Genomic DNA, 112,435 nt, shown 5'->3' with positions numbered 1-112,435 from the left:
AGGCGCCCTCGGACGCCTGGCATCCGCCGGACTCCGGCCGCCCCCTCTTCGCTCCCCCCGCACCGCAGGCGTCGTGGCCCGCCGAGCACACCTATCCGGTGCAGCCGCAGTCTCCGCCTCCGGCTCCGGAGGGCCCCCCGGCGACCCAGAGCGCGCCCGGCTACCTGCTTCCGGGGCAGGTGGCCCCGGGTGCGGGCCCGGCCGGGCCGTTCCAGAGCTACGACGCACCGGGGTACGCGCCCGCACCGGGGCACGCGCCGCAGCAGGCCCCCGGCCAGGGGACGCAGGGGCATCCGGTACCCGGCCAGCAGGCGTATCCCGGTTACCAGGTGCCCGGGCCGCCGCAGGGCTTCCCGCCGCAGGGGTATCCGCCTCCCGGATACCCGCCCGGTTACGCCGTTCCCGGGTACCCGCCTTACGGCCACCCGGCGCAGCGGAAGCCGTCGGTGGTCGCGGCGCCCGCGGGCACTCCCTTCCACCAGCAGGACCGCACCGAACGGCACCGCTGGTGGCGTCCGGTGCTGGGGACGTTCTCCTTGACGGCGGCGGCCTTCATCACGATCATCGCGGTGTTCGTCGCCTGGATGGTGGGGCACTTCGCGGTCACCGGGGAGCTGCCCGAGCCCACCGACGACGGCACCCAGCTCGTCGGCGGCCCGCTGGAGGACCTCTCCCTCCAGCTCGTCATGCTCGGCGTGCTGATCCCCCTGGTGCCGGTGACCGTCTGGATCTTCTCCCGCCGCCCGATGGGCACGGTCGTCTCGGTGCTGGGCCGGATGCGCTGGCGCTGGCTGGGCGTCTGCGTCCTGGCCGCGCTGGCCTACGTGGCGGTCTCCCTGGTGACCGGCATGATCGTGACGGCGGTCTTCACCGACGAACCCGTGCTGGGCGGGGAGTGGGTGGGCTGGCGGGCCTTCCTGGGCCCGGCCCTGGTGATCCTGCTGCTGGTGCCGTTCCAGTCGACCGCCGAGGAGTTCGTCTTCCGGGGCTGGGTGCTCCAGGCGATCGGCGGCTGCACCCTGCGCCGCCCCGACGGCACCTACCGCAACGCCTTCACCGCGGTCCTGGGCCGCGTCTTCGGCACCCCCTGGCCCGCCATCGCGATCAGCAGCGCCCTCTTCGTCGCGGGGCACGGCTACCGCACCTGGGCCATGGTCGACATCTTCATCTGGGCCATGGTGTGCGGCTGGCTGGCGGTCAAGACGGGCGGCCTCGAGGCGCCCATCGCGCTGCACGTCCTCAACAACCTGCTGGCCTTCGGCCTCACCGCCGCCGCGGGCGAACTGGAGGACTCCCTCCAGCAGGGCGCGGCCCCCTGGTACTACCTGCTGTCCGACCTGCCGCCCCTGTTCGTCTTCGCCGCCCTCGTCCTGTGGCTCCGCCGCCGGATGGACATCGCGACCGTGACCCCGGGCGCCGCGGCGCCTCTAGAGGGGGGATCGGCGGAATCCCAGGCGGACGGACCGGGGGAGTCTCAGGCGGGCGGGTTGCCGTTCCCCGCGCCGAAGACCTGAGTCCACTCGCCGGGGGTCTGCTGCGGGGGCTGCTGCCCGCCTTGGGGGCCGCCGTACTGCGGCTGGGCGGGGGCGGGCGGCTGGCCGTAGCCCGGCTGCGGCTGCTGCTGGTAGGGCGGCTGCTGGCCGTAGGGCTGCGGCTGGTGGCCGTACTGGGGAGCGGGCGGCTGCTGGGGGCCGCCGAACGCCTGCTGGGGCGCGGGGGCGCCGAACGCCTGCTGCGGGCCGCCGAAAGGCTGCTGGGGGGCGCCGAAGGGCTGCTGCGGGGGCTGGACGGGCGGCATGCCGGAGTACTGGGCGTGCCACTGCTGGAGGCCCTGGAGCTTGAGGGCGAACTCGGGGTCGGGCATCGAGAAGTAGTGCAGGGGGGCCCAGGCGCGGCGGCTGGTGCCGTCGGCGAAGCGGATCAGGACCCTGTCCTGGAACCACCACTTCTGCTTCTCCACCGACCGGATCTGCGACCAGGGGTGGGTGTGGGTCTGCCAGCCGTTCATGGTCAGGCCCTGCGGGGTGAGGGTCAGGCCGAACCCCGCGAACCGGAAGTAGTAGAGGACCATCACGCCGGCGACGACGAAGGCCACGACGGCGCTGCCGACGCTGGTGAACAGGCGCAGCAGCCCGAGCAGGCCCCACACCCCCGCCAGGATCAGGTAGAGGCGCCGCTGGCGCTCCTCCAGCCGGAACTCGATCTGCTGCATCGGGCGTGTCCCCTCGAAACGACGCGGCCCCAGGCCCCGCGGGTTCGTCCGGACCCCTTTTGGGAACGGAACTCGATTTTACTCCGGTATGACCCGCCAGGAGCGGAGCGTCGCGACGAGGCCGTCCGTGACCGGAAGGCCCGCCACCTCCGCGAGCGGCACCCACCGGGCGTCCGCCGCGTCGTCGCCGGGCTCCAGCCGCCCGCCCGTCACCGTGCAGAGGTAGTCGTGGACGTCGAAACCGGAGACCTCCACCGACCCCAGGAGGTCCCCGACGGCGACCGCCAGGCCGGTCTCCTCCCGCAGTTCCCGGACGAGAGCCTCGACGTCGCTCTCACCGGGCTCCACCCGCCCGCCGGGGACCGACCACAGGCCGGCGCCCGGCGGACGTCCCCGCAGGACCATCAGCAGCTCTTCCCGTCGCACGACCACCGCACCCACGCAGCGCGAACCTCCAGGCATACCTCCAGTAAAGACTCCTGGGGGAGTTGATGGGTTCCGCTGTCTTGACTTGACGGCCCCTGACAACGACTGTGGGTAAGCGTGAGACCGGAACCCACCTGCCCCCGCTGCGGTAGGACGGCCGTGCCGCCGAACGCCAGGTCGGCCGACTGGACCTGCGCGCTGCACGGCTCGATCCTGCCGCTCCAGCCGCCCGCCAGCCCGTCCGAGGAGGGACTGGCGGTGGTGAGGGCGCATGCCAGGGTGCCGATCTGGCTGACCTGGCCGCTGCCGGCGGGCTGGCTGGTCACCGGCTTCCTGCACGCGGGGGACGAGCACACCGGAGCCCGCGCCGCCGCGGTCGCGCTGTCCGGTCCCGGCCTGACCGCGGGACCCGCCGACCTGCTGCTGATCTCGGAGGAGGTCGGGGTGGGGCTCGGCGCCCGGTTCGCCGGGCTGCGCGGCTCGGACCCCGGCCCCGGGTTCGACACGGGGCCCGCCCACGCCAAGATCCAGGCGGAGGGGAGGCCGGTGCCGCTGTGGTCGATCGACGCCGGGCCGGACCGCGCCGTCTACGCGGGCGAGGCCAGGGGGCGCTGGCTGTGGGCGATCCTGTGGCCCGCCGCGGCGGGCGCGCTGATGGCCGACCAGCTCCAGCTCCTCGACCTGAGGGAACCGGGAATGGACCTCGACCTCCCCTTCGGCGCGCCGTGCCCCCGGCTCGGCGGCCTCTTCGAGACATGACGGGACGGAAGGCGGCAGACGTCCTGTCCGTCGCGCGCGCTCCGCACATGGACCGTGCGTTCATTCGGCAAGGAAGGATAGGCTTCGCGGGTGACTGCGCGCATTGAACAGATTGTGACCAGTGGCCCCGTGACTGTGGACGACGAGGTCTTCACCGCGGAGGTGAACACCTGGGTCGTCGGCGACGACGAGGCCGTGATCGTCATCGACCCGGCCAACGATGCCGAGGCCGTCCTCAAGGCCGTCGACGGGCGCGAGGTCATGGCCGTGGTCTGCACCAACGGCAGGGACAACATCGTCAGCACCGTCCTGGAGGTCTCCGCGGACGAGGAGCTCGGCGACGCCCCGATCCTCATGCACCGCGGCGACCGCAGCCTTTGGCGGGACTACTTCCGCAGGCTGGCCAAGGAGATCGACGACGAGGAACTCCGCTCCCTGGAGCCCGACCAGTACCTGGAGGAGGGCGGGACCTTCGAGATCGCCGGGATGCAGCTGGAGGTGCTGCACACGCCGGGCTTCACCCCGGGCAGCGTCTCGCTGTACGGCGAGAGCGACGGCGTGCTGTTCACCGGCGGCACCCTGTGGCGGGGCCGGCCCGGCGCCCACGGCGACGTCTACCCGGACCTCCACACCCAGCTGAACTCCATCACGGCCCAGTTCGGCCAGCTTCCGGCCGACACCCGGGTCCTGCCCGGCGGCGGCGAGGAGACCACGGTCGGCGAGGAGGCCGACCGCTGGGAGTCCTGGTACTCGCTGCAGCAGGCCTCCTCCGACGAGGAGTGACGTCGGGCCCGTGGAGCAACTCGGGTTCGAGGGGATGCCGCGCAGGCTGTATCCGTGCACCCCGTCGCGGCTGAACACCTGGCTGGACTGCCCGCGCCGTTACCGGATGACGTACCTGGACCGGCCTCAGCCGTCCAGGAGCTCGCGGTGGGCCCACAACAGCCTGGGCGCGTCGGTCCACAACGCCCTGGCCGGCTACTGGCGGCTGCCCGTCGCCGAGCGCACGCCGCAGGCGGCGGGCGCGCTGCTGGTCCGGGGCTGGCTGACCGACGGGTTCCGGGACGCCGGGCAGTCGCGGGAGTGGCGCGAGCGGGCCCGGGTCATGGTCGAGGAGTACGCGGCCGGGCTGGATCCCGAGCGGGAGCCCGCGGGCGTGGAGCGAACGGTGTCCACCAAGACCGGGTCGATTCGGTTCTCCGGCCGGATCGACCGGCTGGACCACCGGGGCGACGCCCTGGCCGTCGTCGACTACAAGACCGGGCGCCGCTCGCCGACGGCGGACGACGCCCGGGACTCGCTGGCGCTGGCCCTGTACGCCGTCGCCGCCTCGCGGATGCTGCGCCGCCCCTGCCGGACCGTCGAACTGCACCACCTGCCGTCCAGGACGGTCGCGGTGTGGGAGCACACCGAGGAGTCGCAGGCCGGGTGGCTGAGCCGTGCCGAGCGGATCGCCGCCGAGTGCGCCGACGCGGACGAGTCCTACAAGGACGGGCCCGCGCCGCGCCGGGTGGACGGGCTCGTCGCGCACGACCCGTACGACGAGGTGTTCCCGCCCCGCACCGGGCCGCTGTGCGGCTGGTGCGACTTCTCCCGGCACTGCCCCGAGGGCAGGGCCGCCGCGGAGCCCAAGGAGCCCTGGGCGGCCCTGGAGGGCGAGAGGGCGGAGGCTCCGGTCAGGCCGGAGTGAGCGTCCTGCCGGACGGCCAGCGCCGGGGGTCGCGCAGGCCGATCAGCCCGCCGGAGAGGTCGTAGCCCTCGGCGGCGAGCTCCTGGCGGCTGCGCTCCAGCATCTCGCGGGTCGGCTTCATGAACGCGAGGTCGTGCACGCTCTCGGGGATGGAGTTCATCGCCATCCGGAACGAGCGCAGCGCCGCCGTCACCGCCGGCTGGGGCACCTCCGGCAGCAGCCCGTACATGTCGCGGGCCCACTTGGGCAGCGTGTAGTAGCAGAGCGCGCCGAAGGGGAACCAGGCGGGCTTGCCGGGGGCGAGGAACCTGAGGTTCTCGGGCATCCTCGGCCACAGCAGGAACTTGACGGTCTCCAGGGCCTCGTCGGTGACGCGCAGCCGGGGCCGCATCTCCTGGAAGTAGGCCTCGGTCTCGGCGACGGTGCCCGGGACGTCCTCGGCGTGCAGCCCGACGTGGGTGGCCGCCTCGCGCTGCTCGTCCAGGTACTGGTCGGCCATCTTGTCCGTCAGCGGAAGCCCTCCCCGCCGCGCCGTCTCCAGGTAGGAGTAGACCTCGGCGCAGTGCACCCACAGCAGGAACTCGGGCTGGTCGAGCGGTTCCTTCCTGCCGGTGTCGTGGTTGAGGATCCGCAGGCTCCGGTGGATCTGCCGCACCCGCGCCGCGAGCTTCTCGATCTCCTCCCGCGACCCGAACGTCGCCACCCCCACGAAGTCGGCCGTGCGCTGCAGCCGCCCGAACGGGTCCTCCTGGAAGTTGCTGTTCTGCCAGACACCCCACATCGCCATCGGGTGCAGGGCCTGCAGCATGAGGCTGCGCACTCCGCCCACCCACATGGTCCGGTCGATGTGAACCCGCCAGGTAACGCTCTCCGGTGCCATCACCGTAGCCGCCATCACTCACCTCCCGTGAGACAAACATCAGTAAATGTATCATTACTGATTTCTCCGGAAGCGGGCTCCCCTCCCGTCACGGTACGAGGGGTCGCCGAAGGGCGACCCGTCCGGGCCGGAGGGTACGGCGAAGACGTGGATCCCGCGGACGTTCCGGCGGATCCGGGGAGGAGGCGACGCGGGTCGCCTGCCGGCTCCTACCCGCCGGGTCAGCGGCGTTCGGCCGCGTTCCAGAAGTCGGTGAGGGCGTGGGCGGTGGTCTCCGGGGCCTCCCAGGCGGGGGAGTGGGCCGCGCCGGGGATGACGACGCGGGACGCGTCGAGGCGGGCGGACATGGCGGCCTGGATCTCCGGGAGCCAGGCGTCGTCGTCCTCGCCGTACAGGACCATGAGGGGCAGGTCGGTGTCGTCGGCGACCTTGGCCAGGTCGGCGGTCTTGTCGGGGGCCGTCAGCAGCTCGTCGGCCATGGCCGCCAGGCCGGTCGGGCAGTTGCCGAGGTTGCGGCGGTAGAGGAAGTCGATGATCTCCTCGGCCCAGCCCGCGGCGCGGGCGTCGGGACCGAGCTTGATGTTCCAGATCTGTTCCATGGTCAGCTCGCCGGTGAGGGCGTCGCGCAGGGCCGCGGCCTTCTCGGCGCTCGGGCCGGTGATCGCGGCGGGGCCCGACGACATCAGGGTGTAGGAGGCGATCAGGGTGGGTTCGGCCAGTACCGCCTCCCGGGTCACCAGACCGCCAAAGGAGTGCCCGACCAGGTGCACGGACTCCGGGCCCATCGACTCGATGATCTCGATCAGGTCGGCGCCGAGCTCGGGCAGCAGGTAGCGGGACGGCTCGTCGCAGCGGGGGGAGTCGTGCTGGCCGCGCATGTCCAGCGCCAGCACCCGGCGGCCGGCCCCGGTGAGGGTCTGCAGCACCCCGAGGAAGTCCTCTTTGCTCCCGGTGAAGCCGGGGACGAGCAGGGCCGGTTGCCGCTCCGGCTCGCCCACGGGAAGCGCCTCGAGGACGGCGAAGGGGCCGCGGGGCGTCCGCACTGTCGTGCGACGCACTGCGGGGGGCAGGTCCAGAAACCGGGGCGTGCTCACGATGACTCAACCTACCAACGGTGAGGTACCCGAAAGGCACCTTGAAACTTCTATGAAGCCGGTCGAAGCCGGGGTCCCGGCCCGCCGCGGACCGCGCGGGGAACGCGCGGTCGCAACGGAAGATCCGCCTGATCTGATGGGACCAAGCGGATCCGTCGTCTCGCGGGTGTCAGGCCGTCTCGGCGGTCTGCCCCTCCTGGCCGGCGCCGCCGGAGCCCTCGGCGGGGCGGCGGCGGGTACGGGTCCGGGTGCGCCTGCGGGGAGCGCCCTTGGCGGGCTCCTCGGCGTCCCGGGCCTGGGGGGCCTCGGGCGCGGAGGTCTGCGCGCCGTCGGCGGGGGCGGTCTCGGCGCCCTCGACGGGGAGGCCCCTGCGGGTGCGGGTCCGGGTGCGCTGGCGGCGCTTGCGGGCCGGGCGCTCCTCCTCCTCGGCGGAGGGGCGGGTGGCCTTGGGCGTCCGCTGGCGGCCGGTCTCGCCGATGTCCTCCAGTGCCTCGGCCGCCAGCCCCTCGCGGCCGCGCTGGTCCTTGGGCAGCGTGCCCTTGACCGTCTTGGGGATGTTCAGCGCCTCGAACAGGTGGTCGGAGGTGGAGTAGGTCTCCTCCGGGTCGGCGAAGCCGAGGTCCAGCGCCTTGTTGATCAGCTTCCAGCGCTGCAGGTCCGACCAGTCGACCAGGGTGACCGCGATGCCCTCGTGGCCGGCCCGGCCGGTGCGGCCGATCCGGTGCACGTGGGCCTTGTCGTCCTCGGGGCACTCGTAGTTGATCACGTGCGTGACGTCGTCGATGTCCAGCCCGCGGGCCGCGACGTCGGTGGCGATCAGCACGTCGATCTTGCCGTGGCGGAAGGCGCGCAGCGCCCGCTCGCGCTGGCCCTGGCCGAGGTCGCCGTGCACGGCGGCGACGGCGAAGCCGCGTTCCGCCAGGTCGGTGGCCAGCCGGTCGCAGGTGCGCTTGGTCTGGCAGAAGACCATGGTCAGACCACGGCCCTCGGCCTGCAGGATGCGCGCGACGAGCTCGGGCTTGTCCATCTGGTGGGCCTGCCAGACGTGCTGGACCACCTTGGGCTGGGCCTCGGACTCGGCGTGCGACTCGGCCCGGACGTTGGTCGGCCGGGTCAGGTAGCGCCGGGAGAGGCCCACGATCTCGCCCGGCATGGTGGCCGAGAAGAGCATGGTCTGCCGCTGCTCGGGCACCTTCGAGATGATCCGCTCGATGTCGGGCAGGAAGCCCAGGTCGAGCATGCGGTCGCCCTCGTCCAGCACCAGGACCGAGACCTGCGAGAGGTCGAGGTGGCGCTGCTTGACCAGGTCGAGCATGCGGCCGGGGGTGCCGACGACGACGTCGACGCCCTCGCGCAGGGCCTCGATCTGGGGCTCGTAGGCGCGCCCGCCGTAGACCGACAGGACGCGGGTGCCGAGCTTGCCGCCGGCCAGCACCAGGTCGTCGTGGACCTGGATCGCCAGCTCGCGGGTCGGGACGACGACCAGGCCCTGGGGGACCTTGCCGCCGTGGGTGATCCGCTGCAGCAGCGGGATGCCGAAGGCGAGGGTCTTGCCGGTGCCCGTGCGGGCCTGGCCGATGATGTCCTGTCCGCCGAGCGCGATGGGCAGCGCCAGGGACTGGATCGGGAAGGGCGAGGTGATGCCCTCGGTGGCGAGGGCGTCGGCTATTTCGGGGATGACCCCGAGTGCGGTGAAGGTAGTCAGGACGTTCAGCCTCCGTAGTTCTGGCGGCGGCGAGGTCTTTCCGAGAGGCGCCGTGATAAGCGCGGCGCAGCAAGGCCCGTGTTCGTTACGGCCGCGCGCTCGCGCGGGAGGGACCAGCCGTCGTTCTTGTTCTGGGGCGGACCGCGACGGCGCGGGGTGGGCGCCTGAGCGGGCGGTACTACGCGCCACACAAAGTGCGCGGTCACACTCTGCAACACACTCTACCGCTTGTTGACCGGTCCTCGCTATAGCAGAAAAGCCCGAGCCCTTACAGCGAATCCGTCTTCGTGAAAGAAGCTCGGATCCATGGGATTCCTCCGTGGATCACGCCCTAACATCCGAATCCCCGCTCGCAGAGGCGGTCGGAGAGCCGCCGCGCGTCCTTCTCGAGGTCCTCGAGGATCTCGCCCGTCCGTCCCGACTCCCGGGACTCCTCCAGCGTGTAGATCCCGACGACCGGTCCCCGGCGGAAGAACACCGCGTTGGTGATGTGGAACGGCTTGCCCGGCCCGGGTGACTTCTCGGCCTCGACCCGGTAGCCCTCGTCCCCGACGTCCACCGGGGAGGGCGCCCGGCGGCAGGCCCCGATGTCCGAGCGGAGCGCGTTCAGCCAGGACTCGGCCCGGAGGGCGTCGGAGAAGACCACGACGACCTCGTTCCTGCCAGGGGAGGCGACACGCTCTCCCCGCTCATCGGAGAACTCCAGGCCCAGCTGCCTGGTCCAGCCCAGGGGCTCGATGTCCCTGTCCGAGCAGCCGGGCAGGACGAAACCGAGATGCGGCAGGTCCTCGGTGATCGTCCAGCGCTGCGCGTCGTCGCGCTCGGCTTCGGGCCAGTACGTCAGGTCCTCGGACGTCAGCCTCGGCAGGGCGCTGACGGTGGGCGCCGGCCGGACGGCCGGCCCGTCGCGGCCGTCGTGCGGGGGCTGGAGGAAGAGCGCCCCCGCCAGCACGGCGGCGACGGCTCCCGCGCCGAGGGCGCGGCGGCGGGCGCGGCGGGTCCTCCCGATGCGGGCGACCTTCCCGGCGGCCGGTCCGGAGACTCCGGAGACGACGTCGGCGCGCATGTCCTGGAAGAGGTGGTCGAGGTCAGGCACGGGTGTCCTCCGGATCGGTCAGCAGGGTGGACAGGCGCCGGCGGCCCCGTGACAGCCGGGCCTTCACGGTCCCGTCGGCCACGCCTTCGGCGGCGGCGATCTCGGCGATGGAGTAGCCCGAGAGGTGGTGCATGATCACGGCGCGGCGCTGGGAGTCGGGCAGGGCCCGCAGCGCCGCGGCCAGGGCGACCGAGGCGGCGGAGGGTTCGGCGACGTTCGGGGGAGGGCCGTGCCGCAGCAGCGAGAACAGCGCGGTGCGGGCCTTGCGCCAGCGGCTCACCGCCAGGCGGTAGCCGACCCGCGCCACCCAGGCGCGCGGTTGGTCGTACCGGGAGATCTTCCGCCAGTGGGTCCAGGCCCGGATGAAGGCCTCCTGAACGATCTCCTGCGCCTCGCCCAGATCCCCGGTGTAGGCGTAGAACTCCGCCACGAGCCCCGGATGGACGGCTTGATAGAAGTCCGCGAAGTCCGGCGATTCCGATGGCACGCCGTCCCCTTTCTTCGGGTCACCGGATACACGCGCCATCTGGGTCACAGGTTGCCTGGATTTTCAGGACAATGGGTCCTCATCCGATCTTCCCGACATCTTGTGAGCTGAGGGCGCGCATGGACTGGCAGGTTCCCGGTTACGACGAGCTCCGCGAGCTGGGCGGCGACGCCCGAGGACGGGTGGTGCTGGCGTCGGAGCGGGGCGGCGGCGCACTGCGGATCATCAGGTACGTGAACCGGGCGGCGGACTCCCTCCCGGGCGAGGCCGCCGCCCTCCAGAGGGTGAGGGATCCCCACGTGGCCCGGATCCACGGCTACGTCGCGGAGCCCGGAGGCGAGGGCGGCGCGCTGATCTCGGACGCCGTGCAGGGGTACGGCCTCGCGGAACTGCTCACGGCCCGGGTGGCGCTGGAGCCCAGGGCGGCGCTGGCGGCGCTCAAGGGCTCGCTGCTGGGGCTGGCCGCCGCGCACGCCGCGGGAGTCGTGCACCGCGACTGCGGCCCCCGGAACGTGATGGTCCGGCCGGACGGGACCATCGGGCTGATCGGTTTCGGCGGAGCCGTCCACGAGGACGGCGGCAGGGAGGGAACCCCCGCCTACCTGGCCCCGGAGCGGTGGACGGGCGCGCCCGCCACCCCTGCCACGGACCTCTACACCGTGACCTGCCTGTTCTTCGAGTGCCTGACCGGCGCCCCGCCCTACCAGGCCGACGGCGACGCGGGACTCCAGCAGCTGCACCAGAGCGCGTCCCCGCCGATCGACCGGGTGCCCGAGGCGCTGCGCCCGCTCGTCCTCCGGGGCCTGGCCAAGTTCCCCGCGCAGCGGCCCCTGGACGCCCTGACGTTCGTGGCCGACCTGGAGAAGGCGGCCCGCCGCGCCTACGGCCGGAGGTGGGAGAAGCGCGGCAGGGCGTCCCTGACGGCTCTGGTCGCGGCCATGGCGGGGACGGGCGCGCACCCGATCGTCGCCCACGTCCCGCGTCCCGGTCTGTTCGGCCGGGGCCTCCGGAGCAGGGGCGCCCTGCTGTGCGGGGCGGTCGGCCTGGCCGCGATCGTCGCGGGCGGCACCGCCGTCTACTCGGCGGCCGAGGAGCGGGGCCGGGATCGTCCCGCCACCACTCCCGAGGCGGCGCGTTCCACCCCGGTCCTGGTCGAAGTGCTGTTCGCGCAGGAGGACACCCCCACCGAGCAGGTCAAGGTCGCCACCGTGACGGGGCTGCCCGGGCCGCTGGGCCGGAAGGCCAACGCCTCGCTGCGCGCCCGGGTGGACACGATGCTGCGGGAGAGCCGGCCGGGCCTCGCCCCGAACGGGGGCAGGATCCGGGTCAGGTCCTCGCTCGGAATCCAGTCCGCGGGCCTGGTGTCGGTGCGCTACGTCTTCTCGGTCAAGCAGGCCGGTTCCACGGACGGCGCGGGGGCGCTTGACTTCACCAGGCGCTTCGCCGTCACCGTCGACCTCACGACCGGGGAGGAGATCACGCCGTCACGGGTCTTCCCCGAGGCCGCGCTGCCCGAGCTGAACCGGCGGATCATGAAGGTGAGCCGGGAGCACGAGGGCTGCTACGAGGAGGAGCCGCTGCGGCTGACCGGCGCCAATCTGGAGAACGTCCTGGAGCCCGCGTTCGCGCGCAAGGGCATGCGGGCCACCCTCCACCTGGCGGAGAGCGGCCCGGCCTGCCGGGAGATCGAGGAACTCGTCCCCTACCGGATGCTCCTGGACCTGATGGCCCCGGAGTTTCGCGCGAAGCTCGGCCGCTAGCGGCCCGGGGTCAGGCGCCGGTGCGGGGGAAGCCGGAGATGCCGCGCCAGGCGAGCCTGGCGATGACGTTCTCCGCGGTCCCCTTGGGGATGGACTTCTGCTGGGAGAGCCAGTAGCGGGCGCTGACCTCGGCCATGCCGACCAGGCCCATGCCCAGCAGGTAGGCCTCGTCGACGGTCGCCCTGGTGTCCTCCTGGATCACCTTGGCGATCATCTCGGCGCACTTGTGGTTGGCGCGCTCGACCCGGGCCCGCACCTGGGCGACGTTGCGCAGGTCGGACTCGAAGACCAGCCGGTAGGCCTCGCCGTCGCCGGAGACGAAGTCGTAGAAGGCCTGCATGCTGGCCTGCACCCGGAGCTTGTTGTCCGTGGTGGAGGCCAGCGCCTCCCGCACGGTGTTGACCAGGCCCTCGGTGTGCTCGTCCAGCAGCGCCAGGTAGAGCTCGAGCTTTCCCGGGAAGTGCTGGTAGAGCACGGGCTTGCTGACCCCGGCGCGCTCGGCGATCTCGTCCATCGCCGCGGCGTGGTAGCCCTGTGCGACGAAGACCTCCTGCGCGGCGCCGAGCAGCTGGCGCCGGCGGGCCATCCGCGGCAGCCGGGTGCCCCGGGGCCGGGCGTCCGGAGTAGCGGTCACGACCATGCTCCTCTTGGCTACTGGAACAGACTTGAGCGGCCCTTGCTGTGCCGCTGCCCAATCCCATCATCCTACGCGCCAGTAACCTCGCCGGTCACCTAACGAGCCTCAGCGGTACTCGTCCTCGTCGAGTCCGACCTCGAGCCGCTGCTCGGCCGCGTCGGCCTCATTGGCCTCCAACGGCACGGGAGCGTCCTCCTCGTCGGGGACCTGATCGTCCTCGGCTGCGGGCGCCTGGTCCTCCTGCTGCTGTTCCAGGACATCCTCTCGCGGCGCCTCCTCGAACGGGGCCGCTTCGAACTTTTTCAGGTCGCCCATGACTGCCTCCCGTGGAATCCGATGTCGCGGGTCCGCTCTCCTCCTACCCGCCTCCGCCTCATCTGTCCCGTCCGGCCCGCTCATCAGGTGACCGGAAGGCCGCGGCGGTTCCGCTCAGCGGAGAAGGGGGGCCAGGAGATCGCCGTGCTCGCGCACCCGTTCCAGCACCTCGCCGGGGCCGAACCGCACGGTCCTCCCCTCCTCGACCTCCTCCCAGGTCAGCGGGGTGGAGACGGACGGAGCGTCGAGGGCCCGCAGGGAGTAGGGGGCGACGGTCGTCTTGGAGGGGGAGTTCTGGGACCAGTCGACGAAGACCTTGCCGGTGCGCAGCCTGCGCTCCATGCGGCTGGTGACCAGCCGCCCGTAGTCGGCCTCCAGGCGTTCGGCGGCCCGCTTGGCGTACGCGGAGGTGTCGAGGTCGCTCACGGGCGCGTACAGGTGCAGGCCCTTCTTCCCGCTGCTCTTGGGGTGGACGGTGAGCCCGTCGGCGGCCAGCAGCTCCCGCAGCAGCAGCCCGACCACGCACGCCTCGGTGAACGTGGCGGGCGCGCCCGGGTCGAGGTCGAAGACCATCAGGTCGATCTCCCCCGTGCTGACCCGCCACTGCGGGACGTGCAGTTCCAGCGCGGCGAGGTTGGCGCACCAGACGAGGGTCGGCAGGTCGTCGACGACCACGAAGTCCAGCGACTCCTGCTGCCCCCCGGGCGTCTCGATCCGAGCGGTGCGCACCCACTCGGGGGTGCCCTTGGGCGCGTTCTTCTCGTAGAAGCGCAGTGCGCCGACCCCCTCGGGGAACCGCACGCGGGTCATGGCGCGGTCCCGGAGGTGGGGGAGGAGGACGGGGGCGATCCGCGTGTAGTAGTCGATCACCTCGCCCTTGGTGAACTCGGGGTACATCGGCTTGTCGAGGTTCGACAGCGTCAGGGTCCGGCCCTCGACCTCGACCTGGATCCGGCTCATGCGGCTCCTTCCGTCAGGTCCACGTCGCGGGGGTCCTTGTCCGAGCGCAGGCCCCGCCAGGACGGGTGGCGGACCCTGCCGTCGGCCGTCCACTCGGTGAAGGCGACCTCGCCGACCAGGACGGGCTCGACCCAGTGGGAGTCCCTGGCGACCTCCGGAGGAGGCTCCCCCTCGCCCGGCCAGCCGGGGCGCTCCAGCGGCCTGAGGCGGGCCGCCAGATCGTCGAGCTCGGCGTCGTCGAAGCCGGTGCCGACGTGCCCGGCGTACCGCAGCCGCCCCCGGTCGTGGACGCCGAGCAGCAGCGAGCCGAGCGTGTCCTCCCTGCGGCCCTTGCCGGCACGCCAGCCGACGACCAGGACCTCCTGGGTGCGGAAGTTCTTGATCTTCTGCCAGGTGGAGGCCCGCCTCCCCGGCAGGTAGCGCGAGTCCAGCCGTTTGGCGATCAGGCCCTCCAGCCGCTCCTGCTCGGTGTAGGCCAGCAGCTCCTCGACCTGCTCCTTGTCGGCGGCCGGGAGGTAGGGCGGCACCTCGATCGGGCCCGCGGCCAGTTCCAGGTCCTGCAGGAGGGCGCGGCGCTGGACGTAGGGCAGGTCCAGCAGCGACATGCCGTCCAGCTCCAGCAGGTCGAACACCATGTAGCGGACCGGTACGGAGCGGATCAGGCGCGACGAGGGGCGGGGCGCGTGCATACGGCGCTGCAACCGGTGGAAGGACGGCCTGCCGTCCTCGAACGCGACGACCTCCCCGTCCAGGACGGCCCGGTGCCCGGCGAGCAGGTCGGCCAGGGCGCTCAGTTCGGGGTAGGTGGAGGTGATGAGGACGCCGCGCCGCGCGTACACGCGGACCTCCTCGGGGGTCACCTCGGCCAGCGCGCGGACCCCGTCCCACTTGAGTTCCAGGGCCCAGTTCTCCGGATCGCCGGGAAGACCCCCGGACACGGCGAGCATGGGTTCGATCATGTTCACGGTGATGTTCGTACCCCGTTGCCCGAATCGAACCCCTGCGTCCGGGGTACGGGCCCGTTATGCGCAGTATCTGGAAGGGCGCCGTCTCCTTCGGACTCGTGACCATCCCGGTGAAGCTCTACTCGGCCACCGAGCAGCGCGACGTGTCGTTCCACCAGGTCCACCGGGAGGACGGCGGGCGGATCAGGTACAAGCGCGTCTGCCAGGCGTGCGGCCAGGACGTGCCCTTCGCCGACGTCGCCAAGGGCTACGAGCTGCCGACCGGCGAGATGGTCGTGCTGACCGACGACGACCTCGCGGACCTGCCGCTCACCACCTCCCACCGGATCGAGGTGCTGCAGTTCACCCCGCTGGAGCAGGTCGACCCCGTCTACTTCAGCAAGACCTACTACCTGGAGCCCGATTCGATGGGCGCCAAGCCATACGTCCTGCTGCGCGACGCGCTGGCGAAGTCCGGGCAGGTCGCGGTGGTGAAGGTCGCGCTGCGCTCCCGGGAGGCGCTGGGCACCCTGCGGGTCAGGGAGGGCGTGTTCGTCCTGGAGACCATGCTGTGGCCGGACGAGATCCGCGCCGCCGACTTCCCCTTCCTCTCCGAGAAGATCGACGTCCGGCCGCAGGAACTGGCCATGGCCACCTCGCTGATCGAGAGCATGCAGGCCGACTTCCATCCTGACGACTACAAGGACGTCTACCGCGAGGCGCTGCTGGACGTCATCGAGGCCAAGGCCGAGGGCCGCGAGGTGGTGCAGCCCGCGGTGGCCGAGCAGCCCGCGGCCGCCGACCTCCTGTCCGCGCTGCGCGCCAGCGTCGAGGCGGCCAAGAAGAGCCGCGGCGAGGCGTCCGGAGGGTCCGGGAAGGAGAAGAAGACCTCCGGGAAGCCCACACGGCGCAAGTCCGCCTAGAAGCCCAGCCGCAGGGCGATGTCGTCGAGGGTCAGGGCGAAGAGCGGCTCGGCGTCGGTGAGGGCGAACCGCAGGTGGCCGAAGACCTCCAGGCTGACCGCGCCCTGGAGCAGCACCCAGCACTGCAGGTAGACCAGCAGGCAGCCCAGCGGCAGGGGGATGCGCATGTGGTCCCGGTACTCGGCGAGCTGGGCGCGCAGGCCCGGATCGATGCACTCGTCGGGGACGATCGGGAACGGCTTCTGCTCCCAGAGCTCGTGGAACAGGTCCATGAACGTCATGCCGAACCGGGCGCCGCACTCGTCCGCGTAGTCGTGCGTCTCGGCCCCCTCGGCCTGGGGGAAGGGGGCGCCGAACATCAGGCCGTACTCGCGGGGGTGGTCCAGGGACCAGCTCCGGAACCAGCGGCCGGCGGCCCTGAACCTGGCCTCGATGCCCTCGGAGGCGAGGGACCGCAGCCGGGCGGCGAGGCTGTCGGTGAGGTCGTTGTACAGGTCGCCGATCAGGTGGCGGATCAGGTCCTCGTGGCTGGGGAAGTAGCGGTAGAGGGCGGGCGCCGTCATGCCCATCTCCCGGGCGATCGCCCGCAGGGTGACCGCCTCGGCCCCCTGTTCGACCAGGAGCCGCCGGGCGGTCTGGGTGATCTCCGCGATCGTCGCGGCCCGCAGCCGCTCCCGCCGTCCCGTGCCCACTGACTCCTCCTGGTGTGACCTAACTCGCATTGACCGTACCTTCCCGGCAAGAGACGGTTAACACCGTACGTTAAGTAAACGGCTTTAACTAAAGTTACCTACAGTCATGAAGGGGTCGAGGATGTTCGAGACCTGGGGGCGGCTCGTCCACCGGCGGCGCAAGCTCATCCTCTGGCTCTCCCTGGCGGCCGTCCTGTTCTTCGGCGTCTGGGGGACGGGGGTGTTCGGCGCCGTCACCACCGCGGGCGGCTTCGACACCCCCGGCAGCGAGAGCCACAAGGCGGCCCAGCTGATCGAGGACGGCTTCGGCCGCTCCGAACCCGACGTCGTCGTCCTGTACTCGGGACGCGACGTCGACGACCCGGCCGTCAAGGACGCGGTGACCGCGTCCCTGGCCGCGCTGCCCGAGGACGCGGTCGTGAGCTCCGCGACCTACTGGTCCACCGGCTCGCCGCAGTTCGTGAGCGAGGACGGGAAGTCCACCTACGCGGTCCTCAACCTGGCGGGGGAGACCCCGCAGGACCGTGCCGACACCTTCGCCGGACTCGAACCCGGACTGCGCGACGTCCAGGGGCTCGAAGTGCGGCTCGGCGGGCAGGTCGTGATCGAGGACGCCATCAACTCGCGCGTCTCCTCCGACATCGCCTTCGCCGAGACCATCTCCATGCCGGTCCTGCTCGTCCTGCTGCTGATCATCTTCGGCGGGCTGGTCGCGGCGTCCCTGCCGCTGGTCATCGGCGGCGTGGCGATCCTCGGCTCCTTCACCGCCCTGCACGCCATGACGTACTTCACCGACGTCTCGACGTTCTCGATCAGCATCACCACCTTCCTCGGCATGGGCCTGGCCATCGACTACGGGCTGTTCATGGTGTGGCGGTTCCGCGAGGAGCTCGCCCGGTCCGACGGGGACGTCGAGACGGCCGTCGCCCGCACGATGGCCACCGCCGGGCGCACCGTCGCGGTCTCGGGCGTGACCGTCGCGGTCTCCCTGGCCGGACTGCTGCTGTTCGACCAGCTGTTCCTGCGGTCCATGGGCATGGGCGGCGTCGCGACCGTGCTGGTGGCGATGATCGCGGCCGTGGTGGTGCTGCCCGCGCTGCTGGCCGTCCTCGGGCCGAAGGTCCGCTCCCGCAAGGCGAAGAAGACCGGACAGGCCGGCCAGGCCGGCGGCGAACGCTGGAAGCGCATCGCCCAGGCCGTCATGCGCAGGCCCGTCGTGGTCAGCCTCTCCGTCGTGGCGCTGCTGCTGGTGCTGGGCGCGCCGTTCCTGCGCATCAACTGGGGCGGGGTCGACACCCGGGTGCTGCCCGAGGGCACCGAGTCCCGCGTCGTCGCCGAGGCCCTCGCGGCGGACTTCCAGAGCAGCGCCGTCAGCCCCGTCGAGATCGCCGTCAAGGGCGCCCCGGCCGAGCAGTACCTGGCCGAGCTGCGCAAGGTCGAAGGCGTGACCGGCGGGACGGTCGCCGGGACGGCCGGGGACCTCACCCGCATCCGGCTCACCTACGACGGGGACCCCTACTCGCCCGAGGCGCGGGAACTGGTGCGCGAGGTCCGGGACGTGCCCGCCCCCGGCGAGACCTACGTCGGCGGGGCCACGGCCGTCCTGGAAGACCAGCTCGGCAGCCTCGGTGACAACCTGGTGCCGCTCGTCCTGTTCGTCGGCGTCGCCACGTTCATCCTGCTCTTCCTGGCGTTCGGCTCGGTGGTCCTGCCGCTGAAGGCCATCCTGATGAACGTGCTGTCACTGGCCGCGACGTTCGGGGCGATCGTCTGGATCTTCCAGGACGGCCACTTCTCCGGCCTGCTGGACTTCACCGTCACCGGCGACATCGCCCCCGCCATGCCGATCCTCATGCTCGCCATGCTGTTCGGCATCTCCATGGACTACGAGGTGTTCCTGCTCTCCCGCGTCCGCGAGCAGTACGACCTGACCGGGGACAACACCGAGGCGGTCGCGGCCGGCCTGCAGCGCACCGGCTCCATCATCACGAGCGCCGCGCTGCTGTTCGTCGTCGTGGTCGGCGCGTTCGCCACCTCCGGCATCACGTTCATGAAGCTCACCGGCGTCGGCATGTTCATCGCCGTGGCGGTGGACGCGACGATCATCCGGGTGCTGCTCGTCCCCGCCACGATGCGGCTGCTGGGCGGCGCCAACTGGTGGGCGCCCGGCCCGCTCAAGCGCCTGTACGCCCGCTACGGAATCCGGGAGGAGGACGAGCCCGCCTCCGCGCGCGAACCGGCCGCCGTCTAGGGGCCGCTCGTCTTCCGGAAGGCGTCGGCCACCTCGGCGACGAGCCGCTCGGCGGTGGTGATCCCGTAACCCATGGACGGGTTGTGGCTGGTCATCACCGCCACGAGCAGGTCGTGGCCGTGGCCCTCGATCCGGCCGACGCTGTTGACGGCCCAGCGGTCGCCGTCGCGCTGGTGCGTCATCCAGCCGTTCTTGTTGTAGACGGCGTCGCCCTCGAGCGCGGCGGCGCCCACACCCCACTTCTGCTCCTTGACGACCTCGCGCATCAGGTCGAGGACGAACTCGCGGTTCGCCTCGCTGAGAGGGCCGGTGAACAGCCGCTGCAGCAGTCGCACCTGGTCGGCCGGAGTCGTGGAGGTCAGGCTCCAGCACAGCAGGTCCAGGCACCGGGCGTCGATCGCGGTGGTGCGCTTCAGGCCGAACGAACGGCGGTTGACGGCGTTGACGCCCGTCGCTCCCCCGGCCCGCAGGAAGAGGCGGTCGGCCGACTTGTTGTCCGACTCCCGGATCATGATCCCGGCGTCGTACCTCTCGTCCGCGCTGAGCCTCCCGCCCTCCTTCTGGCGCCGCTGCAGCAGCACCATGAGGATGTCGAGCTTGACCGCGCTGGCGGTGACGAACTCCTCGTTCCGGCGGAACCCGTAGGACAGGCCGGTCGTCCGGTCCAGCACCATGATCCCGGCGCCGCTGACCCGGCCCGCCAGGTATCTCCCGATCCTCCGGTCGAGGCCCTTCACGTCGAGGGCCTTCGGCCGGACGGCGACCGCCGGGGTCTGGGGGACCCCGCCCGCGGCGGCCTCGGGCTTGACCGCCTCCACGAGCCGCGCCCCGCCGTCCGGACCGCCGAACGCCAGCGCGGCGGCGAGCACGGCCCCCAGGGCCACCCTCTTGAGGATCATGCCGTCGCCCCTCCCCGCGGGCCCCTCACAGCTCCTCCGCCGGAAGGGGGCCCTCCCACCTGGCCCGCCGCAGGTCGACGCGGTCCTCCCCGCGCAGCGGCGTCCCCTCCCCGGCGTAGGCGGCACGCGCCCGCGCCTCGTGGCCGGGCAGCATCCGCCCGTCCGCCCGGATCACCCGCCACCACGGCACCCCGCCGCCCCGCGTCGCCATCACCCGTCCCACCTGCCGGGGCCCTCCGGCCTCCAGGTACTCGGCCACGTCCCCATAGGTCATGACCCGGCCCGCGGGAATGCGCTCCACCAGGTTCAATACCAGCTCAGCGTAGTCGTCACCCTTCATCTGCGACATTCTCGCGCCGCGGGGCGCGGCAGGGCCAGAGGCCGCCGCGAGGAACGGCTTTTCCTCCCGTTCCCGGGAGCGTTCACGACTTTGGGTGGCCGATTCGTCACTTGCGGTTCCTTCCGGGTTGGTGTTCCCTTCCAGGGGAGGACCGACAGGATGATCTTTGTCGAGGATCCGCGAGCGGGAGGCGATATGGAAGAGGCGATCGCAAAAGGGCGGGTCCCGGTCGGAGAGCTCAAGCGGGTCATCGGGCGCAGGGTGCTGATGCTCTTCGTCATCGGGGACATCCTCGGGGCGGGGATCTACGCGCTGGTGGGGCAGGTCGCGGGGAAGGTCGGCGGGGCGATCTGGGTGCCGTTCCTCGCGGCGTTCGTGCTGGCCTCGCTGACCGCCACGGCCTACGCGGAACTCGTCGGCAAGTACCCCAAGGCCGCGGGCGCGGCGCTGTACACCAACCGGGCGTTCGGGATCCCGTTCCTGACGTTCATGGTGGCGTTCGCGGTGATGATGAGCGGGATCACCTCGGCCAGCGCGGCGGCTCGGGCGTTCGGCGGACGCTACCTGGCGGAGTTCGTCACCCTGCCGGTGCTGGTCGGCGCGCTCGGCTTCCTGGCCGTCGTGACGCTGGTGAACCTGGCCGGGATCTCCGAGTCGGTCAAGGTGAACGTGGTGCTCACCCTGATCGAGGCCTTCGGGCTGCTGGTCATCATGGCGATCGGCGCGTGGGCGCTGCTGCAGGGCGACGGGAACCCCGGACGGGCACTGGAGTTCCATTCCGAGGACGGGGCCTTCCTCGGGATCCTGGGCGGGACGGCGCTCGCCTTCTACGCGCTCCTGGGCTTCGAGGACTCGGTGAACCTGGCCGAAGAGGCCAAGGACCCGCAGCGCGACTTCCCCCGCGCCCTGTTCGGCGGTCTGGTCGTCACCGTGGTGATCTACCTGGCCGTCGCCTTCACCGCCACGATGCTGGTGGACACCCGCACCCTCGAGGAGTCCACCGGCCCGCTGCTGGAGGTCGTGAACGTCGCGGGCCTGTCCTTCCCGCCCAAGCTGTTCGCGCTGATCGCGCTGCTGGCCGTAGGGAACACCGCGCTCATCAACATGATCATGGCCTCCCGGCTGGTGTACGGCATGGCGCGCGAGGGCATCGTCCCGGCCGCCTTCGGCCTGGTGCACGCCCGCCGCGGCACCCCCTGGCCCGCCATCCTGTTCACCGTCGCCATCGCGGTGGTCCTGGTGAGCACCGGCGACATCGGCGGCCTCGCCGACACCACCGTCCTGCTGCTCCTGCTGGTGTTCGCGCTGGTGAACGTCTGCGTCATCGTGCTCAGGCGCGAGAGGGTCGAGCACTCCCACTTCCGCGCCCCCACCTGGATGCCCGCCCTGGGCGCGGTCGTGTGCCTGATCCTGGCCTCCCCCCTGACCGGCCGGGACCTCGACGTCTACGTCCGCGCCGCGATCCTCCTGGCCGTCGGCGTCCTCCTCTGGCTCCTCAACCACCTGTTCTCCCGGCGCCGCGCCGGAGCGTGAAACTCCCCGGACAGGGAAGCGGACAGATGATCGAGTTCGCTTTCCCGGAAGGGGCGCCGTGGAGTTCGAGGAACTGGTCGAGTCCGTGGGAAAGGCGGTCGACCTCACCGGGGTGGCCGCCATCGTGCTCGGCGGTGTGCTGGCCACCGTCCTGTTCGTCCGCAGGCTCCTCCGCCGCGAGGAGTTCCCCGCCGCCTACCGCGCCTACCGGCAGAGCCTAGGCCGCGCCATCCTCCTCGGCCTCGAACTCCTGGTCGCCGGCGACATCATCCGCACCGTCGCCGTCTCGCCCACCTTCACCAGCGTCGGCGTCCTCGCCGCCATCGTCGTCGTCCGGACGTTCCTCAGCTTCTCCCTGGAAGTGGAACTGGAAGGCCGCTGGCCCTGGCAGCGCCGCGAGCAGACCCCCGAACCCGTGAAAGCCGCCCCCGCCCCGGCGGGGGAGTGAGATCACCCCGCCGGTTCGGGAAAGAGGCGGTCCAGGTGGTAATGGAAGACGTTCATGGCCTCCCCTGAGGTGCGCTGGCCCAGGAGGACGCTGGTGCCCAGGCCCGCGGAGACGGCGAGCAGGAGGACGGCTTCGGCGGCGGGATCGGAGGCGGCGGGGAGCCGCCCCGCGTGCCGGGCGGTCTCCAGCAGACCGGTGAGGAAGCGCTCCATTTCGTCGGGCGCTCGGAGGAAGGGCTGGGCCGCCAGCACCGGATCGGTGGCGGACAGGACGGCGTAGGACGTGTAGACGAGGTGGAAGACGCGGCTCTCCTCGTCGGTGGGCAGGGCCTCGGCGAGGACGGCCTCGACGACGGCGCGGGGGTCCTCGCGGTCGCCGGCGGCGGCCAGGCGCGCGGCCAGCCGTCCGGGCATCCGGGCGGCCAGGTGCTCCAGGCCGGCGACGAGCAGCTTCTCCTTCGTCTCGAAGTAGTACTGGACGAGCCGCAGCGACACCCCCGCTTCGGCGGCGACGGTGCGCATGCTCGCGGTGTGCAGGCCCCGGCGGCCCGCCAGGCGGAGCAGGCCGTCCAGGATCTGGGTGCGTCTGGCGTCGGGACCGCCGGGCATCGGTTCTCCTCTGTCGGTTCTCCGGAAGGGGTTGATACGATCGTATCAATTGTTGGTACGATCGTATCAATATTGGCGGTCCTCGAGGAGGAACGTGTGACCCGAACGGAGATAGGCCGTTTCACCGGTGAAACGGCGAGGGAGAGGTTCCTGGAGGCCTACGACGAGGCCATGCGGCTGTGGCCGGATCCCCGGAGCGGAGCAGAGGTCGAAACGTCCTACGGCACGGTGTACGTGCACCGTTACGGCCCGGAATCCGGCGAGCCCGTCGTCCTGCTGCACGGCCACGGGGCCAACGCCTCGACCTGGTATCCCCAGATCGAGGCGCTGGGCGAACGGCACCCGGTCTTCGCCGTCGACACACTCGACGACCCGGGGCGCAGCGTGCAGAGCGTCTTGGCCGCGGGGTCGGAGGACAACGCGCGCTGGCTCGACGAGGCCCTAGCCGCCCTGGACCTCGAAGACGTCCACCTGGTGGGGCACTCCTATGGCGGCTGGCTGGCCCTCAACCAGGCGATCCACGCTCCAGGGCGTCTGGCGTCCGTTTCCCTCCTGGACCCGGGCGGCCTGCAGAAGGTGCCCCGCCGTTTCTACGTGAACCTCGTGGCGGGGGCTCTGGCGATGGGCGCGCCGCGCAGGTTCCGTCCTCGGCTGGCGCGCCTCCTGGCAAATTCGGCTCTGGTCTCGCCGCCCGAACTCCTGAGGCCCGCGATGCTCGCGGCCCGCGCCTTCCGGCCGAGCGCGCGTCCTCCCGCCCGGCCCTTCACCGACGAGGAGCTCCGCTCGGTCGGAGTCCCGGTCCTGGCCCTGCTGGCCCAGCGCAGCGTCCTGCTCGACCCGGTCTCCGCCGGGGCCCGCCTGCGCTCCCTCCTCCCCTCCGCCCGCGTCGAGATCGTGCCCGCGGCGGGCCACGGCCTTCCCTTGGAGGAGCCGCGCCTGGTGAACGAGCGCGTCCTGCGTTTCGTCGAGAGCGGGAAGTGAGTCGGAACGGCCGGCCTCTCGCCTGAGAGTCGGCTTCTCGTGATCGGCCGCATCGGGACCGACGTTCCAGAGCTCTGCGCCAGGTCCTCGGCGGGCGTCCTGCTCAGCCTTCCGAAGGAACGGCGTCCGCGACGACGCAGGTGGTGTCGTCGGGGGCCAGGTCGAGGAGGCGGCGGACGGCGTCGGCGGGAGTGGGGGAGGCGAGCAGCGCCTCGTAGACGGACCGGGTGGGGACCGCGCCGGTGAGGCCGCCGGTGCCCAGGAGATAGCGGTCGCCGGGCATGACGTCCCACCTGGACGTGTAGGGGCGGAGGCCGGGGCCGCCTTCGAGGATCGAGGAGTACTGCTGGTGGAGCCCGGCCTCCTGCGGGGAGATCCGGTTCTCGTCCAGCAGGGACTGGATCAGGGTGGGGTCGTGGTGGCCGTCTTGGAAGATCTCGTTGCCGCGCAGCCGGTAGAAGGGGGAGTCTCCGACGGACGTGAGGACGAGCCGGCCTTCCCAGTGGAGCAGGGCGGTGAGGGTGGTGCCCATGCCCTGGAGCGCCGGGTCGGTCTCGATCCGGTCGCGCAGGTGCGCGTCGGCGGTCTGGAAGGCGTCGCCCAACAGGGCTGCCAGGCGTTCGGCCAAAGGGTCGGTGGCGAACGGGGAGCGTGGTGGAACGGGGCTCCGCGTGTCATGGGGTTCGCCGAGGAGGCCCGGCAGGCCGGCGTCCAGAGCGCGGAGGGGGGCGATGGCCGTGTCGGCGGCGATCGAAGCGCCGGCACGGTCTTCTCCGCCGTCCGCGACGGCCAGCAGGTGGGCGCCCGCGTAGGCGGAGTCGCCGTTGGTCGCCGGACGGGGGCCTCGGTTCGAACCGACGGCGTGGCGTAGGCGGATTCCAGGCGGCAAGGCTCGACCTTCCGGAAGGGGACGGGCGGGGCGAGCATCGCACAGGACCGGAAAAGGGCGAAGCCCCGGACCCTGTGAGGGTCCGGGGCTTCGGGAAGCTCGCTACCCGGTCAGTAGCTGGGCTGGCTGGGGTCGATCTGGCGGACCCAGGCGAGGATGCCGCCGCCGACGTGGACCGCGTCGGCGAAGCCGGCGCCCTTCACCACGGCGAGGGCCTCGGCGGAGCGGACGCCCGACTTGCAGTGCAGGACGATCTTCTTGTCCTGGGGGAGCTGCGCGAGGGCGTTGCCGTTGAGGAACTCGCCCTTGGGGATCAGGGTGGCGCCCGGGATGGAGACGATCTCGTACTCGTTGGGCTCGCGGACGTCGATGAGGAAGATGTCCTCGCCGTTGTCCTGCATGGCCTTGAGCTCGGTCACCGTGATGGTGGAGTCCTGGGCGGCCTCGGAGGCCTCCTCGGAGACCGCGCCGCAGAAGGCCTCGTAGTCCTCGAGCAGCTCGGTGATCGTCGGGTTCTTGCCGCACAGGGGGCACTCGGGGTCCTTGCGGACCTTGACCTGGCGGTAGGTCATCTCCAGGGCGTCGTAGATCATCAGGCGGCCGACCAGCGGGTCGCCGATGCCCGCGAGGAGCTTGATGGCCTCGGTCGTCTGGATGGAGCCGATGGACGCGCACAGCACGCCCAGGACGCCGCCCTCGGCGCAGGACGGGACCATGCCGGGGGGCGGGGGCTCGGGGTAGAGGCAGCGGTAGCAGGGGCCGTGCTCGGCCCAGAACACGCTGGCCTGGCCGTCGAAGCGGTAGATCGAGCCCCACACGTACGGCTTGCCCAGCAGGACGGCCGCATCGTTGACCATGTAGCGGGTGGCGAAGTTGTCGGTGCCGTCCACGATCAGGTCGTACTGGGAGAAGATCTCCATCACGTTGTCGCGGTCGAGCGCGACGTTGTGCACCCGGATGTCGATCAACGGGTTGATCTCGCGCACGGTCGACGCCGCGGACTCGGCCTTGGGCAGGCCCAGGGTCGACTGGCGGTGGATGATCTGGCGCTGCAGGTTGGACTCGTCGACCACGTCGAAGTCGATGATGCCCAGGGTGCCGACACCGGCCGCGGCCAGATACATCAGGGCGGGGGAGCCGAGGCCGCCCGCGCCGACGCAGAGCACCTTGGCGTTCTTCAGTCGCTTCTGCCCGGTCATCCCGACGTCGGGGATGATGAGGTGCCGCGAGTAGCGGTTGACCTCGTCACGGGTCAGCTCGGCCGCGGGCTCTACCAGCGGTGGCAGTGACACGGTTCACTCCTGGTGAATGGGGCGCTTATCGTCCAGGCACAACCAACGCACCGGCCTGAACATTCCCTAATCTACCGGCAGGTCAGGCGGTCCGGCCGAGCAGGGCGGCGCCGAGCAGGCCGGCGCGGTCGCCGAGGGCGGCGCGGACGATCCGCGCGGGGCGGTGGTAGGTGGTGCGCTTCTCGACGGCGGCGCGCAGCGGGGCCAGCAGGGTCTCGCCGCTCTGGGCGAGTCCGCCGCCGAGGACGATCCGGGTGGGCGCGCAGATGGTCATGTAGGCCAGGAGCGCGGTGGCCAGCGCTTCGACCGCGTCCCGCCAGACCTCCCCGGCCAGGGGGTCTCCGGCCTCGACGCGCAGGGAGACCTCGCGGGCGCTGGCCTGTTCGCCGGCCCGTTCGGAGTAGCGGCGCGCGACGGCGGAGGCGGAGGCGATGGTCTCCAGGCAGCCGCGGGAGCCGCAGCCGCACGGGTGGCCGCCGGGGTCGAGCAGCATGTGCCCGATCTCGCCGCCGTACCCGCCGCCGCTGAAGGGCCGCCCCTCGAGGATCATGGCTCCGGCGATCCCGGTGCCCAGGGCGAGGAAGAGCAGGTCGCTCTCGCCGCGCCCGGCGCCCAGCACCGACTCGGCGAGCCCGCCGGCCCGCACGTCGTGGCCGATCGCGACGGGAAGGTCGGTGTGCTGGGCCAGGTGGCGGCGCAGCGGGAAGTCCTGCCAGCCGATGTTGGCGGAGGAGCGCACCACGCCGGTGTCCTCGTCGATGATCCCGGGGATCACCACTCCGGCTCCGGACGGCCGCAGCCCGCGCTCGCGGGCTCCCGCCGTGAGCTTCTGGACGACGCCGACGAGCCGTTCGGTGACCGCGGCGGGCCCCTCTTCGCGCCCGGTGTCGTAGAGGGACTCGGTGATCACCTGAGCGTCCTCGCCGACCAGCCCGGCTTTCATCCGGGTGCCGCCCACGTCGAGTGCTACCACACAGGACCCGGCCATGGGGGGCTCCTCCTCGGGGTGGTGAAAGGCGCCTGTCCTGCGAATGATGCCTTGTCCGGTCAGACGGACGGTAATCGAGCCCCCGAAAGACTCTGAAAGTGGGATCATGCGGTCATCACGGGAGGAGAACGGGAGTGAGCGAAGCTGTCGTGCTCGGCGGGCGCTACCAGCTCGAGGGGCAGATCGGCAAGGGGGGGATGGGCCAGGTGTACCTGGCCGTCGACACCCGGCTGGAGCGCAAGGTCGCGGTGAAGGTGCTGCCCCAGGCACCCGACCAGGACCCCGAGGGGGTGACCCGGTTCATGCGCGAGGCCAGGCTGGCCGCGACGCTCCAGCACCCGGGCATCACCGTCGTCCACGACATCGACGTGGACAACAACGTCCTGTACCTGGTGATGGAGCTGCTCAACGGACGGGACCTGCAGAAGCTCCTGGAGGAGCGGCCCGGGGGGCTGCGGCTCGACCAGGCGGTGGACCTGGCGGTCCAGATCACCGACGCGCTCGGCGCCGCGCACGCCCAGGGGATCGTGCACCGCGACCTCAAGCCCGCCAACGTCATGGTCGTCGAGGGCGGCAGGGCCAAGCTGTGCGACTTCGGCATCGCCAAGCACCTGTCGTCGGCGACGGGCCTGACCGGCAGCGGGGTGCTGGGGACCCCCGTCTACATGGCGCCCGAGCAGTTCCTCGGCAAGGGCATCGACGCGCGCACCGACGTCTACCTGCTCGGCGGCATGTTCCACGAGATGTTCTGCGGGCAGCCGCCCTTCCCGATCGACGAGGGCCTGGAGGCGCTCGTCCAGGGCCACCTCAAGTACCAGCCGAAGGGTCCCAAGGCGCACAACGGCGCCCTCCCGCAGGAGATCGACCGGCTGGTCCTCGACATGCTCGCCAAGGACCCGGCGCAGCGCCCCGCGGACGCCGCCGAGGTGATCCGGCGGCTGAAGGCCGTCAACGTCGCCGCCGCGCCCGCCGTGCCCGAGCGGCACGTCCCGAACATCTCGGCGGGGAACGCGCAGGCGGCTCTGGCCGTCCTGGGCGGTTCGCTCCCGCCGGCCCCCGCTCCTTCCGCCGCATCGCCCGCGGAGGAGTACGAGCAGCTCAACAAGCGCGCCGCCCGCTACTGCCACGAGGGCCGCTACGCCGACGCGGTGACCGCCGCCGAGCAGGCCGCGCAGGGACGCGCCGCGCTGCTGGGCCCCGAGCACCCCGACACGCTCAGCAGCCGCAACATCCTGGCCTCGGCGCTGTACCTGGCCGGACGCGCGCAGGAGGCCGAGGGCGTCGCCCGCACCGTCGCGCAGGGCAGGGCCCGCGTGTTCGGCCAGGAGAACCCCAAGACGCTGCGGAGCTGGCTGCTGCTCGCCAAGATCCTCTACACGCTCGGCCGCGCCTCCGAGGCGCTGCCGGTCGCGCAGGGCGTCGCGCGCGACCGCAGCCGCATCTTCGGCCCGGAGAACGCCGAGACGCAGGAGGCCCGCAACACCGAGGGCTGGTCGCTGCACGCGCTCGGACGCCACCCCGAGGCGCTCAACGTCGCCTACGAGTCGGCGACCGCGCGCGGCCGCCTCCTCGGCAACGAGCATCCCGACACGCTGGAGACGCGGCTCCTCCTCGGTCTCACCAACCAGGCCGTCGGCCAGTTCCCCCGGGCGCACGCCATCGCCACGGCACTGAAGCTCGACTGCACGAAGGTGCTCGGCGCGGGCCACCCTTTGACGACCCGCGCGGAAGCACTGTGCCAGGCGCTCAACACGCCCAGCCCCGCGCCGCACGTGCCGCACCCGATGGCCTCCCCGCACCCGATGGCCGCTCCGCACCCGATGGCGGCGCCGGGGTGGCCCGCGCAGCCCGCGCACCCGCCGGTCCCGTACTACGGGTGACCTGACGAAAATCCGCTGTCACCGCACCCGCCTCAGAGTGGGGGTTCGCGGCGCCGCCGGGTGAACGCACGAGTGCTTTCTCGTCTCAATGGCCGGAGGAGCGCTGATCTTCCGCTTGAATCTCAAGGGTGGTCAGTGCTCCCTATCGGCTCGTGCGTCGCGGTGGCGCCGCGGGTGTCGTGGAGCCTCCGTCGTTGGACGAGAGCCAGCGGAGGGTGGTCGAGCACGGGGGCGGCCCGCTGCTCGTACTCGCCGGTCCGGGGACGGGCAAGACGACGACGGTCGTCGAAGCGGTCGTCGAGCGGATCGCGGGCAGGGGCGTCGACCCCGAGAGGATCCTCGTCCTGACGTTCAGCCGCAAGGCGTCGGAGGAGCTGCGGCACCGCATCACCGGCCGGCTGGGCGCGACGACCAAGACGCCGATGGCGATGACGTTCCACTCGTACGCGTGGGCGCTGCTGCGGCGGCAGGCCGTGCTGGACGGGCTGGAGCCGCCGCGTCTGCTGACGGGCCCCGAGCAGCTGCTGGAAGTGCGGCGGATGCTCGCGGGCGAGATCGCCGACGGGATGGCGCACTGGCCCGAGCGGCTGCACCCGGCGCTGGGCACGAGGGGGTTCGCCGAAGAGCTCCGCGACTTCACGCAGCGTGCGGCCGAGCGCGGCATCGACCCGCAGCGGCTCTTCGAGCTGGGCCGCTTCAACGGACGTGACGACTGGGTGGCCGTCGCGCACTTCATGTACCGCTACGGCCAGCGGTTCGACCTCGATCCGGTGCCCTCCTACGACTACGCGGAGATCATCCGCGAGGCGGCGGGGCTCCTCGCCCACGACGAGGACGCGCGCCGGCAGGAGCGCGACGCCTACGACGTGGTGTTCGTGGACGAGTACCAGGACACCGACCCCGCGCAGGAGGTCCTCCTGCAGCAGCTCGCGGGGGGCGGGCGCGACCTCGTCGCGGTGGGCGACCCCGACCAGTCCATCTACGGGTTCCGGGGCGCGGACGTCCGGGGGATCCTGGAGTTCCCGACGCGCTTTCCCCGGCTGGACGGGACGCCCGCACCGACCCTGTCGCTCGGGGTGTGCCGCCGGATGAGCGCGGGCCTTCTGGAGGCGTCGCGGCGTATCGCGCGGCGTCTTCCGGGCCCGGCCGAGCACCGTGTGCTCGTCACCCCTGACGAGAGCCCAGCGGAGGCCGTCGAAGAGGAGACCGAGAAGTCCTCGCCCGAGGTGCGCGTCGTCGTCGCGGACACCGCGAGCCAGGAGGCCGCGCTCGTCGCGGACGAGCTCCGCCGCGCGCACCTGCTGGAGGGCGTGCCGTGGTCGCGGTGCGCGGTGCTGATCCGGGCGGTCAACCAGGTTCCGACGGTGCGCCGCGCCCTCGCGCAGGCGGGCGTCCCGGTGACCGTCCTCGGCGAGGACGTGCCGCTGTACGCGGAGCCCGCCGTGCGTCCGCTGATGATGGTCGTGCTGGCGGCCCTCAAACCCCGCTACCTCGACGAGGTCGTCGCGGAGGAGCTGCTGACGGGTCCGCTCGGCGGCGCGGACGCGCTCGGCATGCGCCGTCTGCGCCGCGCGCTGCGCGACCTGGAGGAGATGGCGCAGGGCGGGCGCACGGGTAACGAACTGCTCGTGGCGGCCCTGAACGACTCCCGTGAGCTGCTGTTCGTCCACGAGAAGGTGAAGGCCCCGGCGGAACGGATCGCCGCGCTCATCCAGACGGCCAGGGAGACCGGCGGGACGGCCGAGGACGTCCTGTGGGCGGTGTGGGAGCAGTCGGGGATGGCAGACCGCCTGCTGGCCGACAGCCGGCGCGGCGGTGCGCGCGGTGCCGCCGCCGACCGCGACCTGGACGCCGTCGTGTCGCTGTTCGACCGCGCCGCCCGGTTCGTGGACAGGCTCCCGAAGGCCGGCCCCGTCCTGTTCGCCGAGGACCTCGCCGCCCAGGAGATCGCCGGGGACTCCCTGGCCGAGCACGCCCCCGAGGGCGAGACCGTCCGGCTCCTGACGGCCCACCGCGCCAAGGGCCTGGAGTGGGACGTCGTGGTCGTGACGGGCGTCCAGGAAGGACTGTGGCCCGACCTGCGGCTGCGCGGCACCCTCCTGGGCGTCGACGAACTCCTGGAGGGCCCCGACCTCCTCGACCCCGTCTCGGGCGCGAGCATCGCGGCCGGGATGATGGCCGAGGAGCGTCGGCTCTTCTACGTCGCCGTGACGCGCGCGCGCAAACGGCTGGTCGTCACGGCCGTCGGGGGAGAGGACACCGAGGACCGCCCGTCCCGCTTCCTCAACGAACTCCTTCCGGGCGCGCTGGAGGAGTCGCAGCTGGACGAGAAGACCCGCTGGCTGTCGATGCCCGCGCTGGTCGCGGACCTGCGGGCCTCCGTCGTGGACCCGTCCCGTCCCGAGGCGCTGCGCCGTGCCGCCGCCGCGCACCTGGCCCGTCTGGCGCGCGCCGGGGTGCGCGGGGCCCGGCCGGAGAACTGGTACGCCATCACCGAGCTGTCCACCGACCGCGCGCCCTTCGCCGAGGACGAGCAGATCGTGATCTCCCCGTCGCAGGTGGAGACGTTCACCACCTGCGGGCTGCGCTGGCTGCTCACCTCCGCCGTCGGCGCGCGGGAGGGCGGCCCCGGCGAGTACAGCGTGATGGGCAAGGTGATCCACGCCGTCGCCGAGCTGGCCGGCTCCGTGCCGGAGGTCACCGAGACGCACCTGGCGGGCCGGCTGGACGAGATCTGGTCGGAGCTGGACTTCCGCAGCGCCTGGTACAGCGACAAGCAGCGCTCCCAGGCGGCCGAGATGGTCGACAAGTTCCTCGGCTGGCACCGGGACAACCCCAACGAGGTCGTCGCGCTGGAGGAGTCGTTCAAGGTCGACCTGGGGCGGGTCGTCATCCGCGGGAGGATCGACCGGGCGGAGCGCGACGAGCACGGCCGCGGCGTCATCATCGACATCAAGACCGGCGGCGCGCCCGTCCCCGCCGACCAGCTGGCGCGCAATCCGCAGCTCGGCGTCTACCAGTACGCGGTGATGCTCGGCGCGTTCGCCCGGCACGGCCTGCTGGAGCCGGGCGGAGCCAAGCTGGTGCAGGTCGGCAAGGCCGCCTTCGCGCGCCGCGCGCGCGAGCAGGCGCAGGGCCCGCCGTCGGATGACTCCGATCCGATGTGGCCCAAGAAGCTCGTGGAGATCGTGGCGGAGGGCATGGCCTCCCCGGTGTTCGAGGCGAAGGCGGGCGAGGACTGTCGCACGTGCCCGGTACAGTCCAGCTGCCCGGTGCACGAGAACGGCGGTGAGGTGGGGCGGTGATCTCTCCGGCGGAACTGGCCCGGCGACTTGGTCTGCCCGAGCCGACCCCGGAGCAGGCCGCGGTCGTGCAGGCGCCGCTCGGTCCGATGGCGGTGGTGGCGGGCGCGGGCTCGGGCAAGTCAGAGACGATGGCGGCGCGCGTGGTGTGGCTGGTCGCCAACCGCCTGGTGCGCCCCGAACGGGTGCTCGGCCTGACGTTCACCCGCAAGGCGGCCGCGGAGCTGGCCTCGCGGGTCCGCAGACGCCTGGACGGCCTGCGCGAGCACCCCGACCTCGTCGAGCCGGAGCTGCTCGACGGCGAGCCGACCGTCTCCACCTACCACTCCTACGCCGCCCGCCTGTTCGGTGACCACGCCCTGCGCGAGGGCCTGGAGCCGACCATGCGGCTCATCTCGCCCGCGGTCGCCTGGCAGATCGCCACCCGTGCCGTGGACTCCTACGACGGCCCGATGGACGAGATCGACTGGTCTCCGGACACCGTCACGCGGGCCGTCATGGACCTGTCCGGCGACCTGGCGGAGCACCTGCGCGGCCCCGAGGACGTCCGGCGCGTCGGAAGGTGGCTGGACGAGCGGTTCGCGATGCTGGACAAGCCGATCGCCAAGCAGCGCGAGGTCCTGGCCAAGCAGGCGGTCCGGGAGCGGCTGCTGCCCATCGTCGAGGCGTACTCGCGGGCGAAGGCGCGGCGCGAGGTCGTCGACCACGGCGACCAGATGTCGCTGGCGGCGCGCATCGCCTCCCGCCATCCGGAGGTCGCCGCGATCGAGCGGTCGCGTTACGCGGTGGTGCTGCTGGACGAGTACCAGGACACCAGCCACGCCCAGCTCGTCCTGCTGAAGTCGCTGTTCGGCGAGGGCCATCCGGTGACGGCGGTGGGCGACCCGTGCCAGTCCATCTACGGGTGGCGCGGGGCGTCGTCGGGCAACCTCCTGGGCTTCCCGCACGACTTCCCGCTCGCGGACGGTCCCTCGCCGATGCGGGAGCTGACCCGCAGCTTCCGCAACGGCGAACGGATCCTGGACGCGGCCGCCCGCGTGCAGACCGAGCTCCGCGCCGAGATGAGCAGGGTCTCCCCGCTGCGTCCCGCCACCTCGAGACTCGGCCGGGGCCGGGTGGAGTGCGCGATGCTGCCGACCATGGAGGCCGAGGCCGGGCGGATCGCCGAACGCGTCGGGGAACTGCTGAAGAACGGCTCCTCCCCGGACGGCGGCGAGGACGAGGAGCCGCTCAAGTACTCCGACGTCGCGATCCTCGCCCGCAAACGCTCGCAGTTCACGCTGATCCGCCAGAAGCTCGAGGAACGCGACATCCCCGTGGAGGTCGTCGGGCTGGGCGGGCTGCTGACCGTCCCGGAGGTCCAGGACGTCGTGGCGACCCTGCGCGTCATGCACGACCCGACGGCGGGCGCGTCCCTGGCCCGGCTGCTCACCGGGCCGCGCTGGCGGATCGGCCCCCGCGACATGGTCGCCCTCGGCCGGCGCGCCAGGGAGCTGGCGCGCGAGGCCAGGCGCGACATCACCCGCGAGGAGCCGTCCGCGCCCGGACCCGAAGAGGGCGCCGGGTCCGCCGCGTCCGACGGGGGTGCGGCGGTCGCCGGAGCGGGCGCGGACGACCCGCTGGGAAGGCTCGTCCGGGAGCTGAACGAGGAGCAGGGCAGCCTCGTCGACGCCCTGGACGACCTCGGCCCGCCCGACGGGTACTCCGAGGAGGGGTGGCGCCGTCTGGCCCGCCTGCGGGACGAGCTGCGCCAGCTGCGCCGCCAGGCCCAGCTCCCGCTGCCCGACCTGGTCTCCGAGGTCGAGCGGGCGCTCGGCCTGGACATCGAGGTCGCCGCCCGCACCGGCCTGGACCCGGTGACCGCCCGCGCCGACCTCGACGCGTTCATCGACGCCGCCATGTCCTTCGCCGGAGACCACGAGGATCCCACGCTCGGCGCCTTCCTGGCCTACCTGAGCGCAGCCGAGGCCGAGGAGTTCGGCCTGGCGGCGGGCCGCGTCGGCGAGAGCGACAGCGTGAAGCTGCTGACCGTCCACGCCTCCAAGGGCCTGGAATGGCCGGTGGTCGTGGTGCCGGGGCTGGTGTTCACTCCGCAGAAGAACGGCAGGCCGGGCACGGGGTCGGTCTTCCCGTCCCGCCCGGCGGGCGCGGGAACCCGCTGGACGGGCAACCCGCGCATGATCCCGTTCCCGCTGCGCGGCGACCGCCGCGACCTCCCGGAGCTCACCGGCCTGACCAAGGAGGAGCTCGCCGCGTTCGACGAGGCGTGCGCCGACCGCGACGTGCGCGAGGAGCGGCGGCTGGCGTACGTGGCGGTCACCCGCGCCAGCCACCTGCTCGTCGCGACCGGGTACCGGTGGGGGTCGGCGTCCAAGCCGCTCGATCCGTCCCCGTTCCTCGAGGAGATCCGCGAGAGCGCCGACGCCGTCTGGTGCTGGGCGGATCCGCCGGAGGAGCACGAGCAGAACCCGCTGCTCGCCGAGCCCTCCACGGGCACGTGGCCGCTGCCCCCGCTGGGCGAGGGGCCGGTCGTCGAGGGCGCGCGGTTCGTCCGGGACGCCGTCGTCGGCCGCCCCACGCCCTGGGCGCCCACCGACGGCCTCACGCCGGACGAGCGCGGACGGCTCGTCGCCTGGGCGCGCGACGTCGAGCTGCTGCTGGCCGAACGCGACAAGGGCAGGGGCGGGGACGGCCTGACCGTGGAGCTGCCCTCCAAACTGACCGTCACGTCCCTCGTGACGCTGGCCCGCGACCCCGCCGCGCTGGCCGCGCAGATCCGCCGCCCCATGCCGCGCCCGCCCGCGCCGTTCGCCAGGCGGGGCACGTCCTTCCACCGCTGGCTGGAGTCCCGCTGGGGCCAGCAGCGCCTGCTCGATCCCGAGGACCTGCTGGGCGCGGCCGACGACGAGCTGGACGACGACGGCCATCTCGCCCGGCTCCAGGAGCGCTTCGAGGCGTCCGAGTGGGCGTCCCGCGAGCCCGTCGAGGTGGAGGTGCCTTTCGAGATGCTCCTCGGCGACCGCCTGGTGCGCGGGCGCATGGACGCCGTCTTCCGCGACGGCGACGGCTACGAGGTCGTCGACTGGAAGACGGGCAGCCCGCCGTCGGCGGAGGAGCAGCGCCAGGTGGGCGTCCAGCTCGCCGCGTACAGGGTCGCGTGGGCGTCGCTCGCGGGCGTCCCGCTGGAGCGGGTGAGCGCGGCCTTCCACTACGTGAGGGCGGGCCGTACCATCCGCCCGGTGGACCTGCTGGACGCCGACGGGCTCGCCGCGCTCTTCGCGGAGGTCCCGCTGGCCGGTGGCTGAGCGCCGAGTGGGTATGGGTTCAAGTGATACTGCTCACCGAAGGGTGGTCACGGGGCGTCATAGACGGCATGCTCCAGTGGACGACCATTGAACGGGAGGCGGCATGACAGTGACGGACGAGGAGACGGCCCAGGGCCCGGTTCGACATTTCTTCCGTTTTGCCGAGCCTGAGCTGGACTTGAACGACATCTGTCTGGAAGTTCACGCCGGCACGGGAGAGGTGTCACGGGCGCTGGCGCACCGGGTCCGCCAGGTCACCGTAGTGGACTCCTCCTTCGACGCGCTCACCGAGGGTAAGCGGCTGGCCGACCGGGAGGCCCAGACCAACCTGATCTTCCAGTGCGGGGACGCCTCCTCTCTGCCGCAGCTGAACCGCACCTTCACCCTGGTGCTGTGCCACGACGCGCTGGGGACGGACGCCGACCCCGGAGCGGTGGTCCGGGAGCTGGTACGGGTCAGCCGCCCCGGAGCGGCGATCCTGCTGTCGGACTCCCGGCTGACCGCCGCGGAGCTCCGCGACCTGCTCACCGGGGCCGGGGCCGAGGTGAAGCGCACCGACGACGCCGAGGGCCACTCCTACGTCGAGGCGTTCGCCCCCTGATCCCGTGACGGGAGGGGCGTGCGGGGTTCGAACGTACTGTTGAAGCGCGGGGCGGTCAGCGGTTAGGCTCTCGAACGTGGGTTCTACCGCTGACTCCCCCGCCGCGCTGGCGATGCGCATCGGCGTCGTCGCAGCCGAGGCGGCGCTGAGCACCCTGCTGCACAACGTGGACTTCGAGGCCGCCGCCGAGGAGGACTTCGACCTGCGCGGCTTCATCGCCCCCGCCGACTGGCCGGTCTTCTCCCTGGTCCTGGACACCCTGGCCGCCCCGCGGCCGGGCGACGAGCGCCCCCTGGCCGAGCGCCGCTCCCAGGCCCTGCTCGACCTGGCCAGGCTCTGCCGGGCCGCCCGCGAGTCCTCCCTGGACGCCGTCGCCTGACGCCGCCTCCCGCCCCCCGGCGAGCGGAGGGCGGGAGGCGGAGCGGTTCAGACCTCGGCGAGCTGCCTGGGCGGGGTGCCGCGCCGGATCCGGTCGCGGGGCACGCCCTGGCGCACCGCGCGCTCGAACCGCTCGAGGTTGCGCACCGGGGCGCGCAGCTCGAACGACCGGCCGCCCTCCAGCTGGAGGATGAGCCGCTTGCCGGGGGTCAGGTAGGCCAGCTCGACCTCCCGCCAGGAGACCGCCTCCAGCCCCTCGTCGAGGGCGTGCACGAACCCGTCGGCGAACAGGGCGACCGAGGGCTCGGAGAGCTTGCGCAGCTGGGCGAACCGACTCCCGGCGAAGGCCAGCAGCGCCAGCACCAGCAGCGCCCAGACGCCGGCCAGGAGCGGGTGCAGGGTCGGCGCGAAGGCCGCGGCGCCTCCCGCGGCGGCCACTCCCAGCAGCGAGATCCCGATCAGCAGCTTCAGCGTGCGCTGCCGGGGGTCGGGCTCGTCGGGGACCGGCTCGCCCAGGGCTGCCCCCGCCTCCAGCACGTCCTCGCTGAAGGCGCCCTCCTCGGAGGCGGTGTCCCGAGGCTCGGCGCCGTCGGGCTCGGCGCTGTCGGGGACGGCGTCGGCGGTCGCGGTGTCCTCGGTGGTCATCGGAACTCCTTGTGCGGTGAACGGATGTTCGACTCCTGTTCCGGGGCCGGCGGCGCGTCCTGCGGGGGCGCGGACGGCGAACACGCCGGACCACGGCTGTGTCCGTCTTGTCTACAACAAAAGCCGGGAAGGAGTGGACCAAGAGCCTACGCTCACCGGGGGCGCAGTGTCTCCCGAGAGGAGATCTCCGCCTCAGGCGCCCTTGAGATCCCTCCGCTTGACCTTGCCGGTGGTGGTGCGGGGGAGCTCCTCGACGAAGGTGATGTCGCGGGGGACCTTGTAGCGGGCCAGCTGCTCGCGGACGTGCGCCTTGAGGGCGGCCTCGGTGACCTCCGAACCGGGGGTCCGGACGACCCAGGCGGCCAGCCGCTGGCCGAACTCCTCGTCCTCGACGCCCGTCACCGCGACCTCGGAGATCTCCGGGTGCTGCTCCAGAAGGTCCTCGACCTCGCCGGGGAAGACGTTCTCACCGCCGGAGACGATCATGTCGTCGGCGCGGCCGTCGATGAAGAGGCGGCCCTCCTCGTCGGCGTGGCCGAGGTCGCCGGTGCTGATCAGGCCGTCCACGAAATCCTTGGTGCCGCCGCCGGTGTAGCCGCGGAACTCCAGGCCGCTGTCCAGGTGGAGGGTGCCGATCTCGCCCCGCTCCACGGGCCTGCCGTCCGGGTCGAGGATGCGGGCCTTCACCCCGAGGGTGGGCCTGCCGATGGTGCCGGGGGCCGCGCGCAGGTCGTCGGGGGTGGCGATGGCGGCCCAGCCCGTCTCGCTGGCTCCGTAGGCGTTGTAGAGCACCTCGCCGAAGCGGCGGCGGAACCGGCGGACGAGGTTGGGGTGCAGGGCGGCGCCTCCGGAGAGCACCACCCGCAGCGACGGCAGCCGGGGCGCGTCCCGGACGTCGAGCATCCGCTGCAGCATGACGGGGACGGCGATGACCGCGCCCGCCCGGTGCCGCGCGACGGCCTCCAGCACCGCCCCGGCGTCGAAGCGGCGCAGCAGCACCAGCGGGGCGCCCAGGGCCAGGCCGGTCAGCAGGTAGGTCAGGCCGAGGCCGTGGAAGAGCGGCGGGCCGACGACCAGGGGTTCGCCCGCGCGCAGCGGGAGCCGCAGCAGGTGCCCGAAGCCCTGGCTGACCAGGGCGGCCGGGCCGAACTCGTGGGCGGTGCCCTTGGGCGGGCCGGTGGTCCCGGAGGTGAGGATGACGATCCGGCTGGTGCGTCCGGCGACCAGCGGCTCGGCCTTCGTCCGCGCCAGGTCGTCGAGGGTCGGCAGCGGGGGCTCCTCGGCGTCGTACCAGGCCAGGAAACGCGTCCCGGTGAACTCGCAGGCGTCCACGACGGGGGAGAACTCCTCGTCGTGGACGAGCACGGCGATGTCCTCGTCCTTCAGTACGCGGCTCAGCTGCGGGGCGGAGAAGTCGGTGTTGAGGAACACCACGTCGTTGCCCAGCCGCGAGCCCGCCGACACGGCCTCGACGAAGCCCCGGTGGTTGCGGCACAGGATGCCGATCTTCTCGCCGGGGCCGAGGATCTCGCGCAGCGCGGTGGCCTGGGACGCGGCGCGCGCCTCCAGCTCGCCGTAGGTGATCTCGCCCCGCTCGTCGATCACCGCGACGCGGTCGGGTCCGCGCAGCGCGGACATGGCCCCGGCCACCGCCGGAGTGAACCCGAACCGGACGACCTGCAGCGGTATCCGGGCCAGCCGGACGGGCGTGATGGGAGTGAGGATCTTGATGTCGCGGAGCACGCGGACGGTGCCGGTGGCGAGTTTCACGGCTTCACGGAGATCGGTCACCCGGGATCACGCTCCTGTCTGTCGCGGGTCTAGGTCACGTAGTGGAAGGCGGGCTTGGGGTGCATCAGGAAGTCATGGTGGGAGATGTTCCACGCGTAGGCGCCCGCCATGTCGAAGGCCACGACGGAACCGGGTGCGAGATTCCTCACCGGGACGCGGGAGGCGAAGACGTCCTTCGGGGTGCACAACTGCCCGACGAGCGTGGCGGTTCCCGAGCGGCCGCCGTCCCCGAGGACGGTGAAGGGCTGGTCGTGGCCCTTCGTGACGGGTGTGCGCAGGTGGTGGGTGCCGCCGCGCAGGATCGCGTACGTCTCGCCACGGGTCTGCTTGACGTCCAGGACGTCCGTGACGTACCAGCCGTGGTGGGCGGTCATCGCCCGTCCGGGCTCGATGCGCAGCCGGAAGGGCACGTCCGGGATGCCCTCCGCGTAGGCCTTCCAGTCGAAACGCCACAAGGGGTCACCGTAGTCCACGGCCATTCCGCCGCCGAGGTTCACCTCCTCCGGGGCGAATTCCGCCGCCCATTCCAGGACCTGGCAGTGGATTTTCAGCAGGTCCTCGACGTCCAGTCCGGAGGCCAGATGGGCGTGGAGGCCGCGGAACCGGACATCTGGCGGCAATAGCGAGAGGCACCTGCGCAGTTCGGGTTCGTCCATTCCGAAAGGCCCGCTCATCGCCAGTGCCGCACCCTCCACCCCGAACGGAAGGTTCGCGCGCAGCAGTACGTCGGCCCCGGACAGGCGGGGGAGCTCCCGGACGCTCTCCACATGCACCCGCTCCACTCCCAGCCGGACGGCCAGGGCGAGTTCCTCGTCGGTCTTCCCGGGGCCGCCGAACGCCAGGCGCGCCCCCGGAACCGTCCGGTGGACGTGGTCGAGTTCGCCCCCGGACGCGACCTCGAAGCCGTCCACGTGGGGACGCAGGGCCAGCAGGATCTCCGGGTCGGGATTGGCCTTGGCGGCGTAGAAGATCTCGTGCGGGAAGTCCGCGCGGATCCGCGCCGCGTGCTCGGACAGCCCTGGGAGGTCGTACACGTACGCCGGGAAGGTGTTGAGGCGGGAGATCTCCCGCAGGACGCGCTCTTCCATCGATTCATCCCGCCAGAGGGTTGGGGACCGTCACGTAGCCCGCCGCGCGGTCGGCCGAGCGGTTCCACCGGGCCAGGAGGTTGGCCTTGGCCGGCAGCGGCGCGCCGTCCAGGACCTCGCGGATCCGGCGGTGCCCCGAGAACCGGCCCAGGATCCGTGCCGCCGTCTTCCACAGGACGGGTTCGCAGGCGGGGTCCCGGTCGGCCAGCACCGCGGCGATCTCGGCGAGGTGGTTGACGAACAGGCAGTACGCGACGCGGTTCCAGCCCCGCTCCTCACCGTAGGTCACCGATTCGCGGATGCGCGCGGGCAATCCGTCCAGCCTCCACGTGGGCAGCAGCTTGGTGCCCTCCAGATCCCGGAAGATCGCGCGTACCGGGACGCCGTCGGGGCCGGGCACGATGAGGACGTTCTGCAGATGCGGTTCCAGGACCACGCCGTGCTCGAAGAACAGGCGCAGGACGGGCAGCGCCACCGCCTCCACGTACGCCTCCCAGTAGCCGACGGGATCGAGCTCCTCCGGGAGGAACTCCCCGTACGGGTCGGCCAGGGCGGCCGCCAGCACGGAGTTCTCCGGCGCGCCCTCCCGGAGGATCACTCCCAGGCCCTCGTACAGCGCCCGATCGGCCAGCGTGACGGTGCGGTAAGCGGGTTCGCCGAGCAGCGCGTCGCCCAGCAGGGGCTTCAGCAGCCCCGTCAGTACGGGCGCCGCGGCCAGCTCGTACCAGGAGTTCTTCCGCACGCAGTTGGTGATCCGCACGTCCAGGCTGAACTTGGCGAACACGCCGGAGGAGGGGACGAAGACCGTCCGCACCGACGAGGTGGGAACCGCCTCCGCGCCCTCGCCCAGGTCCCGCAGCACGCCTCGGGACAGCGCCTCCCGCAGCAGGGGGTGCTCCTTCAGCAGCCGCCACTGCCAGGGGTGGACGGGCAGGATCCCCGGACCCGCCAGCGCGGAGAAGTCGCCAGTCCCGCCCGTCAGCTCGGGTTCCACTTCCAGCATGCGCAGCGGGAAGCGTGCTCCGGTCTCCGGCGCGTACGGCAGCCAGGCCCCGAGGGTCCCCTGCCGCGACTTGGGCGACGGGTGGAACCGGTGGCCGGTGCGCAGCGACTGCTCCGAGGCCAGCAGCGGCCGGATCCGGGGATCCGGACGGTCCGAGCGGTGGAACACGCTCATCGCCTCGTGGCTGGAGACGACCTGCTGGAGGAACTCCGGGTTGTCCGCGCCGGTGCGCCGGGCCAGCTCGGCGGCGACCAGCTCGGCCACCTCCCGCCAGCCGAGGTCGGCCCCGTCCGCGGTGAACGGACCCGCCAGCCGCGGCGACGGGCCGTGGGACGGGCGGGCGAGCCGGGCGGTCACCGTGGTGTGCGCCAGGTCTATCGCCAGCCGGTCGCCGTCGTCGCGCACCCGTCCCGCGGGTCCGCTGACCTCGCGTACCAGGCAGTTGAGCAGGACGACGGCCGTCGCCTCGTCCGCGGATTCCACGCTGTGCGACTCAGCCAGTCCGGTTCCCCCCGATGGGCTGGTCGAGGTCAGCGGCACGGAAGCTCCTTCAGATAGTTGGGGCCCGGTGGGCCGTAGTGTTTGTTGATGTCGGCGGCTCCGGTGCGCTCTTTCGGTACGAGCGTCCCGGCGGTGAGCATCGCCTTGGCGGGCAGCCGGTCGGCGTCCAGCGTCCGGGCCCGCAGGAACGGGTCCGTCACGGCCTCGTCCAGCCGGTCGCGGACGAGTTCCAGCGCCCGCCGCAGCGGCAGCAGCCCGCGTTCGGCCAGCCCGAAGGCGAGCGCGCCCGCGCACAGGTGCAGGGTGATGGTGACGAAGACGCGTGCCCGCGCCTCCCGGTCCCCGACCATCCGGGGGTCCTCGAAGTCGCCTTCGGACAGCAGCGCCCCGTCGTTGTCCTTCAGCAGGAGCTCCAGGCGGGGCGTGACGGCCACGTTCTGCTGGTGGGCCTCCAGCGCGATGCCGTACTTCTCGAAGAGCGTGACGTTCCAGGCGAACAGCACGCGCAGGTAGCCGCTGAAGAACTCCGCCACGTCGTCGGCGAGCTCCTCGACGACGTACGGGCCCTCTGGTGTCCGGGCCAGCAGCGCCGCGACCGGAACGGCGTCGGTGACGGGCATCCTGCGGACGAGGAACCCGAGGTACGGGTCGTGCGCGTGCCCGTAGGTCCGCTCGTCCGCGAGGAGGACGGGCAGCCTCTCCTCCTCCGCGATGCGCGTCAGCAGCTCCTGCACGCGGGCGCCGTCCACCAGCGTTCCGGGTTTGATCGAGCGGACGTTGCGGCTGCCGAGGGTGCTGGTGGGGAGAGGGACCTTGAGGTGCTCGCCCGGGGTCACGAACAGCGTCCGCATCGACAGCGTCGGCCGGACCCGAAGGTGGGAGGCCGGAGCGTGGACGATCCCCCGTCCGGCCGTCAGCGGGTGGACGGGGAACGGCGTCACGTCGTCCGGGAGGCCGAGTTCGCCGGGCTCGGGCCACCAGGACGGCAGCTCCCCGGCCAGTACGGGCTCCCGTACGCCCGTCCAGCGCAGCGTGAACGAGGGCTGGTATTCGGGCGCGTAACGCCGGAGCTCCTCGTCGGACAGCCCGAGCCTGCACCGGCCCAGAGGGTGGACGGGATGCCCCAGCCGGGCGGCCAACGCGTCGTGGCGTCCCACCTCGGCCCGCACGGGCGGCAGTACGGCGCGTTCGGCTTCAAGCGCCTCGCAGCACTCCCGCTCGAACGTCTCCACGTCGTCTCCCGGTTCGGCCGCCTGGCGTACGAGCTCCCAGAGCCGGGCGAGGCCGACCCCCGCGCTGATCCGATCATCGGCGAGAAAACCGTCCCGCTCCACCCGTGCGCCCTCTACCGGCCACCGGACGTACCCCTCGCGGACGAGCGCCGACAGCACGCGCGAGGCGAACTCCTCGTCAGTCAACGGACCAGGCCCGGGACTGCCGGAAGCCGGAGAGGGCGCGTTCCACGGAGGCGCGGTCGGGCCCGACCGCCTGGATCGTCCCGAGGTAGTCCCGGTTGGTGCGGGTGAGCGTGATGACGTCGCCGGGGGAGCGCTGCGGCCGGTAGGTGACGGTCGCTTCGCCGTACCGGGTGACACCCGGCTCGGGTGCCCTGCTCAGCACTCCGGAGCGGTCCGCGACGAGGTAGTCGACGGTCGCCTCGGCGTGCGAGACGGGTTCGAACACGGGCGGTTCGCCGAGGTGCGTCAGCAGGATGTCGGCGAAGAGGTCGCGTCGCAGCAGTTCGGCGAGCAGGAAGTCGCAGTGGTCGCCGATGGCCCTGTAGTTGACCTCGACGATCCGGGCGCGGCCGTCCCGGACGACGAACTCGGTGTGGCAGGCCCCGAAACCGACGCCCAGCGACTCCAGCCGCTCCAGCACCTGCGGCGTCTCGGGCGGGGGAGGCGCCCAGTCCAGCCGCTCCTCGATGAAGTGCGGCTCGGGGGAGAGCGTCGTGTGGAAGGACCCGATGACCTGCCCGTTCAGCGTCTCCAGGGTGTGCAGCTCGCCCCTCAGGTACTCCTCGGCGACCATGGGACGCCGGGGGTCGGGGATCAGGGCCAGCTCGCCGGGGGAGCGGACGAGCACCACGTCCTCGCTGGCCACTCCCTCGCGGGGCTTGACGACCAGCGGGTACGGAGCGTCCTCCGGCACGGGGAACGGGGAGGACCACACGTCCCCCAGATGCGCGCGCATCAGGTGCTTGTTCTTGCAGCGGAGGGCGGCCTTCCAGTCCTTGCCGGGAAGCCCGTAGAACTCGGCGGCCAGCGCGGTGGCGGCCTGGAGGTGGTCGCTGTTGGAGAAGTAGGCGCCGGGACGCCCCGCGTGGACGATCTCCCGGTAGTCCATGACATCACAGGGCACGACCCGGTGCCCCGGATGCTCCTCCGGCCGGTCGGTGAGGATCGTGACGTCCAGTCCCAGCCGTTCGGCGGCGGGCAGGAACCCGTGCGTCACCGAGTCCGTCGCCTTGCCTGCGATGAAGAAAACCTGCACCCGTCCCCCTTGGTTAGGCAAGCCTTGCCTAAGGCTAGCGAGGGAGGATCGCGGAACGTGGGATATTGGGCCGATGGATCTCGTGGCACGTTGGACGGACCTGGCAGGTGAGAGCACCCGGCGGCTCGGTGAGGAACTCGTCGGATGCTACGCCGAGCCGCACCGGCGCTATCACACGCTCCAGCACCTGAAGTCGGTGCTCGACCTGGTGGACGAGTTCGCGGAGGAGGCCGAGGACCCCGACGTCGTCCGCCTCGCCGCCTGGTTCCACGACGCGGTCTACGACCCGCAGCGCGACGACAACGAGGAGCGCAGCGCCGTCCTCGCCGAGCGCATGCTCGCCGACACCTCGCTGGAACCGGAACGGGTACGGGAGGTGGCGGCCCTGGTGCGCATGACCAAGACGCACGACCCCGGCGACCGCGACGGCCGGGTCCTCTGCGACGCCGACCTGGCGGTCCTCGGCGCGGACCCCGAGACGTACGCCGCCTACACGCGCGCCGTACGCGAGGAGTACGCCTTCGTCCCCGACGAGTACTTCGCCGCCGGACGGGCCGCGGTCCTGGAGCAGCTCCTCGCGCTGCCGTCCCTCTTCCACACCCCGGCGGGAAGGGCCCGCTTCGAGGAGAACGCGCGCGCCAACCTCCGCGCCGAACTCAGATCACTGAAGGAGGGCGGCTGAACTTCGGCCTGCGCAGACCCGACCTGCGCAGGTGCCCCAGCACCTCCTGGCAGCTCACGGCCCGCGCGCCCAGCAGCACCGCGCGGTCGTAAGCCTCGTCGGGGATGTCGTAGTGGTCGCGCTCGAAGGCGCGCGGAGGCGCTCCCAGCCGTCCCGCGAACTCGTGCAGTTCGTCGAACGTCACGTCGCTGATGAGATGGGACCACAACCGTCCCCGTGCCCGCCAGATCGGCGGATCGATGTAGATGGCCACACGCACAGGGTAGACAGGGGAGATACGACGTCGGGAGAGTCCCGCACGCTGGGTAGTTTGTAATCTTCCGTCGTAGGAGAGTGACATGTCTCTGGGTTGGCTGGCGTTGGCGCGCGGAACACTCGACCGCGTGGCCGAGCGCCGCCGGGACGAGGACTGGGTCACCGCCGCCTGGGCCGGCTCCCACGTCCTGGTCGTGGACGAGCGCGGCAGGGTTCCGGTCCGGATGGCCGAGCGGCCCGCGCTCGCCTTCACCTCGGCCCGCCGGGCCCCGGCGGGGGAGCGGGTCTTCCTGGGCGTCGACGAGGACAAGAACGCCTACTTCGCGGTGGTGGGGCCGCTGCCGGAGCGCGACGGCGTGGACGTCTCCGACCTGCGCCGTGTCGGCGCGCTGCTGAACGACCTGGAGTCCAGCCTGGTGACCCACGCCGTGGCGATGGCGGCCTGGCACTCCACCCACCGGTACTGCCCCCGCTGCGGCGCCGCCACCAAGGTCGTCGCGGCGGGCCACGTCAGGGTCTGCCCCGAGGACGGCATGGAGCAGTACCCGAGGCTGGACCCGGCGGTGATCATGCTGGTGGTGGACGACGAGGACCGGGCGCTCCTGGCCCGGGGCGCCTCCTGGCCCGAGCGCCGCGCCTCGGTGCTCGCCGGCTTCATGGAGCCGGGCGAGTCGCTGGAGCAGGGCGTGATGCGCGAGGTCAGGGAGGAGGTCGGCCTGGTGGTGGAGGACGTGCACTACCTGGGCAGCCAGCCCTGGCCGCTGCCGCAGAGCCTCATGCTCGGCTTCACCTGCCACGCGCCCGGCCCCCAGGAGCTGCTCCTGGAGGAGAGCGAGATCGCCCAGGCCCGCTGGTACGCCCGGAAGGAGCTGCTCGCGGCCGTCCGCGCCGGCGAGCTGGTCCTTCCGGGCAAGGTCTCCATCGCCCGCCAGCTCCTGGAGCACTGGTACGGCGGCGAACTCCCCGGCAGCTGGGGCCTGTGAGGCACGGGCGGGCGGCGCCCGCCCAGGCCGGGGTCAGGACGGGCTGATGAGCCCGAGGCGCTCCATCTTGGCCTTGACGACCTTGGCGCTGGGGTTGGTGGCGGCGCTGCCGTCGGGGTAGACGACGGTCGGAACGGTCATGTTCCCCCCGTTGACGCTCATGACGTACTCGGCGGCGGCCGTGTCCTGCTCGATGTCGATCTCGAACATCTCGATGCCCTCCCGGGAGAGCTGGGCCTTCAGCCGCTTGCAGAAACCGCACCACGGGGTGGTGTACATGGTCAGCCGGCCGGTCGTGCTCATGAAGGGTCCTGTTCCTCGAGGGGATTTCATCCTGCCAGAACCGGAACGCGGCCGAGCTGCGGGTCATTCCCGTCCACAGGCGGGTCACGGGCGCCGGTGGCGGCTGGGAGTATGGAGGCATGGACGCACAGGCCGTGCTGAAGGGGCTGGACCCGGAGCAGCGGGCGGTCGCCGAGGCCGTCACCGGGCCCGTCTGCGTGCTGGCCGGGGCCGGGACGGGAAAGACGCGGGCGATCACCCACCGGATCGCGTACGCGGTGCTGACCGGGCGGGTCAATCCGCAGAACGTGCTGGCCGTGACGTTCACCACGCGGGCCGCCGGGGAGCTGCGCGGACGGCTGCGGGCGCTGGGCGCGCCGGGCGTCCAGGCCAGGACGTTCCACGCCGCCGCCTACAAGCAGCTGCTCTACTTCTGGCCGCGCACGATCGGCGGGGAGCCGCCCCGGCTGATCGAGTCGAAGCTCGCCCTGGTGGCCGACGCCGCCCGCGCCTGCCGGCTGTCTCTGGGCCGCACCGAGCTGCGGGACGTGGCGGGCGAGATCGAGTGGGCGAAGGTCACCCAGACCCGCCCGGAGGACTACGCGGGGACCATCGCCAAGCAGGGCCGCAAACCCCCCATGGACGTGGTGGACGTCGCCCGGCTGTACGTCATGTACGAGGAGCTGCGCCGGGAGCGCAACCTCCTGGACTTCGAGGGCATGCTGGAGATCACCGCCGCGATGCTGGCGGACTACCCGGACATGGCCCGGGCGGTGCACGACCAGTACCGCTACTTCGTGGTCGACGAGTACCAGGACGTCAACCCGCTGCAGAAGATGCTGCTGGAGGGCTGGCTGGGCAAGCGCAGGGAGCTGTGCGTCGTCGGCGATCCGAGCCAGACGATCTACTCCTTCACCGGGGCCACCCCGGGGTTCCTGCTGAACTTCACCGCCGAGTACCCCGAGGCAGCCGTGGTGCGGCTGGTGCGCGACTACCGCTCCACGCCCCAGGTGGTGCGGCTGGCCAACGAGCTGCTGAAGCGGTCGCCGCAGCGTCTGGAACTGATCGCCCAGCAGCCGGACGGCCCCGAGCCCGCCTTCGCCTCCTACGAGGACGAGGTCGCCGAGGCCCAGGAGGTCGCGCGCAGGGCGGCCGCGCTCATCGACGGCGGCGTCCCGGCCCGCGAGATCGCGGTGCTCTTCCGGATCAACGCCCAGTCGCAGGCGTTCGAGCAGGCCTTCGCCGACGCGGGGGTGCCGTACGTGCTGCGCGGCGCCGAGCGGTTCTTCGAGCGCCCCGCCGTCCGCGAGGCCGTGGTGCGGCTGCGCGGCGCGGCACGGTCGGGCGGCGACGCCGAGCTGGACGGACTGGGCCTGATCCACCAGGTCAGGGCGGTGCTGGCGGGGTGCGGCTTCACCGAGCGGGCGCCGGAGGGCGGCGGCGCGGTGCGCGAGAAGTGGGAGTCGCTGGCCGCGCTCTCCCAGCTCGCCGAGGACATGGCGATGGCCGAGCCGGACGCGAGGCTGCCCCGGTTCGTGGCCGAGCTGGAGGAGCGGGCCGCGGCCCAGCACGCCCCTCCGCTGGAGGGCGTCACCCTGGCCTCCCTGCACGCGGCCAAGGGCCTGGAGTGGGACGCGGTGTTCCTGGCGGGGCTCGCGGACGGCACGCTGCCGATCATCTACGCCGAGACCCCGGAGGAGATCGAGGAGGAGCGGCGGCTGCTCTACGTGGGGATCACCAGGGCCAGGCGGCACCTGACGCTCTCCTGGGCGCAGGCCCGTTCGCCTGGTCAGCGGCGGAACCGCCGAATCTGCCGGTTCCTCGAGGGCATCGCGGGCTCCGCGTCGCGCGCGGCCGCCCCTGGTCCGGCCAGGGCCGAGCCCGCGGCGCGTCCCGCGCTCTCGCGCGGCCCGGTCCCGTGCCGGGTCTGCGGCAGGTCGCTGCTCAAGCCGGTCGAGCGCAAGCTGGGGCGGTGCGAGGCCTGCCCGGTGGCGATCGACGAGGAGCTGCTCGAGGCGCTCAAGGACTGGCGGGCCCGGACGGCGGGGGCGGAGAAGGTCCCGGCCTTCGTGGTCTTCACCGACGCGACGCTCCAGGCGATCGCCGAGCAGTGCCCCGTGACGCCGGCCGAGCTGGCCCGGGTCGGCGGGATGGGCGCGGTCAAGCTGGAGAAGTACGCCTCGGCCGTGCTGGCGCTGTGCCGGGGCGAGGAGCCGGGTGAGATCTTCGTCGCGGATCCCTGAGGGCGGCTGATCCGGCTGAGACCTTTCTCGCAGGCCCCTGAAGAGGACTGACGCCCCTCTCTTTGCCAGACTGGCTCTGTGAACAAGCCGTTGCAGAACTTGCTGGACATCCTCGATCTCGAGCAGATCGAGGACGACATCTTCCGCGGCAACAGCCCCGAGGACCCCCAGCAGCGGGTCTTCGGCGGCCAGGTCGCGGGCCAGTCGCTGGTGGCGGCGGGCCGGACGGTGCCGGTGGGCCGGCAGGTGCACTCCCTGCACGCCTACTTCATCCGGCCGGGCGACCCGCTGGTGCCGATCGTCTACACCGTCGAGCGGGTGAGGGACGGCCGCTCCTTCAGCACCCGCCGGGTCAGCGCGATCCAGCACGGGAAGGCGATCTTCACCCTGTCGGCGAGCTTCCAGATCGCCGAGCCGGGTCCCGAGCACATGGTCGAGATGCCGGCCGCGCCGGACCCCGAGACCCTGCCCACCACCCGGGACAGGTTCGAGGCCCTCTTCGGAAAGAAAGTCGCCGACGAGTACGAGCGGCGCCGCCCGTTCGACCTGCGGCACGCCACGCCGCTGACCTACGAGGCCGCCGGCAAGCCGGAGCTGGCCACCCGGGAGTCCCTGGTGTGGCTGAAGACCAACGACGAGCTCCCGGACGACCCGCTGCTGCACGTCTGCCTGATGACGTACGCCTCGGACATGACGCTGCTCGACACCGTCCTGCTCAACCACGGGCTGGCGTGGGGCGACGCCCGCACGATCGGGGCCAGCCTGGACCACGCCATGTGGTTCCACCGCCCGTTCCGCGCCGACGATTGGCTGCTGTACGCCCAGGAGACCCCGTCGGCGGGCGGCGCGCGCGGCCTGGCCCGGGGCCAGGTGTTCACCCGGACCGGCGAGCTGGTGGTCTCGGTGATGCAGGAGGGGCTGATCCGGGTACGGGGAGAGCAGGGCGATCTCAAGCATCCCTTCGATGCGTGAAATGTCGTAAAAGTTCGACAGATCGCGAGTGCGATCAGCCACAAAACCGCAGCTCAAAAATAACTTGATTGGTTTCCCCGGCTTCTCGTAGGCTCAACGCAGCACTGAAGACAGGTCCGCGCCCGGCGCGTGAGACCGCGAACCCGAAGGAGGTGGCGACATGGGAACCCTGAACAAAGCGACCCGCATCGCCGCTTTCGCCATGGGTGCGCAGCAGTCATGCCTGTCTGTAAGTGATCTTGCTTATGGCGGTTCCGTCCTGCTGGGCGGCGATGTCGTGACGGCGCAAAAGTGGCGGGGACTGAACGAACACGTCAGGAATGGCATGTCCGTCGACGCCTTCGCACACCACGCTCCGACGCCTATCGAGCGTCGCACTGTGCTGGCTCCGTATCCGGAGAGACCACCGGTCTAACCCACCGGCGAGACCTTCAGGGCCGCGGATCCAGACACCGGATCCGCGGCCCTTTTGTTTTCCCCGAAAACAGCAAGGCCCGGAAAACCTCGAACGACAAGACGTTGAGATCCAACGAGAGGACCGAGGGTGAACCTCATCCAGGGGCTCGAGCAGACCTTCCCGGCTGTTGACGACCTGCCCTGCCGTACCGACCCCGAGCTGTTCTTCGCCGAGTCCCCCGCCGACGTGGAGCTCGCCAAGGCCCAGTGCGCGGACTGCCCGGTCCGCAAGAGCTGCCTGGCCGGCGCGCTCGAGCGCCGCGAGCCGTGGGGCGTCTGGGGCGGCGAGCTGTTCGTCCGGGGCGAGATCGTGGCCCGCAAGCGGCCGCGTGGGCGTCCGCGCAAGAACCAGGCACCCGACGAAGTCGCCGCGTGATGACCATGCCGAGTGTCGCCGGAACGACCCTGCGGGTGACGGCCGCCAGGCCGTCACCCCTCCCGCCGAAAGAAGAGAAGAAGATGAGTTTGCTCAGTGTGGAGATCAGCCGCGAGCGAATACGCGCGCTGGAGGAGGAGCTGGCCTCCCTCCAGTGGGCCGCGGAGGTCCGGCGCACCCGCAGGGAGACCCTGCGCAAGGTGGTCGCCGACACCGGCCGGGCCACCCGCCAGGAGGCGGGGATCACCCTGCGCCGGATCACGGGCCTCATGGCCCGGGGCTGACGCTCTGGCAGGGCCCTCCCAGGAAGAGAGAACGGCCCCGGCGACTCCCTTGGACCAAGGTGCTCGCCGGGGCCGTTCCCGTCGGCTCACTCGCCGGCGAAGCCCTTCACCCAGGCCAGGGCCTCGCCCCGGAACGGGCCCTCGGCCTCCAGCTGGCACAGCACCCCGGTGCCCAGCCCCACCGTCCGGTGCACCAGGACGTAGTCCTTGGGCAGGTTGAGGTAGCGCACGACGTTGTCGGGCCGCAGATCGGTGACGCGGGCGGCCTGGTCGCGCAGCCACTCCCGGCTGAACTGGAAGGTCTCGGACTTCAGGGGGAGGGCCATCGGCTCGATGAAGGCGGCGAGCTGCTCTCCGTCGACGTCCACGCCCTCGCGGATGATGCCCTCGGCCCGGCAGGCCTTCACGATCATGTCGGGGTCGCCCAGCGTGCCGATCCGCATGAGGGCGCCGATCCCCTCCTGGAAGCCGCCCTCCAGCCGGTCGACGGCGCCGAAGTCGATGACGCCCAGGCGCCCGTCCTCCATGAGCCGGAAGTTGCCGGGGTGGGGGTCGGCGTGCAGGTGGCCGCAGCGGGTGGGGGCGGAGAACAGGAAGCGGGCGAACAGGAGCCCGGCCCGGTCCCGCTCCTTCTTGGTCCCGTCGGTGATGATCTTCGACAGCGGGGTGCCGTAGATCCACTCGGTCACCAGGACGGTGCCGGACTGGGCGACGACCTCGGGGACGAGGAAGTCGGGATCATCGCGGTAGGCCTCGGCGAAGGCCTGCTGCGAGGCGGCCTCGACGGTGTAGTCGAGCTCCTCCCTGACCCGGTCCTTCAGCTCCTCCAGAATGGTCTTCATATCGGCGCCGGGGAAGAGCACCCCGACCAGCTTGCCCATTCTCGAGAGCTGGTTGAAGTCGCTGATCAGCGCCTTTCCCGCACCCGGGTACTGGACCTTGACCGCGACCTCTCGCCCGTCCTTCCAGACGGCCTTGTGCACCTGTCCGATGGACGCGGCGGCGGCGGGCCTGTCGTCGAAGGACTGGAACTCCTCCTGCCAGTCCGGGCCCAGGCTCTCGGCCAGCACCTTGTGGACGGTCGTCACCGGCATCGGCGGCGCCGCCTCCTGGAGCCGGGTCAGGGTGGCCCGGTAGGGGCCGGCGATCTCGGGCGGCAGCGCCGCCTCGAAGATCGACATCACCTGTCCGAACTTCATGGCCCCGCCCTTGAGCTCGCCGAGGACCTTGAACAGCTGCTCGGCGGTACGGGCCTGGATCTGCGTGGCGACGGCCTCCGCCGACCTGCCGAAGGTCTTCTTTCCGATGCCCAGAGCGGTGCGGCCGGCGAAGCCGAGGGGGAGGGAGGCGAGTTTGGCGGTGCGCGTCACCGCGCGAAGGGGAAGATCGCTCACAGGGTTCATTGTCCGCGATAAAGGGCTGTTCACGCCACAATCACGGGAAGTAAATGTAAGTGATCATTTACTGCTGGAGATCGTGTCCTGTGGACAACCTCTGGGGATATGGGGCTGTCATCAAGTATGACCTGCAAAAACGTGTTTTGACCCCTGTGGAAAACGCAAAGTTTCAGCTACGGTTGCGCATGTGCCCCCCAACGTCGAGGTTCGCCGTAGCCCCCGACGCCGGAGAACCGTGTCGGCCTATCGTGACGGCGAGAAGACCATCGTGATGCTGCCCTCCAGCCTGAGCAAGGCCGAGGAGGAGTACGAGATCGCCCGCATCCTGGAGCGCCTGGACGGCAGGGAGCGGCGCAGCCGCCCGCCGACCGGCGACGCCGGGCTGATGGAACGGGCCATGGAGCTCTCCCACCGCTACCTGGACGGCGAAGCCGTGCCCAGCAGCGTGCGGTGGGTGGGCAACCAGCGCAGCCGGTGGGGCTCGTGCACCCCGGAGGACCGCACCATCCGCATCTCCAGCATGCTGCGGGGCATGCCGGTGTGGGTCGTCGACTACATCCTCGTGCACGAGCTCGCCCACCTCCTGGAGCCCAGCCACAACGCCGCCTTCTGGAAGCTGGTCGACCGCTACCCCAAGACCGAGCGGGCCCGCGGCTACCTCGAAGGGGTCACGGCGGCGCGGAACCTCGAGGCCACCGGTTGAGGCATGTGGCGGTCCTGGCCGGATCCGGCCGGGCCCAGGCTCCGCCGGGCGTCGACCCCGGCGCCTACCGGCGGGCCCTGCTGGAGGACGTCTACGAGCTGGCCGAGAGCCTGGACCACGTCCGGGCCGTCATGGCCGCGCCCGAGCCGCTGCGCGCCGAGGCCGAGGAGCTGACCTGGCCCGGTACGCCGGTGCTCACCGCGCATACCCCGCTGGAGGCCCTGGACGCCCTGGCCGCGTCGGGGGCGACCGAGGCCGTCGTGCTCGCCCCCGACGCGCCGGACCTGCCAGGACTGATGATCGGCAAGCTCTTCCGCGCCCTGGGCCGGGCTCCCGCCGCGGTCTGCCCCGCGGACGAGGGACTGGTCGCCCTGGCCGTCCGGCTGCCGCTGCCGTCCTGGCTGGCGGAGGCGCTCGAGGAGACCACCCTCGACACCCCCGACGCGCTGGCCCGGCTGCGGGCGGCCGCCGAGTTCCCCGGCCAGGTCCAGCGGGGACCCGGCTGGCACCGGCTGCGCGCCCCCGCCGACGTGCGGCTGCTGGACCCCGGGCTGGAGGGCTGGGAGAACACCAGGCTGCTGCTCAGTACTCCAGCGCGCGGGTGACCAGCGACCGCACCACGTGATCGGCGGACTCCGGCAGGGCGTCCACCGGGAACCAGCGCAGGTCCTCGGACTCCTCGCTGATCCGGTGCAGCGCGCCCTCCGGGGCGAAGGCCAGGTACTCCACGTCCAGATGCCAGGAGCCCTCCGGATGGCAGCGCACCCGGTGCCTGTCCAGCTGGACCGGCCCGTCGGAGAGCACGAGCCCCTCGATCCCGGACTCCTCGGCGGCCTCCCGCAGCGCGGCGGCGGCCAGCGAGGCGTCCTGCGGCTCGCAGTGGCCGCCCAGCTGCAGCCAGCCGCCGATCTTGCGGTGCAGGGTCAGCAGCACCTCGGTCCGCGCCGAATTGACCACCAGGGTGCTGGCCGTGATGTGGCCGGGCCGGCACTCGCGCCACACACCGTCGGGATGGCGGGCCATGTGGGCCAGGAACTCCCGCCTGACCTCATCTTGGGCGTTCCGGGCGTCCGGGTCCCCGAAGGGAGGCTTCCAGCCCTCCAGGACCCGGACGACGTCGGCGTGCAGGTCGGTCACTTGCCCTCGGGGGAGTCGGGGCCGTCAGCGCCGGGCTCCTCGGGAGCGGGGGTCTGGTGCAGCTTCGACAGATCGAGCTCCAGTTCCTCCGGGTTCAGGAAGGAATCGGGGTTCTCCAGGTCGTCCGCGGTGGGCAGAAGGTCAGGGTGCGACCACAGCCGGTCCCTGTCCTCGGCGCCCTTGAGCTCGGTCAGCGACCGCCACAGCGCCTCGGCCTCGCGCAGCCGCCGGGGCCGCAGCTCCAGCCCGACCAGCGTGGCGAAGGTGCGCTCGGCCGGACCCCCGGTGGCCCGGCGCCGCCGGACCGCCTCGGCCAGCCGGCCCGCGCTGGGCAGCCGGTCCTTCGACGAGTCCGCCACGACCGTGCCCACCCAGCCCTCGACCAGGGCCAGCAGGGTCTCCAGCCGGGACAGGGCCAGCTTCTGCTCGGGCGTCTCCTCCGGGGTGAGCTGGATCTCGCCGCCCAGAGCCTCCTGGATCGCCTCGGGGTCGGCGAGGTCCAGGCCCGCGATCTTCTCCTCCAGGCCGGACAGGTCCACGCGGATGCCGCGGGCGTAGTCCTCGACGGCGCTCAGCAGCGCCGGGCGCAGCCACGGGACGTGGGCGAACAGCCGCTGGTGGGCCGCCTCTCGCAGGGCAAGGTAGAGCCTGACCTCGTCGGAGGGGATCTCCAGCCCCTCGGCGAACGAGGCGACCCCGGCGGGCAGCAGCGCGCCGACCCCGCCGGGGGCGAGCGGCAGGCCGATGTCGGCCGAGCCGATCACCTCCCGGGCGAGCGCGCCCAGCGCCTGCCCGGCCTGGCCGCCGACCATCGCCCCGGACATCTGCTTGACCATGCCGATCAGCGGGCCGGCCATGGCGGCCATCTCCGGCGGCAGCTCGCCGCCGGGACCGCTCATCGCCCCGCCCATCGTGTCGACCATGCGCTCGGCGATCGGGTCGACGAGCTTCTCCCAGACCGGGATCGTCGCCTCCAGCCATTCCGACCTGCTCCAGGCCTGGGGGGTGGTGATGCCCGCGGGGAGCACCGTGCCCTCGTCCAGCCACAGGTCGGCCAGCCGTAGAGCCTCGACCACCTGGCTGCGCTCGGCCGCCACGATCGAGGGGTCGCCGCCCTCGACGACCACGTGCCGGGCGATGTTCTTCACCATCTCCCAGTTGACCGGGCCGCCGCCGGAGGGCGTGCCCATGCCGCTCAGCATGTCGGCGAACTGCCGGAGCATCGCCGCGAACTGGTTCATGTCACCGCTTCCGGGGACGCCGCCCCCGAAACCCATCCCGAAAGGATCACGGCCGGGTGTGCCGTCGCCCTCGTCGTCGGAGGGCCGGTTGAAGCCGAAAGGAGTGTCACCCATCAGAATCGCCTTAGGCTGCGAGGAAAGGCCATAACCTCAAGGTAGTCGTTCTTGAGAGCGTGCCGTGTCCGGGGGAAGGAACGTTCGCCATGAGCACAGGAGCCGGGAGGGTCGTCGCGGTCACCGGCGCCGCCTCCGGAGTCGGCCGGGCGCTCACCGTCCGGCTCGCCGAGTCGGGGCGCTTCGCCAAGGTCGTCGCGCTGGACGACGAGCGCGGCGAACTGCCCGGGATCACCGGGGTCACCTGGCGGATGGTGGACGTCCGGGACCCGCTGCTGGCCCGGCGGCTGGAGGGCGTGGACGTCCTGGTGCACACCGACGTGGACCGCTCGCCCGACACCGAGCCCAGGGAGCGCCGCACCTACAACGTGCGCGGAGCGCAGACGGTCCTGGCCGCGTCCACCGCCGCGGGGGTCGGCAGGCTCGTCCTGGTCACCTCGGCCGCCGTCTACGGCGCGGCCGCCGCCAACCCGGTCCCGCTGCCCGAGGACTCCCCGCTGCGGGCCGAACCCGACAGCAGCGTCGTCGGCGACCTCCTGGAGATCGAGGAGCTGACGGCCTCCACCCCCCACCCCGGCGTGGAGGTCGTCGTCCTGCGCCCCGCGGTCCTGGCCGGCCCCGGCGTCGACACCGTGGCCACCCGCCACTTCGAGGCGCCCCGCCTGCTCGCCGCCAAGGGAGTGCCGCCGCACTGGCAGTTCTGCCACGTGGACGATCTGGTGAACGCGCTGGAACTGGCCGCGCTCGGCGAGGTCTCCGGGGCGGTCGCGGTCGGCTGCGACGGCTGGCTGGACGCCGCCGCCATCGAGGCGATCACCGGCAAGCGCAGCTTCGAACTGCCCGCCTCCCTCACCTTCGGCACCGCCCAGCGGCTGCACCGCCTCGGCCTCACCCCGGCCCCCGCCACCGACCTCTACTACGTCGTCTACCCGTGGGTCGTCGACTGCGCCAAGCTGCGCGAGGCCGGCTGGCGGCCCCGCTACGACAACGAGACCGCCCTGAAGGCCCTGCTCCAGGAGTCCGGAGGGCGGCTCGCCGTGGTCGGCCGCAGGGTCGGCGGCAAGGAGGCGACCATGGCCACCGCCGCGGGCGCCACCGTCGCGGTGATCGGCGCCGCGGCCGCTGTCCGCCGCGCCCGCAGGAAACGCCGCCTGTGACGGTATTTTCGACGTCGTGACTGTCATCAGACTGCTGGACGTCCGCGACGAGCCGCTCTCCGTCGACGAGGTGGTCGGCTCCGTGCGGGACCACGCCGCCGGAGGGACCGCCTTCTTCATCGGGTCCGTCCGCGACCACGACCGCGCCCAGGAGGAGCAGGCCGACAAGGAGGTCGTCCGGCTCACCTACAGCGCCCACCCCACCGCCCTCGACCGGTTGCGCGAGGTCATGGAGAAGGTCGCCGCGGACTTCCCGGTGACCGCACTGGCCGCCGTCCACCGGGTCGGCGAGCTGGAGATCGGCGACCTCGCCGTCGTCGTGGCCGCCGCGGCGCCGCACCGGGGCGAGGCGTTCGCCGCCTGCCGCCGCCTCATCGACGACCTCAAGCACCAAGTCCCGATCTGGAAGTACCAGGAGTTCGCCGATGGCGGCTCGGAATGGGTCGGTGCCTGCTGAAACGGGCAATAAGCTTGCCCGCATGGTCACCCATGCCGTGGAGAAGGACAACGGTCGGCGTTCGCACCGCAGGGCGCTGACTCTCGGACTGGTCGCCGTACTGGTGCTGGTCCTGGCGGTCGCCGGAGCGCTCATGCCGGTGCCGTACGTCTCGCTGCGGCCGGGGCCGACCATGAACACCATCGGGGCCAATCCCGAGACCAAGAAGCCGCTGATCGAGGTCGAAGGCGCCCAGACCTATCCGGCGAGCGGGCACCTCAACTTCACCACCGTCGCCTACACCGGCGGCCCCAAGCGGCCGCTGAGCCTGTTCACGGCGCTGCGCGACTGGCTCAACGACGAGCGCGCCGTGGTCCCGCAGGAGACGATCTTCCCCAAGAACGAGACGGTGGAGGAGGTCGAGCAGCAGAACACCCTCCAGATGGAGGACTCCCAGCAGACCTCCGTGGCCGCCGCGCTGGTGCAGACGGGCCGCAAGCCCTCCACCGTCCCGGCCGTCCAGTCGGCCGAGAAGGGCCTGCCCGCGGACGGGGTGCTCAAGCCGGGCGACGAGATCCTCGCCGTCGAGGGGACGAAGACCGACCGGACGACGGCGGTCACCGGCGAGCTGAAGAAGTACAAGCCGGGCCAGACCGTCGAGCTGACCATCCGCAGGGACGGCAAGGAGCAGAAGGTCTCCCTGACCACGGCCCCGGCGCCCGACGACGCGAACAGGGCGGTCATCGGAGTGGTCCTGGGCGACCGCTACGTCTTTCCGATCGACGTCAACATCAGCGTCGGCGACATCGGCGGGCCCAGCGCCGGCCTGATGTTCTCGCTGGGCATCTACGACCTGCTCACCCCGGGCGACCTGACCGGCGGGAAGTTCATCGCCGGCACCGGCACGATCACCGTGGACGGCAAGGTCGGCGCGATCGGCGGGATCCAGCAGAAGATGATCGGCGCCAAGGAGGCGGGGGCCACGGTCTTCCTCGTCCCCGCGGGGAACTGCGACGAGGCGGCCGCCGCGGCCCCCGACGGCCTGCGCCTGGTCAAGGCCGAGACCATGGACGGGGCCGTGAAGGCTCTGCAGAACCTGCAGAGCGGTCAGGGCGCCGTCCCGAGCTGCTCCTCCTGACCCCTCCCTACTCGTCCGGCAGGAGCGTCTGCGACAGGGCCTCGGCCAGGTCCGGCACCAGGTCCTCGGCCGACAGCAGCTCGTCCTCGTGGCGGCGGATGCGCAGCACCGCGTGCCTCGTGCCGTCCCGCAGCACCCCCACCACGATCTTCAGCTCCTCGTGCAGCGGATGCGCCACGGCCCAGGCGACGGCGTCCTCGCCGTCCGGGATCTGCTCCTCGACCTCCGGCGGCAGGGTGATCCGCACCATCGCCAGCGCGCATCCGGTCACGCTCTCCGGCCACACGATGCCGGGCAGCAGCGCCCCGATATCCTCGTCGGGAAGCTCTCCCTGATCGACCGCCGTGAACCCGTCGCCGTCCTCGAACCCGAGCTGATCCGCCAGCTCCGGCTGGACTTTCAGCAACTCGGCGGTCTCCACGAGCGCGAACAACTGGGGCGGCCCGTCCCACCCGGTCTGCTGCTCGATGCTTTTCACGGTCTCTTCCAGTGCGGTCATGCTGTTATTCTTCCGCCGCCTGAGCGGTGGTTCGATCGGGAACCGTACGAGCTGTCGATAAGTTGCCTAGTAGAGCCGACAGGAACTTGAGAATCGGAGGGAAGCGTTGAGCTTCCGAAATCCCGGCCCGGGAAGACGTCTCCCCGGTCGCGGCCCCAGACTGCTGGCCCCCGTGCTGATCACTTTGGCGGTGCTCATAGCGCTGTTCTTCGTGTTCGCCGGCGTATGGACGGACCTGTTGTGGTACCGATCGCTCGGTGACGGGTTCTCCAAGGTCTTCACGACCCAGATGAAGACCAAGGTGCTGCTGTTCTTCAGCGGAGGCCTGCTGATGGCCCTGGCGGTCGGCGCCAACATGGTGATCGCCTACCGGCTGCGGCCCGCCTACCGGCCGGTCTCGGTGGAGCAGCAGGGCCTGGAGCGCTACCGCACGAGCGTCGACCCGCACCGCAAGGCCGTCCTGTACACCCTGCTCGGCGCGATCGGCCTGTTCAGCGGGCTGTCCGCGGCGGGCCAGGTGGGCACCTGGCTGGCGTTCATGAACCGGACCCCGTTCGGCGAGAAGGACGCGCAGTTCGGGATGGACATCTCGTTCTTCGTGTTCGTCTACCCGTTCCTGCGGCTCATCCTCGGCTTCGTGTTCGTCATGGTCGTCCTGTCGATCCTGACGGCGGTCGCCGTCCACTACCTGTACGGGGGCCTGCGGCTGCAGGGTCCCGGCGACAAGGCCAGCTCCTCGGCCCGCGCCCACCTGTCGGTGCTCGTCGGCCTGTTCGTGCTGCTGAAGGCCGTCGCCTACTGGTTCGACCGGTGGGGCCTGGCCTACTCCGAGCGCGGCCGGGTCACCGGCCCCGGCTACACCGACGTGAACGCGGTGCTGCCGGCCAAGACCATCCTGGCCGCGATCGCGCTGATCTGCGCGATCCTGTTCTTCGTCAACATCTGGCGGCGCGGCATGATGCTGCCCGGCGTCGGGTTCGGCCTGCTCGTCCTGTCGGCGATCCTGCTGGGCGGGGTCTACCCGCTGCTGATCCAGCAGTTCCAGGTCAAGCCGAACGAGCTGGCCAAGGAGAGCCCCTACATCGACCGCAACATCAAGGCGACACGGAACGCCTTCGGCGTCAGCGGACTGGAGGGGCAGAACTACGCGCCCACCAAGCAGCCGGGGACCAAGGAGCTCGAGGAGTACTCCAAGACGCTCCCGAACGTCCGGCTGCTGGACCCGGCGCTGCTGTCGCCCACCTTCCGCCAGCAGCAGCAGCTCCAGGGCTTCTACGACTTCGCCAACCCGCTGGACATCGACCGCTACCCCGACAAGGACGGCAACAAGCAGGACACCCTCGTGGCGGTCCGCGAGCTGACCGGCCCGCCGAGCAGCCAGTCCGGCTGGGTCAACGAGCACCTCACCTACACCCACGGCTACGGCTTCGTCTCGGCCAAGGGCAACGAGGTCGACCCCGAGAGCAAGGGCCCGGTCTACCAGACCTACGGCATGCCCCAGGACTGCTCGGACAAGCTCGAGGACGGCTCCTGCCGGCTGAAGGTCGACAAGCCGCAGGTCTACTTCGGCGAGCAGTCGCCGCAGTACTCCATCGTCGGCAACCAGAAGGAACTGGACTACCCGCCGGACCAGGAGACGATCTACTCCGGCACCGGCGGCGTGAAGATGGACTCCTTCGCCAACCGGGTGGCCTACGCCCTGAAGTTCCAGGACCGCAACATCCTGCTGTCCGGCCAGATCAACGAGAAGTCCCGCATCCTCTACGACCGCTCCCCCCGCGAGCGGGTCCAGAAGGCCGCGCCGTGGCTGACCGTCGACAGCAACGCCTACCCGGTCGCCGCCGGAGGCCGGGTCGTCTGGGTCGTCGACGCCTACACGACCTCCGCGGGCTACCCCTACTCCGAGCGGGTCAACCTGCAGGACCTCACCCGCGACAGCAACACCGAGCGGCCCTCCGTCGGCACGCAGCGCCGTGACGACATCAACTACATCCGCAACTCGGTGAAGGCCACGGTCGACGCCTACGACGGCACCGTCACGCTCTACGCCTGGGACGAGAAGGACCCCGTCCTCAAGACCTGGAGCAAGGCGTTCCCCGGCACCGTCAAGCCCAAGGCCGACCTGAAGACGGCGATGGAGGGGGCGATCTACTCCCACATCCGCTACCCCGAGGACATCTTCAAGGTCCAGCGGGGCGTGCTGTCGAAGTACCACGTGACGGACGCGGCGGGCTTCTACAGCGGGCAGGACTACTGGGAGGTCCCGGTCGACCCGACCGAGAAGGACATCACCGAGCCGCCGTACTACCTGACCATCCAGATGCCGTCCAAGGACGGCAAGAGCCAGCCCGAAGCCCCGAACTTCGCGCTGACCTCGACGTACGTGGCCCGCAACGGCAACAACCTCACCGGCTACCTGTCGGCCAACAGCAACCCCGAATCCCCGGACTTCGGCCAGCTGAGACTCCTCCAGGTGCCGCGCGAGGTGCCCATCTGGGGACCCACCCAGATGCAGAACGCCTTCAAGGGCAACGAGCAGGCGGCGCCCATCCTCAACCGGCCCCAGGGAAGCACCACCCAGGTCGTCTACGGAAACCTGCTGACGCTGCCCTTCGCCGACGGCTTCATGTACGTCCAGCCCGTCTACCAGCAGGCCGCCTCCGGAGCGCAGTACCCCGTCCTCGGCTGGGTGCTCGTCTCCTTCGGCGACCAGATCGGGTTCGCCACCACCTTCGAGGACGCGCTGAAGCAGATCCTCAAGCCCGGCACGGACGTCCCCGAACAGGACGCCGACTCCGGTTCGCCGGACACCGGGCAGCAGCCGCCGACGACCGCGTCGCCGAGCATCCAGCAGGCGATCAACGACGTCAAGCAGGCCTTCTCCGAAGCGCAGACCGCCCTGAAGTCCGGCGACCTCAACAAGTACGCCGCCGCACAGGACAAGCTGGAAGCCGCCATCAACAAGCTGGTGGAACTCCAGGAGAAGGCAGGCCAGCAGCCCGCGCCCACCCCGAGCCCGGGAGGCTGAGCAACCGAATTGCCTAAGCCCGCTCCATCCCATAGTCTTGAGACACAACGACGCGGGGTGGAGCAGCTCGGTAGCTCGCTGGGCTCATAACCCAGAGGTCGCAGGTTCAAATCCTGTCCCCGCTACGAGTACGAGGCCCCCGTGGTCCCTCCCGAGAGGGAGCTTCCACGGGGGCCTCTTCGCTATGCCTTGCGGGTGAACCGGGTGTCGGTCAGGGGCCTGCACCGGGGCCTTGGCGACGAGGACACAACGAACATGCAGGCCACAGGCGACACTTCGCCCCCTTGTGCATGCGGGAATCCGGGAAATACTCTCGGTGCCGGAGGGTGGACGCTACGTTGCGGGTGTGAAGCTCGTGGTGCAGGTGAAGCTATTCCCGGACGAGGCCACCGGGGTGGCTCTGCGGGAGACGCTGCACGCCTGCAACCGGGCCGCGAACCAAGCCTCCCGGCGCGCGTTCGAGAGTGGCGTCAAAAGCGGGCGGGCGCTTCAGCGGCTGGTGTACGGGGAGATGAAGGCGATGGGCCTGTCCGCCCAGCCCGCCCTGCACGCCATACGCAAGACCGCCGACGCCTACGCCACCTTGAAGGCGAACCTGAAGGCCGGGAATTACGGCAGGGAGGGCTCCAAGCGGCGCCGGGCCGTGGAGGGCAAGCCGGTCCGCTTCCGTAAGGACGCCGCCCAGCCGTTCGACGACCGGTGCCTGTCCTGGCAGCTGGAGGCGCGCACCGTCTCGATCTGGACCGTCCGAGGCCGCGTGAGGAGCATCGGGTTCCAGTGCTCGCCCGCCCAGCTGAAGGTGCTCACCGCCCATCGGCGGGGGGAGTCCGATCTGGTGCTGCGGGGCGGGAGCTGGTACCTGTACGCGACCTGCGAGGTCCCCGAGCCCGAACTGGGCGAGGTGGAGGGCTTCCTGGGCGTGGATCTGGGCATCGTGAACATCGCCACCACCAGCGACGGCGACCGGTATGCCGGCAGGCGCCTCAACCAGGTCCGCCATCGGCATCGTCGGCTGCGCCGCAGGCTGCAGAAGAAGGGCACCAAGGCGGCCAAGCGGCTGCTGCGCAAACTGTCGGGTCGGGAGGCGCGTTTCGCAGCCGACGTCAACCATTGCATCGCCAAGAAGCTCGTGACCGAGGCTCAACGCACCTGCCGCGGTATCGCCCTGGAAGACCTGGGCGGCATCCGCGACAGGGTACGGCTCCGCAAGCCCCAGCGGGTCACCCTGCACTCCTGGTCCTTCGCCCAACTCGGCGGATTCGTCTCCTACAAGGCCGCCCTCGCGGGAGTGCCGGTGGTGTTCGTGGACCCCCGCCACACCTCGCAAGGCTGCTCCGCGTGCGGTCACGTCAGCCGGAGCAACCGGCCCGATCAGTCCACCTTCCTTTGCACGTCGTGCGGCTTCGCTGAGCACGCCGACGTGAACGCAGGCTGCAACATCGCCCAACGCGGTGCGGTGGCCTGGGCAGTGAGTCACGCTGCCGACGACGCGGCCTGAACCACACCCGCCAGGTGTGAGGAAGAGCTGCAAGCTCGGCCCTTCAGGGACGAGAAGCTGACGGGAGTCCTTTCTCACATCGGGATGATCACCCGATAGGCCCGTCAGACTGACAGGGCATGACATACGTCACACCGGCTGTCTCGTTGATCGGGACGTCCCAAAAGCCGAATCCGGTCCGCCTGTTTCCAGGAGCTCCGGCCGGGAGCCCCTGGAACCCTTTCGGTCCCCGATCAGGGGAGTTCGGCGGCCACCTCGCGGGCGACGGCGGCCAGATCGGCGGTGAGGCCGTCCAGGCGGGAGTCCAGGTCGTCGCGGAAGTGGAGGCGCTCCACGTCCGGGGGCGCGAGACAGGACGGCATCCAGGCAGAGTGGATCATGAAGGGGATGGTGCTGCCGGGGGACGGGGCCAGGACGGCGACAGGGCCCTGAGCGACATCGGCGGCGTCGAAGAGCTCCAGGCGGAAGCGGTCGTCGTTGTGGACGAGGACCAGCAGGTAGCCGTGGTGCCCGCCGGGGGAGGAGCCGGCGTAGCGGGAGCGGCCCTCGGCGTTCAGGGGGCCGCGGGGGACGAAACAGGGGGAGGTGGGGTAGTCGTCCAGAGCGAAGGTCCACTCGCTCAGTGGCCTGAGGGACTCGCGATCCAGGGACGAGAGGATCGACGGGGTCTCCTCCGCGGGGAACAGGCTCCGGTCCACGCGGTCGCCGTAATTGCGCAGGGCGCGCTGGTTGATCGCCTCCGGGTGGAAACCCAGGTGGATCAGGTGGTGGCGGGTGGGGGCCAGCTGGCCCTCGAAGGACCAGTCGATGGCGGAGAGCTCGGCCTGCCAGTAGCGCTCCGAGTCGTGGAGGCGGGCCTTCTCGGTGATCCGGCCGGTGGCGGGGTCGAAACGCAGCAGGGTCGTCAGGGCGGGGGACATGCCGTGGCAGTACATGCCGCGCAGCGCCGGGTCCACCGGGCGGCCGTGCACGTCCAGGTCGTCCTCGCGCAGGTACATGCCGATGTCGACGCCCTCGGAGTGCTCCATGACGATCTCGATGCCGTCGGAGTCGTCGTACCTGGCGTAGAAGTGGTTGACCTCGGGGGCCAGGCGGAACTCGGTGCAGGTGACGGTTCTGGTGTCCGGGAGCAGGGCGTCCTTGCGGATCAGCAGCACCGGGCCGTCGGGGTTGTTGGCGACGGTGCGGTCGCCGCCGAAGACCTCCTGGACGTCGACCTTGTAGGCGGTGTCGGCGAGGACCAGCCAGTCCCGGGTCTGGGTGATGGTGTGGGTGGCCTGCGGCAGGACGGCGTTCTCGATCTCCCAGCGGTGGACGTGCTTGCCCGTGCCGTCGTAGCGGACCACCGAGACGGCGCCGCCGAGGACGTCGCGGCTGACCGTCCACAGGCAGTCGCGCTCGGGGTCGATCACCGGGTGGGCGGTCGTGGAGACCAGGGGCAGGACGGGATGGTCCAGGGCGGGCTTCCAGTCGTCGCGGTGGCCGACCTCGGCGACGAAGCCCAGGGTCACCGGATCCACCTCCACCGGACGGCCCGCGTCCCAGGTGGCGAAGAGCCGGTCGCCCCAGGGGAGCGGGGCGGTGTTGGCGGCGTTGACCATGCCCCAGGGGGAGTTGGTGCCGACGGGGCCCGGGACGAACAGATCGGGGCGTTTACGGCGGAGCCGGACGGACGGGGTGTCGATCACGCGGGGCCGCCAGGCGAAGCGCCCCTCCGCGTCGGGCCGCAGGCCGAGCCGGACCAGGATGCCGTCGCCGAAGAAGGCGTGCAGCGGGCGGGTGCGCTGGTCGGAGGTGCTGACCAGGAGGTGGCCTTCGATGTCGTCGGGCCAGCGGCCCGCGACGATGGTCAGCTCCAGGTCCTGCGGGTCGTCGTCGGCAAGGATCGAGCGTGGGATCGGCATGCCGCCAATCAAGCGCCGCGGGGGCGGCGCGTCAAGACTTCTGACGACAAATGTCCTCAGAATCGCGACCTCCGGAATCCCTTTGAGGAACGGGCGTCCCGCCGGTACGGCCGCGTCCAGGTGGGTACTTTCCCGACCAGCGTGCTCGACGGGCCCGACAAGAGGATCTGAGGTCGACTTGACGCTCGAGGAACTGGACGTGGCGGCCGAGTCCGGCCGGATCGACACCGTGGTCATCGGATTCACCGACATGCAGGGCCGCCTCCAGGGCAAACGCCTGACGTCCCGCTACTTCCTGGAGGAGGTGGCCGGGCACGGCGCCGAGGCCTGCGACTACCTCCTGGCCGTGGACGTGGAGATGAACACCCCCTCCGGCTACGCGATGTCCTCCTGGAAGCGGGGCTACGGCGACCTGGTGCTCCGGCCCGACCTGTCCACCCTCCGGACGCTCCCGTGGCAGCCCGGCGCCGCCCTCGTCCTGGCCGACCTGAAGTGGCAGGACGGCACCGAGGTGGAGGCCTCGCCCCGGCGGATCCTCCAGCGCCAGCTCGCCCGGCTGGCCGAGCGGGGCTGGACGGCCCAGGCCGGCACCGAACTCGAGTTCGTCGTCTACCGCGACACCTACGAGGAGGCCTGGGGGCGCGGCTACCGCGGGCTGACCCCGGCCAACCTCTACAACGTCGACTACTCGCTGCTGGGAGGTTCCCGGGTCGAGCCGCTGCTGCGGCGCGTCCGCAACGAGATGACCGGCGCCGGGATGTACGTCGAGTCCGCCAAGGGGGAGTGCAACCGGGGCCAGCACGAGATCACCTTCCGGTACGCCGAGGCGCTGCGGACCTGCGACAACCACACGGTCTACAAGACCGGGGCGAAGGAGATCGCCGCGCAGGAGGGCATGTCCCTGACCTTCATGGCCAAGCCCGACGAGCGGGAGGGCAACTCCTGCCACGTCCACCTGTCGCTGCGCGACGAGTACGGCGCCCCGGTCATGGCGGGCGACGGACCGTACGGACTGTCGCCGGAGGGGGCGGCCTTCATCGCCGGCCAGCAGGCCCACATGCGCGAGCTGACCCTGATGTACGCGCCGAACGTCAACTCCTACAAGCGCTACCAGGCGGGGAGCTTCGCGCCGACCGCGATCCGCTGGGGACTGGACAACCGGACGTGCGCGCTGCGGCTCGTCGGGCGCGGATCGTCCCTGCGGGTGGAGAACCGGGTGCCCGGCGGCGACGTGAACCCCTACCTGGCGGTCGCGGCGATGGTCGCGGCGGGGCTGCACGGCGTCGAGAACGGGCTGGAGCTGGAGGAGCCCTACGACGGCAACGCCTACGAGACCGCGGGGCCCGCGGTCGCCGGGACGCTGCGCGAGGCGCTGGAGGACTGGGAGTCCGGCCCCCTGGTCGCCGAGGCGTTCGGCGACGGGGTGGCCGCGCACTACGCCAACTACGCCCGGGTGGAGCTGGCCGCCTACGACCGGGCCGTCACCGACTGGGAACTGGCCCGGGGATTCGAGAGGCTGTAGATGCGGGTGATCGATCCGGCGACCGGGCAGGTCGTCCAGACCGTCGCGGAGACCTCCGTCGAGGAGACCGACGAGGCGGTCGCCCGCGCGGTCGCCGCCTCCGCCCCCTGGCGGGCGGTCTCGCCCGGCGACAGGGCGAGGCTGCTGCGCGGCTTCGCCGCCCAGATCGACGCGCACCTGGAGGAATTGGCCCGGCTGGAGGTGCGCAACTCCGGGCACCCGATCGGGCAGGCCCGCTGGGAGGCGGGCAACCTGCGGGACGTCCTGCTGTACTACTCCGCCGCCCCCGAACGGCTGACCGGCCTGCAGATCCCCGTCCCGGGCGGAGTGGACGTCACGTTCAAGGAGCCCCTCGGGACGGTCGCCGTGATCGTCCCGTGGAACTTCCCGATGCCGATCATGGGCTGGGGCCTGGCGCCCGCGCTGGCAGCCGGCAACACCGTGCTGGTCAAACCCGCCGAGTGGACCCCGCTGACCGCGCTGCGCGTCGCCGAGCTGGCGCTGGAGGCCGGGCTGCCGGAAGGGGTGTTCCAGGTGCTGCCGGGCAGGGGCCCCGTGACGGGCCGCCGACTGGCCGACCACCCGGACGTACGGAAGATCGTCTTCACCGGCTCGACCCGGGTCGGCCGGGAGCTGATGGCCGCCTGCGCCCCCGGGATCAAACGGCTGACCCTCGAACTGGGCGGCAAGAGCGCCAACATCGTCTTCGCCGACGCCGACCTGGAACGCGCCGCGGCGACCGCCCCCTACGCGGTGTTCGAGAACGCCGGGCAGGACTGCTGCGCCCGCTCCCGGATCCTCGTCCAGGCCCCGGTCTACGACCGCTTCCTCGAACTGCTGGAACCGGCCGTCAAGGGAGTCGTCGTGGGCGACCCCTCCGCGGAGGAGACCGAGGTCGGGCCGCTGATCAGCGCCGAGCACCGGGCGAGGGTCGCCTCCTACGTGCCCGACGACGCGCCCGTCGCCTTCCGCGGCACCGCGCCGGACGGCCCCGGCTTCTGGTACCCGCCGACCGTCCTGGCCACCCCCGACTACCGCGGCGTCCGGGCCTGGCACGAAGAGGTCTTCGGACCGGTCGTCACCGTCGTCCCCTTCACCGACGAGGCCGAAGCCGTCGAGATCGCCAACGACACCGCCTACGGGCTCTCCGGCTCCATCTGGACCCGCGACCTCGGCCGCGCGCTCCGCACCGCCCGCGCCGTCGAAGCGGGCAACCTGTCGGTCAACTCCCACTCCTCCGTGCGGTACTGGACGCCGTTCGGCGGATTCAAGCAGTCCGGACTCGGCCGCGAACTCGGCCCCGACGCCCTCGACGCCTTCACCGAGACCAAGAACGTCTTCCTCTCCACTGAAGAACATGCGCCTGACGGCGCACTACCCAGTGGCTGAACGTGCGCTGACGCGCACTGAACGATCGACCGAATGATCCCGAACCCTGAACGGCCCCGAGCGGCCGCAGGAACGCGCACCTAGGAGCCCACCAGCATGCAGCGTCTCGCGGGCCGCACCGCCGTCATCACCGGCGCACTCGGCGGCATAGGGCTGGCCACCGCCCGCCGCCTCACCGCCGAAGGAGCCACCGTCGTCCTCGCCGACCTCGCCGACCCCGACGAAGGCGGCAGATACGCCGACGAACTCGACGGCCTCTACCTCAGGACGGACGTCACCCGCGAAGAAGAAGTCCAAGCCCTCTTCCAGACCACCCGCGACACCTACGGCACCGTCGACATCGCCTTCAACAACGCCGGGATCTCCCCGCCCGAAGACGACTCCATCCTCGAAACAGGCCTCGAAGCCTGGAGACGCGTCCAGGAGGTCAACCTCACCGGCGTCTACCTGTGCTGCAAATACGCCATCCCCCACATGCGCGCCCAAGGCAAAGGCGCCATCGTCAACACCGCCTCCTTCGTCGCCAGAATGGGCGCCGCCACCTCCCAGATCTCCTACACCGCCTCCAAAGGCGGCGTCCTCGCCATGACCCGCGAACTCGGCGTCCAGTTCGCCCGCGAAGGCGTCCGCGTCAACGCCCTCTCCCCGGGACCCGTCAACACCCCCCTCCTCCGCGAACTCTTCGCCAAGGACCCCGAACGCGCCGCCCGACGCCTCGTCCACATCCCCATCGGCCGCTTCGCCGAAGCCGACGAGATCGCCGCCGCCGTCGCCTTCCTCGCCTCCGACGACGCCGCCTACATCACCGCCACCGAGTTCCTGGTCGACGGCGGCATCACCGGCGCCTACGTAACCCCCCTCTGACCAGGCGCGGAGCCTCAGTTTGTGTAAGCCCGCGACCAGGCATAGTCTTAGAACACAACGACGCGGGGTGGAGCAGCTCGGTAGCTCGCTGGGCTCATAACCCAGAGGTCGCAGGTTCAAATCCTGTCCCCGCTACGAGTCAGAGGCCTCGTGGTCGCTCCCTGGAGGGAGCTTCCACGGGGCCTCTTCGCCATGCCTTTCCGGGGGGCGACCCCCGGGCCCCCGGTGTGGGGGCTCCGCCCCCACGCCCCCGTGCGGTGGTACCGCTCGCCGTGTGGTCGGGGTGGAAGTGTGTTTTCTCTGGCCTTTTCGTCTGGCCGGGTGTGGCGTCTCGGCCGGGTGCGGAGCCTCAGTTTGTGTAAGCCCGCCACCAGGCATAGTCTTAGAACACAACGACGCGGGGTGGAGCAGCTCGGTAGCTCGCTGGGCTCATAACCCAGAGGTCGCAGGTTCAAATCCTGTCCCCGCTACCAGTTGAGAGGCCTCCGTGGTCGCCCTTGAAAAGGGCTTCTGCGGGGGCCTTTCGTCATGTCTTCCCGGGGGGCGGCCCTTGGCCCCCATATCCCTGCGGGGTGCGGTTCGTTTGTGGTCGGGGCGGAAGTGCTCCTTTCTGGTTTCTGGGACGGTCTGCGCTTTTGCGTTGCGTCCTGATCTTCCTGTGTGCCTGTTGGGGTGTTGGTGGGTTGGGGGTTGAGGGGTGTTTTGTGTTGGTGTGGGAAAATCGCTGGTGATGAGGGTGCTGATCTCTTGGCGGGAGTGTGGGGGTTATGGCGCAGGGGTGTGTGCATCTGGATCAGGTCGAGGCGGGGGCGCGGCCTTCTGCCGGGGGGTGTGAGGACTGTCTGCGGTCCGGCGGCCGGTGGGTTCATTTGCGGATGTGCCGGACTTGTGGGCATGTGGGGTGTTGTGATTCTTCACCGAATCGGCATGCCACGGCCCATCACCGGGAGACGGAGCATCCGCTGATCTCGTCCTTCGAGCCGGGGGAGGACTGGTGGTGGTGCTATGAGGACGAGGTCGCGTTCGGGGTCGAAGGGGTTCCGGATTACTCGCATTCGTGAGTTCGTAGTGTCTGTGAGGGCTTGTGGGGTTTGCAGGTATGGGTGAGGGCGGAGAGCCGCAGAAGGCGGTTCTGCTGACCGTGGACGACGATCCGTCGGTGTCCCGGGCGGTGGCGCGGGACCTGAGGCGGCGGTACGGGCGGGAGTTCAGGGTCGTCCGGGCCGGGTCGGGTGGCGAGGGGCTCGAGGTGCTGCGGGAGCTCAAGCTCCGGGGGCAGCGGGTGGCGGCGGTGCTCGCCGACTACCGGATGCCGGAGATGAGCGGCATCGAGTTCCTCGAGGCGGCCATGGACCTCTTCCCGCGGGCGCGCAGGGCGCTGCTCACCGCCTACGCCGACACCGACGCGGCGATCGCGGCGATCAACGTGGTGGACGTCGACCACTACCTGCTCAAGCCGTGGGACCCGCCGGAGGAGAAGCTCTACCCGGTCGTCGACGCCATGCTGGAGGCCTACCGGGAGACTCCCGACACCCCGGCCGCGGAGACCAAGGTGATCGGGAACCGGTGGTCGGTGCCGTCCTTCGAGGTCCGCGACTTCCTGGCGCGCAACGCGGTGCCCTACCGCTGGTTCACCGACGACGAGCCGGAGGCGGCGCGGCTGCTCAAGGCGGCCGGGGTCGACACCGACGAGCTCCCGATCGTGATCACCTCGGCGGGCGCCACCCTGGTGGCCCCCTCGGCCGCCGAACTCGCCGACGCGGTGGGCCTGTCCACCACTCCCGCCACCGACTTCTACGACCTCGTCGTCGTGGGCGGCGGCCCGGCGGGACTGGGAGCCGCCGTCTACGGGGCGTCCGAGGGGCTGCGGACGCTGCTGGTGGAGCGCCGGGCCACCGGAGGGCAGGCCGGGCAGTCGTCGCGGATCGAGAACTACCTCGGCTTCCCCGACGGGGTGTCCGGAGCGCAGCTCACCGACCGGGCGCGGCGGCAGGCCGTCAAGTTCGGCACCGAGATCATCACCTCCTGCGACGTGGTGGGGCTGCGCGCCGAGGGACCGGCCAGGGTGATCACCTTCGGCGACGGACGGGAGGTCGCCGCGCACACCGTGATCATCGCGACCGGGGTGTCCTACCGGGAGCTGGAGGCGCCCGGCGTCGCGGAGCTCACCGGCCGCGGCGTCTTCTACGGCTCTGCGATGACCGAGGCGGCCGACTGCGCGGACGAGGACGTCTACCTGGTGGGCGGTGCCAACTCCGCGGGCCAGGCCGCGGTGTACTTCGCCAGGCACGCCCCCTCGGTCACCCTGGTGGTGCGGGGCGAGTCGCTGGAGGCGAGCATGTCCCACTACCTGATCGAGCAGCTGCGCGGCCTGGACAACGTGCGCGTGAGGCTCCGGACCCGGGTCGCCGGCGCGTTCGGCGACCAGGGCCTGGAGAGGCTGTGCCTGGCCGACGCTGAGGGGCGCAGTGAGGAGGTGTCCGCAGGCCACCTCTTCGTCTTCATCGGTGCCCGCCCGCACACCGACTGGCTGGAAGGCGTGCTGCAGCGCGACGAGCACGGCTTCGTCCGGACCGGCCCCGACCTGCTGACGGAGGGGCGGCGGCCCTCGGGCTGGCGCCCCGACCGTGATCCCTGGCTGCTGGAGTCCAGCCTGCCGGGGGTGTTCGTGGCCGGAGACGTACGGTCCGAGTCGGTCAAACGCGTGGCCTCCGCCGTCGGCGAGGGCGCGATGGCGGTGACGCTCGTCCACCGCTACCTGGGGGCGTCATGACCGAGCGGCTGGGTCCCGACGGGCTGCGCGAGCTGTTCCTGTTCGAACGGCTCGACGACGAGCAGCTCGACTGGCTGGCCGGGCACGGCTGGGTGGAGGCGGCGCCCGCGGGCACGGCGGTGCTGGTCGAGGGGGATCCCGCCGAGCGGCTGGCGGTGCTGCTGTCCGGCACGCTTCGGATGTGCCAGAAGGTCGGCCGGGACGAGGTCGAGATCACCCGCACCGACCAGGTGGGCGTCTACGCCGGAGCCACCCGCGCCTACCTGCCCGACAGCAGCGGCGAGCAGTACGCCGCCACGGTCTCGGCGGTCACCGACTGCCGGTTCTGGTTTCTGGGCGCCGCCGACTTCTCCGCCTTCATCGACCGCTGGTTCCCCATGGCGATCCACCTGATGGAGGGCCTCTTCCTCGGGATGCGCAACATCCAGGCGACGGTGGGGCGGCGTCAGCAGCTGCTCGCGCTGGGCGCGTTGTCGGCGGGGCTGACCCACGAGCTGAACAACCCGGCGGCCGCCGCCGTCCGCGCCGCCGACGCGCTGCGCGAACGGGTCGCGGGGACGCGGCGCAAACTGGCGATGCTGGCGCACGACCAGATCGACCCCCGGCTGCTGACCCTGCTCGTCGACGTCCAGGAGGAGGCGGTCCGGCGGATCGCCGAGGCTCCGAAGCTGGGCGCGGTGGAGGAGTCCGAACGGGAGGACGAGCTGACCGACTGGCTGGAGGACCACGGGATCGGCGAGGCGTGGGAGCTGGCGCCGATCTTCACCGGGGCGGGCACCACCACGGACTTCCTGGAGCGCCTGGCCGGATCGGCGTCCCCGGAGCTGCTGGAGGGCGCCGTCCGCTGGCTGGCCTACACCCTGGAGGCCGAGCTGCTGCTGGGCGAGATCACCGACTCGGCCGCCCGGATCTCGGGCCTGGTCGCCGCCGCCAAGCAGTACTCCCACCTGGACCGGGCCCCGTACGAGCGGGTGGACGTCCACGAAGGGCTGGAGAGCACCCTGGTCATGCTGGGCGCCAAGCTGGCGGGCGTGCGGGTGGTCAAGGAGTTCGACCGGACGCTGCCCCCCGTGCCGGTGTTCGCGGGGGAGCTCCACCAGGTGTGGACGAACCTCATCGACAACGCGTTGCAGGCGATGGACGGCTCCGGCACCCTGACCCTGAGCACCGCTTCGGATGGCGACCGCGTGCGGGTCGAGATCCGCGACACCGGCCCCGGCGTCCCCGAGGAGCTCAGGGAACGCATCTTCGAGCCGTTCTTCACCACCAAGCCGGTGGGCCGGGGCACCGGCCTCGGCCTGGACATCTCCTACCGGATCGTGGTCGGCCGCCACGGCGGCGATCTGGACGTCGAGTCCGAGCCGGGGGACACCCGGTTCACGGTGCGGCTTCCCCTTCGAGATCAGCCTTTGTCGGCGGTCTCTCCGGAGGATCGGGCAGAAGGGGCTGGATCCGGACCCTGAAGGAGTCGCGGTTGTCCTCCTCCGCCAGTTCCGGCGTCGCGGAGGCGACCTGGAGGAGGACCTTGGGCCGGGCCAGGCCGGCGTCGGACCGCCGCAGCCGTGCCGCTTGCAGCTTCAACGGCACCAGGCGGTGGCCGGCGGGGCGGATCCGCTTCCACCGGCAGGTGATCGTGGTGACCCCCTCCGGGCTGAGGCTGGAGGCGGCCTGGCGGCAGCCGGACGTGTCGGCCGCGGTCAGCTCCTTGGGCAGCGTCACCGTGAGGACGGGTCGCCGCGCCTCGGCGGGGCCGCCGTTGGCCACGCTGATGTAAGCGGTCTCGGCTCCTCCGGGCCGCAACGACCACAGGCCTCCGACGACGGTCAGGTCGGCGGAAGCGGGGTCGGGCGGTTCGAAGCTCGCGAACTCGTGCCGTGCCGGGGCGGGCGGCACCGTTACGGGCGGCGTCCGCCCCGGCAGTGCCAGGGCCGTTCCGGGCAGGGCCAAGGCCGCGGCGGCCGCGAAGGCCGGCCAGGTAGTCCATCCGCTCACGACATCGAGTCGTAGCAGAGAGTGAGGGCGTTGTCCCCTCACCGCTCCGGCGGCGGCCTACTTGTACCTGGAAGCGGAGCGGAAGGCGCGACCCGCAGGAGTGGGCGAGCCGTTCGGGTTGTACAGGCCGGTCTGGCTCTGGTTGGTGGGCAGCGCGAACCACGCGTAGCGCTTGACGTAGGGCTCGCTCCGGAGCATCTTCGTCGCTTCGCGGAGGAACGCCGCCTGCTGCTGCTGCGACGGGTAGCGCGGCGTGCCCTGGGTGAAGTCGGTCAGCGCGAACTCCGTCAGCCAGATCGGCTTCTTGTAGCGCTTGTGGACCTTGCGCAGGTAGCCGCGCAGCTGCCTGGCGGAGGGCTTGGCCCGGAAGTCGGCGCCGTACCAGTGCAGGGTGATGAAGTCGACGCGCAGCTTGCGCTTCTTGGCGCCCTTCATGAACCGGTCGAGCCAGCTGCCGGGGACCTCGCCGCGGTTGGCCACGGACGGGCTGCCGAGGATCAGGCCGGTGCTCATCAGCCGGGGCCACAGGTCCAGCGCCTGCTCGACCGACATGTTCGCCTGCGCGCCGAGGTCGGGCTCGTTGAATCCGAGGAGGTAGCGGTGGCCCCGGTTCTTGACCTTGGCGACGTCCCCGATCCTGCTCGCGTTGTGGATCATCGGGACGAACTCCACGCCCTTGGGCGCGGCGATGCCGGCCCGGTCGGGACCCCAGCTGTAGAACCAGCACGCCCCGGAGTTCTTGATGGAGGCCTTGGACTTCGGATAGGCCCAGGTGGCCACGCCCTTGAGGCAGGACTTCTTGCGGGCGGCGGGCCGGGCGGCGCTCTGGGCGACGCTCCGCTTGTCGAGCATCGGCGGGACCTGGGCGTCCGGCGAGCCGGGCGCGTCCGCCGCCGGCTCCGTCCCGCTCTGGCCGGCCGGCTCCTGCGGCGCCGAGGTCGCGGCGGGCTGCTGCGGGCCGCTCTGCTTGTGCCGGACGTCGGGGAGTTCCTCGCGCGGCTCTCCGGGCGCGGCCGCCTCGGGGCCCACCAGCCCGACGGGGTCGGCGCCCTGCCGCTCGGTGAGGGCGTATCCGGCGAGGCCTGTGACGGAGGCGGCGAACAGGCCGATGGCCGCGGCCTCCAGAGAGCGGCGTTTCGTGCGGGCGGAGGGCACTCGCATGATGGCTTTCGACTCCGGGGGATCGGGTATCCGGGGGACTGCAACTGTCTCATAGATCATTAAGTTCCGTCCGCTTCCATCCGAAACGGCGCCGTGTAAGTTGACTGTCCGATACAGAAGGGGGAGAAGCCGGATGCGGGTCTGGGTTCCGGGTGCCATCGGCGTCGCGGCGTTGCTGACCCTTTCCGTGGACCTCGCCGTGATAGCCGCGCACCACGACCAGAACGCCGGCCTCGACGGACTCCAGGTCTCCCACGAGGTGGCGCACACGCCGGGCCAGGCGACCGAGACCATCAGCGTCGCGCCGCTGCGCCGACGCCACACCCCCCACCTGCTGGCGGCCGCGCCGAGCACGCTGCCCGCCGAGGTGGTGGAGAAGGTCCGCAAGCTCAAGGGCGTCAAGGTCGTCGAGGTCGTGGACGGGGCCCGGACCCGGGTCGCCGGCAAGCAGGTGGGCCTGCTGGGCGTCGACCCGTCGACGTTCCGCAACCTCGCCCCCAAGCAGACGGCCAAGCTGGACGAGCTGTGGCGCAACGTCGCGGGCGGGGACGCGGTCATCTCCTTCCAGGGCGCGAAGCTGGGCACCGTCGTCAACGCGGGGGCGACCGGCCGCAAGGCGAGCGTCCGGATCGGCGCGATCGCCCCGATCGGGGTGCCGGGCGTGGAGGCGGTCGTCTCCCGGGAGCAGTCGCAGCGGCTCGGCCTGGCCAGCGGCAACACGCTCGTGATGAGCGCGCCGAAGACGGACCTGCAGAAGCTGCGCGGCAGGTTGAAGAAGCTGCTGCCCAAGCAGGCCAGGGTCACGGTGCTGCCGCAGGGGACCTCCGGTTCGGTGCAGGTGGCCGGTACCGCGAAGTCCCCGCTCAGCGGGACGGCGGGCTGCTCGGTGCACATGCAGGCGGTCCGCAACGAGGTGGACGCTCTGATCGGCCCGTTCCTGGCGATCGGCTGCGCCCGCCCGGGAGACCCCCAGGACCACGGCACCGGCAACGCCTCGGACTTCATGCTGAGCTCGGGCGGCCGGATGCCGTCGGGGGACTGGATGGCCGTGGGCGACCGCACCTCGGCCTATCTGATCGCCAACTACGGCCGGCTGGGGATCAAGTACATCATCTGGCGCCAGCACATCTGGAACGAGAGCGTCTGCAGGTGCTGGCGGCTGATGGAGAACCGGGGCAGCATCACCCAGAACCACTTCGACCACGTGCACGTCTCGGTGGGCCGTTAGCTCCGGCGGAGACGGGGAAGGGGCGGAACATGACAGTGCCGCCGATTCCCGAGAGGCCGACCCCTCCGCCTCCGCCCAGTCCCATGCCCGATCCGGTGCCCGAACCCGATCCGGTTCCGCCCGCGCCGCAGCCGTCGCCGCCGCCGCTGCCCGAACCCCAGCCGGTGCCGCCCGAACCGGGCCCGGGTCCGTCCCCGGAGCCCGAGCCACGGCCGGTATGAGCCCCGGATTCCGTCGGAGGCGGCCTCTAGGCTTCCGGCATGAGTCCGAGCTCCGAGACCAGCGGTCGTGCCGTCCCCCAGCCGAGAGTCCCGCGGGCGGCGGCGCCGCCGCCCGAGCTGAGCCTGTCGGCCGACGAGGCCCGGCGGATCGCGCTGCGCGCCCAGGGGTTCCTCGGCGCCCCCGACCGCCGGGCGGGGGTGCGCGGGGTGCTGCGCGCGCTGGGCGCGGTGCAGCTGGACACGATCTCGGTGCTGGCCCGCTCGCACGAGCTGATCCCCTACGCCCGGCTGGGCGCGGTGGGCAGGGCGGCGGTGGAGGAGGCCTACTGGGGCCGCGGGACCTCCTTCGAGTACTGGTCGCACGCCGCGTGCGTCCTGCCGATCGAGGAGTGGCCGCTGTTCGCCTTCCGGCGCCGGGAGTACGCGCGGCGCGGACACCGCTGGCACCGGATGGAGGACAAGGAGCGCTCCTGCGCGCTGGTGGCGCGGCGGCTGCTCGAGGAGGGGCCGCTGACGGCGTCGGACCTGGGCGGCAACAGCGTGCCCGGCGGCACCTGGTGGGACTGGTCCGAATCGAAGATCGCGATCGAGTGGCTGCTGGACGTCGGCGACGTCGTCTGCGTCGAGCGGCGGGGCTGGAAGCGGGTCTACGACCTGGCGGAGCGGGCGATCCCCGAGGAGCTGCGGCGGGACGAGCCGGACGACGAGACGTGCCTGACCGCGCTGGTCGCGCAGGCCGGGCGGGCGCTGGGCGTGGCGACCCGGTCCGACCTCGCCGACTACCACCGGCTGCGCGGCGCGCAGGTCGACCGGGTCATGGAGGGCACCGGCCTGGTGCCGGTGCGGGTCGAGGGCTGGGGCCGTCCGGCCTGGGCCGATCCCGCGGCGCTGCAGAGCCCGCCGCGCGGCAGGCACCGCACCACCCTGCTGTCCCCGTTCGACTCGCTGGTGTGGGACAGGCCGCGCACCGAGCGGATCTTCGGTTTCACCCACCGGCTGGAGGCGTACGTGCCCAAGGACAAGAGGGTGCACGGCTACTTCGCGATGCCGCTGCTCGTCGGCGGGCGGCTGGTCGGCCGGGTGGATCCGGCCCGCGAGGGCTCCACGCTGGTGGCGCGCCAGATCTCGCTGGACGGCCCCGGGCACGTCGAGCCCGCGCTGAGGGCGCTGGAGGAGGCGGCCGGGTGGGTGGGATGCGATGCGGTCCGGGTGGAGCGGGTCGTACCCGAGTCGCTCGCGCCGGCGCTGCGTTCCTTGTCATGACCGGACGAAAAGCGATCTGGGCAACTACCTCCCCCGTGAGTAACATCGGCTCGGTCCGGATGGTTACCCTACGGTTCGGTAACCCCGTTGTTGACCATGCGGCCGCGATCGCGCACGCACCCCTTTGGCGTTGGAAGGACCTTCGATGACCTCGTGGCTCCGAGACTGGTTGGACAAGCCGAACCCGGAACGGGGGGTTCATCTGGCCAATGAGGACGGCGGTTGGGACTACCGGAGCTACGACCAGATCGCGTCGTCCGCCAAGAAGGTCTCCGCCGCGCTGGCCGAGGAGGGCGTGGGCACCGGCGACGTCGTCTGCGCCATCATCCCCACCGACCACGCGCTCATCTCCACCTACTTCGGCGTGTGGGCGTCCGGCGGCGTGATCTGCCTGATCACCCCGCCGCTGTTCCAGACCGGCGATGAGTACGTCGACCACGTCGCGGCGATCCTGCGCCAGGCGAAGCCGAAGCTGACGATCGCCAGCACCGACCTGAAGGACCTCACCGCCCAGTGCATGGAACGTGCCGGGCTGGAGGGCGAGCCGTGGGTGCCGCGGGAGGCCGAGACCGAGGCCCCGCTGCAGCCCGCCTCCGACCTCGCGCTGCTGCAGTTCACCTCCGGTTCCAGCGGCGAGCCGCGCGGCGTGCGGGTCACCTGGGAGAACCTCCAGGCCAACAGCGACCTCATCATCCGCTTCACCGGATACACCGACGGCGACGAGGTCAACTCCTGGCTGCCGCTCTACCACGACATGGGCCTGATCGGCGCGTTCCTCACCCCGCTCGTCCGGCAGGCGACCCTGCACCTGATGCGGCCCGACCAGTGGATCCGCGACCCCAAGCGCTGGCTGGAGCGCTTCTCGGTGGCCCAGCACGCGGCCTGCCCGCCGTTCGCCTTCTCCTACATGGCGCGGCGGCTCAAGCGCGAGCAGGTCGAGGGCCTGGACCTCTCCCGCTGGCGCAGCGTGATCGTGGGCGCGGAGCCGATCGATCCGGCCGGCCTGGAGGCGTTCGCCCAGCTGCTGGAGGGCACCGGCTTCGAGCGCACGGTCTTCCGCCCCGCCTACGGCATGGCCGAGACGACGCTGTGCGCGACGATGTTCGACGGGAGCACCTCTCCGCTGGCCATCCGGGTCGAGACGGACTCGCTGAACTTCGGGGAGAAGGTGCGCATCGCCGAGGAGCGGCTGGTCGGCCCCGAGTCGCTGAACGACACGTCCGGCTGGATGGTCGGCTGCGGCGCGCCCGACCCCGAGCTTCCCGTCCGCATCTGCGACGAGGACGGCAAGGAGGTGCCGGAGGGCCACCTCGGCGAGGTCGTGGCCGGGGGCGCGTCCGCCTGCGACGGCTACTACGCCGGGGCCGAGGGCAAGTCCACCCGCTTCATCGACGGCGAGGTCTGGACGGGCGACGCCGGCTTCCTCTACAAGGGCCAGCTGTTCGTGCTGGGCCGGATGGGCGACAGCCTCAAGGTCCGCGGCCGCTCGGTCTACGTCGAGGACCTGGAGACCAAGCTCTCGGAGGTGACCGGGCTGCACAAGGGCCGGCTCACCGTGGTGGCGGTGCCGGGGGTCGGCAGCCGGGGCGTCGCCCTGTTCGTCGAGGCGGACGAGGGCGAGTGGACGGCCGAGGCCCGGCGCTTCCTGGCCCGCCGCCTGGACGACGCCGAGCTGACGATCGTGACCGGCCCGCGCGGCCTGATCGAGCGCACGTCCTCGGGCAAGCCGCGCCGCCGCTACATGTACGAGCGCCTGCAGGCCGGGACCCTGGAGAACGTGCAGGTGCTCGCCTGAGCGGGATCCTCACGGCGACCGGGTGGGAGACCACCCGGTCATTTTTTCGGAGCGGCTTCCCGGCCGCCTTGACCGGGGGCTGCTGTAAGTATTGACTTACGCTCGGTCCGTCCCGTGACACTGGAGCGTGTGAAGTGAAAGTCGCCATCACAGGAGCAGCCCGCGGTATCGGTCTCGCCACCGCCAGGGCGCTGAAGGCCAAGGGGGCCACCGTCGTCATCGGCGACATCGACGAGGAGGCCGTCAAGAAGGCCGCCGCCGAACTCGGTGTGCGGGGCGTGAAGCTGGACGTGACGGACCGGGAGTCGTTCACGAACTTCCTGGCCGAGGCGGGCGACTACGACGTCCTCATCAACAACGCCGGCATCATGCCCATCGGGCCGGTTCTGGGGGAGACGGACGACGACGCCCGCCGCTGCTTCGACATCAACGTGCACGGAGTGATGCTCGGGACCAAGCTCGCGCTGGAGAAGTTCGTTCCGGCGGGCAGGGGCCACGTCGTCAACATCGCCTCGCTGGCCGGCGTGCTGCCGACCCCGGGCCTGGCGCTCTACAACGGGAGCAAGGCCGCCGTCGTCATCTTCTCCGAGGCGACCCGGCAGGAGGTGAAGAAGCACGGCGTCCACGTCAGCGTCGTCATGCCGTCCTTCACCAACACCGAGCTGATCGCGGGCACCCGCAGCCCGAAGGGGCAGAAGAACTGCGAGCCCGAGGACATCGCCGCCGCGGTCGTCTCGGTCATCGCGAGACCCCGTCCGCAGACCACGGTCCCGGCCAAGTTCGCGGCGCAGATCGCACTGATGGGACTGATCCCGCAGAAGGTGAAAGACCTGGTCAGCCACCGTCTGGGGCTCGACACGATCTTCCTCGAGTTCGACCATGGCGCACGTAAGTCCTACGATGAGCGCATCCGTTCGTGAAGTATCACGTTTCGGCGGCTCACGTCGCATTTGCGACGTGACCAGCCTAAACTCTCCCGCGTGACTGATGAGCAGCCGGTTTTTGTAGACGGCACCGGCAAACGCCGCAAGCTCTTCCAGGTCGCGGGGGTTATCGCGGGGGTCTTCATCGCCGGATATGCAATCGCGCTCGGGGTGAGTCTGGGGACGGGGGCTTCGGTGCCGCTCACCACCTGGGTGGTGCCGGAGAAGAACACGCACATGGCGGAGGAGAAAGCGAAACTCCGCCGTAAAAGCGTGGCGCCCACCGCCGTTCCGCAACCCTCTGTTCCCGTTTACGTCCCCCCGACGGCCACTCCTTCCGTTACTGTCACCCCAACGGAGACCCCGAGAGGGACGCCGACGAAGACGCCACCGGTCACGGCGCGACCGACCGTCATCACCAAGAGCCCCAAGCCCACCAAGACCGCCACCCCGACCCCCACGCCGACGTCGCCCAGCGCCACCCCCACGGCGACGGCCAAGCCGTCCGACGCAACCGACCCGGGCAACCAGCCCACTGAGCCGCCCGGCCAGGAGAAGAAGACCGTCGAGGAATGAAAAAACGCGACCCCCGCGCGCACTGGTTCCTGCTCGCTTTCGGGTGTTTCCTGCTCGCCTGCATCCTGCTGATGAACGGCTATGTCAACGGGGCGGTGGGCGAGGTGCCCCGCAAGCCGGTGGACGAGTCCGGTCAGGCGCCGCCCGAGGTGACCCAGGGCGGGCCGGTGGTCAGCGCCAAGGACGGCGAACTCCGCTCCGTCCGGATGCCGCGCAAGACCGTCGCCCTGACCTTCGACGACGGTCCGGACCCGCGGTGGACCCCGCAGATACTGGACGTGCTGAAGAAGCACGACGCCAGGGGCAGCTTCTTCATGGTCGGGGGAAACGTCGCCAAGCACCCGGAACTGGTGCAGCGGGTCCTGGCCGAGGGGCATGAGGTCGGCAACCACAGCTACACCCACGCGGACCTGGCCGACGCGCCCGACTGGCGGATCCGGCTGGAACTGAGCCTCACCCAGCGGGCGCTGTCCGGCGCCGCCGGCGTCAAGACCCGGCTGATGCGCCTGCCCTACTCCGGCAGCCCCCTGGGCACGACGGGAGCGCAGTGGAAGGCCGCGCAGGTCGTGGGCGAGGCCGGCTACCTGGTGGTCTTCACCGACGGCGACACCAAGGACTGGCAGCACCCCGGCGTCGAGGCGATGGTCCAGTCGGCCGTCGACTCCACCAAGGGCGGCCGGGGCGCGATCATCATGCTGCACGACGCGGGAGGCGACCGCGCCGAGGTCGTCAAGGCGGTCGACCAGATCATCGCCACGCTCAAGCCGAGGGGCTACGAGTTCACCACGCTCGCCGAGGCGCTGAAGCTGCCCAAGTCCGAGGTGGCCGCCACCGACGGCGAGCAGATGATCGGCCAGACGCTGGTGTTCACCCAGAGCCTCGCGCAGTGGCTCGTCACGGCGATGTGGGTGCTGTTCGGGATCGCCGGCGCGGCGGCCGTCCTGCGGCTGCTGGTCCTGCTGGTCTTCGCGCACCTGCACGTGCGCAAGGTCAAGGAGCGCAATCTCGACCGAAGACCGATCAGCCCCTTCCTGACGGTGATCGTCCCCGCCTACAACGAGGAGGTGGGGATCGAGGCCACCCTCCGCTCGCTCCAGGACAACGACTATCCGGGCGAGCTGGAGATCATCGTGGTGGACGACGGCTCCACCGACCGCACGGCGGAGATCGTCCGGGCCATGGAGGGGAACGGGCTCCGGCTGCTCGGCAAGAAGAACGGCGGGAAGCCGTCCGCGCTCAACGCCGGCATCGACGCCGCCCGCGGCGAGATCATCATCATGATGGACGGCGACACCGTCTTCCAGCGGGACACCCTGCGCAAGCTCGTCCAGCCCTTCGCCGACCCGAAGGTCGGCGCGATCAGCGGCAACGCCAAGGTCGCCAACCGCAAGGGGCTGTGGGGGCGCTGGCAGCACATCGAGTACGTGATCGGGTTCAACCTCGACCGGCGCATGTTCGACCTGCTGCAGTGCATGCCCACCATCCCCGGCGCGATCGGCGCGTTCCGCAAGGAGGTCCTGGACGCCGTCGGCGGGCTCAGCGAGGACACCCTCGCCGAGGACACCGACCTCACGATGGCGATCAGCCGGTCCGGCTGGCAGGTCGTCTACGAGGAGACGGCGATCGCCTGGACCGAGGCCCCGTCCGGGCTCCACCAGCTGTGGAAGCAGCGCTACCGCTGGTGCTACGGCACCATCCAGGCGATGTGGAAGCACCGCTCGTCCCTGCGGGAGCCGTTCGGCCGCCGCTGCCTGAGCTATCTGACGGTCTTCCAGGTGCTCCTGCCGCTGATCGCGCCCGCGGTCGACGTCTACACCCTCTACGGCGTGCTCTTCGGTGACCCGGTCAAGTCGCTGGTCATCTGGCTGGTGGTCGTCCTGCTCCAGGCTGGGGCCGCGGCCTACGCCCTGCGCCTGGACCGTGAGAAGGTGCAGCCCCTGTGGGCGCTGCCGCTGCAGCAGTTCGTCTACCGGCAGCTGATGTACCTGGTCGTCATCCAGTCGCTGGTCACCGTGGTCACGGGCAACCGCCTGGACTGGCAGACCATCCGCCGCACCGGCACCTTCTCCGACCCGAACTCGGCGGTCGGCAGGCACATGGCCTCCGAGAACAGGAAAGAGCAGAAGGCGGAAGAGGACAAGACGGCCACGCACGCGTAGCCGTCCGGTGCCTCCGGGGTCCGGGACGCGGGCTCAGTGGTGCTCCTGCACCCCGGAGATCATCGCGAACTGGGCGTGCCAGGGGTCGTGGAACATCGCGAGGCGGCCGGCCGGGCTGTCGATGAACGGGCTCGTCTGGCCGCCGCCCAGCTCCTTGGCCTTGGCGGCGGACTCCTCGACGTCCTCGACCGCGAAGTAGACGACCCAGCCGGGCGGGACCTCGGCGGGAACGTCGACGGGCATGGGGAGCATGCCCGCGACGGCCTTGTCCTCGAGCTGCCAGCGGGTGTAGTAGGCGTCGCCTCCGGCGTTCCAGCCGAACACCGCGGGGTAGAACTCCTGCGCGGCGGCGGGGTCGCGGGTGTTGAGCTCGCTCCAGGCGAAGGCGCCCGGCTCGTTGACCACCTCGCAGCCCTGGTGCTGTTCGGGCTGCCACAGCAGGAGGAAGGCGTTCTCCCTGTCCCGCAGCCCGGCCATGGTGCCGGCGTGCGTGACCCTGGTCGGCGGGAAGGCGGTCCGCCCGCCGGCCGCGCCGGCCTTCTGCAGGGTCTCGGCGAGGTCGGAGACGGCGACGTAGCTGTGCCACCCCGCGGGCAGGTCCTCGTGGAACAGCGGACCGATGCCGGCGACCTTCTTGCCGCGCAGATGGAACATCCCGTACCCGTGGGCTTCGGGCTCGGCGTCGAAACCGGCCCGCCAGCCGAACAGCGCGCCGTAGAACCCGGTGGCGCCCTGGGTGTCCGGGGTGGACAGGTCGACCCAGCAGGGCACGCCCGGCGCGTAACTTCCTCGTTCGGACATGCCTCCATCATCACCGGGGGCCGCCCCGGCGAATCGGGGCTTGTGTCAAGCTTTACCGGTTTTGAGCAAGCTCAGGGCCCCAGCCGCTTCCGGCCCTGGGCCCGGACCCGGCGCCGCTGGGACGGGTCGAGCATGAGGTAGGCGGCGACCGGCACCGCGATCAGCCCGAGGATGATCAGGGTGGCGAGGAAGTTCGGCAGGATCCACCAGAGGAACAGGGCGGCCGCCCCGCCGACGAGAACGACCTTGGTGCGCGGGGACATGAGTCCACCTTTCCTTGACGCTGTCCTGAAAACGGACACGCCCCCGCCGGGGTTCCCCCTCCCGGAGCGTGGATCAGGGCGCCAGCATGCGCAGGACCTCGTCGTGGAGGAGCCCGTTGGTGCACACGACGCTGCCGCCGTCGGGGGTGGCCTCTCCGGACAGCGAGGTGAACCGCCCCCCGGCCTCCTCGACGATCACCTGCAGGGCCGCCAGGTCCCACAGGCTGACCTCGGGTTCGGCGGAGATGTCCACCAGTCCCTCGGCGACCATCATGTGCGACCAGAAGTCGCCGAACGCCCGGGTGCGCCAGCAGGCCCGGGTGAGGTCGAGGAAGCGGTCGAGGGAGTCCCGCTCCTCCCAGCCGCTGAGGCTGGAGTAGGAGAAGGAGGCGTCGGCCATGCCGGAGACCTGCGAGACCTGGAGGCGCTGGGCGCTGGCCAGGCTGCGCCCGGTCCAGGCGCCTCCGCCGCGCGCGGCCCACCAGCGCTTGCCCAGGGCGGGCGCGGAGACCAGGCCCACCACGACCCGGTCCTCCTCCATCAGCGCGATCAGGGTGGCCCAGGCGGGCACGCCGCGGACGAAGTTCTTGGTGGCGTCGATCGGGTCGATCACCCAGCAGCGCTGACTGAAACCGCTCTTGCCGTACTCCTCGCCGATCACCGCGTCCCGGGGTCTCGCCCGCTTCAGGGTGCCCCGGATCTGGTCCTCCACGGCCCGGTCGGCGTCGCTCACCGGGGTGAGGTCTGGTTTGGTCTCGACCCTCAGGTCCAGAGCGCGGAAGCGCCGGGTGGTCAGGTCGTCGGCCGCGTCCGCCAGGACGTGGGCGAGACGGAGATCATCAGAGTATCCATCGGCCACGACGTGGAAATCTACTGTATCCGGCCGGTCCCGTCGCGGGGCGGCCTGCTGTTTCCCGCCGGGACGGGAGATACCCCAGGGGCCGTGACGGAACCGCAACCTGCCGGTCGGCGAATCGGCGGGGAGGCCCCGCGGGGGAGGCCGAGGTGGGAGCATGACGGGATGCCTTATGTGTTGCCGGACTGGGTGGCGGAGCTGACCGACCCACGCAGGGCCGAGACGATGGAGGAGCTGGCGGACAGGCTCGTCCCGCTGGCGGAGCAGGCCATCGACGTGTCCAAGCGGCTTCAGGAGCAGCTCGCCCTGATGAACGCGCCCTTCGAGACCGAGGCGCTGCACGGCCTGATCGAGGTCCTGCACACCCGGACGGCCCAGGCTTTCACCGAGGTCGACGCGGAGATCGAGGGCAACGTCAGGGAGCGGCTGGAGCGCATCCTCGAGCACGCGGGAGGCAGGCCCCGGCTGCGCGAGCTGCTGGCCGCGGAGCTGCTCCCGGTGCTGGAGAAGCAGCAGCGCCTGACCCTCGAGCACATCGGCGCGCGGACGGCGGGGGCGGTGCAGAGCGCGGCCCGGACCCTGCTGGACCGCACCGGCGAGCTGTCCGAGGCCGCCACCGAGATGGTGCACCAGGTGCTGCCCGCCGCGCAGGAGGGGCTGACCCTGGCCGGGCGCGTCTCCCAGCTGGCCGGGAGGGTGCGCAAGGCGGGGCGCGGGCCGATCCCCGAGGCGCTGGCGCTGGAGGCGGCGGAGCTGGCCGGCGACTGCGAGGAGGCGCTGGCCCGGCTGGAGCTGGAGTGGTCGGTGATCGGCGCGCGCTCCTCGACGGTGCGGGCCGCGCTGCGCGGGGTGGAGGAGAGCGCGTTCAGCGAGGTGACGCAGGCGATCGCGGAGTGCGTGGCGGAGCTCGCTCCCGAGCACATCAGGGTGCTGAACGAGACCGAGGACCGGGCCCTCGAGTTGATCGCAGAGAGATAACGCCCTCTTCCCGAAAAAGCGGGCAATGCGGAAGTATGTGAGCGCTTCCGACAAAAGGATCCTCATGCCCGCCGAGTTCGAGGTCCATCACTTCACCTACGGCCCGCTCACCCCGCTGCTCGCCTACGGGATCTCGGTGGCGGGCTCCCTGCTGGGACTCCAGTGCACCGCCCGGGCACGGGCGGTGTCCGGCCTGCGGGAGCGGTGCTGGTGGCTGGCCGGAGGGTCGGTCGCCCTCGGCGGCACCGCGATCTGGGTCATGCACTTCGTCGGGATGCTCGGCTTCAGCGTCTCCGGCGCCGACCTCGCCTACGAGGTGCCGCTCACCCTCTTCAGCGCCCTGGTCGCGGTGGTGTTCGTCGGGGCCGGTCTGTTCCTCGTCGGGTTCGGGCTGCCCGCGACGGCCGGCGGGCTGCTGGCCGGAGGCGGGGTGGCGACCATGCACTACACCGGGATGGCCGCGATGAACCTGAACGCGGAGACCTCCTACGACCCCGGGCTGTTCCTGCTGTCCATCCTCATCGCCGTCGTCGCCGCGACCGCCGCCCTGTTCTTCGCCACCCGGACCGGGGGCTGGATCTCGGCCGCCGGCGCCTCCCTGGTGATGGGCGCGGCGGTCAGCGGCATGCACTACACCGGGATGTTCGCGCTCGACGTGCACTCGGTCTCCGACGGACCGGTGGAGGGCGCCGACCCGACGCAACTGCTGGTGCCCCTGACCGCGACGGTCAGTCTGGTGACGGCGATCCTGTGCGTTATCGTCGGCGGCTCGGCCAGCACCCGCGAACGCCGGAAGGAAGCCGAGTTCATGGAGGGTTTGGAGCGCGACATGGGGATGTCCGACCACTGAGAGGTGGCGGCACCTGCACTATCTTCCGAAAAATCGGTCGATACGGGATTATAGCAGTGTTTCCGACTAAAAGGATCATCATGCCCCCCGAGTTCGAGGTCCACCACTTCACCTACGGTCCCCTCACCCCTCTGCTCGCCTACGGCCTGTCCGTGGTGGGCTCACTGCTGGGGCTGCACTTCACCGCCCAGGCGCGGGCGACCGCGGACCGGGGGGAACGGATCTGGTGGCTGGTCGGCGGATCGGTCGCCCTCGGCGGCACCGCGATCTGGGTCATGCACTTCGTCGGGATGCTCGGCTTCAGCGTCTCCGGCGCCGACCTCGCCTACGAGGTGCCGCTCACCCTCTTCAGCGTGCTGCTGTCGATCGGGTTCGTCGGGGCGGGGCTGTTCCTCGTCGGGTTCGGGCTGCCCGTGACGGTCGGCGGGCCCGTGGCCGGGATCGGCGTGGTCGCCATGCACTACACCGGCATGGCCGCGATGAACCTGGGGGCCGAGACCTCCTACGACCTGACGATCGTCGCGCTGTCCGTGGTGATCGCCGTCGTCGCCGCGACCGCCGCCCTGTTCTTCGCCGTCAAGGTCAAGGGCCGGCTCTCCACGCTGGGAGCCGCCCTGGTGATGGGCGTGGCGGTCAGCGGCATGCACTACACCGGGATGTTCGCGCTCGACGTGCACTCGCTCTCCGACGGACAGGTGGAGGGCTCCGACCCGGTCCAACTGCTGGTACCGCTGACCGGAGCCGTCAGTGTGGTGACGGCGATCCTGTGCGGGTTCGTCGGCGGTTCGGGCGGCTCGGCCGACAGGGCCGGATCCGCGAAGGACGCCGGACGCGAGCCGATCCCGCCTACTGATCAGCCGTTTCATCGCGATTGGTGAGGAGCTTGCGGAAGGACTCCAGCCGCTGGGGCGAGGAGTGCCCGTCCGCGACCCAGGCGTCCAGCGCGCACCGCTCGTCCAGGTGGGAGCACTGGGGCGGGCAGGCGGTGGAGCCCTCCGCCAGGTCGGGGAAGCCGAAGATCAGCTCCTCCGGCGGGATGTGGGCCAGCCCGAAGCTGCGCACCCCCGGGGTGTCGATGATCCAGCCGCCGTCGGGAAGCTCCAGGGCCAGGGCGGAGGAGGAGGTGTGCCTGCCCCGGCCGGTGACCGCGTTGACGTGGCCGACGGCCCGGTCGGCCCGCGGGACCAGCTCGTTGACCAGGGTGGACTTGCCGACCCCGGAGTGGCCGACCAGGACGCTCATCCTGTCCTCCAGCAGCCCGCGCAGCGCGGCGGGATCCTCGCCGCGCCGGGTGACCACGTGGGGGACGCCGAGCGGGCCGTAGATCTCCAGCAGCCCGGCGGGGTCGGCCAGGTCGGCCTTGGTGAGGCAGAGCAGCGCGTCCATGCCCGCGTCCCGGGCGGCGACCAGGCAGCGGTCGATCATCCCGGTCCGGGGCTCGGGGTCGGCCAGCGCGGTGACGATCACCAGCTGCTCGGCGTTGGCGACGATGACCCGCTCGACGTCGTCGGTGTCGTCGGCCGTGCGGCGCAGGACGGACGTGCGGGGCTCCACCCTGACCACCCGGGCCAGCGCGTCGGGCTCCCCGGACACGTCTCCGACCAGGCCGACGGTGTCTCCCACGACCACGCCCTTGCGGCCCAGCTCGCGGGCCCGCATGGCGGTGACCGCCACCTGCCTGCGCCGGCTCTGCCGCACCAGGCAGCGGTAGCGGCCGCGGTCCACGGCGACCACCAGTCCGGTGATCGCGTCGTCGTGGGCGGGCCGCTGGCGGGTGCGCGGGCGGGAACCACGCCCGGGCCGCACCCGGACGTCGTCCTCATCGAGGTGTTTCCAGTGGCGTGCTATCTCACTGCTCCAGCATGTTCGTCCAGAGGTCGAGGAACTCCGGGAGGGTCTTGCCCACCGTGGCCGGATTCTCCACCTCGATGCCCGGGACGGCCAGCCCGAGGGTGGCCGCGGCCATCACCATCCGGTGGTCGTCATAGGTGTGGAAGACGCCGCCGTGCAGCGGCCTCGGGCGGATCTCCAGCCCGTCGGGCAGCTCCTCGGCGTCGCCGCCCAGGCGGGTGATCTCGGTGACGAGCGCGGCGAGCCGGTCGGTCTCGTGGCCGCGGATGTGGGCGATGCCGGTGAACCGGGACGGGCCGTCGGCCAGGGCCGCCACCATGGCCAGCACCTGGGCCAGCTCGGGGGCGTCGGACAGGTCGGCGTCGATGCCGTGGACGCGCCCGGTGCCGCGCACGGTCAGGTCGCGGCCGTCGTAGGAGACCTCGCCGCCCATCCGGGGGAGCAGCTCCCGCAGCCTGTCGCCGGGCTGGGCGGTGGCCGCCGGCCAGTTCCGCACCGTCACCGACCCGCCGGCGACCACGGCGGCGGCCAGGAACTGGGCGGCGTTCGACAGGTCCGGCTCGATCACGTACTCGCCGCCGCGCAGGGGGCCCGGGGCGACCCGCCAGACGTCCGGCTCGGTCTCGACCGTCGCGCCCGCCTCGCGCAGCATCCGCACCGTCATCTCCAGGTGCGGCGCGGACGGCACCGGGGGGCCCTCGTGCCTGAGCTCGATGCCCTTGGCGTAGCGGGGCGCGCTCAGCAGGAGACCGGAGACCAGCTGGGAGGAGCCGGACGCGTCGATCGTCACGCGGCCGCCCTCGACCGCGCCGGTGCCGCTCAGCGTGAAGGGCAGCAGCCCGCGCCCGGAGTCCTCGACGGACACGCCGAGGGCGCGCAGCGCCTCCAGCAGCGGCCCCATCGGCCGGACGCGGGCCTGCGGGTCGCCGTCGAAGGACACGGGGCCGCGGGCCAGGGCGGCCAGCGGCGGTACGAAGCGCATGACGTTGCCCGACAGGCCGCAGTCGACCGAGGCGGGCGCGGTGGGCGGAGCGGGAGTGACCCGCCAGTCGACGCCGTCGTCCCGGACCCCGATGCCCAGCGCGCGCAGCGCGGCGGCCATGAGGAGGGTGTCGCGGCTGCGCAGCGCGCCCCGCAGCACGCTCGGCTCCTCGGCCTGCGCGGCGAGGATCAGCGCGCGGTTGGTCATCGACTTGGAGCCGGGCAGGTCCACGACGGCCTTGAGCGGCCTCGGCGCCCGAGGGGCGTTCCACGTCGTCATGGGACCAGCCTATCGGGCGGGCCGCGGGGCCTCTCCCGGAGATGTGAGAGCCGTTACAGGGGGCGGTGCGGGGGTCTCAGAACCCGGGGTTACCTTCAAGCCGAAGCTGATCGGGCGAGTCTGTCCCCCTGAGGAGGTGGCGTGGACGAGCTGCTGCTCGCACGCCTGCAGTTCGGCGTGACGACGGTTTACCATTTCTTGTTCGTGCCGGTCACGATCGGCCTTTCCCTGCTGGTGGCGGTGCTGCAGACGGCCTGGCACCGCACGGGGAAGGAGCGCTACAAGAAGGCCGCGAAGTTCTGGGGAAAGCTCTTCACCATCAACTTCGCCCTCGGCCTCGTCACGGGAATCGTGCAGGAGTTCCAGTTCGGCATGAACTGGAGCGACTACTCCCGCTTCGTGGGCGACATCTTCGGCGCCCCGCTGGCGATCGAGGCGCTCCTCGCCTTCTTCCTGGAGTCCACCTTCCTGGGACTGTGGATCTTCGGCTGGGACCGCATCCCCAAGCGGCTGCACCTCATGAGCATCTGGCTGGTGGCGATCGGCACCACGCTGTCGGCCTACTTCATCCTGGCGGCCAACTCCTGGATGCAGAACCCGGTCGGCTACACCTACAACCCCGAGACCGGCCGCGCCGAGCTGGAGAGCTTCACCGCGGTCCTCACCAACCCCGTCCTGCAGTGGACCGTCCCGCACACGATCTTCGGCTGCTGGGTCACCGGCGGGCTCCTCATGGTCGCGGTCTCCGCCTGGCACCTGTCCCGCCGCCGCAACAAGGACGTCATGGCCACCTCGCTGCGGCTCGGCCTGGTCACCACCCTCATCGGCGCGGTCGGCTTCTTCGTCTCCGGCGACCTGCTGGGCAAGGTCATGACCGAGACCCAGCCGATGAAGATGGCGGCGGCCGAGGCCCTGTACGAGACCTCCGCGCCGGCCTCGTTCTCCCTGTTCACCATCGGCACCCTGGACGGCCGGGAGCCGGTCTTCTCCCTCGAGGTGCCCTACGCGCTGTCCTTCCTGGGCACCGGCACCCTCGACGGCGAGGTCAAGGGCGTCAACGACCTCCAGGCCGAGTACACCGAGAAGTACGGTCCCGGCGACTACCGGCCCTACATCCCGATCACCTACTGGGGCTTCCGGATCATGGTCGGCGCCGGCATGGCGATGGGCCTGATCGCGGTGCTCGGGCTCTGGCTGACCCGCAGGGGCAGGCTGCCCGACAAGCCGTGGATCTGGAAGATCGCCATCTGGTCGGCGGTGCTGCCCTTCGTCGCGAACTCGGCCGGCTGGATCTTCACCGAGATGGGCCGCCAGCCCTGGCTGGTCTTCGGCCTGCTGAAGACCGAGGCCGGGGTGTCGCCCGAGGTCCCCGGCGGCACCGTGCTGACGTCGCTGCTGGTCTTCACCGTCCTCTACGGGATCCTCGCGGTCGTCGAACTCGGACTGATGCTCAAGTTCGCCAAGAAGGACCCGCCCGAGGAGCCGAAGCCCTCCGATGACGAGTCCGCCGACGAGCCCCAGCTCACCTTCGCCTACTGAGGACGGCTCCGATGCATCTCCACGATCTCTGGTTCGTCGCCATCGCGGTCCTCTGGATCGGCTACTTCTTCCTTGAGGGCTTCGACTTCGGCGTCGGCATCCTGTCCCGTTTCCTCGCCCGGAACGAGACCGAGCGGCGGGTGACGATCAACACCATCGGGCCCGTCTGGGACGGCAACGAGGTGTGGCTGCTCACCGCCGGCGGCGCCACCTTCGCGGCGTTCCCCGAGTGGTACGCCACCCTGTTCAGCGGGTTCTACCTGCCGCTTCTGCTCATCCTGCTGGCCCTGATCCTGCGGGCGGTGGCGTTCGACTACCGCGGCAAGGGCGAGACGGACCGCTGGCGCCGCAACTGGGACCACTGCATCTTCTGGGGCTCCCTCATCCCCGCGTTCCTGTGGGGAGTGGCGTTCGGCAACATCGTCCGGGGCGTGAAACTGGACGAGGGCCACCACTACGTGGGCACGCTCTTCGACCTGCTCAACCCGTACGCGCTGCTCGCCGGGCTCGTGACGCTGTCGCTGTTCACCTTCCACGGCGCGGTGTTCCTGGCCCTGAAGACGACCGGGGAGATCCGGGAGCGCGCCAACAGGCTGTCGATCAGGCTCGGCGCGGTCGCGGCCGTCCTCGCGGTGGCGTTCCTGGCCTGGACCCAGGCCGAACACGGGACGGACTGGACGCTCGTCACGTCCGTCCTGGCCGCGCTCTTCCTCGTCGGCGCGATCGCCCTCTCGTTCAAGGTCCGCGAGGGCTGGGCGTTCGCCCTTTCCGGGCTGACGATCATCGCGGCCGTCGCTACCCTCTTCCTCGGCCTGTACCCGGACGTCATGCCGTCCACGATCTCGCCCGCCAACAGCCTGAACGTGGAGAACGCGGCGGCGACGTCCAAGACCCTGGGCATCATGACCTGGGTGGCGTTGATCTTCCTGCCGCTGATCCTGCTCTACCAGAGCTGGACGTACTGGGTCTTCCGCAAGCGCATCGGCGTCGAGCACATCCCGGCGGCGCTGTGAAGCCGTTCGATCCGCGCCTGGCCGCGTACGCCCGCTCCACGGTCCCGTACCTGGCCACGTGCGTCCTGCTCGGCGCCCTCGGCGCGGCCTGCGTGATCGCCCAGTCCTGGCTGCTGGCCCACGCGATCGCCACGCTGACCGTGCCTCTGGCCCTCCTGGGCGTCTTCGCGCTGCGCGCCCTGCTCTCCTGGGCGCAGGAGATCGCCGCCCACCGCTCCTCGGCGGGAGTGAAGGCCGAACTGCGCGAAGCCGTCCTGAAGTCGGCGATCGACGCCGAGACGCCCGCGCGTTCCGGCTCCCTCGCCGCCCTCGTGACGCGCGGGGTGGACGCGCTGGACCCGTATTTCTCGCGGTACCTGCCGCAGCTCGTGCTCGCCGTGATCGTGCCCGTCTCGGTGCTGGTCGCGCTGTTCCTCACCGATCCGGGCACGGCGGTGATCGTCGCGGTGACGCTGCCGCTGATCCCGGTCTTCGGGGCGCTGATCGGCACCTACACCGAGGCCAGGACGAAGCGCCAGTGGCGGACGCTGGAGGTGCTGGCGGGACATTTCGCCGACGTCGTCTCCGGCCTGACCACGCTCAAGGTCTTCCGCCGCGCCGAATTCCAGGTTCGGGAGATCGAGAGGATCTCCGGCGAGCACCGCAAGGCGACCCTGAAGTCCCTGCGGGTCGCCTTCATGTCCTCTCTCGCCCTGGAGCTCGCCGCGACCCTGTCGGTGGCGGTCGTGGCGGTGTCGGTCGGACTGCGCCTCGTCCACGGCGGGATGGCCTTCGAGGCCGCCCTGTTCGTCCTGATCCTCGCGCCCGAGGCCTACCTGCCGCTCCGCCAGGTCGGCACCCACTTCCACGCCGCGCAGGAGGGCCTGGCGGCGGCCGAGGAGATCTTCTCGTCGCTGGGAGAGGAGCGGCCCGCTCCCACCGCGCCGGCGCCCCGGGGCTCCGGCGCGCCCCGGGTGGAGATCCGCTCGCTGGTCGTCCGGGAGGGGCTGGCCCCGGCGACCCTCACCCTGGAGCCCGGCGGGACCACCGCACTGGTCGGGCCGTCCGGATCGGGCAAGTCCAGCCTGGTCGCGGCCCTGATGGGGTTCACGCGGCCGGTCTCCGGGCGGGTCGACGTGGACGGCACGGAGCTCACGCCCGGGACCGACTGGGAGGCCTGGCGCGAACAGATCGCCTGGATGTCCCAGAACCCCTACCTCTTCCCCGGGACCGTCGCAGAGAACATCGCGATCGCCGTCCCCGGAGCCTCCGGGGAGGCCGTGCGGGCCGCGGCGGAGGCCACCGGCGTCCTCGGCTACACCACCCTGGACACGCCGCTCGGCGAGGAAGGGCACGGCCTGTCCGCCGGACAGGCCCAGCGCATCGCCCTCGCCCGCGTGCACCTGCGCTGCGCGCTCCTGGACGTGCGCCTGGTCCTGCTCGACGAGCCCACCGCCCACCTCGACCCGGCCACCGAACTCGAGATCCGAGAGGCGCTCGGGCCCGTGACCCGGGGCCGCACCACCCTGCTGATCACCCATCGCCGCGCCCTGGCCGCGCACGCCGACACCATCGTGACGTGCCCGGCCGCACGGCGCCTCGCCACCGCGGGAGCCACGCCATGAAGGGGATCGGAGCCGTGAGAGCACCCGGGGCGATGAAGGGGACCGGGGCCCGTCTGGCGCTCGGAGCCCTGCTGGGGGCGGCCACGCTGATCTGCGGGATCGGCCTGATGGCCTCCTCCGGCTGGTTGATCTCCCGCGCCGCCCAGCAGCCGCCCGTGCTGTACCTGATGGTGGCGATCGTCTCGGTGCGGGCGTTCGGCATGGGCCGGGCGGTGCTGCGCTACGCCGAACGCCTCGTCTCCCACGACGCCGCGCTGCGGCTGCTGTCGCGCACCCGCGTGCGGGTGTTCGAGAAGCTCATCGACCTCGCGCCCGGGCGGCTCGGGACGTCCGAGACCCTCGGCCTGGTCGTCTCCGGCGTCGACGGCACCGCCGACCGCTGGCTGCGCGGCCGGCTGCCCATGATCGGCGCCGCCGTGGCCGGACTGGCCGCCGTCGCCCTGCAGTTCTGGCTGCTCCCCTCCGCCGGACTGGTCCTGCTCGCCGGGCTGCTCGTCGGCGGGATCGCCGCCCCGTGGCTGGCGGCGCGGGCGGCGAGGAAGGCCGCCGTCCGCGAGGCGCGCAGCCGCGACGAGATGTCGACGCTGACCGCCCAGACCCTGCGCGGGCTGCCCGAACTGCTCGCCTACGGCGCGGCCCCCGGCAGGCTCGCCCGGATCAGGCGCGCCGACGAGGAGCTGAACCGGGCGGCGGGCCGCTCCGCCTGGTCCCTCGGCCTCGCCACGGCCCTGACCACCCTGGCCTGCTGCGCCGCCGTCTTCGGTTCGCTCGCCCTGGCGGTCCCCGCCGCCCGCGCCGGACGGCTCGACGTCCTGCTGGTCGCCGTCCTCGTCCTCACCCCGCTCGCCGCGTTCGAGGCCGTCACCACGCTGTCGGCAGCGGCCCAGCAGCTGCTGCGCTCCCGCGCCGACGACGAGATGCTCGACCGCGTCCTGGGGGCCGAACCTCCCGTCCAGGAGCCCCGAACACCCCGTGACGCCGACCGCGAGGGCACCGCGATCACCATCCGCGACCTGCGCGTCCGCTGGCCCGACGCCGCCGAGGACGCCCTGACGGGCTTCGGCCTCGACCTCCCGCCAGGCCGCAAGGTCGCCCTCTTCGGGGCCAGCGGCTCGGGCAAGTCCACCCTCGCCGCCGCCCTCCTGCGCTTCGTGGAGTACCGCGGCAGCATCACCCTGGGCGGCGTGGAGCTGCGGGACCTGCCCGCCGCCCGCGTCCGCGAGCTGGTCGGCCTGTGCGCGCAGGACGCCCACGTCTTCGACACCACCGTCACCGAGAACATCCGCCTGGCCCGCCCCGGCGCGTCCGACGACGAGGTCGCCGAGGCCATGCGCCGCTCCGGCCTGACCGACCTGCCCCCGACCCGCCGCGTCGGCGAGCACGGCGCGTCCGTCTCCGGCGGCGAACGCCAGCGCATCGCCCTGGCCCGAGCCCTCCTGGCCGACTTCCCGATCCTCATCCTCGACGAACCCGACGCCCACCTGGACCCCGCCACCGCCGACCGGGTCCTGCGGGACCTCCTCGAAGCCGCCGGCGACCGCACCGTCCTGCTGATCACCCACCGCCCCGGCATCCCGGGAGCCGACCCCGTCCTCGGCCTGGTGGACGAGGTCCTCACCCTGGCCCCACGGGGCGCGCCTGAAACTGTCGGCGCGGCCGCATAGCCTGATCCCATGTGCGGACGCTACGCGACGGCGCGATCACGTCAGGAGCTCCTCGACGCCTTCGACGTCGAGGTCGACGAGACCTGGGGCGAGGACGGCGAGGACCTGCTGAGAGCGGATTACAACGCCGCCCCCACCAAGCTGCTCCCGGCGGTCCTGGAACGGGCGGACCCGGAGGCGGCGGAGGAGACGGTCCCCGTCCGTCGTCTGCGCATGCTCCGCTGGGGCCTCGTCCCGTCCTGGGCCAAGGACCCCTCCATCGGCAACCGCATGATCAACGCCCGTGTGGAGACCGCCGCCGAGAAGCCGTCCTTCCGCCGCGCCTTCGCCAAACGGCGCTGCCTCCTTCCCGCCGACGGCTACTACGAGTGGTACACGAACGAGGAGACGAGGAAGAAGCAGCCCTTCTTCATCACCCCCAAGGACGGCGGCATCCTGTCCCTGGCCGGCCTCTACGAGTTCTGGAAGTCCCCGGACGAGGCCGATGACCGGCTCTGGACGTTCACCATCCTCACCACCCAGGCCGTCGACTCCGTCGGCCACATCCACGACCGCATGCCCATGACCGTCACGGACGAGGACGCCTGGCTGGACCCCGCCACCCGGGACCCGGGCTCCCTCCTGGTCCCCGCGATGTCGGGCGACCTGGAGGTCTTCCCCGTCTCCAAGGCCGTGGGAAACGTCCGCAACAACGGACAGGCGCTCATCGAGCCTCTGAAGGCCGAAGGCGGCGAGGAGACCCTGTTCTGATCCGACCGGTCTCCCCTGCCGGCCGGCCGAGGAACGCCCCGCGCACGCGGAGCCGGTACTCGCCGAGCCGGACTCCGGCAGGTGGGCGGCCGGTTTTCGGGTGGTCGGACTCAGTGGCGGACGCAGCGGGGGTCGTTCGGGTCCTGGTCGCCGAAGTCGGGGCGGCCGGGGTCCAGGCCGCGGGCGTAGGAGTCGGAGGAGCTGCACGCCGGGGAGGCGGTGGCCGTGCGCCGTGCGCCCGACCGGAGCGGGGCGGGCAGCGGAGACGACGGGAACGGCTTGGGGCTCAGGCCGGGGAAGTGCCGGGGGCACCAGGCGCCGAGGCGGGCGGTGACCTCCTTCGCGGGACGGCCCTTCAGCGTGCGCAGGGCGGGGACGGCGGAGGCGAGCGCGGCCTCCTGCGCGGCCTTGCCCCGGACGGCGGCCTCGGCGCGGCGGCCCTTCCGGCGCAGGACCTCCGCCTGGACGAGGGCGCTGCAGGCGGTCTGGGCGGCGCCGTCCGTTCCCCGCGGAAGGGCGACGGGCCGGTCCTCGTCCGGGCTCCTGCCCGAAGGCCCGGCCGGGACGGCGGAGGTGACGGTCACGGTGACCGTGACGGCCGGGCGGGCTTTCGGGGGAGGCGGCGGAGAGACGGTGAAGGACTTCAGCCAGGCGCCCAGACCGAGCAGCAGGGACACGGCGGCCAGGAGGACGCAGCCCAGGAGGAGCCTGCGGGCGAAGGCACGGGCGGGATCGCGGTAGGGCTGGTACACGATTCGCTCCCTGGTCTTACGGGACCACCCCGTTGAAGACCCGGTCGTCAGCCGGGGTGACAAAAGAATGGCTACCCAGGGTGATGAGACGTCACACTCAGGATAGGCAGGGGGAGTGAGATTCTCTCGGGGAGGGGGCGGTCACCAGCGGTAGGTGCGGCGTTCCAGGACGGTGCCCAGCGACTCCACCACGGTCGGGTCGTACTCGGAGGCGGAGTCCAGCCGCAGCCGGTCCAGGACCGCGGCGGCGCGGTCCCGGTCGGTGGAGTCGCCGACCAGGTCGTCGTAGGCGTTGGCGACCTTGATGATGCGGCTGGCCAGCGGCGGGGCCGGATCGGCGGAGTAGGGGGATGACTGGCGGCGCACGATGTGGGCGACCTTGTCCAGCACCCCGGTCTGCTCGATGACGTTCGCGCCCAGCTCCGCGATCCGGCGCTGCTCGGCGGGGGAGGCCAGCACGGTCGCCCCGCCGGGGATCGGGTCGGGCAGCGAGAGCTGCCCGATGTCGTGCATGAGCGCCGCGTACTCCAGCTCCAGCGACTGCTCCTCGGTCATGCCCAGCTCGCGGCCCATCGCCACGGCCAGCCTGCTGACCCGGCGGGAGTGGCCCGTCTCGACGTATCCGCCGACCTCGGTGACCCGCGAGAGGGCGCGGATCGTCTGCAGGTAGGTGGTGCGCACCGCCGCGTAACGGCGGAAGGCGAACTGGGTGGTCAGGATCGGGGCGGTGAACAGCAGCAGTGCCGCCAGTCCCATGACGGACGTGGCGACGGCGATGAGCATGCCCGTCGCGGTCTTGGCCGCGCACAGCAGCACGCCCGCGCGGAACTCGTCGAGGAAGGCGATGCCGAACCGGACGCGGACGGCCTCCGCGCGGATCGCCGCGGCGACCACCATGTCGGAGCAGACCGCCGTGCACGAGATGAGCGTCATCAGGCCCAGCGCCGTCCACCACTCGGCGAGGTCCAGCCGCTCGTCGAACAGCAGCCCCGTCAGCGGGCGGAACAGGAACGCCACCACCGCGGCCACGACCAGCCGGCGGGCCATCGCGTCGAGCTGGGGGGAGCGGCCGACCGCGATGTGCGGCAAGGTGCCGGCGAACATCCCCGCCGCCGTCACCGCCACCACCTGCAGCGCCGAGTAGGTGACGGCCTCGCCGCCGACGCTCATCAGCATGCCGTAGCCGAGCGCCCCGGCGGTGCTGATCGGCGCGACCTCGCGCCCGCCCGGCATGTTCATCCGGAACAGCTCGCCCAGCGCGATGAGCGCGCCGAAGATGATCGCGGGCTTGGGCTCGGCCACCCCGCCGGCCGCGGCCAGCGAGACGGCCGCCGCGACGGTCAGCGCCACGGCCGCGCCCAGCAGCACCAGCTGGGCGGAGTCCAGATGCTGCCAGGCCGGTCTCTCCCGTGCCACCTGCAGGCGGCTGCCGGTCACCATGGTCCCTCGCCCATCACCTTGAGCGGAGCGCTCGGGTCGTCGTGGTCCTGCCGGGTGGTCTGGACGTGCTCGCCCTCGGGCAGGACCACCGGCTTCGGCGGATTCCAGGGCTTCTTGTCCAGCGCGCGCAGGAACGCCTCCACCATCTGGGGGTCGAAGTCGGTGCCGCTGCACTTGCGCAGCTCGGCGACGCCCTCCTCGACCGAGCGCGCCGGGCGGTAGGACCGGGTGGAGGTCATCGCGTCGAACGCGTCGGCCACGCCGATGATGCGGGCGAACTCCGGGATCTCCTCTCCGGCCAGGCCCATGGGGTATCCGCGCCCGTTGAGCTTCTCGTGGTGGTACCTGATCCCGTCGAGAGCCTCGTCCAGGAACCCGATCTCCTGGACGATCTCGATCCCGCGCATCGGGTGGAGCTGGATCGCCGCGAACTCCGTCTCCGAGAGGGGGCCGTCCTTCTTCAGCACCTTGGTGGGGACGCCGAGCTTGCCGACGTCGTGCAGCATCCCGGCGAACCGGATGGCCTCCAGCCGCGCCGGGCCCATGCCGATCTCCTCGGCGATCATCACCGCGCCGCGCGACACCCGCTCGCTGTGCCCGCGGGTGTAGTAGTCCTTGGTCTCCACCGCCTGGCACAGCGCGGCGAGCGTGGCCTCGTGGGCGCGCTGCTGGTCGCGGGTCTGGGCGAGGGCCCACCGCGCGACCAGCAGCGGCAGCAGCACCAGCACCGGGGCGAACATGTCGACGGCCTGGTAGATGCCGGCGATGAGCAGCCCGAACGAGCCGTAGCCCAGCAGCCCGGGGGTGAGCCGCCGGATCTCGTCGACGAGCGCGCGCACGGTGGCCTGCCTGCTCAGCAGGAGGATGCCGCCGACCATCACCAGGTTGCAGGCGACGTAGGCGACGAGCGCGCCGGCGAACGGCAGCAGCTCCAGGTTGATGGTGGGGCGCCAGCGGGCGTGCGAGCCGACCGGCCGGAGCAGCTCGTAGACCGTTCCCGCGATGTACCCGCACAGCGCGAACTGCGAGGCGTTGTAGAGGCGTTTGACGAGGGGGACGCGCTGGAAGGCGACGAGGGCGCACGCGCCGACGAGGGCGGCGCCGTCGGGTCCGAGCAGCACCACGGACGCCAGGGACACCGAGAAGCTGAGGGAGACCCGCGCCCGTTCCAGGTTGAGGAGGGCGGGGGCGGAGTCGCAGACGAGGAACAGCCCCGCCAGGACGATGAAGGTCGGCCGTTCGACGTCGCCGTAGGAGCCGGTGGACAACACGAGGGCGGCGCTCGCGACGACCGTGCCGATGTACCCCCAGGCGGCGGGGGGAAGGCCGGGGAGTCCGCGCATGTCGCCGCCTCTCACACTCCGGGTCCGGGTGAACCGAGGCGCTCCCCGGTCTGGAAGCGCCGCCGGCGGCTCAGACCCAGGAGACGCCCATGGGTCCGGTCAGCAGCACCGTCACGGTCGCCGCCGCGTAGAGCGTGACGAACGTCAAGTACCTGAGCATGGTCTTTCTCCCCCCGAAGAAGATCCGGGGAGATTCCCCGGATCTGGTACCTTGCTCCCCGCCACTGGCCGGTTAGCCCTAAGACTAACCAACGTGACGTTGCTCCCACAGCGACACGGAAAAACGAGAGCAAAGCGTGAACAGTTCGTCACGCAATGTTGAGCGATCTACCGCCCTCTGGCCCATTCGACCGTGGCGGCGAGCCCCTCCTCCAGCGGAGTGCGCGGTTTCCAGCCGAGCCCGGACAGCGCGGGAGCCGGGTCGAGCGCCATCGCGGGCAGGTCGCCCAGCCGGAACGGCGCGGTGCCGGGCTCGTCCGGAGCGCCCGCGGCCCCGGCGACGAGGGTGTGCAACCGCCGGTCGGAGGTCTGCACGCCGGTGCCGATGTTGAAGCGCCGGCCCGAACCCGTCTCCAGCGCCTTGGCGTAGGCGTCCACGACGTCGGCGACGTACACGTAGTCGCGCGTGTTGCCCCCGTCGCCGTACACGGTCGTCGGGCGGCCCTCCAGCAGCGCGGCGGTGAAGATGGAGATGACGCCGGCCTCTCCTCCCGGAGTCTGGCGCGGGCCGTAGACGTTGGCCAGCGCCAGCGTCGTGTAGTCCAGCCCGTGCAGCTCGCGGTAGGCCTGCATGTAGATCTCGCCGGTCGTCTTGGACGCGGCGTAGGGGGACTTGGGGCGCAGTTCGGCGTCCGCTCCGACGGGCAGGGAGTCCGGGACGCCGTAGACCGCGCAGCTGGAGGTGAAGACCGTCTTGCGGGAACCCGCGGCCCGGGCCGCCTCCAGCACGTTGATGGTGCCGATGACGTTGGTGCGGGCGTCCAGCAGCGGGTCGGACACGCTGACCCGGACGCTCACCTGGGCCGCCAGGTGGCAGACGACCTCGGGGGAGCGGGCCGCCGCGAGCTCGGCCAGGGCCGGGTCCGCGACGTCGAGGTCGTGGAACTCGACGTCGCCGAGGTTGCCCCGATGCCCGGAGGCGAGGTTGTCCACGGCGATGACTTCATGACCGTCGGCCAGGAGCCGGTCCACGAGATGCGAGCCGATGAACCCGGCCGCGCCGGTGACGAGAATGCGCACCCGCGCAAGCCTACTGCTCGGCCTCCCCCGGCGGGGGCGAGGCCAGCACCTGCTCTATCCGGCCGAGGACCTTGGCCTTGAGATCGGCGGGCACCGGGTCGCAGCCGCAGGACTTGCCGACCAGCTTCTTCACCGACTCCTCCAGCCCGTACTCGCGCAGGCAGGGCCTGCACTCGTCCAGGTGCTGCTGGATCTCGGCGCAGCTCATGTCCTCGAGTTCGCCGTCGATGTAGGTGTAGACCTTGGCCAGGACCTCGGTGCACGGGGTCTGGTGCTCGTTTCCGCAGCTCATTGCGAACCCTCCCGAGTGAGGCCTCGTTCGACGGCGTAGTCCTCCAGCATGGAGCGCAGCTGTCGCCGGCCCCGGTGCAGCCGCGACATCACCGTACCGATGGGGGTGTTCATGATGTCGGCTATCTCCTTGTAGGAGAAACCCTCGACATCGGCGAGGTAGACCGCGATGCGGAAGTCCTCGGGAAGGTCCTGCAGCGCCCGCTTGACGTCGGAGTCCGGCAGGTGCTCCAGCGCCTCGGCCTCGGCGGACTTCAGGCCGCTGGAAGTGTGCGACTCGGCACGGGCCAGCTGCCAGTCCTCGATGTTCTCGGTGCCGCTGTTCTTCGGCTCGCGTTGTTTCTTGCGGTAAGTGTTAATGAACGTATTGGTAAGGATGCGGTAAAGCCAGGCCTTGAGATTCGTCCCCTCCCTGAACTGGTGGAAGGAGGCGAAGGCCTTGGCGAAGGTCTCCTGGACGAGATCCTCCGCGTCCGCGGGGTTGCGGGTCATCCGCAGCGCGGCCGGATAGAGCTGGTCGAGGAAGGGCAGCACGTCACGCTGGAAGCGTGCGCTGCGCTGGGCCATCGTCTCGGTGGAGCCCGGTACTGTACCCACCCCCTGAGAAGGAACCGGTGCACGATCTTGCGGATACGACAATAGCCTTCCGCTCCGACCCTCGTTGTCACGGACCCCTGCCAGCACCGGCATTGACCACCCCTCGCACGTTGTACCTTCGAGGCAACATCGAAAGGCGGATGCGCATTCCCGGAAGATGAACGCTTCCCTACGCGGCTGAAGGGTGACAGAAGGCCGGTGCGGGGAAGGATGACCCGTACACGTAGACAGGAGTCCCCCTTTTGCTGCCGCTACCGGGCAGATCCCCCGCTCTCGGTCAGGATCGCGATCAGGACGAGCTGTCGGGCTACTGGGCGTTCTACCGGGAGGTGGCCTCCGCCCAGCTGGCGCGCTGGCTGCCCCGGAGCAGCTCCACGATCCTGGACGTGTCGGGAGGGGAGAGCGGGTCGGCACGGCAGGCCGCGGCGGCCGGGCACCATGTGCTGGAAGTGGTCGCCACCCCGGAGGCCTCCTCGGAGGGGCACCAGCGGATCGTGGCCGACCCGTCCACCCTGGACTTCCTGGTCGACGGGAGCGTGGACGCGGTCATCGCCGAGGACGGCGTGCTCTCCCGCTGCCTGGCCACCGAGGAGACGGTCCAGGAGATCGCCCGGGTGCTGCGGCCCGGCGGCCGGCTGCTCCTGTGCGTCGACTCGCTCACCCTGGGCCTGGCGGTGCTGGCCGAGCAGAACCTGTGGCCGCATCTCTCGGACGTGCCGCGCGCCGAGGTGGTGCTGGTGCCCTGGCCGGACGGGACGATCACCCGCTGCTTCTGGTCGGCGCAGGTGCGGGAGTTCCTGGTGGAGGCCGGCCTGGAGGTGGAGTGGATCAGGCCGCGGACCGTCGTGTCCCCCTCCACCGCCGAACACCTGCTGAACCAGGACCCGCAGGCGCTGCCCCGCCTGGTGCGCACCGAGCTGCAGACCCCCTACGACTGCCGGGTCGAGGACGAGTCGATCGGCATCCACCTCCTGGCGAGCGCGATCAAATCGGCCTGACGGCACGGCGAAGGTGACGCCCGCCACAAATTTCCCGGGCGCCGTTTGTCGGCCGGCCCGCCCCCCGGGACGCCTCCGCCTCGATAGGTTCGGGAGATCCGTCGATCACGGGCGGGCGGGCCGGCGGGGGGCCGGGCCGATGGTGCCGAACGAGGGGGGCCGCCGTGGCCGAGGTCCGCGCGGAACTGGTGTCGAACGTCTGGAAGGTGCTGGTCGCCGAGGGGGCGGCGGTGGCCGAAGGCGACGCCCTGGTCATCCTGGAGTCCATGAAGATGGAGATCCCGGTCCTCGCCGAGGAGGGCGGCACCGTCACCAGGGTGGCGGTGAAGGAGGGCGACGTGATCCAGGCGGAGGATCTCATCGCGGTCATCGGATAGCCATCGAGTAGGTTGTCCGGCTATGGAGACGTACTGCGAGCACTGCGGCGAGCCGGGCGGACACCCCTCCTGCCGGGAGGCACTGCGGCTGGAGCCGCCCCGTTTCTGCGCGCACTGCCGCCGCCGCATGGTGGTTCAGGTGACCCCCCGCGGCTGGACCGCCCGCTGCGTGGAGCACGGCACCCTGACCTCGGCCTGAGCCCTGCCCGTCTGGGGGGCGACCCCCAGACCCCTGGTGGGGGAGACAGCCGATCCTCGCTTCGCTGCGGTCGTCTGTCTTGTCAGTCTGGGGGGCGACCCCCAGACCCCCGGTGAGAAGACAGCCGATCCTCGCTTCGCTGCGGTCGTCTGTCTCCCGTACAAGCGGGACGACTGTTTTCTGTGGGATTCCGCGAGCGGGCGGGCGGGGCGCGGGGTCTAGGGTCGGGGCCGTGAGTGTTCTCATCGTCACCGGCACCGATACCGGAGTCGGAAAGACCGTGGTGACGGCCGCGCTGGCCGCGCTGGCGGCCGCCCGCGGGGCTTCCGTCGCTGTGGTGAAGCCGGCCCAGACCGGAGTGGGCCCCGACGAGCCCGGCGACCTCCAGGAGGTCCGGCGGCTGGCCGCCGTCACCGACCTGCACGAAGGGGCGCGCTTCCCCGACCCGCTGTCGCCCGCCGCGGCGGCCCGGGTCAGCGGGCTGCCCCCGGTCCAGCTGCCCCGGTCGGTGGGGCTGATCGGCGACCTGGCGCACACCCGCGACCTGGTGCTGGTCGAGGGCGCGGGCGGGCTGCTGGTGCGCTTCGACGAGGAGGGCAACACCATCGCCGACCTCGCGCGCTGGCTGGGCGCGGCGGTCGTGGTGGCCACACGGGCCGACCTGGGCACCCTCAACCACACCGCGCTCACCCTGGAGGCGATGGCGCACCGCGGCGTCCAGCTCGCCGGGCTGGTCGTCGGGTCCTGGCCCGCCGACCCCGACCTGGCCCAGCGCTGCAACCTCCGCGACCTGGAGACCCTGGCCGCCCGGCCCCTGGCGGGAGCGCTGCCCGCGGGCGCGGGAGCCCTCGACGCCCCCGAGTTCCTGCTCGCCGCCCGCGCCGGGCTGTCCCCGGCGTTCGGCGGGATCTTCGACGCTGCTACCTTCCGAGAGACCCACCAGAAAGGCACAACCCCGTGACTGACATCCTGACGATCGCCAGGCAGCAGGTGCTGGAGGAGGGCCGGGGGCTCGACCGGGCGCAGGCCCTGGAGTGTCTCTCGCTCCCCGACGACCGGTTGGAGGAGCTGCTCGCCCTCGCCCACGAGGTGCGCATGCGCCACTGCGGCCCGGAGGTCGAGGTCGAGGGCATCATCTCGGTCAAGACCGGAGGCTGCCCCGAGGACTGCCACTTCTGCTCGCAGTCCGGCCAGTTCTCCTCGCCGGTGCGGGCCGCCTGGCTGGACATCCCCTCGCTGGTCGAGGCCGCCAGGGAGACCGCCAAGACCGGCGCCACCGAGTTCTGCATCGTGGCCGCCGTGCGCGGGCCCGACGAGCGTTTGATGGACCAGGTGCGCAAGGGCATCGAGGCGATCAACGCCGAGGTCGACATCCAGATCGCCTGCTCCCTGGGCATGCTCACCCAGGAGCAGGTCGACGCGCTGTCGTCCTGGGGCGTGCACCGCTACAACCACAACCTCGAGACCGCGAAGTCGCACTTCTCCAAGGTCGTCACCACCCACACGTGGGAAGAGCGCTGGGACACCCTCCAGATGGTCCGCGAGGCCGGAATGGAGGTCTGCTGCGGCGGTCTCATCGGCATGGGCGAGACACTGGAACAGCGCGCCGAGTTCGCCTCCCAGCTCGCCGAGCTGGACCCGCACGAGGTGCCGCTGAACTTCCTCAACCCCCGCCCGGGCACCCCGTTCGAGTCGTTCCCCCTGGTCGAGGGCCCCGAGGCGCTGAAGACCATCGCCACCTTCCGGCTGGCGCTGCCGCGCACGATCCTGCGCTACGCGGGCGGCCGAGAGCTGACGCTGGGCGACCTGGGCACCAAGGACGGCCTGCTCGGCGGCATCAACGCCATGATCGTCGGCAACTACCTGACGACCCTGGGCCGCAACGCCGACAAGGACCTGGACCTGCTCACCGAGCTCCAGATGCCCATCAAGGCCCTCAGCCAGACCCTGTAGATCTGGGGGGCGACCCCCAGACCCCCGCGAGGGGAACAGCCGATCCTCGCTTCGCTGCGGTCGTCTGTTCCCGGCTCACCCGATCCTCGCTTCGCTGCGGTCGGGTGAGCTGTGTCCGGGGGTCGCCCTGGCGGGCTTTCGTGGAAACGGCGGGTGGGGCGGCGGGCCCTGCCCCGCCGGGTCGGCAGGCCTGCTGGGTCGGCCGGCCCCGCTGGCCGGCCGACCCGGCCCTCAGGCGCCGGGGCGGCGGAGGCGGGTGACGAACTTGTAGCGGTCGCCGCGGTAGAAGGACTGGGCCCACTCCACGGGCTCGCCCGAGGTGTCGAAGGACTGGCGCGAGATCAGCATCAGCGGCAGTCCGACGTCGACGCCGAGCACCTGCGCGTCGTACGGGGTGGCCAGCACCGTCTCGATCGTCTCCTCGGCCTCGGCCAGGTGCACGTCGTAGGCGGCGGCGAGCGTCTCGTACAGCGACAGGTTGCGCGACAGCTCCTTGCGCAGGCCGGGGAAGCGGCGTGCGGGCAGGTGCGTGTAGTCGATCGACATGGGGTCGCCGTCGGCCAGCCGCAGCCGGTGGATGCGCAGCACCCGGCCGCCGGGCCTGATGCCCAGCAGCGACGCGAGCCGCTCGTCGGCGGTCAGGTACGCCACGTCCAGGATCTTGGTCTCCGGGCGGAGGCCGTGGTGGCGCATGTCCTCGGTGTAGCCGACCAGCTGGAGCTGGTGGGGGACCTTGGGCTTGGCCACGAAGGTGCCCTTGCCCTGGATGCGCTGCAGCCGCCCCTCGATCACGAGTTCGGCCAGCGCCTGGCGCACCGTGGTCCGGGAGGTGCCGTACCGCTCGGCCAGGGTGCGCTCGGGCGGCAGCGGGCTGCCCGGGGGCAGCGAGGTGATCAGCTCGACGAGCAGTTCCTTGAGGCGGTAGTACTTCGGGATCCGCGGCGCGCTCGCCAGAGGCGAGCCCGGGCTCTGCGGCCTGCTCGGAAGCGGGCCGAGCCCGAAATCACCTAGGGCGTGTTCGGCTGTCAACGAATCTCCTTGTTCACCGCCGGTTTGGCTCGATGTTACGCGAGCAGATTACGGGGCCACAGCCTGGGCGACCGCACCCAGTCCCTGGTCGAGACCTGTGAGTTCCACCTCGTTGAGGCTCGCCCTTGCGGTGATCCTCAGGCACGCGCGGCCCTCCGGCACCGAGGGTGGCCGGAAACAGCCAACTTTCAGGCCCTGTTCCGCGCAGATTTCGGCCCCCCGCAGCGCCGCCCGCGCCTCCCCGAGGAACACGGGGACGACCGCGGCGTCGGGGACGGAGCTCTCCAGCCCGTGCGATTCGGCGATCTTGACGATGGCGCGGGCGTTGGAGCGGGCCCTGGCGGGAAGCTCGGGGGAGGACTCGATGACGTCCAGCGCGGCCAGCGCCGCCCCCAGCGCCGCCGGGTTCAGTCCCGTGTCGAAGATCATCGTCCGGCCGGTGTCGATCAGGGTCTCGATCACCTCGGGCGCGCCCAGGACCGCCCCGCCCTGCGAGGCGAGCGACTTGGAAAGGGTGAGGGTGAGCACCACGTCGGGCTCCCCGGCCAGCCCCGACGCCCAGGCCGCGCCCCGCCCGTACTCGCCGACGACGCCCAGGGCGTGCGCCTCGTCGATCACCAGCAGGGCTCCGTGCTCCCGGGCCAGCCGGTGCAGTTCGGCCAGCGGCGCCAGGTCGCCGTCCACGGAGAAGACCGCGTCGGTGACGACCAGCGCGTGCTCCTCGGGGCGGTCCCGCAGCGCTCGCTCGACGGCGGCCGTGTCGCGGTGCGGGGCGATCTGCACCCGGGCGCGGGACAACCGGCAGGCGTCCACGATCGAGGCGTGGTTGACCTGGTCGGAGATCACCAGCGTGCCGGGGCCGGAGAGCGTCGCCACCGCCCCCAGGTTGGCCAGGTAGCCGGAGGAGAAGGCCAGGCCCGCGGCGGCCCCGCAGAACGCGGCGAGGCGCTCGTCGAGCTCGGCGTGCAGCCGGGTGGTGCCGGTGACCAGGCGCGAGCCGGTGGAGCCCGTGCCGTACTCGCGGACGGCCCGGACGGCTCCCTCGATCAGCCGGGGATCGCGGGACAGCCCGAGGTAGTCGTTGGAGGCCAGGTCGATCAGGCCGTCGTGGTCGGCACTTCGCGGCCGCAACCTCCGCCGCAGTCCCGCCAGCTCCCGCCGCTCGGTGTCCTCGCGCAGCCGTTTCAAGGGGTTCACCTGCTCATCCTCCCAGGTGCCCCTGCTGCCATGATGGTCAGGTGCCTACCCTGTCCGATCTCGTCCGTCAGCAGACCGACCTCGACCAGCAGGATCTGGAGTGGCTGCACTCCCTGGTCTCGGACTGGCAGCTGCTGGCCGACCTGTCCTTCGCCGACCTGGTGCTGTGGGTGCCCCAGCGCGACCCGCGCCGTCCGGTGAGCCCCGAGGAGTGGCCTCCCCGCACGGTGGAGGGATGGGTCTGCGTGGCGCAGATGCGCCCCACCACCGGGCCGACCGCCTACCCCGACGACCTGGTCGGCAAGATCGTCCGGACGGGCAGGCGCGGGCTCATCGACGTGGCCTGGCGGGAGCGCCGCATCGTCCGGGAGGGCGACCCCGAGTGGGGGAGCGGCATCCCGGTCCGGGAGGAGTCGATCCCGATCCTGGCCCGCCGGGGCGAGCGGTCCAAGATGATCGGGGTGATCCAGCGCAGCACCAATCTCAGCTCCGCGCGCACCCCCTCCCGGCTGGAGCTGACCTACCTGCAGAGCGCCAGCGACCTGGCGCAGATGATCTCCGAGGGCCGGTTCCCGGTGCCGGGCGCCGAACCCAACCTCATCCGCTCGCCCCGGGTCGGCGACGGGCTGCTGCGGGTGGACCTGGCCGGCCGGGTGATCTACGCCAGCCCCAACGCCCTGTCGGCCTTCCGCCGGCTGGGCCTGGCCACCGACCTGGTCGGCGTGCACCTGGGCGAGACCGCGGACAGGCTGACCGACGACGGCACGCCGATGGACGAGTCGCTGGTCGGCGTGCTCAGCGGCAAGGCCGACCGCGAGGTCGAGATCGAGTCCAACGGCTCGGTGGTGCAGCTGAGGATGATCCCGCTCATCATCTCGGGGGAGCGCATCGGCTCGATCGCGCTCATGCGCGACGTCACCGAGCTGCGCTGGCGCGACCGCGAGCTGATGAGCAAGGACGCCACCATCCGCGAGATCCACCACCGGGTGAAGAACAACCTGCAGACGGTCGCGGCGCTGCTGCGGCTGCAGGCGCGGCGGCTGCGCATCCCCGAGGGCCGGGCCGCGCTGGAGGAGGCGGTGCGCCGGGTCGGCTCGATCGCGATCGTGCACGAGACCCTCTCGCACACCCCCGACGAGCTGATCGACTTCGACGACATCGCCGACCGGGTGATCGCCATGTCGGGGGAGGTGATGGCGGTGGAGACCCGGGTGCAGCCCAAGCGGCGCGGCAACTTCGGGGTGCTGCCCGCGGCGATCGCCAGCCCGATCGCGATGATCCTCACCGAACTGCTGCAGAACGCCCTGGAGCACGGCCTGTCCCGGCGGGGCGGCACGCTGGAGGTGCTGGCCTCGCGCACCGAGGGCCGGTTGCGGCTGGTCGTCTCCGACGACGGGGCGGGCCTGCCCCCGGACTTCGATCCGGAGACCGCCGACAGCCTGGGCCTGCAGATCGTCCGCACGCTCACCGAGAGCGAGCTGGGCGGGACCCTGAAGTTCGGGGAGCGGTACGGCGGCGGCACCGAGGTCACCCTCGACCTGCCGCTGGCGAGCCGCCCCGCCGCGGATTGACCGGGGCCGCCCCGCGGCCCGGCGCCGTGACGGAACACCGCCGGAAAGCCGGAACGCGCCTGGGGGGCCGGAGGCCGCCAGACGCGTCGACTGGTCTGCGTTTCGGGAGGGGTACCGGAGGTTCCAGGCCCCTTGCGTGAAGCCCCGAGAAATTCAGAGGAGTCGGAGAAGAGGTGAACCGGGAAGAAGTCCCCGGCGTCCTACTCACCGAAAAGGAAAACGGCGATCTTTTGTTCTAGACGGAGGCGTTCATGTTGGCGCGGGCGCGGGCACGGGCCGCGCGGCGCTTGAGGGCGCGGCGCTCGTCCTCGCTCATGGCGCCCCACACCCCGGCGTCCTGACCGGACTCCAGTGCCCAGCGGAGGCAGGCGTCGTTCACGTCGCACTTGCGGCAGACCTGCTTCGCCTCTTCGATCTGCAACAGGGCCGGGCCGGTGTTTCCGATCGGAAAGAACAGCTCGGGGTCCACGTCACGGCAGGCTGCGCGGTGGCGCCAGTCCATGCGTCCACTCCTTCTCGAAATGAAACTCAAATGAACGTTTCACGATGTGGGATGCGTTCCGAGTCACATCGATGGCCTCGGGGTCGCGCCTGTGCAGATCAGGTCCGTGTCGGGCGCACTGCCCTGCTCGAAGGCGCACTTTGAGCGTGTCAGGGGGGCAATGGACGGCGCAAGTACTTTGAGAAACGTTTCTCAAAGTATGGATGTCGCATGTGTCACACCGTTGGAACGTGCCCGTCACATTAGTGGTTTAAGCGGTTGCGCATAGGGCTTCCCGCAGCCCAATGCAATGAGAGTTTCATCTCAGATGACCACTCGTACTGCTTTGGGCACGCTGCGGAACTTCAAATGATCACGCAGTCCCAGGTAATCCCCGTCGACCTGCAAAGCCATGGGCCGGGAGGCCTTGATCGTGACTTCGGGCGCGTCGTGCAATTCCACCACGTGGCGCCCGCGCGGACCTCCGGTGGCCGGGACCATCATCTGCGCCAGCGCGCCCAGCACCGGCAGGACGCCGAGGCTGCGCATGCCGAACAGGTCGAGGCCGGTGCTGAACCCCGCCCGCGGGCTCGGGACGACCGGGCGCGGGCCCAGGTACGTCCAGGGCGAGGCGTTGGAGACGAAGGCGAGGTAGAGGCCGCGTGCGACCCGCCCCTGGTGGTCGTGGACCTCCAGCGCGGGACGCCGCCGGTCGGTGCCGGAGAAGAAGTGGCGCAGCGCCCCCCGCACGTACATCGTGTTCGTGGCCTTCCCCCCGCCCCGCATCTCCTCGACGGCCCGCACGACCTCGGCGTCCAGGCCGATGCCGGTGGTGAAGGTGAAGTAGCGGTCCTCCAGGCCGGTGGAGACGTGGCCCAGGCCGATCGTGCGGGTGTGCCCGGCGCGCAGCGCCCCCAGGATCGCCGCGATCGAGCGCAGCGGATCGTTCGGCAGGCCCAGCGCGCGGGCCAGGACGTTGGCGTTGCCGCCGGGCAGGATCGCCAGGGCCGGCCGGTCCGCGGCCTCCCTGCCATGGCTCATCAGCCCGTTGACCGTCTCGTTGACGGTGCCGTCGCCGCCGAGGGCGATGACGAAGTCGTACCGCTTGGCGGCCGCGAGGGCGCCCAGCTCCGTCGCGTGGCCCCGGTGCCCGGTCTCGACGGTCTCCACCTCCAGGTCGCCGGCGAACGCGCGGGTGAGCAGCTCCCTGGCCCGCAGGGTGGTCGAGGTGGCCTTCGGATTGGCGATCAGCATGGCGCGCACGGCGCCAGCGTATGTCACGCGACCCGGCGGTACGCTGGTGAGCGTGTCGAATCGTCCACCCCGCACCCTGTTCCTGGCCGCCGCTCTGGAGGCCGTCGTGGGCCTGCTCGCGGTGGGCGGAGGGCTCTACACCGGCTTCGAGGTCATCGTGGGGGAGCCGCAGAACACCACGACCGCGCTGGCGGTCGCCGTGCTGGCGCTCGCCGGCGGCGCGGCCATGCTCAAGGTCGCGCACGGGCTGGCCACGCGCGCGCACTGGAGCCGCTCCCCGGCCGTGCTGACCCAGCTGTTCCTGCTGCCGGTGGCGGTGTCCCTGGTGCAGAGCGACCAGCCGCAGTGGGGCTACCCGCTCGCGGCCGTCGCGGTCTGCGCGCTGCTCGCGCTGTTCAGCAGGCCGGTCACCGTGGCCCTGTACGGAGGCGGAGAACAGGAGGAGGAGCGGCCGGACTGACCGGCGCCCCTCCTCGGACGTGTCGTGTCCTCAGTCCTCGGCGGTCAGGCCCTCGCGCAGCTGGGCCAGGGTCCTGGCCAGCAGCCGGGAGACGTGCATCTGGCTGATGCCGAGCTCGGTGGCGATCTGGGACTGGGTCATGTTGCCGAAGAAGCGCAGCAGCAGGATCTTCTTCTCGCGGGGCGGGAGCTTCTCCAGCAGCGGCTTGAGCGACTCGCGGTACTCGACGCCCTCGAGCGACTCGTCGATCATGCCGAGCGAGTCGGCGACCGCGGGGGCGTCCTCGTCACCGGAGTCCGGGGCGTCCAGCGAGACGGTGGAGTAGGCGTTGGCGGACTCCAGGCCCTCCAGCACCTCCTCCTCGGTCATCTGCAGGTGGGCCGCCAGCTCGGCGACGGTCGGCGCGCGGCCCTCCTTCTGGGCCAGCTCGCTGATCGCCTTGGTCAGGCTGAGCTTGAGCTCCTGCAGCCTGCGCGGGACGCGGACCGCCCAGCCCTTGTCGCGGAAGTGGCGCTTGATCTCGCCGACGATCGTCGGGGTGGCGTAGGTGGAGAACTCCACACCCCGCTCGAGGTCGAAGCGGTCGATCGACTTGATCAGCCCGATGGTGGCCACCTGGACGAGGTCGTCCAGCCACTCGCCGCGGTTGCGGAAGCGGCGGGCGAGGTACTCCACCAGCGGGAGGTGCATCTCGACCAGCTGGTCGCGGAGGCGCTGCCGCTCGGGGTCTCCCTCGGGCAGGCTCTGCATCCGGTGGAACAGTTCCTTGGCCCGGGAGCGGTCGGGAACCGTTGCGGCGCGTTGCGGCTCGGGCACCACGACCTCCTCGGCCAGGATGCCCTCTCCCTCGGAGGTGCGCTCGGGGGACGTCACGGAGTTCCGCCCAGGCCCCGCCGCTTCTGCAGCGTGACGGTCACGCGGTCGTCCGGTCCCGCGGTGGCGTCGACCTCGCCCGCGAGCGAGGAGAGCACGGTCCAGGCGAAGGTGTCGCGGCTGGGCGTGCGCCCGTCGACGGTCAGCACCGAGACCGCGATGCGCATCGCGTCGCCGGTCAGTTCGAACTCGCAGACCAGGTCCGTTCCCGGGACGGCCTGGGCGAGCAGCATCGCGCACGCCTCGTCGACGGCGATCCGCAGGTCCTCGATCTCGTCGATGGTGAAGTCGAGCCTGACCGCGAGCCCGGCCGTAGCGGTGCGCAGCACCGACAGATAGGCACTCGCGGCAGGCAGCTTCACCGTCACCACATCACGCAGGGTGAGTTTTGTACCTGCCGTCATGGCGGCGGTTTCCTCAGTCACTGATCTCCCTCTTAGGGGTTGCGTCGCTCTCTTGAAACTACCCTGCCCCACACCCTTTGGTGTGAAGCCACGCTTACTC

General features: G+C 71.4%; 106 protein-coding genes and 3 tRNA genes (1 of these 109 cut by a window edge). 59 read left to right on the top strand and 50 right to left on the bottom strand.

Features of this window, described 5'->3' with window-relative positions:
- Window positions 1-1,514, top strand: the 3' portion of a protein-coding gene (locus ABD327_RS08015; protein WP_344449573.1) for a CPBP family glutamic-type intramembrane protease. Its footprint begins 76 nt before the window's first position; only the last 1,514 of its 1,590 coding nucleotides appear in the window; the start codon falls outside the window, past its left edge; it ends in the stop codon at window positions 1,512-1,514.
- Here ABD327_RS08015 and ABD327_RS08010 read toward each other — a convergent pair.
- Both ABD327_RS08010 and ABD327_RS08005 read right to left on the bottom strand, forming a co-directional pair.
- Entirely contained in the window at window positions 1,475-2,212 is a 738-nt protein-coding gene (locus ABD327_RS08010; protein ID WP_344449572.1) for a hypothetical protein, read from the bottom strand. The genes ABD327_RS08015 and ABD327_RS08010 overlap by 40 nt on opposite strands.
- Before the next feature lie 78 nt (window positions 2,213-2,290).
- Window positions 2,291-2,674 carry an NUDIX hydrolase gene (locus ABD327_RS08005; protein ID WP_344449571.1) on the bottom strand — a complete coding sequence of 128 codons (384 nt, stop codon included), beginning with the start codon at window positions 2,672-2,674 and terminating at the stop codon, window positions 2,291-2,293.
- Window positions 2,675-2,755: 81 nt separating this feature from the next.
- Between ABD327_RS08005 and ABD327_RS08000 the strand changes: the two genes are divergently transcribed.
- From ABD327_RS08000 to ABD327_RS07990, 3 genes are all read left to right on the top strand, one after another.
- Window positions 2,756-3,397 (top strand): DUF6758 family protein, encoded by a 642-nt coding sequence (locus ABD327_RS08000; protein WP_344449570.1) that lies wholly within the window; start codon window positions 2,756-2,758, stop codon window positions 3,395-3,397.
- A 129-nt stretch (window positions 3,398-3,526) separates the two neighbouring features.
- On the top strand, window positions 3,527-4,180 hold the full coding sequence (locus tag ABD327_RS07995; protein WP_344449569.1) for an MBL fold metallo-hydrolase: 654 nt from the start codon (window positions 3,527-3,529) through the stop codon (window positions 4,178-4,180).
- A 10-nt stretch (window positions 4,181-4,190) separates the two neighbouring features.
- Entirely contained in the window at window positions 4,191-5,087 is an 897-nt protein-coding gene (locus ABD327_RS07990; RefSeq protein ID WP_344449567.1) for a RecB family exonuclease, read from the top strand.
- Here ABD327_RS07990 and ABD327_RS07985 read toward each other — a convergent pair.
- From ABD327_RS07985 to ABD327_RS07965, 5 genes are all read right to left on the bottom strand, one after another.
- A complete protein-coding gene (locus tag ABD327_RS07985; protein WP_344449566.1) occupies window positions 5,074-5,982 on the bottom strand; it encodes an oxygenase MpaB family protein in 909 nt (302 codons plus the stop codon). The genes ABD327_RS07990 and ABD327_RS07985 overlap by 14 nt on opposite strands.
- A gap of 206 nt (window positions 5,983-6,188) precedes the next feature.
- On the bottom strand, window positions 6,189-7,061 hold the full coding sequence (locus ABD327_RS07980; protein WP_344449565.1) for an alpha/beta fold hydrolase: 873 nt from the start codon (window positions 7,059-7,061) through the stop codon (window positions 6,189-6,191).
- 169 nt (window positions 7,062-7,230) lie between these two features.
- Complete coding sequence (locus ABD327_RS07975) at window positions 7,231-8,703, bottom strand: DEAD/DEAH box helicase (RefSeq protein WP_425547085.1); 1,473 nt, start codon at window positions 8,701-8,703, stop codon at window positions 7,231-7,233.
- A gap of 394 nt (window positions 8,704-9,097) precedes the next feature.
- Window positions 9,098-9,862 carry a hypothetical protein gene (locus ABD327_RS07970; protein WP_344449564.1) on the bottom strand — a complete coding sequence of 255 codons (765 nt, stop codon included), beginning with the start codon at window positions 9,860-9,862 and terminating at the stop codon, window positions 9,098-9,100.
- On the bottom strand, window positions 9,855-10,349 hold the full coding sequence (locus ABD327_RS07965) for a sigma-70 family RNA polymerase sigma factor (RefSeq protein ID WP_344449563.1): 495 nt from the start codon (window positions 10,347-10,349) through the stop codon (window positions 9,855-9,857). Before ABD327_RS07965 ends, ABD327_RS07970 begins: the two co-directional genes overlap by 8 nt.
- Before the next feature lie 119 nt (window positions 10,350-10,468).
- Here ABD327_RS07965 and ABD327_RS07960 point away from each other — a divergent pair, with 119 nt between their 5' ends.
- Window positions 10,469-12,109, top strand: coding sequence for a serine/threonine-protein kinase (locus tag ABD327_RS07960; RefSeq protein WP_344449562.1), 1,641 nt, complete (start codon window positions 10,469-10,471; stop codon window positions 12,107-12,109).
- A gap of 10 nt (window positions 12,110-12,119) precedes the next feature.
- Here the strand turns inward: ABD327_RS07960 and ABD327_RS07955 are convergent, their stop codons facing one another.
- The 4 genes from ABD327_RS07955 to ligD (ABD327_RS07940) all read right to left on the bottom strand — a co-directional run bounded on the left by ABD327_RS07955 (window position 12,120) and on the right by ligD (ABD327_RS07940) (window position 14,980).
- A complete protein-coding gene (locus tag ABD327_RS07955) occupies window positions 12,120-12,743 on the bottom strand; it encodes a TetR/AcrR family transcriptional regulator (RefSeq protein ID WP_344449561.1) in 624 nt (207 codons plus the stop codon).
- A gap of 108 nt (window positions 12,744-12,851) precedes the next feature.
- Window positions 12,852-13,061 carry a hypothetical protein gene (locus ABD327_RS07950; RefSeq protein ID WP_344449560.1) on the bottom strand — a complete coding sequence of 70 codons (210 nt, stop codon included), beginning with the start codon at window positions 13,059-13,061 and terminating at the stop codon, window positions 12,852-12,854.
- Window positions 13,062-13,175: 114 nt separating this feature from the next.
- Window positions 13,176-14,021 (bottom strand): non-homologous end-joining DNA ligase, encoded by an 846-nt coding sequence (gene ligD / locus ABD327_RS07945; RefSeq protein WP_344449559.1) that lies wholly within the window; start codon window positions 14,019-14,021, stop codon window positions 13,176-13,178.
- Window positions 14,018-14,980, bottom strand: a complete 963-nt coding sequence (gene ligD, locus ABD327_RS07940) for a non-homologous end-joining DNA ligase (RefSeq protein ID WP_344450106.1) — start codon at window positions 14,978-14,980, stop codon at window positions 14,018-14,020. Before ligD (ABD327_RS07940) ends, ligD (ABD327_RS07945) begins: the two co-directional genes overlap by 4 nt.
- A gap of 65 nt (window positions 14,981-15,045) precedes the next feature.
- On the opposite strand from ligD (ABD327_RS07940), the gene ku reads away from it, so the two are divergent.
- Window positions 15,046-15,888 carry a non-homologous end joining protein Ku gene (ku, locus tag ABD327_RS07935; RefSeq protein ID WP_344449558.1) on the top strand — a complete coding sequence of 281 codons (843 nt, stop codon included), beginning with the start codon at window positions 15,046-15,048 and terminating at the stop codon, window positions 15,886-15,888.
- On the opposite strand, the gene ABD327_RS07930 is transcribed toward ku, so the two are convergent.
- On the bottom strand, window positions 15,885-16,580 hold the full coding sequence (locus tag ABD327_RS07930; protein WP_344449557.1) for a TetR/AcrR family transcriptional regulator: 696 nt from the start codon (window positions 16,578-16,580) through the stop codon (window positions 15,885-15,887). The genes ku and ABD327_RS07930 overlap by 4 nt on opposite strands.
- A 121-nt stretch (window positions 16,581-16,701) precedes the next feature.
- On the opposite strand from ABD327_RS07930, the gene ABD327_RS07925 reads away from it, so the two are divergent.
- On the top strand, window positions 16,702-18,831 hold the full coding sequence (locus tag ABD327_RS07925; protein WP_344449556.1) for an MMPL family transporter: 2,130 nt from the start codon (window positions 16,702-16,704) through the stop codon (window positions 18,829-18,831).
- Here the strand turns inward: ABD327_RS07925 and ABD327_RS07920 are convergent.
- Both ABD327_RS07920 and ABD327_RS07915 read right to left on the bottom strand, forming a co-directional pair.
- Window positions 18,828-19,730, bottom strand: a complete 903-nt coding sequence (locus ABD327_RS07920; RefSeq protein ID WP_344449555.1) for a serine hydrolase — start codon at window positions 19,728-19,730, stop codon at window positions 18,828-18,830. The two genes, ABD327_RS07925 and ABD327_RS07920, sit on opposite strands and share 4 nt — an antisense overlap.
- 25 nt (window positions 19,731-19,755) lie before the next feature.
- Window positions 19,756-20,070 (bottom strand): MGMT family protein, encoded by a 315-nt coding sequence (locus ABD327_RS07915; RefSeq protein WP_425547081.1) that lies wholly within the window; start codon window positions 20,068-20,070, stop codon window positions 19,756-19,758.
- Between the two features lie 195 nt (window positions 20,071-20,265).
- Here ABD327_RS07915 and ABD327_RS07910 point away from each other — a divergent pair, with 195 nt between their 5' ends.
- On the top strand, window positions 20,266-21,603 hold the full coding sequence (locus ABD327_RS07910; protein WP_344449553.1) for an APC family permease: 1,338 nt from the start codon (window positions 20,266-20,268) through the stop codon (window positions 21,601-21,603).
- Window positions 21,604-21,661: 58 nt separating this feature from the next.
- Window positions 21,662-22,051, top strand: a complete 390-nt coding sequence (locus ABD327_RS07905; RefSeq protein ID WP_344449552.1) for a DUF1622 domain-containing protein — start codon at window positions 21,662-21,664, stop codon at window positions 22,049-22,051.
- 2 nt (window positions 22,052-22,053) lie between these two features.
- Here the strand turns inward: ABD327_RS07905 and ABD327_RS07900 are convergent, their stop codons facing one another.
- Entirely contained in the window at window positions 22,054-22,659 is a 606-nt protein-coding gene (locus tag ABD327_RS07900) for a TetR/AcrR family transcriptional regulator (protein WP_344449551.1), read from the bottom strand.
- A 96-nt stretch (window positions 22,660-22,755) separates the two neighbouring features.
- Here ABD327_RS07900 and ABD327_RS07895 point away from each other — a divergent pair, with 96 nt between their 5' ends.
- Window positions 22,756-23,640, top strand: a complete 885-nt coding sequence (locus ABD327_RS07895) for an alpha/beta fold hydrolase (RefSeq protein WP_344449550.1) — start codon at window positions 22,756-22,758, stop codon at window positions 23,638-23,640.
- 103 nt (window positions 23,641-23,743) lie between these two features.
- On the opposite strand, the gene ABD327_RS07890 is transcribed toward ABD327_RS07895, so the two are convergent.
- The 3 genes from ABD327_RS07890 to ABD327_RS07880 all read right to left on the bottom strand — a co-directional run bounded on the left by ABD327_RS07890 (window position 23,744) and on the right by ABD327_RS07880 (window position 26,809).
- The gene (locus tag ABD327_RS07890) at window positions 23,744-24,529 is read right to left on the bottom strand and encodes a PP2C family protein-serine/threonine phosphatase (RefSeq protein ID WP_344449549.1); all 786 of its coding nucleotides are present in this window, start codon (window positions 24,527-24,529) and stop codon (window positions 23,744-23,746) included.
- Window positions 24,530-24,639: 110 nt separating this feature from the next.
- The gene (gene moeZ, locus ABD327_RS07885) at window positions 24,640-25,821 is read right to left on the bottom strand and encodes an adenylyltransferase/sulfurtransferase MoeZ (RefSeq protein WP_344449548.1); all 1,182 of its coding nucleotides are present in this window, start codon (window positions 25,819-25,821) and stop codon (window positions 24,640-24,642) included.
- Between the two features lie 82 nt (window positions 25,822-25,903).
- Entirely contained in the window at window positions 25,904-26,809 is a 906-nt protein-coding gene (locus ABD327_RS07880; RefSeq protein WP_344449547.1) for an ROK family protein, read from the bottom strand.
- Between the two features lie 134 nt (window positions 26,810-26,943).
- Between ABD327_RS07880 and ABD327_RS07875 the strand changes: the two genes are divergently transcribed.
- The 5 genes from ABD327_RS07875 (at window position 26,944) to ABD327_RS07855 (ending at window position 36,276) form a co-directional block, all read left to right on the top strand.
- Entirely contained in the window at window positions 26,944-28,689 is a 1,746-nt protein-coding gene (locus tag ABD327_RS07875) for a serine/threonine-protein kinase (protein ID WP_344449546.1), read from the top strand.
- 128 nt (window positions 28,690-28,817) lie between these two features.
- Window positions 28,818-31,994, top strand: a complete 3,177-nt coding sequence (locus tag ABD327_RS07870; RefSeq protein ID WP_425547080.1) for an ATP-dependent helicase — start codon at window positions 28,818-28,820, stop codon at window positions 31,992-31,994.
- Window positions 31,991-35,296 carry an ATP-dependent helicase gene (locus ABD327_RS07865; protein ID WP_344449544.1) on the top strand — a complete coding sequence of 1,102 codons (3,306 nt, stop codon included), beginning with the start codon at window positions 31,991-31,993 and terminating at the stop codon, window positions 35,294-35,296. The genes ABD327_RS07870 and ABD327_RS07865 overlap by 4 nt, the downstream gene beginning before the upstream one ends.
- Window positions 35,297-35,399: 103 nt before the next feature.
- Window positions 35,400-35,897, top strand: coding sequence for a class I SAM-dependent methyltransferase (locus ABD327_RS07860; protein WP_344449542.1), 498 nt, complete (start codon window positions 35,400-35,402; stop codon window positions 35,895-35,897).
- Window positions 35,898-35,973: 76 nt separating this feature from the next.
- On the top strand, window positions 35,974-36,276 hold the full coding sequence (locus ABD327_RS07855) for a hypothetical protein (RefSeq protein WP_344449541.1): 303 nt from the start codon (window positions 35,974-35,976) through the stop codon (window positions 36,274-36,276).
- A gap of 47 nt (window positions 36,277-36,323) precedes the next feature.
- Here the strand turns inward: ABD327_RS07855 and ABD327_RS07850 are convergent, their stop codons facing one another.
- From ABD327_RS07850 to ABD327_RS07825, 6 genes are all read right to left on the bottom strand, one after another.
- Window positions 36,324-36,920 carry a hypothetical protein gene (locus ABD327_RS07850; RefSeq protein ID WP_344449540.1) on the bottom strand — a complete coding sequence of 199 codons (597 nt, stop codon included), beginning with the start codon at window positions 36,918-36,920 and terminating at the stop codon, window positions 36,324-36,326.
- Window positions 36,921-37,112: 192 nt separating this feature from the next.
- Window positions 37,113-38,711 (bottom strand): AMP-binding protein, encoded by a 1,599-nt coding sequence (locus ABD327_RS07845; RefSeq protein ID WP_344449539.1) that lies wholly within the window; start codon window positions 38,709-38,711, stop codon window positions 37,113-37,115.
- Between the two features lie 29 nt (window positions 38,712-38,740).
- Window positions 38,741-39,799, bottom strand: coding sequence for a type III PLP-dependent enzyme domain-containing protein (locus tag ABD327_RS07840; protein WP_344449538.1), 1,059 nt, complete (start codon window positions 39,797-39,799; stop codon window positions 38,741-38,743).
- 4 nt (window positions 39,800-39,803) lie between these two features.
- On the bottom strand, window positions 39,804-41,285 hold the full coding sequence (locus ABD327_RS07835) for an IucA/IucC family protein (RefSeq protein ID WP_344449537.1): 1,482 nt from the start codon (window positions 41,283-41,285) through the stop codon (window positions 39,804-39,806).
- A gap of 47 nt (window positions 41,286-41,332) precedes the next feature.
- Complete coding sequence (locus tag ABD327_RS07830) at window positions 41,333-42,721, bottom strand: IucA/IucC family protein (RefSeq protein WP_344449536.1); 1,389 nt, start codon at window positions 42,719-42,721, stop codon at window positions 41,333-41,335.
- A complete protein-coding gene (locus tag ABD327_RS07825) occupies window positions 42,714-43,796 on the bottom strand; it encodes a siderophore biosynthesis protein (RefSeq protein WP_344449535.1) in 1,083 nt (360 codons plus the stop codon). Before ABD327_RS07825 ends, ABD327_RS07830 begins: the two co-directional genes overlap by 8 nt.
- A 73-nt stretch (window positions 43,797-43,869) precedes the next feature.
- Here ABD327_RS07825 and ABD327_RS07820 point away from each other — a divergent pair, with 73 nt between their 5' ends.
- The gene (locus ABD327_RS07820) at window positions 43,870-44,478 is read left to right on the top strand and encodes an HD domain-containing protein (RefSeq protein WP_344449534.1); all 609 of its coding nucleotides are present in this window, start codon (window positions 43,870-43,872) and stop codon (window positions 44,476-44,478) included.
- Here ABD327_RS07820 and ABD327_RS07815 read toward each other — a convergent pair.
- Window positions 44,453-44,731 (bottom strand): DUF4031 domain-containing protein, encoded by a 279-nt coding sequence (locus ABD327_RS07815; RefSeq protein ID WP_344449533.1) that lies wholly within the window; start codon window positions 44,729-44,731, stop codon window positions 44,453-44,455. The two genes, ABD327_RS07820 and ABD327_RS07815, sit on opposite strands and share 26 nt — an antisense overlap.
- Before the next feature lie 85 nt (window positions 44,732-44,816).
- Here ABD327_RS07815 and nudC point away from each other — a divergent pair, with 85 nt between their 5' ends.
- On the top strand, window positions 44,817-45,716 hold the full coding sequence (nudC, locus tag ABD327_RS07810) for an NAD(+) diphosphatase (RefSeq protein WP_344449532.1): 900 nt from the start codon (window positions 44,817-44,819) through the stop codon (window positions 45,714-45,716).
- Between the two features lie 33 nt (window positions 45,717-45,749).
- Here the strand turns inward: nudC and ABD327_RS07805 are convergent, their stop codons facing one another.
- Entirely contained in the window at window positions 45,750-46,019 is a 270-nt protein-coding gene (locus tag ABD327_RS07805; protein ID WP_344449531.1) for a mycoredoxin, read from the bottom strand.
- 119 nt (window positions 46,020-46,138) lie between these two features.
- On the opposite strand from ABD327_RS07805, the gene ABD327_RS07800 reads away from it, so the two are divergent.
- The 5 genes from ABD327_RS07800 to ABD327_RS07780 all read left to right on the top strand — a co-directional run bounded on the left by ABD327_RS07800 (window position 46,139) and on the right by ABD327_RS07780 (window position 50,329).
- Window positions 46,139-48,241: an ATP-dependent DNA helicase UvrD2 gene (locus tag ABD327_RS07800; RefSeq protein ID WP_344449530.1), complete on the top strand. Its 2,103-nt coding sequence runs from the start codon at window positions 46,139-46,141 to the stop codon at window positions 48,239-48,241.
- Between the two features lie 78 nt (window positions 48,242-48,319).
- Complete coding sequence (gene tesB / locus ABD327_RS07795; protein ID WP_344449529.1) at window positions 48,320-49,213, top strand: acyl-CoA thioesterase II; 894 nt, start codon at window positions 48,320-48,322, stop codon at window positions 49,211-49,213.
- 160 nt (window positions 49,214-49,373) lie between these two features.
- Window positions 49,374-49,628: a hypothetical protein gene (locus ABD327_RS07790; protein ID WP_344449528.1), complete on the top strand. Its 255-nt coding sequence runs from the start codon at window positions 49,374-49,376 to the stop codon at window positions 49,626-49,628.
- A gap of 138 nt (window positions 49,629-49,766) precedes the next feature.
- Window positions 49,767-50,045 carry a WhiB family transcriptional regulator gene (locus ABD327_RS07785; protein WP_344450105.1) on the top strand — a complete coding sequence of 93 codons (279 nt, stop codon included), beginning with the start codon at window positions 49,767-49,769 and terminating at the stop codon, window positions 50,043-50,045.
- An 83-nt stretch (window positions 50,046-50,128) separates the two neighbouring features.
- Entirely contained in the window at window positions 50,129-50,329 is a 201-nt protein-coding gene (locus tag ABD327_RS07780) for a hypothetical protein (protein WP_344449527.1), read from the top strand.
- Window positions 50,330-50,415: 86 nt separating this feature from the next.
- Here ABD327_RS07780 and ABD327_RS07775 read toward each other — a convergent pair whose 3' ends face one another.
- Window positions 50,416-51,723, bottom strand: coding sequence for an ABC1 kinase family protein (locus ABD327_RS07775; RefSeq protein WP_344449525.1), 1,308 nt, complete (start codon window positions 51,721-51,723; stop codon window positions 50,416-50,418).
- Window positions 51,724-51,913: 190 nt separating this feature from the next.
- Between ABD327_RS07775 and ABD327_RS07770 the strand changes: the two genes are divergently transcribed.
- Both ABD327_RS07770 and ABD327_RS07765 read left to right on the top strand, forming a co-directional pair.
- Window positions 51,914-52,429 carry a M48 metallopeptidase family protein gene (locus ABD327_RS07770; protein WP_344449524.1) on the top strand — a complete coding sequence of 172 codons (516 nt, stop codon included), beginning with the start codon at window positions 51,914-51,916 and terminating at the stop codon, window positions 52,427-52,429.
- Window positions 52,430-52,434: 5 nt separating this feature from the next.
- On the top strand, window positions 52,435-53,034 hold the full coding sequence (locus ABD327_RS07765) for a glycosyltransferase family protein (protein WP_344450104.1): 600 nt from the start codon (window positions 52,435-52,437) through the stop codon (window positions 53,032-53,034).
- Here the strand turns inward: ABD327_RS07765 and ABD327_RS07760 are convergent.
- Together ABD327_RS07760 and ABD327_RS07755 are read right to left on the bottom strand one after the other, a co-directional pair.
- Window positions 53,012-53,566: an NUDIX domain-containing protein gene (locus tag ABD327_RS07760; protein ID WP_425547079.1), complete on the bottom strand. Its 555-nt coding sequence runs from the start codon at window positions 53,564-53,566 to the stop codon at window positions 53,012-53,014. The two genes, ABD327_RS07765 and ABD327_RS07760, sit on opposite strands and share 23 nt — an antisense overlap.
- A complete protein-coding gene (locus tag ABD327_RS07755; protein ID WP_344449522.1) occupies window positions 53,563-54,921 on the bottom strand; it encodes a zinc-dependent metalloprotease in 1,359 nt (452 codons plus the stop codon). The genes ABD327_RS07760 and ABD327_RS07755 overlap by 4 nt, the downstream gene beginning before the upstream one ends.
- An 89-nt stretch (window positions 54,922-55,010) precedes the next feature.
- Here ABD327_RS07755 and ABD327_RS07750 point away from each other — a divergent pair, with 89 nt between their 5' ends.
- Genes ABD327_RS07750 through ABD327_RS07740 form a run of 3 tightly spaced genes read left to right on the top strand, consistent with a single transcriptional unit; the run spans window position 55,011 to window position 57,652 of the window.
- Complete coding sequence (locus ABD327_RS07750) at window positions 55,011-56,078, top strand: NAD-dependent epimerase/dehydratase family protein (protein ID WP_344449520.1); 1,068 nt, start codon at window positions 55,011-55,013, stop codon at window positions 56,076-56,078.
- A gap of 16 nt (window positions 56,079-56,094) precedes the next feature.
- Complete coding sequence (locus ABD327_RS07745) at window positions 56,095-56,535, top strand: molybdenum cofactor biosynthesis protein MoaE (RefSeq protein WP_344449519.1); 441 nt, start codon at window positions 56,095-56,097, stop codon at window positions 56,533-56,535.
- Window positions 56,536-56,557: 22 nt separating this feature from the next.
- A complete protein-coding gene (locus tag ABD327_RS07740; protein ID WP_344449517.1) occupies window positions 56,558-57,652 on the top strand; it encodes a YlbL family protein in 1,095 nt (364 codons plus the stop codon).
- A gap of 7 nt (window positions 57,653-57,659) precedes the next feature.
- Here ABD327_RS07740 and ABD327_RS07735 read toward each other — a convergent pair whose 3' ends face one another.
- Complete coding sequence (locus tag ABD327_RS07735; protein WP_344449516.1) at window positions 57,660-58,151, bottom strand: PPA1309 family protein; 492 nt, start codon at window positions 58,149-58,151, stop codon at window positions 57,660-57,662.
- A 172-nt stretch (window positions 58,152-58,323) separates the two neighbouring features.
- On the opposite strand from ABD327_RS07735, the gene ABD327_RS07730 reads away from it, so the two are divergent.
- From ABD327_RS07730 to ABD327_RS07720, 3 genes are all read left to right on the top strand, one after another.
- Window positions 58,324-61,179 carry a UPF0182 family membrane protein gene (locus ABD327_RS07730; RefSeq protein ID WP_344449515.1) on the top strand — a complete coding sequence of 952 codons (2,856 nt, stop codon included), beginning with the start codon at window positions 58,324-58,326 and terminating at the stop codon, window positions 61,177-61,179.
- 51 nt (window positions 61,180-61,230) lie between these two features.
- Window positions 61,231-61,304: transfer RNA gene (locus ABD327_RS07725), tRNA-Met, on the top strand.
- A gap of 221 nt (window positions 61,305-61,525) precedes the next feature.
- The gene (locus ABD327_RS07720) at window positions 61,526-62,677 is read left to right on the top strand and encodes an RNA-guided endonuclease InsQ/TnpB family protein (protein WP_344449514.1); all 1,152 of its coding nucleotides are present in this window, start codon (window positions 61,526-61,528) and stop codon (window positions 62,675-62,677) included.
- A gap of 233 nt (window positions 62,678-62,910) precedes the next feature.
- Here the strand turns inward: ABD327_RS07720 and ABD327_RS07715 are convergent, their stop codons facing one another.
- The gene (locus tag ABD327_RS07715; RefSeq protein WP_344449513.1) at window positions 62,911-64,581 is read right to left on the bottom strand and encodes a carotenoid oxygenase family protein; all 1,671 of its coding nucleotides are present in this window, start codon (window positions 64,579-64,581) and stop codon (window positions 62,911-62,913) included.
- A gap of 178 nt (window positions 64,582-64,759) precedes the next feature.
- Between ABD327_RS07715 and ABD327_RS07710 the strand changes: the two genes are divergently transcribed.
- The 8 genes from ABD327_RS07710 to ABD327_RS07675 all read left to right on the top strand — a co-directional run bounded on the left by ABD327_RS07710 (window position 64,760) and on the right by ABD327_RS07675 (window position 72,592).
- A complete protein-coding gene (locus tag ABD327_RS07710) occupies window positions 64,760-66,103 on the top strand; it encodes a glutamine synthetase family protein (RefSeq protein WP_344449512.1) in 1,344 nt (447 codons plus the stop codon).
- A complete protein-coding gene (locus ABD327_RS07705; RefSeq protein WP_344449511.1) occupies window positions 66,104-67,492 on the top strand; it encodes an aldehyde dehydrogenase family protein in 1,389 nt (462 codons plus the stop codon).
- A gap of 96 nt (window positions 67,493-67,588) precedes the next feature.
- Window positions 67,589-68,356, top strand: coding sequence for a 3-oxoacyl-ACP reductase (locus tag ABD327_RS07700; protein WP_344449510.1), 768 nt, complete (start codon window positions 67,589-67,591; stop codon window positions 68,354-68,356).
- A gap of 61 nt (window positions 68,357-68,417) precedes the next feature.
- Window positions 68,418-68,491: transfer RNA gene (locus ABD327_RS07695), tRNA-Met, on the top strand.
- 261 nt (window positions 68,492-68,752) lie between these two features.
- Window positions 68,753-68,829 (top strand) — tRNA-Met (locus tag ABD327_RS07690).
- 294 nt (window positions 68,830-69,123) lie between these two features.
- Window positions 69,124-69,417 carry a UBP-type zinc finger domain-containing protein gene (locus tag ABD327_RS07685; protein ID WP_344449509.1) on the top strand — a complete coding sequence of 98 codons (294 nt, stop codon included), beginning with the start codon at window positions 69,124-69,126 and terminating at the stop codon, window positions 69,415-69,417.
- 38 nt (window positions 69,418-69,455) lie between these two features.
- Window positions 69,456-71,129, top strand: coding sequence for an NAD(P)/FAD-dependent oxidoreductase (locus tag ABD327_RS07680; protein ID WP_344449508.1), 1,674 nt, complete (start codon window positions 69,456-69,458; stop codon window positions 71,127-71,129).
- Complete coding sequence (locus tag ABD327_RS07675) at window positions 71,126-72,592, top strand: ATP-binding protein (protein ID WP_344449507.1); 1,467 nt, start codon at window positions 71,126-71,128, stop codon at window positions 72,590-72,592. Before ABD327_RS07680 ends, ABD327_RS07675 begins: the two co-directional genes overlap by 4 nt.
- On the opposite strand, the gene ABD327_RS07670 is transcribed toward ABD327_RS07675, so the two are convergent.
- Together ABD327_RS07670 and ABD327_RS07665 are read right to left on the bottom strand one after the other, a co-directional pair.
- Window positions 72,507-73,121 (bottom strand): hypothetical protein, encoded by a 615-nt coding sequence (locus ABD327_RS07670; RefSeq protein ID WP_344449505.1) that lies wholly within the window; start codon window positions 73,119-73,121, stop codon window positions 72,507-72,509. The two genes, ABD327_RS07675 and ABD327_RS07670, sit on opposite strands and share 86 nt — an antisense overlap.
- A gap of 57 nt (window positions 73,122-73,178) precedes the next feature.
- Window positions 73,179-74,282 (bottom strand): glycoside hydrolase family protein, encoded by a 1,104-nt coding sequence (locus ABD327_RS07665; RefSeq protein ID WP_344449504.1) that lies wholly within the window; start codon window positions 74,280-74,282, stop codon window positions 73,179-73,181.
- Window positions 74,283-74,415: 133 nt separating this feature from the next.
- On the opposite strand from ABD327_RS07665, the gene ABD327_RS07660 reads away from it, so the two are divergent.
- The 6 genes from ABD327_RS07660 (at window position 74,416) to ABD327_RS07635 (ending at window position 82,447) form a co-directional block, all read left to right on the top strand.
- On the top strand, window positions 74,416-75,510 hold the full coding sequence (locus ABD327_RS07660) for a VldE C-terminal domain-containing protein (protein WP_344449503.1): 1,095 nt from the start codon (window positions 74,416-74,418) through the stop codon (window positions 75,508-75,510).
- A 260-nt stretch (window positions 75,511-75,770) separates the two neighbouring features.
- Window positions 75,771-76,994, top strand: a complete 1,224-nt coding sequence (locus ABD327_RS07655) for a winged helix-turn-helix domain-containing protein (RefSeq protein WP_344449502.1) — start codon at window positions 75,771-75,773, stop codon at window positions 76,992-76,994.
- A 145-nt stretch (window positions 76,995-77,139) separates the two neighbouring features.
- The gene (locus ABD327_RS07650) at window positions 77,140-78,789 is read left to right on the top strand and encodes an AMP-binding protein (RefSeq protein WP_344449501.1); all 1,650 of its coding nucleotides are present in this window, start codon (window positions 77,140-77,142) and stop codon (window positions 78,787-78,789) included.
- Between the two features lie 134 nt (window positions 78,790-78,923).
- The gene (locus ABD327_RS07645) at window positions 78,924-79,709 is read left to right on the top strand and encodes an SDR family oxidoreductase (protein ID WP_344449500.1); all 786 of its coding nucleotides are present in this window, start codon (window positions 78,924-78,926) and stop codon (window positions 79,707-79,709) included.
- A gap of 60 nt (window positions 79,710-79,769) precedes the next feature.
- Window positions 79,770-80,288 carry a hypothetical protein gene (locus ABD327_RS07640; protein WP_344449499.1) on the top strand — a complete coding sequence of 173 codons (519 nt, stop codon included), beginning with the start codon at window positions 79,770-79,772 and terminating at the stop codon, window positions 80,286-80,288.
- On the top strand, window positions 80,285-82,447 hold the full coding sequence (locus ABD327_RS07635; protein WP_344449498.1) for a bifunctional polysaccharide deacetylase/glycosyltransferase family 2 protein: 2,163 nt from the start codon (window positions 80,285-80,287) through the stop codon (window positions 82,445-82,447). The genes ABD327_RS07640 and ABD327_RS07635 overlap by 4 nt, the downstream gene beginning before the upstream one ends.
- A gap of 33 nt (window positions 82,448-82,480) precedes the next feature.
- Here ABD327_RS07635 and ABD327_RS07630 read toward each other — a convergent pair whose 3' ends face one another.
- The 3 genes from ABD327_RS07630 to hisN form a co-directional block, all read right to left on the bottom strand.
- Window positions 82,481-83,248, bottom strand: a complete 768-nt coding sequence (locus tag ABD327_RS07630) for a VOC family protein (RefSeq protein WP_344449497.1) — start codon at window positions 83,246-83,248, stop codon at window positions 82,481-82,483.
- Between the two features lie 71 nt (window positions 83,249-83,319).
- Window positions 83,320-83,511 carry a hypothetical protein gene (locus ABD327_RS07625; RefSeq protein WP_344449496.1) on the bottom strand — a complete coding sequence of 64 codons (192 nt, stop codon included), beginning with the start codon at window positions 83,509-83,511 and terminating at the stop codon, window positions 83,320-83,322.
- 73 nt (window positions 83,512-83,584) lie between these two features.
- Complete coding sequence (gene hisN / locus ABD327_RS07620) at window positions 83,585-84,370, bottom strand: histidinol-phosphatase (protein ID WP_344449495.1); 786 nt, start codon at window positions 84,368-84,370, stop codon at window positions 83,585-83,587.
- 162 nt (window positions 84,371-84,532) lie between these two features.
- Between hisN and ABD327_RS07615 the strand changes: the two genes are divergently transcribed.
- The 3 genes from ABD327_RS07615 to ABD327_RS07605 all read left to right on the top strand — a co-directional run bounded on the left by ABD327_RS07615 (window position 84,533) and on the right by ABD327_RS07605 (window position 87,073).
- Entirely contained in the window at window positions 84,533-85,345 is an 813-nt protein-coding gene (locus ABD327_RS07615; RefSeq protein ID WP_344449494.1) for a hypothetical protein, read from the top strand.
- A 64-nt stretch (window positions 85,346-85,409) separates the two neighbouring features.
- Window positions 85,410-86,195, top strand: coding sequence for an MHYT domain-containing protein (locus tag ABD327_RS07610; protein ID WP_344449493.1), 786 nt, complete (start codon window positions 85,410-85,412; stop codon window positions 86,193-86,195).
- A gap of 80 nt (window positions 86,196-86,275) precedes the next feature.
- Window positions 86,276-87,073, top strand: coding sequence for an MHYT domain-containing protein (locus tag ABD327_RS07605; protein WP_344449492.1), 798 nt, complete (start codon window positions 86,276-86,278; stop codon window positions 87,071-87,073).
- On the opposite strand, the gene rsgA is transcribed toward ABD327_RS07605, so the two are convergent.
- Together rsgA and aroA are read right to left on the bottom strand one after the other, a co-directional pair.
- Complete coding sequence (rsgA, locus tag ABD327_RS07600) at window positions 87,042-88,001, bottom strand: ribosome small subunit-dependent GTPase A (protein WP_344449491.1); 960 nt, start codon at window positions 87,999-88,001, stop codon at window positions 87,042-87,044. The genes ABD327_RS07605 and rsgA overlap by 32 nt on opposite strands.
- A gap of 43 nt (window positions 88,002-88,044) precedes the next feature.
- On the bottom strand, window positions 88,045-89,307 hold the full coding sequence (gene aroA / locus ABD327_RS07595) for a 3-phosphoshikimate 1-carboxyvinyltransferase (protein WP_344449490.1): 1,263 nt from the start codon (window positions 89,305-89,307) through the stop codon (window positions 88,045-88,047).
- A gap of 141 nt (window positions 89,308-89,448) precedes the next feature.
- On the opposite strand from aroA, the gene ABD327_RS07590 reads away from it, so the two are divergent.
- The 5 genes from ABD327_RS07590 to ABD327_RS07570 are packed head-to-tail and all read left to right on the top strand — an operon-like array spanning window position 89,449 to window position 95,877.
- Window positions 89,449-90,846 (top strand): cytochrome ubiquinol oxidase subunit I, encoded by a 1,398-nt coding sequence (locus ABD327_RS07590; protein ID WP_344449489.1) that lies wholly within the window; start codon window positions 89,449-89,451, stop codon window positions 90,844-90,846.
- A gap of 11 nt (window positions 90,847-90,857) precedes the next feature.
- Entirely contained in the window at window positions 90,858-91,859 is a 1,002-nt protein-coding gene (cydB, locus tag ABD327_RS07585; protein WP_344449488.1) for a cytochrome d ubiquinol oxidase subunit II, read from the top strand.
- Window positions 91,856-93,463: a thiol reductant ABC exporter subunit CydD gene (gene cydD, locus ABD327_RS07580; RefSeq protein ID WP_344449487.1), complete on the top strand. Its 1,608-nt coding sequence runs from the start codon at window positions 91,856-91,858 to the stop codon at window positions 93,461-93,463. The genes cydB and cydD overlap by 4 nt, the downstream gene beginning before the upstream one ends.
- 14 nt (window positions 93,464-93,477) lie before the next feature.
- On the top strand, window positions 93,478-95,127 hold the full coding sequence (gene cydC / locus ABD327_RS07575) for a thiol reductant ABC exporter subunit CydC (RefSeq protein WP_344449486.1): 1,650 nt from the start codon (window positions 93,478-93,480) through the stop codon (window positions 95,125-95,127).
- A 9-nt stretch (window positions 95,128-95,136) separates the two neighbouring features.
- Window positions 95,137-95,877 carry an SOS response-associated peptidase gene (locus ABD327_RS07570; RefSeq protein ID WP_344449485.1) on the top strand — a complete coding sequence of 247 codons (741 nt, stop codon included), beginning with the start codon at window positions 95,137-95,139 and terminating at the stop codon, window positions 95,875-95,877.
- A 110-nt stretch (window positions 95,878-95,987) separates the two neighbouring features.
- Here ABD327_RS07570 and ABD327_RS07565 read toward each other — a convergent pair whose 3' ends face one another.
- From ABD327_RS07565 to ABD327_RS07540, 6 genes are all read right to left on the bottom strand, one after another.
- Entirely contained in the window at window positions 95,988-96,629 is a 642-nt protein-coding gene (locus ABD327_RS07565) for a hypothetical protein (protein ID WP_344449484.1), read from the bottom strand.
- Window positions 96,630-96,770: 141 nt separating this feature from the next.
- Window positions 96,771-98,069 (bottom strand): HD-GYP domain-containing protein, encoded by a 1,299-nt coding sequence (locus ABD327_RS07560; RefSeq protein ID WP_344449483.1) that lies wholly within the window; start codon window positions 98,067-98,069, stop codon window positions 96,771-96,773.
- A complete protein-coding gene (locus tag ABD327_RS07555) occupies window positions 98,063-99,412 on the bottom strand; it encodes an HD-GYP domain-containing protein (protein WP_344449482.1) in 1,350 nt (449 codons plus the stop codon). Before ABD327_RS07555 ends, ABD327_RS07560 begins: the two co-directional genes overlap by 7 nt.
- A gap of 327 nt (window positions 99,413-99,739) precedes the next feature.
- Window positions 99,740-100,651: an NAD-dependent epimerase/dehydratase family protein gene (locus tag ABD327_RS07550; RefSeq protein WP_344449481.1), complete on the bottom strand. Its 912-nt coding sequence runs from the start codon at window positions 100,649-100,651 to the stop codon at window positions 99,740-99,742.
- A gap of 10 nt (window positions 100,652-100,661) precedes the next feature.
- Window positions 100,662-100,943, bottom strand: a complete 282-nt coding sequence (rsrA, locus tag ABD327_RS07545) for a mycothiol system anti-sigma-R factor (protein ID WP_344449480.1) — start codon at window positions 100,941-100,943, stop codon at window positions 100,662-100,664.
- Entirely contained in the window at window positions 100,940-101,509 is a 570-nt protein-coding gene (locus ABD327_RS07540) for a sigma-70 family RNA polymerase sigma factor (protein ID WP_344450102.1), read from the bottom strand. Before ABD327_RS07540 ends, rsrA begins: the two co-directional genes overlap by 4 nt.
- Before the next feature lie 272 nt (window positions 101,510-101,781).
- On the opposite strand from ABD327_RS07540, the gene ABD327_RS07535 reads away from it, so the two are divergent.
- The 5 genes from ABD327_RS07535 to bioB all read left to right on the top strand — a co-directional run bounded on the left by ABD327_RS07535 (window position 101,782) and on the right by bioB (window position 105,066).
- On the top strand, window positions 101,782-102,537 hold the full coding sequence (locus tag ABD327_RS07535) for a class I SAM-dependent methyltransferase (protein WP_344449479.1): 756 nt from the start codon (window positions 101,782-101,784) through the stop codon (window positions 102,535-102,537).
- Window positions 102,538-102,701: 164 nt separating this feature from the next.
- Entirely contained in the window at window positions 102,702-102,914 is a 213-nt protein-coding gene (locus tag ABD327_RS07530) for a biotin/lipoyl-binding carrier protein (RefSeq protein WP_344449478.1), read from the top strand.
- A 22-nt stretch (window positions 102,915-102,936) separates the two neighbouring features.
- The gene (gene bsaP, locus ABD327_RS07525) at window positions 102,937-103,113 is read left to right on the top strand and encodes a biotin synthase auxiliary protein BsaP (protein WP_344449477.1); all 177 of its coding nucleotides are present in this window, start codon (window positions 102,937-102,939) and stop codon (window positions 103,111-103,113) included.
- Window positions 103,114-103,345: 232 nt separating this feature from the next.
- Window positions 103,346-104,074 carry a dethiobiotin synthase gene (gene bioD, locus ABD327_RS07520; protein WP_344449476.1) on the top strand — a complete coding sequence of 243 codons (729 nt, stop codon included), beginning with the start codon at window positions 103,346-103,348 and terminating at the stop codon, window positions 104,072-104,074.
- The gene (bioB, locus tag ABD327_RS07515; RefSeq protein ID WP_344449475.1) at window positions 104,071-105,066 is read left to right on the top strand and encodes a biotin synthase BioB; all 996 of its coding nucleotides are present in this window, start codon (window positions 104,071-104,073) and stop codon (window positions 105,064-105,066) included. Before bioD ends, bioB begins: the two co-directional genes overlap by 4 nt.
- Window positions 105,067-105,297: 231 nt before the next feature.
- On the opposite strand, the gene ABD327_RS07510 is transcribed toward bioB, so the two are convergent.
- Together ABD327_RS07510 and ABD327_RS07505 are read right to left on the bottom strand one after the other, a co-directional pair.
- Window positions 105,298-106,020, bottom strand: coding sequence for a GntR family transcriptional regulator (locus tag ABD327_RS07510; RefSeq protein WP_344450101.1), 723 nt, complete (start codon window positions 106,018-106,020; stop codon window positions 105,298-105,300).
- Window positions 106,021-106,143: 123 nt separating this feature from the next.
- A complete protein-coding gene (locus ABD327_RS07505; protein ID WP_344449474.1) occupies window positions 106,144-107,292 on the bottom strand; it encodes an 8-amino-7-oxononanoate synthase in 1,149 nt (382 codons plus the stop codon).
- A 41-nt stretch (window positions 107,293-107,333) separates the two neighbouring features.
- Between ABD327_RS07505 and ABD327_RS07500 the strand changes: the two genes are divergently transcribed.
- On the top strand, window positions 107,334-108,863 hold the full coding sequence (locus tag ABD327_RS07500; protein WP_344449473.1) for a sensor histidine kinase: 1,530 nt from the start codon (window positions 107,334-107,336) through the stop codon (window positions 108,861-108,863).
- A 235-nt stretch (window positions 108,864-109,098) separates the two neighbouring features.
- On the opposite strand, the gene ABD327_RS07495 is transcribed toward ABD327_RS07500, so the two are convergent.
- Together ABD327_RS07495 and ABD327_RS07490 are read right to left on the bottom strand one after the other, a co-directional pair.
- Window positions 109,099-109,365 (bottom strand): WhiB family transcriptional regulator, encoded by a 267-nt coding sequence (locus ABD327_RS07495; RefSeq protein ID WP_344449472.1) that lies wholly within the window; start codon window positions 109,363-109,365, stop codon window positions 109,099-109,101.
- 303 nt (window positions 109,366-109,668) lie between these two features.
- The gene (locus tag ABD327_RS07490) at window positions 109,669-110,598 is read right to left on the bottom strand and encodes a diacylglycerol/lipid kinase family protein (RefSeq protein WP_344450100.1); all 930 of its coding nucleotides are present in this window, start codon (window positions 110,596-110,598) and stop codon (window positions 109,669-109,671) included.
- A 52-nt stretch (window positions 110,599-110,650) separates the two neighbouring features.
- Here ABD327_RS07490 and ABD327_RS07485 point away from each other — a divergent pair, with 52 nt between their 5' ends.
- Window positions 110,651-111,058: a hypothetical protein gene (locus ABD327_RS07485; RefSeq protein ID WP_344449471.1), complete on the top strand. Its 408-nt coding sequence runs from the start codon at window positions 110,651-110,653 to the stop codon at window positions 111,056-111,058.
- Window positions 111,059-111,088: 30 nt separating this feature from the next.
- Here ABD327_RS07485 and ABD327_RS07480 read toward each other — a convergent pair whose 3' ends face one another.
- Window positions 111,089-111,808, bottom strand: a complete 720-nt coding sequence (locus ABD327_RS07480) for an RNA polymerase sigma factor SigF (RefSeq protein WP_344450099.1) — start codon at window positions 111,806-111,808, stop codon at window positions 111,089-111,091.
- Window positions 111,809-111,927: 119 nt separating this feature from the next.
- Window positions 111,928-112,356 carry an ATP-binding protein gene (locus ABD327_RS07475; protein ID WP_344449470.1) on the bottom strand — a complete coding sequence of 143 codons (429 nt, stop codon included), beginning with the start codon at window positions 112,354-112,356 and terminating at the stop codon, window positions 111,928-111,930.
- Between the last annotated feature and the right edge of the window lie 79 nt (window positions 112,357-112,435).

Origin of the sequence: Actinocorallia aurantiaca (assembly GCF_039533685.1) — a bacterium.
Taxonomy (GTDB): domain Bacteria; phylum Actinomycetota; class Actinomycetes; order Streptosporangiales; family Streptosporangiaceae; genus Actinocorallia; species Actinocorallia aurantiaca.
This window is presented reverse-complemented; position numbering and strand designations above follow the sequence as displayed.

Bases quoted from the DNA above. Each gene is read 5' to 3' on its own strand.
- ABD327_RS08010 (WP_344449572.1), bottom strand. From the start codon at position 2,212: ATGCAGCAGATCGAGTTCCGGCTGGAGGAGCGCCAGCGGCGCCTCTAC.
- ABD327_RS08005 (WP_344449571.1), bottom strand. From the start codon at position 2,674: ATGCCTGGAGGTTCGCGCTGCGTGGGTGCGGTGGTCGTGCGACGGGAA.
- ABD327_RS07985 (WP_344449566.1), bottom strand. From the start codon at position 5,982: ATGGCGGCTACGGTGATGGCACCGGAGAGCGTTACCTGGCGGGTTCAC.
- ABD327_RS07960 (WP_344449562.1), top strand. From the start codon at position 10,469: ATGGACTGGCAGGTTCCCGGTTACGACGAGCTCCGCGAGCTGGGCGGC.
- ABD327_RS07950 (WP_344449560.1), bottom strand. From the start codon at position 13,061: ATGGGCGACCTGAAAAAGTTCGAAGCGGCCCCGTTCGAGGAGGCGCCG.
- ligD (WP_344449559.1), bottom strand. From the start codon at position 14,021: ATGAGCCGGATCCAGGTCGAGGTCGAGGGCCGGACCCTGACGCTGTCG.
- ligD (WP_344450106.1), bottom strand. From the start codon at position 14,980: ATGATCGAACCCATGCTCGCCGTGTCCGGGGGTCTTCCCGGCGATCCG.
- ku (WP_344449558.1), top strand. From the start codon at position 15,046: ATGCGCAGTATCTGGAAGGGCGCCGTCTCCTTCGGACTCGTGACCATC.
- ABD327_RS07925 (WP_344449556.1), top strand. From the start codon at position 16,702: ATGTTCGAGACCTGGGGGCGGCTCGTCCACCGGCGGCGCAAGCTCATC.
- ABD327_RS07920 (WP_344449555.1), bottom strand. From the start codon at position 19,730: ATGATCCTCAAGAGGGTGGCCCTGGGGGCCGTGCTCGCCGCCGCGCTG.
- ABD327_RS07915 (WP_425547081.1), bottom strand. From the start codon at position 20,070: ATGAAGGGTGACGACTACGCTGAGCTGGTATTGAACCTGGTGGAGCGC.
- ABD327_RS07910 (WP_344449553.1), top strand. From the start codon at position 20,266: ATGGAAGAGGCGATCGCAAAAGGGCGGGTCCCGGTCGGAGAGCTCAAG.
- ABD327_RS07900 (WP_344449551.1), bottom strand. From the start codon at position 22,659: ATGCCCGGCGGTCCCGACGCCAGACGCACCCAGATCCTGGACGGCCTG.
- ABD327_RS07880 (WP_344449547.1), bottom strand. From the start codon at position 26,809: ATGGCCGGGTCCTGTGTGGTAGCACTCGACGTGGGCGGCACCCGGATG.
- ABD327_RS07860 (WP_344449542.1), top strand. From the start codon at position 35,400: ATGACAGTGACGGACGAGGAGACGGCCCAGGGCCCGGTTCGACATTTC.
- ABD327_RS07850 (WP_344449540.1), bottom strand. From the start codon at position 36,920: ATGACCACCGAGGACACCGCGACCGCCGACGCCGTCCCCGACAGCGCC.
- ABD327_RS07840 (WP_344449538.1), bottom strand. From the start codon at position 39,799: ATGGAAGAGCGCGTCCTGCGGGAGATCTCCCGCCTCAACACCTTCCCG.
- ABD327_RS07820 (WP_344449534.1), top strand. From the start codon at position 43,870: ATGGATCTCGTGGCACGTTGGACGGACCTGGCAGGTGAGAGCACCCGG.
- nudC (WP_344449532.1), top strand. From the start codon at position 44,817: ATGTCTCTGGGTTGGCTGGCGTTGGCGCGCGGAACACTCGACCGCGTG.
- ABD327_RS07805 (WP_344449531.1), bottom strand. From the start codon at position 46,019: ATGAGCACGACCGGCCGGCTGACCATGTACACCACCCCGTGGTGCGGT.
- ABD327_RS07800 (WP_344449530.1), top strand. From the start codon at position 46,139: ATGGACGCACAGGCCGTGCTGAAGGGGCTGGACCCGGAGCAGCGGGCG.
- ABD327_RS07790 (WP_344449528.1), top strand. From the start codon at position 49,374: ATGGGAACCCTGAACAAAGCGACCCGCATCGCCGCTTTCGCCATGGGT.
- ABD327_RS07780 (WP_344449527.1), top strand. From the start codon at position 50,129: ATGAGTTTGCTCAGTGTGGAGATCAGCCGCGAGCGAATACGCGCGCTG.
- ABD327_RS07755 (WP_344449522.1), bottom strand. From the start codon at position 54,921: ATGGGTGACACTCCTTTCGGCTTCAACCGGCCCTCCGACGACGAGGGC.
- ABD327_RS07750 (WP_344449520.1), top strand. From the start codon at position 55,011: ATGAGCACAGGAGCCGGGAGGGTCGTCGCGGTCACCGGCGCCGCCTCC.
- ABD327_RS07740 (WP_344449517.1), top strand. From the start codon at position 56,558: ATGGTCACCCATGCCGTGGAGAAGGACAACGGTCGGCGTTCGCACCGC.
- ABD327_RS07735 (WP_344449516.1), bottom strand. From the start codon at position 58,151: ATGACCGCACTGGAAGAGACCGTGAAAAGCATCGAGCAGCAGACCGGG.
- ABD327_RS07715 (WP_344449513.1), bottom strand. From the start codon at position 64,581: ATGCCGATCCCACGCTCGATCCTTGCCGACGACGACCCGCAGGACCTG.
- ABD327_RS07705 (WP_344449511.1), top strand. From the start codon at position 66,104: ATGCGGGTGATCGATCCGGCGACCGGGCAGGTCGTCCAGACCGTCGCG.
- ABD327_RS07700 (WP_344449510.1), top strand. From the start codon at position 67,589: ATGCAGCGTCTCGCGGGCCGCACCGCCGTCATCACCGGCGCACTCGGC.
- ABD327_RS07685 (WP_344449509.1), top strand. From the start codon at position 69,124: ATGGCGCAGGGGTGTGTGCATCTGGATCAGGTCGAGGCGGGGGCGCGG.
- ABD327_RS07680 (WP_344449508.1), top strand. From the start codon at position 69,456: ATGGGTGAGGGCGGAGAGCCGCAGAAGGCGGTTCTGCTGACCGTGGAC.
- ABD327_RS07675 (WP_344449507.1), top strand. From the start codon at position 71,126: ATGACCGAGCGGCTGGGTCCCGACGGGCTGCGCGAGCTGTTCCTGTTC.
- ABD327_RS07665 (WP_344449504.1), bottom strand. From the start codon at position 74,282: ATGCGAGTGCCCTCCGCCCGCACGAAACGCCGCTCTCTGGAGGCCGCG.
- ABD327_RS07660 (WP_344449503.1), top strand. From the start codon at position 74,416: ATGCGGGTCTGGGTTCCGGGTGCCATCGGCGTCGCGGCGTTGCTGACC.
- ABD327_RS07655 (WP_344449502.1), top strand. From the start codon at position 75,771: ATGAGTCCGAGCTCCGAGACCAGCGGTCGTGCCGTCCCCCAGCCGAGA.
- ABD327_RS07650 (WP_344449501.1), top strand. From the start codon at position 77,140: ATGACCTCGTGGCTCCGAGACTGGTTGGACAAGCCGAACCCGGAACGG.
- ABD327_RS07635 (WP_344449498.1), top strand. From the start codon at position 80,285: ATGAAAAAACGCGACCCCCGCGCGCACTGGTTCCTGCTCGCTTTCGGG.
- ABD327_RS07630 (WP_344449497.1), bottom strand. From the start codon at position 83,248: ATGTCCGAACGAGGAAGTTACGCGCCGGGCGTGCCCTGCTGGGTCGAC.
- ABD327_RS07625 (WP_344449496.1), bottom strand. From the start codon at position 83,511: ATGTCCCCGCGCACCAAGGTCGTTCTCGTCGGCGGGGCGGCCGCCCTG.
- ABD327_RS07615 (WP_344449494.1), top strand. From the start codon at position 84,533: ATGCCTTATGTGTTGCCGGACTGGGTGGCGGAGCTGACCGACCCACGC.
- ABD327_RS07610 (WP_344449493.1), top strand. From the start codon at position 85,410: ATGCCCGCCGAGTTCGAGGTCCATCACTTCACCTACGGCCCGCTCACC.
- ABD327_RS07605 (WP_344449492.1), top strand. From the start codon at position 86,276: ATGCCCCCCGAGTTCGAGGTCCACCACTTCACCTACGGTCCCCTCACC.
- aroA (WP_344449490.1), bottom strand. From the start codon at position 89,307: ATGACGACGTGGAACGCCCCTCGGGCGCCGAGGCCGCTCAAGGCCGTC.
- cydB (WP_344449488.1), top strand. From the start codon at position 90,858: ATGCATCTCCACGATCTCTGGTTCGTCGCCATCGCGGTCCTCTGGATC.
- ABD327_RS07570 (WP_344449485.1), top strand. From the start codon at position 95,137: ATGTGCGGACGCTACGCGACGGCGCGATCACGTCAGGAGCTCCTCGAC.
- ABD327_RS07560 (WP_344449483.1), bottom strand. From the start codon at position 98,069: ATGGTGACCGGCAGCCGCCTGCAGGTGGCACGGGAGAGACCGGCCTGG.
- ABD327_RS07555 (WP_344449482.1), bottom strand. From the start codon at position 99,412: ATGCGCGGACTCCCCGGCCTTCCCCCCGCCGCCTGGGGGTACATCGGC.
- rsrA (WP_344449480.1), bottom strand. From the start codon at position 100,943: ATGAGCTGCGGAAACGAGCACCAGACCCCGTGCACCGAGGTCCTGGCC.
- ABD327_RS07540 (WP_344450102.1), bottom strand. From the start codon at position 101,509: ATGGCCCAGCGCAGCGCACGCTTCCAGCGTGACGTGCTGCCCTTCCTC.
- bsaP (WP_344449477.1), top strand. From the start codon at position 102,937: ATGGAGACGTACTGCGAGCACTGCGGCGAGCCGGGCGGACACCCCTCC.
- ABD327_RS07495 (WP_344449472.1), bottom strand. From the start codon at position 109,365: ATGGACTGGCGCCACCGCGCAGCCTGCCGTGACGTGGACCCCGAGCTG.
- ABD327_RS07490 (WP_344450100.1), bottom strand. From the start codon at position 110,598: ATGCTGATCGCCAATCCGAAGGCCACCTCGACCACCCTGCGGGCCAGG.
- ABD327_RS07480 (WP_344450099.1), bottom strand. From the start codon at position 111,808: ATGCAGAGCCTGCCCGAGGGAGACCCCGAGCGGCAGCGCCTCCGCGAC.